This window comes from Streptomyces sp. NPDC002076 (assembly GCF_053593835.1).
In genome coordinates this window covers 373,444-484,176 of record NZ_JBSFDI010000002.1, presented here as the reverse complement: position 1 = coordinate 484,176, position 110,733 = coordinate 373,444, and the positions used below count along the sequence as shown (strand labels likewise).

Annotated in this window: 106 protein-coding genes and 11 pseudogenes (1 of these 117 only partly in view); 50 read left to right on the top strand and 67 right to left on the bottom strand. The window is 70.6% G+C overall.

The window, feature by feature from the left end:
• Together ACWCQS_RS06500 and ACWCQS_RS06495 are read left to right on the top strand one after the other, a co-directional pair.
• Positions 1-239: the 3' end of an alpha/beta hydrolase family protein gene (locus ACWCQS_RS06500; protein ID WP_451003392.1), read on the top strand. Its footprint begins 1,099 nt before the window's first position; 239 of the gene's 1,338 nt are visible here — the last part of the coding sequence; its start codon lies beyond the left edge, outside the window; the stop codon is at positions 237-239.
• 168 nt (positions 240-407) lie between these two features.
• Positions 408-830, top strand: coding sequence for a hypothetical protein (locus ACWCQS_RS06495; RefSeq protein ID WP_451003391.1), 423 nt, complete (start codon positions 408-410; stop codon positions 828-830).
• 653 nt (positions 831-1,483) lie between these two features.
• Here ACWCQS_RS06495 and ACWCQS_RS06490 read toward each other — a convergent pair.
• On the bottom strand, positions 1,484-1,975 hold the full coding sequence (locus ACWCQS_RS06490; protein WP_451003390.1) for a hypothetical protein: 492 nt from the start codon (positions 1,973-1,975) through the stop codon (positions 1,484-1,486).
• A 191-nt stretch (positions 1,976-2,166) separates the two neighbouring features.
• Here ACWCQS_RS06490 and ACWCQS_RS06485 point away from each other — a divergent pair, with 191 nt between their 5' ends.
• Positions 2,167-2,589, top strand: a complete 423-nt coding sequence (locus tag ACWCQS_RS06485) for a hypothetical protein (protein ID WP_451003389.1) — start codon at positions 2,167-2,169, stop codon at positions 2,587-2,589.
• 268 nt (positions 2,590-2,857) lie between these two features.
• The gene (locus ACWCQS_RS06480; protein WP_451003388.1) at positions 2,858-4,045 is read left to right on the top strand and encodes a permease; all 1,188 of its coding nucleotides are present in this window, start codon (positions 2,858-2,860) and stop codon (positions 4,043-4,045) included.
• Positions 4,046-4,176: 131 nt separating this feature from the next.
• Here ACWCQS_RS06480 and ACWCQS_RS06475 read toward each other — a convergent pair whose 3' ends face one another.
• The 3 genes from ACWCQS_RS06475 to ACWCQS_RS06465 all read right to left on the bottom strand — a co-directional run bounded on the left by ACWCQS_RS06475 (position 4,177) and on the right by ACWCQS_RS06465 (position 6,395).
• Complete coding sequence (locus ACWCQS_RS06475) at positions 4,177-4,377, bottom strand: hypothetical protein (protein WP_451003387.1); 201 nt, start codon at positions 4,375-4,377, stop codon at positions 4,177-4,179.
• A 269-nt stretch (positions 4,378-4,646) separates the two neighbouring features.
• The gene (locus ACWCQS_RS06470; RefSeq protein WP_451003386.1) at positions 4,647-5,795 is read right to left on the bottom strand and encodes a carboxylate-amine ligase; all 1,149 of its coding nucleotides are present in this window, start codon (positions 5,793-5,795) and stop codon (positions 4,647-4,649) included.
• Positions 5,796-5,993: 198 nt separating this feature from the next.
• Entirely contained in the window at positions 5,994-6,395 is a 402-nt protein-coding gene (locus ACWCQS_RS06465) for a hypothetical protein (protein WP_451003534.1), read from the bottom strand.
• Between ACWCQS_RS06465 and tnpA the strand changes: the two are divergent.
• A pseudogene (gene tnpA / locus ACWCQS_RS06460) lies at positions 6,388-6,729 on the top strand (IS200/IS605 family transposase); the annotation flags it as partial. The gene ACWCQS_RS06465 and the pseudogene tnpA sit on opposite strands and share 8 nt — an antisense overlap.
• 162 nt (positions 6,730-6,891) lie before the next feature.
• Here tnpA and ACWCQS_RS06455 read toward each other — a convergent pair.
• Entirely contained in the window at positions 6,892-7,230 is a 339-nt protein-coding gene (locus tag ACWCQS_RS06455) for a hypothetical protein (protein WP_451003533.1), read from the bottom strand.
• 25 nt (positions 7,231-7,255) lie between these two features.
• Here ACWCQS_RS06455 and ACWCQS_RS06450 point away from each other — a divergent pair.
• The 7 genes and pseudogenes from ACWCQS_RS06450 to ACWCQS_RS06420 all read left to right on the top strand — a co-directional run.
• Positions 7,256-7,537: pseudogene (locus ACWCQS_RS06450) on the top strand (carboxymuconolactone decarboxylase family protein); the annotation flags it as partial.
• Between the two features lie 628 nt (positions 7,538-8,165).
• Positions 8,166-8,978 carry an amidohydrolase family protein gene (locus ACWCQS_RS06445; protein WP_451003385.1) on the top strand — a complete coding sequence of 271 codons (813 nt, stop codon included), beginning with the start codon at positions 8,166-8,168 and terminating at the stop codon, positions 8,976-8,978.
• 59 nt (positions 8,979-9,037) lie between these two features.
• A pseudogene (locus tag ACWCQS_RS06440) lies at positions 9,038-9,693 on the top strand (GntT/GntP/DsdX family permease); the annotation flags it as partial.
• Between the two features lie 148 nt (positions 9,694-9,841).
• Positions 9,842-10,684: a hypothetical protein gene (locus ACWCQS_RS06435; RefSeq protein WP_451003384.1), complete on the top strand. Its 843-nt coding sequence runs from the start codon at positions 9,842-9,844 to the stop codon at positions 10,682-10,684.
• A 78-nt stretch (positions 10,685-10,762) separates the two neighbouring features.
• Positions 10,763-12,619 carry a molecular chaperone DnaK gene (gene dnaK / locus ACWCQS_RS06430; RefSeq protein WP_451003383.1) on the top strand — a complete coding sequence of 619 codons (1,857 nt, stop codon included), beginning with the start codon at positions 10,763-10,765 and terminating at the stop codon, positions 12,617-12,619.
• A gap of 2 nt (positions 12,620-12,621) precedes the next feature.
• Positions 12,622-13,167, top strand: coding sequence for a nucleotide exchange factor GrpE (gene grpE, locus ACWCQS_RS06425; protein WP_451003382.1), 546 nt, complete (start codon positions 12,622-12,624; stop codon positions 13,165-13,167).
• Between the two features lie 403 nt (positions 13,168-13,570).
• Entirely contained in the window at positions 13,571-14,065 is a 495-nt protein-coding gene (locus ACWCQS_RS06420; protein WP_451003381.1) for a hypothetical protein, read from the top strand.
• Here ACWCQS_RS06420 and ACWCQS_RS06415 read toward each other — a convergent pair.
• The gene (locus ACWCQS_RS06415; protein ID WP_451003380.1) at positions 14,059-14,643 is read right to left on the bottom strand and encodes a hypothetical protein; all 585 of its coding nucleotides are present in this window, start codon (positions 14,641-14,643) and stop codon (positions 14,059-14,061) included. The genes ACWCQS_RS06420 and ACWCQS_RS06415 overlap by 7 nt on opposite strands.
• Before the next feature lie 239 nt (positions 14,644-14,882).
• On the opposite strand from ACWCQS_RS06415, the gene ACWCQS_RS06410 reads away from it, so the two are divergent.
• Positions 14,883-16,169 carry an ATP-binding protein gene (locus ACWCQS_RS06410; protein WP_451003379.1) on the top strand — a complete coding sequence of 429 codons (1,287 nt, stop codon included), beginning with the start codon at positions 14,883-14,885 and terminating at the stop codon, positions 16,167-16,169.
• A gap of 52 nt (positions 16,170-16,221) precedes the next feature.
• Here ACWCQS_RS06410 and ACWCQS_RS06405 read toward each other — a convergent pair whose 3' ends face one another.
• Positions 16,222-17,445, bottom strand: a complete 1,224-nt coding sequence (locus ACWCQS_RS06405) for a saccharopine dehydrogenase family protein (protein WP_451003378.1) — start codon at positions 17,443-17,445, stop codon at positions 16,222-16,224.
• A gap of 151 nt (positions 17,446-17,596) precedes the next feature.
• Between ACWCQS_RS06405 and ACWCQS_RS06400 the strand changes: the two genes are divergently transcribed.
• A complete protein-coding gene (locus tag ACWCQS_RS06400; RefSeq protein ID WP_451003377.1) occupies positions 17,597-18,304 on the top strand; it encodes a TetR/AcrR family transcriptional regulator in 708 nt (235 codons plus the stop codon).
• 33 nt (positions 18,305-18,337) lie between these two features.
• A complete protein-coding gene (locus ACWCQS_RS06395) occupies positions 18,338-18,835 on the top strand; it encodes an N-acetyltransferase family protein (protein WP_451003376.1) in 498 nt (165 codons plus the stop codon).
• A gap of 29 nt (positions 18,836-18,864) precedes the next feature.
• Here ACWCQS_RS06395 and ACWCQS_RS06390 read toward each other — a convergent pair.
• Positions 18,865-18,960 (bottom strand): annotated as a pseudogene (locus ACWCQS_RS06390).
• Between the two features lie 202 nt (positions 18,961-19,162).
• On the opposite strand from ACWCQS_RS06390, the gene ACWCQS_RS06385 reads away from it, so the two are divergent.
• Complete coding sequence (locus ACWCQS_RS06385; protein ID WP_451003375.1) at positions 19,163-19,513, top strand: antibiotic biosynthesis monooxygenase family protein; 351 nt, start codon at positions 19,163-19,165, stop codon at positions 19,511-19,513.
• A gap of 36 nt (positions 19,514-19,549) precedes the next feature.
• Positions 19,550-19,804 carry an aldehyde dehydrogenase family protein gene (locus tag ACWCQS_RS06380; protein ID WP_451003374.1) on the top strand — a complete coding sequence of 85 codons (255 nt, stop codon included), beginning with the start codon at positions 19,550-19,552 and terminating at the stop codon, positions 19,802-19,804.
• A gap of 562 nt (positions 19,805-20,366) precedes the next feature.
• On the opposite strand, the gene ACWCQS_RS06375 is transcribed toward ACWCQS_RS06380, so the two are convergent.
• From ACWCQS_RS06375 to ACWCQS_RS06360, 4 genes and pseudogenes are all read right to left on the bottom strand, one after another.
• The gene (locus tag ACWCQS_RS06375) at positions 20,367-22,451 is read right to left on the bottom strand and encodes a SpoIIE family protein phosphatase (protein WP_451003373.1); all 2,085 of its coding nucleotides are present in this window, start codon (positions 22,449-22,451) and stop codon (positions 20,367-20,369) included.
• A 205-nt stretch (positions 22,452-22,656) separates the two neighbouring features.
• Complete coding sequence (locus ACWCQS_RS06370) at positions 22,657-24,990, bottom strand: FUSC family protein (protein ID WP_451003372.1); 2,334 nt, start codon at positions 24,988-24,990, stop codon at positions 22,657-22,659.
• Between the two features lie 159 nt (positions 24,991-25,149).
• Positions 25,150-26,307, bottom strand: coding sequence for a hypothetical protein (locus ACWCQS_RS06365; RefSeq protein ID WP_451003532.1), 1,158 nt, complete (start codon positions 26,305-26,307; stop codon positions 25,150-25,152).
• Positions 26,308-26,376: 69 nt separating this feature from the next.
• Positions 26,377-26,576 (bottom strand): annotated as a pseudogene (locus ACWCQS_RS06360) (DNA-binding response regulator); the annotation flags it as partial.
• Positions 26,577-26,751: 175 nt separating this feature from the next.
• Between ACWCQS_RS06360 and ACWCQS_RS06355 the strand changes: the two are divergent.
• The 5 genes from ACWCQS_RS06355 to ACWCQS_RS06335 are packed head-to-tail and all read left to right on the top strand — an operon-like array spanning position 26,752 to position 33,088.
• Complete coding sequence (locus ACWCQS_RS06355; RefSeq protein WP_451003371.1) at positions 26,752-28,680, top strand: maleylacetate reductase and hydroxyquinol 1,2-dioxygenase domain-containing protein; 1,929 nt, start codon at positions 26,752-26,754, stop codon at positions 28,678-28,680.
• A 17-nt stretch (positions 28,681-28,697) separates the two neighbouring features.
• Entirely contained in the window at positions 28,698-30,470 is a 1,773-nt protein-coding gene (locus ACWCQS_RS06350; RefSeq protein ID WP_451003370.1) for an FAD-dependent oxidoreductase, read from the top strand.
• Between the two features lie 31 nt (positions 30,471-30,501).
• Positions 30,502-31,260: a CoA transferase subunit A gene (locus ACWCQS_RS06345; RefSeq protein WP_451003369.1), complete on the top strand. Its 759-nt coding sequence runs from the start codon at positions 30,502-30,504 to the stop codon at positions 31,258-31,260.
• Complete coding sequence (locus ACWCQS_RS06340; protein WP_451003368.1) at positions 31,257-31,901, top strand: CoA transferase subunit B; 645 nt, start codon at positions 31,257-31,259, stop codon at positions 31,899-31,901. Before ACWCQS_RS06345 ends, ACWCQS_RS06340 begins: the two co-directional genes overlap by 4 nt.
• The gene (locus ACWCQS_RS06335) at positions 31,898-33,088 is read left to right on the top strand and encodes a thiolase family protein (protein WP_451003367.1); all 1,191 of its coding nucleotides are present in this window, start codon (positions 31,898-31,900) and stop codon (positions 33,086-33,088) included. The genes ACWCQS_RS06340 and ACWCQS_RS06335 overlap by 4 nt, the downstream gene beginning before the upstream one ends.
• Before the next feature lie 22 nt (positions 33,089-33,110).
• On the opposite strand, the gene ACWCQS_RS06330 is transcribed toward ACWCQS_RS06335, so the two are convergent.
• On the bottom strand, positions 33,111-33,980 hold the full coding sequence (locus ACWCQS_RS06330) for a helix-turn-helix domain-containing protein (protein WP_451003366.1): 870 nt from the start codon (positions 33,978-33,980) through the stop codon (positions 33,111-33,113).
• Positions 33,981-34,162: 182 nt separating this feature from the next.
• Between ACWCQS_RS06330 and lpdA the strand changes: the two genes are divergently transcribed.
• Positions 34,163-35,575, top strand: a complete 1,413-nt coding sequence (gene lpdA, locus ACWCQS_RS06325; RefSeq protein ID WP_451003521.1) for a dihydrolipoyl dehydrogenase — start codon at positions 34,163-34,165, stop codon at positions 35,573-35,575.
• 35 nt (positions 35,576-35,610) lie between these two features.
• On the opposite strand, the gene ACWCQS_RS06320 is transcribed toward lpdA, so the two are convergent.
• The 3 genes from ACWCQS_RS06320 to ACWCQS_RS06310 are packed head-to-tail and all read right to left on the bottom strand — an operon-like array spanning position 35,611 to position 37,869.
• Positions 35,611-36,318: a B3/B4 domain-containing protein gene (locus tag ACWCQS_RS06320; protein WP_451003365.1), complete on the bottom strand. Its 708-nt coding sequence runs from the start codon at positions 36,316-36,318 to the stop codon at positions 35,611-35,613.
• A gap of 38 nt (positions 36,319-36,356) precedes the next feature.
• On the bottom strand, positions 36,357-37,004 hold the full coding sequence (locus ACWCQS_RS06315) for an FMN-binding negative transcriptional regulator (protein WP_451003364.1): 648 nt from the start codon (positions 37,002-37,004) through the stop codon (positions 36,357-36,359).
• Positions 37,005-37,032: 28 nt separating this feature from the next.
• Positions 37,033-37,869 (bottom strand): EamA family transporter, encoded by an 837-nt coding sequence (locus ACWCQS_RS06310; protein ID WP_451003363.1) that lies wholly within the window; start codon positions 37,867-37,869, stop codon positions 37,033-37,035.
• A 119-nt stretch (positions 37,870-37,988) separates the two neighbouring features.
• On the opposite strand from ACWCQS_RS06310, the gene ACWCQS_RS06305 reads away from it, so the two are divergent.
• The gene (locus ACWCQS_RS06305; RefSeq protein WP_451003362.1) at positions 37,989-38,573 is read left to right on the top strand and encodes a helix-turn-helix domain-containing protein; all 585 of its coding nucleotides are present in this window, start codon (positions 37,989-37,991) and stop codon (positions 38,571-38,573) included.
• Between the two features lie 50 nt (positions 38,574-38,623).
• On the opposite strand, the gene ACWCQS_RS06300 is transcribed toward ACWCQS_RS06305, so the two are convergent.
• The 5 genes from ACWCQS_RS06300 to ACWCQS_RS06280 are packed head-to-tail and all read right to left on the bottom strand — an operon-like array spanning position 38,624 to position 45,453.
• Positions 38,624-40,384: an RICIN domain-containing protein gene (locus ACWCQS_RS06300; RefSeq protein WP_451003361.1), complete on the bottom strand. Its 1,761-nt coding sequence runs from the start codon at positions 40,382-40,384 to the stop codon at positions 38,624-38,626.
• 45 nt (positions 40,385-40,429) lie between these two features.
• Entirely contained in the window at positions 40,430-41,191 is a 762-nt protein-coding gene (locus tag ACWCQS_RS06295) for a carbohydrate ABC transporter permease (RefSeq protein WP_451003520.1), read from the bottom strand.
• A gap of 56 nt (positions 41,192-41,247) precedes the next feature.
• A complete protein-coding gene (locus tag ACWCQS_RS06290; protein ID WP_451003360.1) occupies positions 41,248-42,216 on the bottom strand; it encodes a carbohydrate ABC transporter permease in 969 nt (322 codons plus the stop codon).
• A gap of 6 nt (positions 42,217-42,222) precedes the next feature.
• Positions 42,223-43,467, bottom strand: coding sequence for a sugar ABC transporter substrate-binding protein (locus tag ACWCQS_RS06285; RefSeq protein WP_451003359.1), 1,245 nt, complete (start codon positions 43,465-43,467; stop codon positions 42,223-42,225).
• A gap of 45 nt (positions 43,468-43,512) precedes the next feature.
• Complete coding sequence (locus tag ACWCQS_RS06280) at positions 43,513-45,453, bottom strand: glycoside hydrolase family 127 protein (protein ID WP_451003358.1); 1,941 nt, start codon at positions 45,451-45,453, stop codon at positions 43,513-43,515.
• 244 nt (positions 45,454-45,697) lie between these two features.
• On the opposite strand from ACWCQS_RS06280, the gene ACWCQS_RS06275 reads away from it, so the two are divergent.
• Positions 45,698-46,726, top strand: a complete 1,029-nt coding sequence (locus tag ACWCQS_RS06275) for a LacI family DNA-binding transcriptional regulator (protein ID WP_451003357.1) — start codon at positions 45,698-45,700, stop codon at positions 46,724-46,726.
• 177 nt (positions 46,727-46,903) lie between these two features.
• Here ACWCQS_RS06275 and ACWCQS_RS06270 read toward each other — a convergent pair.
• The 4 genes and pseudogenes from ACWCQS_RS06270 to ACWCQS_RS06255 all read right to left on the bottom strand — a co-directional run.
• A pseudogene (locus tag ACWCQS_RS06270) lies at positions 46,904-47,134 on the bottom strand (SpoIIE family protein phosphatase); the annotation flags it as partial.
• Complete coding sequence (locus ACWCQS_RS06265; RefSeq protein ID WP_451003356.1) at positions 47,049-47,396, bottom strand: hypothetical protein; 348 nt, start codon at positions 47,394-47,396, stop codon at positions 47,049-47,051. The pseudogene ACWCQS_RS06270 and the gene ACWCQS_RS06265, both read right to left, overlap by 86 nt.
• Positions 47,397-47,718: 322 nt before the next feature.
• Positions 47,719-48,951 (bottom strand): MFS transporter, encoded by a 1,233-nt coding sequence (locus ACWCQS_RS06260; RefSeq protein ID WP_451003355.1) that lies wholly within the window; start codon positions 48,949-48,951, stop codon positions 47,719-47,721.
• The gene (locus ACWCQS_RS06255) at positions 48,948-49,538 is read right to left on the bottom strand and encodes a helix-turn-helix domain-containing protein (RefSeq protein ID WP_451003354.1); all 591 of its coding nucleotides are present in this window, start codon (positions 49,536-49,538) and stop codon (positions 48,948-48,950) included. Before ACWCQS_RS06255 ends, ACWCQS_RS06260 begins: the two co-directional genes overlap by 4 nt.
• Between ACWCQS_RS06255 and ACWCQS_RS06250 the strand changes: the two genes are divergently transcribed.
• Positions 49,537-50,058, top strand: a complete 522-nt coding sequence (locus ACWCQS_RS06250; RefSeq protein ID WP_451003353.1) for an N-acetyltransferase family protein — start codon at positions 49,537-49,539, stop codon at positions 50,056-50,058. The genes ACWCQS_RS06255 and ACWCQS_RS06250 overlap by 2 nt on opposite strands.
• On the opposite strand, the gene ACWCQS_RS06245 is transcribed toward ACWCQS_RS06250, so the two are convergent.
• Positions 50,036-50,275, bottom strand: a complete 240-nt coding sequence (locus tag ACWCQS_RS06245; protein WP_451003352.1) for a hypothetical protein — start codon at positions 50,273-50,275, stop codon at positions 50,036-50,038. The two genes, ACWCQS_RS06250 and ACWCQS_RS06245, sit on opposite strands and share 23 nt — an antisense overlap.
• Before the next feature lie 39 nt (positions 50,276-50,314).
• On the opposite strand from ACWCQS_RS06245, the gene ACWCQS_RS06240 reads away from it, so the two are divergent.
• The 3 genes from ACWCQS_RS06240 (at position 50,315) to ACWCQS_RS06230 (ending at position 52,471) form a co-directional block, all read left to right on the top strand.
• Positions 50,315-50,815 carry a winged helix-turn-helix transcriptional regulator gene (locus ACWCQS_RS06240; RefSeq protein ID WP_451003351.1) on the top strand — a complete coding sequence of 167 codons (501 nt, stop codon included), beginning with the start codon at positions 50,315-50,317 and terminating at the stop codon, positions 50,813-50,815.
• A gap of 91 nt (positions 50,816-50,906) precedes the next feature.
• Complete coding sequence (locus tag ACWCQS_RS06235; RefSeq protein WP_451003350.1) at positions 50,907-51,413, top strand: SRPBCC family protein; 507 nt, start codon at positions 50,907-50,909, stop codon at positions 51,411-51,413.
• Positions 51,413-52,471 (top strand): LLM class flavin-dependent oxidoreductase, encoded by a 1,059-nt coding sequence (locus ACWCQS_RS06230; protein WP_451003349.1) that lies wholly within the window; start codon positions 51,413-51,415, stop codon positions 52,469-52,471. The genes ACWCQS_RS06235 and ACWCQS_RS06230 overlap by 1 nt, the downstream gene beginning before the upstream one ends.
• Positions 52,472-52,520: 49 nt before the next feature.
• Here the strand turns inward: ACWCQS_RS06230 and ACWCQS_RS06225 are convergent, their stop codons facing one another.
• From ACWCQS_RS06225 to ACWCQS_RS06180, 10 genes and pseudogenes are all read right to left on the bottom strand, one after another.
• On the bottom strand, positions 52,521-53,771 hold the full coding sequence (locus ACWCQS_RS06225) for an RNA polymerase sigma factor (RefSeq protein WP_451003348.1): 1,251 nt from the start codon (positions 53,769-53,771) through the stop codon (positions 52,521-52,523).
• Complete coding sequence (locus ACWCQS_RS06220; protein ID WP_451003347.1) at positions 53,758-54,099, bottom strand: YciI family protein; 342 nt, start codon at positions 54,097-54,099, stop codon at positions 53,758-53,760. Before ACWCQS_RS06220 ends, ACWCQS_RS06225 begins: the two co-directional genes overlap by 14 nt.
• 96 nt (positions 54,100-54,195) lie before the next feature.
• Entirely contained in the window at positions 54,196-55,491 is a 1,296-nt protein-coding gene (locus ACWCQS_RS06215) for an FAD-dependent oxidoreductase (RefSeq protein WP_451003346.1), read from the bottom strand.
• Positions 55,492-55,639: 148 nt separating this feature from the next.
• Positions 55,640-56,268, bottom strand: a pseudogene (locus ACWCQS_RS06210) (flavin reductase family protein); the annotation flags it as partial.
• Between the two features lie 66 nt (positions 56,269-56,334).
• Positions 56,335-57,330 carry a cytochrome c oxidase assembly protein gene (locus ACWCQS_RS06205; RefSeq protein ID WP_451003345.1) on the bottom strand — a complete coding sequence of 332 codons (996 nt, stop codon included), beginning with the start codon at positions 57,328-57,330 and terminating at the stop codon, positions 56,335-56,337.
• Between the two features lie 154 nt (positions 57,331-57,484).
• A pseudogene (locus ACWCQS_RS06200) lies at positions 57,485-58,120 on the bottom strand (reductase); the annotation flags it as partial.
• Positions 58,072-58,641 (bottom strand): hypothetical protein, encoded by a 570-nt coding sequence (locus ACWCQS_RS06195; RefSeq protein WP_451003344.1) that lies wholly within the window; start codon positions 58,639-58,641, stop codon positions 58,072-58,074. The gene ACWCQS_RS06195 and the pseudogene ACWCQS_RS06200, both read right to left, overlap by 49 nt.
• A gap of 175 nt (positions 58,642-58,816) precedes the next feature.
• Positions 58,817-59,362, bottom strand: coding sequence for a lamin tail domain-containing protein (locus tag ACWCQS_RS06190; protein ID WP_451003519.1), 546 nt, complete (start codon positions 59,360-59,362; stop codon positions 58,817-58,819).
• Between the two features lie 360 nt (positions 59,363-59,722).
• Complete coding sequence (locus ACWCQS_RS06185) at positions 59,723-61,387, bottom strand: alkaline phosphatase family protein (protein ID WP_451003343.1); 1,665 nt, start codon at positions 61,385-61,387, stop codon at positions 59,723-59,725.
• Between the two features lie 278 nt (positions 61,388-61,665).
• Complete coding sequence (locus tag ACWCQS_RS06180; RefSeq protein WP_451003342.1) at positions 61,666-62,217, bottom strand: YciI family protein; 552 nt, start codon at positions 62,215-62,217, stop codon at positions 61,666-61,668.
• A gap of 310 nt (positions 62,218-62,527) precedes the next feature.
• On the opposite strand from ACWCQS_RS06180, the gene ACWCQS_RS06175 reads away from it, so the two are divergent.
• Complete coding sequence (locus ACWCQS_RS06175; RefSeq protein WP_451003341.1) at positions 62,528-63,325, top strand: PIG-L deacetylase family protein; 798 nt, start codon at positions 62,528-62,530, stop codon at positions 63,323-63,325.
• Between the two features lie 38 nt (positions 63,326-63,363).
• Here ACWCQS_RS06175 and argS read toward each other — a convergent pair whose 3' ends face one another.
• Together argS and ACWCQS_RS06165 are read right to left on the bottom strand one after the other, a co-directional pair.
• A complete protein-coding gene (gene argS, locus ACWCQS_RS06170) occupies positions 63,364-65,025 on the bottom strand; it encodes an arginine--tRNA ligase (RefSeq protein ID WP_451003340.1) in 1,662 nt (553 codons plus the stop codon).
• Positions 65,026-65,179: 154 nt separating this feature from the next.
• Positions 65,180-65,833, bottom strand: a complete 654-nt coding sequence (locus ACWCQS_RS06165; RefSeq protein ID WP_451003339.1) for a helix-turn-helix transcriptional regulator — start codon at positions 65,831-65,833, stop codon at positions 65,180-65,182.
• Positions 65,834-65,878: 45 nt separating this feature from the next.
• Between ACWCQS_RS06165 and ACWCQS_RS06160 the strand changes: the two genes are divergently transcribed.
• Positions 65,879-66,871, top strand: a complete 993-nt coding sequence (locus ACWCQS_RS06160; protein ID WP_451003518.1) for an APC family permease — start codon at positions 65,879-65,881, stop codon at positions 66,869-66,871.
• A gap of 101 nt (positions 66,872-66,972) precedes the next feature.
• Here ACWCQS_RS06160 and htpG read toward each other — a convergent pair whose 3' ends face one another.
• Positions 66,973-68,874, bottom strand: coding sequence for a molecular chaperone HtpG (gene htpG, locus ACWCQS_RS06155; RefSeq protein ID WP_451003338.1), 1,902 nt, complete (start codon positions 68,872-68,874; stop codon positions 66,973-66,975).
• A 235-nt stretch (positions 68,875-69,109) separates the two neighbouring features.
• Here htpG and ACWCQS_RS06150 point away from each other — a divergent pair, with 235 nt between their 5' ends.
• The 3 genes from ACWCQS_RS06150 to ACWCQS_RS06140 all read left to right on the top strand — a co-directional run bounded on the left by ACWCQS_RS06150 (position 69,110) and on the right by ACWCQS_RS06140 (position 72,055).
• Positions 69,110-69,460, top strand: coding sequence for a DUF1330 domain-containing protein (locus tag ACWCQS_RS06150; RefSeq protein ID WP_451003337.1), 351 nt, complete (start codon positions 69,110-69,112; stop codon positions 69,458-69,460).
• Positions 69,461-69,571: 111 nt separating this feature from the next.
• Entirely contained in the window at positions 69,572-70,189 is a 618-nt protein-coding gene (locus ACWCQS_RS06145) for a TOPRIM nucleotidyl transferase/hydrolase domain-containing protein (protein ID WP_451003336.1), read from the top strand.
• 72 nt (positions 70,190-70,261) lie between these two features.
• Positions 70,262-72,055 (top strand): zeta toxin family protein, encoded by a 1,794-nt coding sequence (locus ACWCQS_RS06140; protein ID WP_451003335.1) that lies wholly within the window; start codon positions 70,262-70,264, stop codon positions 72,053-72,055.
• Here ACWCQS_RS06140 and ACWCQS_RS06135 read toward each other — a convergent pair.
• Positions 72,019-72,297, bottom strand: coding sequence for a hypothetical protein (locus tag ACWCQS_RS06135; RefSeq protein WP_451003334.1), 279 nt, complete (start codon positions 72,295-72,297; stop codon positions 72,019-72,021). The two genes, ACWCQS_RS06140 and ACWCQS_RS06135, sit on opposite strands and share 37 nt — an antisense overlap.
• A gap of 204 nt (positions 72,298-72,501) precedes the next feature.
• On the opposite strand from ACWCQS_RS06135, the gene ACWCQS_RS06130 reads away from it, so the two are divergent.
• The gene (locus tag ACWCQS_RS06130) at positions 72,502-75,180 is read left to right on the top strand and encodes an ATP/GTP-binding protein (RefSeq protein ID WP_451003517.1); all 2,679 of its coding nucleotides are present in this window, start codon (positions 72,502-72,504) and stop codon (positions 75,178-75,180) included.
• 108 nt (positions 75,181-75,288) lie between these two features.
• Here ACWCQS_RS06130 and ACWCQS_RS06125 read toward each other — a convergent pair whose 3' ends face one another.
• From ACWCQS_RS06125 to ACWCQS_RS06115, 3 genes and pseudogenes are all read right to left on the bottom strand, one after another.
• Positions 75,289-75,417 (bottom strand): hypothetical protein, encoded by a 129-nt coding sequence (locus ACWCQS_RS06125; protein WP_451003333.1) that lies wholly within the window; start codon positions 75,415-75,417, stop codon positions 75,289-75,291.
• Between the two features lie 102 nt (positions 75,418-75,519).
• Positions 75,520-75,688: pseudogene (locus tag ACWCQS_RS06120) on the bottom strand (IS1380 family transposase); the annotation flags it as partial.
• A gap of 31 nt (positions 75,689-75,719) precedes the next feature.
• Positions 75,720-76,304, bottom strand: a complete 585-nt coding sequence (locus ACWCQS_RS06115; protein WP_451003332.1) for a hypothetical protein — start codon at positions 76,302-76,304, stop codon at positions 75,720-75,722.
• A 793-nt stretch (positions 76,305-77,097) separates the two neighbouring features.
• Here ACWCQS_RS06115 and ACWCQS_RS06110 point away from each other — a divergent pair.
• Entirely contained in the window at positions 77,098-77,475 is a 378-nt protein-coding gene (locus ACWCQS_RS06110; protein WP_451003516.1) for a RidA family protein, read from the top strand.
• Here the strand turns inward: ACWCQS_RS06110 and ACWCQS_RS06105 are convergent.
• Complete coding sequence (locus tag ACWCQS_RS06105; protein ID WP_451003331.1) at positions 77,370-77,801, bottom strand: ester cyclase; 432 nt, start codon at positions 77,799-77,801, stop codon at positions 77,370-77,372. The two genes, ACWCQS_RS06110 and ACWCQS_RS06105, sit on opposite strands and share 106 nt — an antisense overlap.
• Before the next feature lie 239 nt (positions 77,802-78,040).
• On the opposite strand from ACWCQS_RS06105, the gene ACWCQS_RS06100 reads away from it, so the two are divergent.
• Positions 78,041-78,874: an NPP1 family protein gene (locus tag ACWCQS_RS06100; protein ID WP_451003330.1), complete on the top strand. Its 834-nt coding sequence runs from the start codon at positions 78,041-78,043 to the stop codon at positions 78,872-78,874.
• A 101-nt stretch (positions 78,875-78,975) separates the two neighbouring features.
• Positions 78,976-79,281, top strand: coding sequence for a hypothetical protein (locus ACWCQS_RS06095; protein ID WP_451003329.1), 306 nt, complete (start codon positions 78,976-78,978; stop codon positions 79,279-79,281).
• 6 nt (positions 79,282-79,287) lie between these two features.
• Here the strand turns inward: ACWCQS_RS06095 and ACWCQS_RS06090 are convergent, their stop codons facing one another.
• From ACWCQS_RS06090 to ACWCQS_RS06065, 6 genes and pseudogenes are all read right to left on the bottom strand, one after another.
• Positions 79,288-79,869 (bottom strand): NADPH-dependent FMN reductase, encoded by a 582-nt coding sequence (locus ACWCQS_RS06090; RefSeq protein WP_451003328.1) that lies wholly within the window; start codon positions 79,867-79,869, stop codon positions 79,288-79,290.
• The gene (locus tag ACWCQS_RS06085; RefSeq protein WP_451003327.1) at positions 79,866-80,864 is read right to left on the bottom strand and encodes an RNA polymerase sigma-70 factor; all 999 of its coding nucleotides are present in this window, start codon (positions 80,862-80,864) and stop codon (positions 79,866-79,868) included. The genes ACWCQS_RS06090 and ACWCQS_RS06085 overlap by 4 nt, the downstream gene beginning before the upstream one ends.
• Entirely contained in the window at positions 80,861-81,799 is a 939-nt protein-coding gene (locus tag ACWCQS_RS06080) for an NAD-dependent epimerase/dehydratase family protein (protein ID WP_451003326.1), read from the bottom strand. Before ACWCQS_RS06080 ends, ACWCQS_RS06085 begins: the two co-directional genes overlap by 4 nt.
• Positions 81,800-81,931: 132 nt before the next feature.
• The gene (locus tag ACWCQS_RS06075; RefSeq protein WP_451003325.1) at positions 81,932-82,669 is read right to left on the bottom strand and encodes a hypothetical protein; all 738 of its coding nucleotides are present in this window, start codon (positions 82,667-82,669) and stop codon (positions 81,932-81,934) included.
• A gap of 181 nt (positions 82,670-82,850) precedes the next feature.
• Positions 82,851-83,469: pseudogene (locus ACWCQS_RS06070) on the bottom strand (LysE family translocator).
• Between the two features lie 89 nt (positions 83,470-83,558).
• Entirely contained in the window at positions 83,559-84,677 is a 1,119-nt protein-coding gene (locus ACWCQS_RS06065) for a diaminopropionate ammonia-lyase (protein WP_451003324.1), read from the bottom strand.
• 133 nt (positions 84,678-84,810) lie between these two features.
• Here ACWCQS_RS06065 and ACWCQS_RS06060 point away from each other — a divergent pair, with 133 nt between their 5' ends.
• Positions 84,811-85,731, top strand: coding sequence for a LysR family transcriptional regulator (locus ACWCQS_RS06060; RefSeq protein ID WP_451003323.1), 921 nt, complete (start codon positions 84,811-84,813; stop codon positions 85,729-85,731).
• Between the two features lie 14 nt (positions 85,732-85,745).
• Here ACWCQS_RS06060 and ACWCQS_RS06055 read toward each other — a convergent pair whose 3' ends face one another.
• The 8 genes from ACWCQS_RS06055 to ACWCQS_RS06020 form a co-directional block, all read right to left on the bottom strand.
• Positions 85,746-87,197 (bottom strand): purine-cytosine permease family protein, encoded by a 1,452-nt coding sequence (locus ACWCQS_RS06055; protein ID WP_451003322.1) that lies wholly within the window; start codon positions 87,195-87,197, stop codon positions 85,746-85,748.
• 204 nt (positions 87,198-87,401) lie between these two features.
• Positions 87,402-88,304: a polysaccharide deacetylase family protein gene (locus ACWCQS_RS06050; protein ID WP_451003321.1), complete on the bottom strand. Its 903-nt coding sequence runs from the start codon at positions 88,302-88,304 to the stop codon at positions 87,402-87,404.
• A 143-nt stretch (positions 88,305-88,447) separates the two neighbouring features.
• Complete coding sequence (locus ACWCQS_RS06045; RefSeq protein ID WP_451003320.1) at positions 88,448-88,972, bottom strand: hypothetical protein; 525 nt, start codon at positions 88,970-88,972, stop codon at positions 88,448-88,450.
• A gap of 324 nt (positions 88,973-89,296) precedes the next feature.
• Positions 89,297-89,419, bottom strand: a complete 123-nt coding sequence (ykgO, locus tag ACWCQS_RS06040; RefSeq protein ID WP_153537567.1) for a type B 50S ribosomal protein L36 — start codon at positions 89,417-89,419, stop codon at positions 89,297-89,299.
• Positions 89,420-89,455: 36 nt separating this feature from the next.
• A complete protein-coding gene (locus ACWCQS_RS06035; protein ID WP_451003319.1) occupies positions 89,456-89,713 on the bottom strand; it encodes a type B 50S ribosomal protein L31 in 258 nt (85 codons plus the stop codon).
• 47 nt (positions 89,714-89,760) lie between these two features.
• Positions 89,761-89,925: a 50S ribosomal protein L33 gene (gene rpmG, locus ACWCQS_RS06030; protein WP_153537563.1), complete on the bottom strand. Its 165-nt coding sequence runs from the start codon at positions 89,923-89,925 to the stop codon at positions 89,761-89,763.
• A 229-nt stretch (positions 89,926-90,154) separates the two neighbouring features.
• On the bottom strand, positions 90,155-90,976 hold the full coding sequence (locus ACWCQS_RS06025; protein WP_451003318.1) for an ABC transporter permease: 822 nt from the start codon (positions 90,974-90,976) through the stop codon (positions 90,155-90,157).
• A complete protein-coding gene (locus ACWCQS_RS06020; protein ID WP_451003317.1) occupies positions 90,973-91,902 on the bottom strand; it encodes an ABC transporter ATP-binding protein in 930 nt (309 codons plus the stop codon). The genes ACWCQS_RS06025 and ACWCQS_RS06020 overlap by 4 nt, the downstream gene beginning before the upstream one ends.
• A gap of 133 nt (positions 91,903-92,035) precedes the next feature.
• Between ACWCQS_RS06020 and ACWCQS_RS06015 the strand changes: the two genes are divergently transcribed.
• Both ACWCQS_RS06015 and ACWCQS_RS06010 read left to right on the top strand, forming a co-directional pair.
• A complete protein-coding gene (locus ACWCQS_RS06015) occupies positions 92,036-93,286 on the top strand; it encodes a sensor histidine kinase (protein WP_451003316.1) in 1,251 nt (416 codons plus the stop codon).
• Complete coding sequence (locus tag ACWCQS_RS06010; protein ID WP_451003315.1) at positions 93,283-93,945, top strand: response regulator; 663 nt, start codon at positions 93,283-93,285, stop codon at positions 93,943-93,945. Before ACWCQS_RS06015 ends, ACWCQS_RS06010 begins: the two co-directional genes overlap by 4 nt.
• A 39-nt stretch (positions 93,946-93,984) precedes the next feature.
• Here the strand turns inward: ACWCQS_RS06010 and ACWCQS_RS06005 are convergent, their stop codons facing one another.
• The 4 genes from ACWCQS_RS06005 to argG form a co-directional block, all read right to left on the bottom strand.
• Entirely contained in the window at positions 93,985-95,061 is a 1,077-nt protein-coding gene (locus tag ACWCQS_RS06005) for a fatty acid desaturase family protein (protein WP_451003314.1), read from the bottom strand.
• A 177-nt stretch (positions 95,062-95,238) separates the two neighbouring features.
• Positions 95,239-96,237, bottom strand: a complete 999-nt coding sequence (gene gap / locus ACWCQS_RS06000) for a type I glyceraldehyde-3-phosphate dehydrogenase (protein ID WP_388631459.1) — start codon at positions 96,235-96,237, stop codon at positions 95,239-95,241.
• A gap of 115 nt (positions 96,238-96,352) precedes the next feature.
• A complete protein-coding gene (locus ACWCQS_RS05995) occupies positions 96,353-97,309 on the bottom strand; it encodes a GlxA family transcriptional regulator (RefSeq protein ID WP_388631462.1) in 957 nt (318 codons plus the stop codon).
• Between the two features lie 191 nt (positions 97,310-97,500).
• Positions 97,501-98,949, bottom strand: a complete 1,449-nt coding sequence (gene argG, locus ACWCQS_RS05990) for an argininosuccinate synthase (RefSeq protein ID WP_388631465.1) — start codon at positions 98,947-98,949, stop codon at positions 97,501-97,503.
• A gap of 145 nt (positions 98,950-99,094) precedes the next feature.
• Between argG and ACWCQS_RS05985 the strand changes: the two genes are divergently transcribed.
• Entirely contained in the window at positions 99,095-99,904 is an 810-nt protein-coding gene (locus tag ACWCQS_RS05985; protein ID WP_451003313.1) for a DUF427 domain-containing protein, read from the top strand.
• Positions 99,905-99,915: 11 nt separating this feature from the next.
• Here ACWCQS_RS05985 and ACWCQS_RS05980 read toward each other — a convergent pair.
• A pseudogene (locus ACWCQS_RS05980) lies at positions 99,916-100,230 on the bottom strand (LLM class F420-dependent oxidoreductase); the annotation flags it as partial.
• A 17-nt stretch (positions 100,231-100,247) separates the two neighbouring features.
• Here ACWCQS_RS05980 and ACWCQS_RS05975 point away from each other — a divergent pair.
• Positions 100,248-100,370 carry a hypothetical protein gene (locus tag ACWCQS_RS05975; protein WP_451003312.1) on the top strand — a complete coding sequence of 41 codons (123 nt, stop codon included), beginning with the start codon at positions 100,248-100,250 and terminating at the stop codon, positions 100,368-100,370.
• Between the two features lie 107 nt (positions 100,371-100,477).
• On the opposite strand, the gene ACWCQS_RS05970 is transcribed toward ACWCQS_RS05975, so the two are convergent.
• On the bottom strand, positions 100,478-102,136 hold the full coding sequence (locus ACWCQS_RS05970) for a penicillin-binding transpeptidase domain-containing protein (RefSeq protein WP_451003311.1): 1,659 nt from the start codon (positions 102,134-102,136) through the stop codon (positions 100,478-100,480).
• Positions 102,137-102,410: 274 nt separating this feature from the next.
• Here ACWCQS_RS05970 and ACWCQS_RS05965 point away from each other — a divergent pair, with 274 nt between their 5' ends.
• Together ACWCQS_RS05965 and ACWCQS_RS05960 are read left to right on the top strand one after the other, a co-directional pair.
• A complete protein-coding gene (locus ACWCQS_RS05965; RefSeq protein WP_451003310.1) occupies positions 102,411-104,747 on the top strand; it encodes a glycosyl hydrolase family 95 catalytic domain-containing protein in 2,337 nt (778 codons plus the stop codon).
• 25 nt (positions 104,748-104,772) lie between these two features.
• A complete protein-coding gene (locus tag ACWCQS_RS05960; protein WP_451003309.1) occupies positions 104,773-104,910 on the top strand; it encodes a hypothetical protein in 138 nt (45 codons plus the stop codon).
• A gap of 200 nt (positions 104,911-105,110) precedes the next feature.
• Here ACWCQS_RS05960 and ACWCQS_RS05955 read toward each other — a convergent pair whose 3' ends face one another.
• Positions 105,111-105,677: a TetR/AcrR family transcriptional regulator gene (locus ACWCQS_RS05955; protein WP_451003308.1), complete on the bottom strand. Its 567-nt coding sequence runs from the start codon at positions 105,675-105,677 to the stop codon at positions 105,111-105,113.
• 84 nt (positions 105,678-105,761) lie between these two features.
• Here ACWCQS_RS05955 and ACWCQS_RS05950 point away from each other — a divergent pair, with 84 nt between their 5' ends.
• A complete protein-coding gene (locus tag ACWCQS_RS05950) occupies positions 105,762-106,685 on the top strand; it encodes an SDR family oxidoreductase (protein WP_451003307.1) in 924 nt (307 codons plus the stop codon).
• A gap of 38 nt (positions 106,686-106,723) precedes the next feature.
• Here the strand turns inward: ACWCQS_RS05950 and ACWCQS_RS05945 are convergent, their stop codons facing one another.
• Positions 106,724-106,912 (bottom strand): hypothetical protein, encoded by a 189-nt coding sequence (locus ACWCQS_RS05945; RefSeq protein WP_451003306.1) that lies wholly within the window; start codon positions 106,910-106,912, stop codon positions 106,724-106,726.
• 110 nt (positions 106,913-107,022) lie between these two features.
• Between ACWCQS_RS05945 and ACWCQS_RS05940 the strand changes: the two genes are divergently transcribed.
• The 3 genes from ACWCQS_RS05940 (at position 107,023) to ACWCQS_RS05930 (ending at position 109,497) form a co-directional block, all read left to right on the top strand.
• A complete protein-coding gene (locus ACWCQS_RS05940) occupies positions 107,023-107,670 on the top strand; it encodes an erythromycin esterase family protein (protein WP_451003305.1) in 648 nt (215 codons plus the stop codon).
• 53 nt (positions 107,671-107,723) lie between these two features.
• Positions 107,724-108,122 carry an ACT domain-containing protein gene (locus ACWCQS_RS05935; protein ID WP_451003304.1) on the top strand — a complete coding sequence of 133 codons (399 nt, stop codon included), beginning with the start codon at positions 107,724-107,726 and terminating at the stop codon, positions 108,120-108,122.
• Between the two features lie 418 nt (positions 108,123-108,540).
• On the top strand, positions 108,541-109,497 hold the full coding sequence (locus ACWCQS_RS05930) for a MerR family transcriptional regulator (RefSeq protein WP_451003303.1): 957 nt from the start codon (positions 108,541-108,543) through the stop codon (positions 109,495-109,497).
• 39 nt (positions 109,498-109,536) lie between these two features.
• Here ACWCQS_RS05930 and ACWCQS_RS05925 read toward each other — a convergent pair whose 3' ends face one another.
• Entirely contained in the window at positions 109,537-110,190 is a 654-nt protein-coding gene (locus ACWCQS_RS05925) for a DUF7003 family protein (protein WP_451003302.1), read from the bottom strand.
• Positions 110,191-110,336: 146 nt separating this feature from the next.
• Here ACWCQS_RS05925 and ACWCQS_RS05920 point away from each other — a divergent pair, with 146 nt between their 5' ends.
• Positions 110,337-110,729, top strand: a complete 393-nt coding sequence (locus tag ACWCQS_RS05920) for a hypothetical protein (protein WP_451003301.1) — start codon at positions 110,337-110,339, stop codon at positions 110,727-110,729.
• Positions 110,730-110,733 lie beyond the last annotated feature (4 nt).

Below are 110,733 nucleotides of genomic sequence, written 5' to 3'. Positions count from 1 at the left end.
ACGGTTCGAAGCACCTGTCCATCAGCGACAACGAGTGGCTGGTGCCGCAGGTGGCGCCCCTGCTCGGGCTTTCCCAGGGCCAGGTGCGGCAGCAGTACGGCACGATCGACCCGAACCGGGCGATCAAGATCCAGCGTGTGTACCTCGCGGCGTACTTCGACCAGGAGCTGCGTCACAAGCACAGCGCCCTGCTGGACGGACCCACCAAGAGCTACCCGGAGATCTCCTTCGTTCGCTGACCGGACTCCGAGAAGCGGGCCCCCGGCCGTGGGGCCCACCCTGGTCGCAGGCCCTCCTGAGCAGGCCACCGCACGGCCGTCGGCACCCTGCTCATACCTGCCGGCTGGGCCGCCTCCTCCCTCGACCCGCTGTACGCGGGCGCCTCCACGTCGCCGACGGCCGGTCCGGTGGGCAAGGCCTACCACAACGCCGTACACCACCGATCCGCCCTCCGCCGGGTCGGACTCGACCAGCCCAGCGCCCGCGACACCGCCCTGCTCGACTACCTCACCGCGCACCACCACGGCGAGAAGTACCTGCTCGCCACCCAGGCCGCCTACCCCGCGGAGCGCCTGCTGCGTGCCCGGTCCCAGCCCATGCTCGTCATGGGCGGCTTCACCGGCAAGACCCCCTTCCCCAGCGCCGATCAACTCAGCACCCTGATCGCCACTCACCAACTCCGGTACGTGCTGCTCACCCCCCTGCGCCCCACCACCTCGGCCACCACCTGGGTGAAGTCCCACTGCACACGCATCCGCTCCAGGGCCTACGGCTGGCGCACCAAGGGCAGCTTCCGCCTTTACGACTGCGGCAGCCGACAGCACGGCTGAGGCACGGCGCAGAGCCGACGGATTCAGCCGGCCGGCATGGGGGCACGCAGAGCCTGGTGTCGCGCGAGATCAGGGCTTGGGTCTGTGCACAGGTCGTGGTGCCGGCTCAGTTCGTGTGGTGCAGCCACGCCGAATGCCGCCGGGCGCTCGTGGTCCGCTCCGGATGTTGCCAGAAAAGACACGATGGGCCTCGCCCGCTCCGGCCGAGCCAGTGCCCGCTTGGCGCACGAGCGCGGGCACGGCCGCCGAGCGGAGGGGACATCAGGTCCGGACGCCCGCGCGACCCGCGCTTGCGAGTGCGGCCGCGATCTGCGGGTGAAGGACCACACTACGGCTTTCCCAAGCCACGCCCAGCCCACCGCTGAGGGCGCAGTCGCTGTCCATGCCGCCGCCATCGGCCGGGTACGCAGCCGTAGCGAGGCAAACGCGTGAAACCGTCCCCTGATGCGTGAACGTCACCGTGCGCGGAGGTGATCCGCCCGGCAGCCCGCTCGCCCGGTCCGGCGGAACCGAGCCCGCCCCACGACCGCCGGGCGACGTGACGTCGGGCCACCCGGCGCGGGCCCCGAATGCTCTGTGGGACCGGCTCACCCCGCGACCAGCACGAGCGTCCTGAACCACGCGCGTACTGCGCGAATCATCGGGTGTGCTTCTCAAAGCGATGGATAGGCAAGCATCCAGCGCCGGTACACGGAACGGCGTCGGCCCTCTGCGGCGTTCGAGTCCACGTCCGCCGGGAAGCAGTAGGCGGTTGGTGCCAAGGTCTTGTGGTCAGGGGAGAACGAGCTGGTGAACTGCGTAGGCTGCCCCGCCTTCGCGGCTGCAAGGCAGGCGGCAGGGAGAGGCAACGGGACCCCGGCCAGGGTTCGGCGGGAAGCAGGCGCCCAGAAAATGAGGTGTGAGTCCTGCAGGACGGCGGCGACTCGGCCATCGTCCGCGACTGACTGGATCGGGCTGCGCCGGGTGCTGATGGTCTTGTCGACGATGATGCTGCCCAGCGTCGGACGGGGCTGCCCGGGAGCGACGGGGGCGCTGGGAAGCGGGCTGGTCGTGCGGTAGTCCAAAAGCAGGGCGTGGCTGAACGTGCCGTAGAGGATTCGTCCGTGGCCGACCAGGGCGTCGCCAAGGTGCTGGTCGTCGGCCACCCGGCAGTGCTTCCCGGACGACCCTCTGCAGTGCCTCGGCAAGATGCGAAAACGGTATCGGCCGGTCCCGTCACCTACTTCTCATTCCTCGCCGCCGACTTCGGGCCTCGGGCCGCACCGCCCTACGCGGGGCGGCGCGAGCACGGCACCCGTTGCCACATACTCCCCCTCAGTCACCTAGGATCATGAACATGTCTGTCCTCCGCGAACGTTCCGCCCACAGTCAACTCGCCCCGGGCGAGCAGCTCTTGGCTTACGCCTCCGTCGTCCCGGCCAGGAGCGCCAAGGGCATCGGCATCGGAGCATCCCTCGCGAACCACATGGTCAACAGCGTGGGCGCGCAGTCCGGTGGAGCGGGCAGCATCGCCGCGGGGATGCCGCGCACCTCCGGAGCCCTGCTGTTGCGTGTGACCGACCAGCGCGTCGGACTGGTCCAGCCCCTGGACGGCACCCCGGTGTGGGAGGTGCCGCGGGCGTGGGTGACCCGGGTCGAACGCCGGCCCCGGACCCAGCTGATGGCCCGCTTCCGGCTGCACTACGCCGACGGCTCCTGGCTCGCCTTCCTCACCATGCGGCGCCGTACGATCGAACAGTTCCACTCACTCATCGGCTGACCCCGGCCGGCCCCCTCGACACACGGAGCCTGCTCCGGCCGCGAGGCCGTCCCTCGAACGGCGGCGCCGCCCAGCACGCAGCAGCCGCCGTGGCCGAGCACTGGCGTTGACCGCGGTTGCCACCCCGTCGCGAATGCCAGTCGTGTGTGCGCCGCCTCCGCGGTCAGCCCCCTCCCCCTCGCACCGCACTTCTGCCTCTCAGCCGTATACCCCCTTGGGGTATACACTCGAGCCTGCTGGCGACAGACATCGGCGAGAGGTGTGCATCATGCATGCGATCGGACACGCGTTGTCCATTGCCGGGTCGATGACCTGGGAGATCACCTGGGCCCTGATCCTCGGTTTCACGTTGTCCGCCGTTGTGCAGGCGGTGGTTCGCCGAGACACGGTCGTACGACTCATGGGAGACGACCGGCCCCGTACGCTCGCCCTGTCCGCGGGGCTCGGCGCGGCCTCGTCGTCCTGCTCGTACGCCGCCGTCGCGCTCGCCCGCTCGCTGTTCCGCAAGGGGGCGAACTTCACGGCGGCGATGGGCTTCGAGATCGCCTCGACCAACCTGGTGGTCGAACTGGGCGTGATCCTGGCGCTGTTGATGGGCTGGCAGTTCACCGCCGCGGAGTTCGTCGGCGGCCCGATCATGATCGTCGTACTCGCGGTACTGTTCCGGCTTCTCCTGCGTGAGCGGCTGCTGCGACACGCACGGGAGCAGGCCGAACGCGGGCTGGCCGGATCGATGGAGGGGCATGCGGCGATGGACATGTCCGTGCGCGGCGAGGGCGGCTTCCTCCGCCGGCTCCTCTCCCGCGACGGCCTCACCTCGGTCTCGCACATCTTCGTCATGGAGTGGGCGGCGATCCTGCGCGACCTGGTGGCGGGACTCCTGATCGCGGGGGCGATCGCCGCATGGGTGCCGGACGACTTCTGGCACAGCTTCTTCCTCGCCGGCCATCCGCTCGCCGCCAAGCTGGTCGGGCCGCTGATCGGGCCGGTGGTGGCCATCGCCACGTTCGTCTGCTCCATCGGCAACGTGCCGCTGGCCGTGGTGCTGTGGAAGGGAGGCATCAGTTTCGGCGGTGTCATCGCCTTCATCTACGCCGACCTGCTGATCCTGCCGATCCTGAACATCTACCGGAAGTACTACGGCGCCCGGATGGCGGCTTTCCTGCTGGGCACGTTCTTCGTCGCCATGGTGGTGGCCGGCTACATCGTGGAGTTCGCCTTCGGGGGTCTGGGCCTCATCCCCGACCAGACCGACGCGAAGATTCCCCAGGAGGGTGTCAGCTGGAACTACACGACCTGGCTCAACATAGCCTTCCTGCTGCTGGCCACCGCCCTGCTGGTCCGCTTCCTCCGCACCGGAGGCCGCGCGATGCTGCGCATGATGGGCGGCTCACCGGACCAGGGCGAACACCACCACGACCACGCCCATGGGCAGAGCCAGCACCACCACCCCTGAGCCGACGACAACCATGCACTCACTCACCGGGCCCGGCCGCCCGCGGCCGGGCCCGCACGGCCCGGCACCATGGGCGCCGGCCCCGCCGGACGCTCTTCGCCGGGCCCAGCCCACTGCCCAGGCCCACGCCGTCACCGGGCGCAGCCGACGTCCAGCACCTCGACCACGTCGCCGTGGATCGTGTACACCAGCCAGCACCACTCGCCGAACGCGGCCGCAAGGTCCGGCGCGCGTGTCTCGGTGTCGTCGGTGACCGCGCTGATGAGCATGATGATCTCTTCGTGCATCTCGTCGGGGACGTCGAAGAGAACGTTGGCGGCCGTTTGGATCATTTCGACTTTCATGGCACCCCCCGACGAGCAGGAGCGGCACGGTTCGGCGAAGCCGAATACCCGGGGCCGAGCTCACTGTCGAACACAGCCCTCGTGACCACCGTACCCGCCGGGTGTCCTTCGATGTCGACGATGGGAAGGCGAGTTCCGACCGGGCATGCGGGAACCGCGCCCACTCGGCGGCCTCGTGCAACAAGGGCCACAAGAGCCACACCGCCCTCAAAGCACCGGTCTCCGATCGCCCGAAGACAAGGCAAGCCTCGGCGGCTTCACGGAACCTCGACGGCGAGGTCGTCCACCACAGCCCGCAGGTCACCCTCGTGCCGTTCCGCCACCCGCCTCTGCCGCGCGGAGCCGGATCCATGGAGTTGCACTTCGCCCAGCCAGTCGCTGACCCGCCGGTCGTCGCCGTGCCGGCTGAGGTGTGGTTCCACCCGTTTCCACAGCTCCTCGATCAGCCGGCCGACAGACGTGGGAGCACAGTCACGGGTGTGGGTGCCCGGCAGGGTACCGACCGGTCCGTGCCGGGCGGCCTGCCAGCATGCCGCCCTCAACAGCAGATCGGGGACGTCGGGCGCGGGTTCGCCGGAGCGCACCACCTCCACGGCGTGCCCGACGAGGGCGCGAACGACCAGCGCGTACGCGGTGGTGGTCGTGGCGTCGGGCATCACGTCCGCGATGCGTACCTCGATGGTGGGAAGATGCGCCGAGGGCCGGACATGCCAGTAGACCATGGCCGGATCCAGCGCCGCCCCGGAGGCCATGAGCTGGTCGACGACCCGTTGGTAGTGCGCCGCGTCGCGCAGGCAGGGTGGAGGTCCCGCCGAGGGCCACCGGCTCCAGATCACCGATCGCCAGCTCGCGTATCCGGTGTCCGCGCCGTCGCCGTACGGAGAGTTGGCGCTCAGGGCCAGCAGCAACGGCATCCAGCCCCGCAGGTGGTTGACCGCCCGAACGGCATCCTCCCGGTCGGCCACGCCGACGTGCACGTGGCAGGCGTTGACCCCCTGCCCGTGAATCAGCGGCCCGAAGCGGTCCGCGAGGGCCCGGTACCGCGCCTGATCGAGGACGGGCGGCGGCCCGGAACGGCCCAGGACCGCCACACCGCTGGGTACCAGCAGACAGTCGTGTTCGGCCGCCGCGGCAGCCGTACCCGCGCGTAATCGAAGGACTTCCGCTTCCACTTCAGCACCGGTACGGCACACCGCACCGACCGTCTCCACCTGGGACTGCGACAGCTCCGGCGTGACATGCGACCCGCCGAGCAGAGCACGAGCGGCAGGCAGCACGGAAAGAGACCGGCAGACGGCCGACCTGCTGCGCCGGTCGGCCAGGACGAACTCCTCCTCCACACCGACCGTCGGCGGTGCGGCCGCCTCCGGCGAGCGCCCCGCCCCGCCGACGGCAGCAGGGGTCACGGCATCAAACGGCTCTGGCACATCCAGCCCTTTCCGAAAGACACGGGACACCGGAAACCACCCGTCGCCGGCTTCGCACAGGTCACGTTCACTCCTCACGCACCTGAGCGGACAAGCCGACGTACTGCCGGAACAACGAGTGGGAACCGTCATGCTGAGCCTTCGACCGAGGCCCTGCAAGCGGCTACCAAGCCAGCATCAGCGCGCGCTGACGGCCCATGACCGGTTGGGCGGTCGGGGACCGCGGCACCCCTGGTCCGGCCAGCGCCCGGACCAGGCAATCCCCTGGAAGTCGCCCACAGGGCATGCGCAGCGCGCGGCGGACCGACGACGCTCACAGCCGGTGCCGGCCGCTTCCTGACGAGCAGCACGGGAAGGAAGGGGCGCTTGCAGCGGCGAGACGCTCAGCTTGATGTGTCCGACAGTCAACTTGACCCGGCCTTGGTGCTTGCGCAGCTCGTACTCACGCGGCACGTCGTTGACGAACGCCACCTCAGAAACCCAGGTGGCCAGGTCGTTGAGCGTGCGCAGGGTCGCCGACAGCGCGGCGGCCTGGTCGGCCTCCGGTATCAGCTTCACCTGCGTCACGACCTGTGTCATGCGCGACGTGTGTACCGACTTCGGAGCGGAACTGCGCAAGTTCACCGGCGAACGCGATCACGTCCACCTCTTGGTGCACTACCCGCCGAAGGCCGCCATCTCCCGACTGGTCGGCAGCCTCAAAGGCGTCTTTGCCCGCAGGCTCCGTCAGGAGTACCCCGGTCACATCCGCAAGTACCTGTGGGGCGAACACTTCTGGTCGCCGTCCTACTTCGCAGCCTCGTGCGGCGGCGCACCGCTCGCCGTGGTGAAGGAGTACATCGCGAACCAGAAGCATCCCGACCGAGGTAGACAGTGCAGTGCCGTGCTCCGGCGCGGGTCACCCCTATCTTGAGAAGCGATTCCTCCCGGGCCCGAAGGCCCGGGGTTCCTCGCTGGATCCCGCTGAACGCACTGCCATTCCCCGAACCCATGGAGTCCGCGTTCGCGGCCGTCCGCCTCCCCACGAAGGGTCACCAAGGGTGTCGGCCCTGGCGGCCGCTGCCGCGGCAGTGGCTCACGCCGGATCCGGCAGGTCCATCAGCGCGAGCTTGGCCGGGTCGACCACGGCGGTGATGTCGGTGATCCGGCCGTCGACGACGGAGAACGCGAGGACCGAGAGCGGGGCGCCGTCCTCGCGCCAGGAAATGACTCTGGCGAGACCGTTGACGTACGCCGCTCGCCCCACCGTGGCTGCGCAGGCGGCCAACTGCGCGCCGGCAGCGACCCTGGTGGCGCCGAGGATGACGACCACGCCGGCGGGAGTGTCGACGGTCAGTCTCACCTCGGGGTCGAGCAACCCCAGCAACTCCCCGAAGTCGCCGCGGCGGGCCGCCGCCAGGAAGGCCTGGGCCACCTTTCGCTGCTCCCGCCCGGCACCTGCGGCGAAGAGGGCCGGTGAGACGGACGAGCGGCTGCACAACGTGGTCGCGTGGCGCGAGACGCCCTTCTGCACCGATGAGGAGCGGGCGGCGCTCGCGCTGACCGAGGCCGCCACCCGGATCCAGGACGGCGCGCCGGGTGTGACCGACGAGATATGGGACGCCGTCGCCAGCCACTTCACCGAGGATCAGCTGAACGCGATCATGCTGGAGATCGCGATGACCAACTTCTTCAACCGGATCAACCGCACAATCCGCGAACAGGCCGGCAAGACCTGGTGACCTGGGCGGGGCGTCACCGAGAACGGTGATCCGCCTCGCGGCCGTCCGGGTTGAACCCCACCGACGTAGTGTGCACTACGCAGTCGATCGGCGCGGAGATCAGCTTTCGGTGACGCCGAATGCAGGGTCCCGATGCCGCCACCTGCCACCCGGCCCGGCGAAGGCTCGGCGCCCTGTCGATATGACCTGGACCACACACCCGAAGGGCTTCCGCCGCGGCAGGTGGAGGCGTAGGTTCCGTTTACCCCGTGAGAGCGCCCTCACAGGCGCCGGTCCGCCAAGTCCCGGGACGGCGGACCAGCGGGGGCCAAACGTTCATACACCGAGAGGATCCTCAGCCGGTCGGGAGGCCCAGGCCGTAGGACATGAGCCGGTACGGGCCAGGTGCTCCGCCTCGCTGCCGACGCTGAGATCCTCCGGCTGCTGCACTCCCACCGCGCGGGCCGTCGCCACCAGCGTCTCCGCCGGCTCGTGGCCCCGCGGCTCCCCGAGGCCGCCCGCGCCGGCGGGGGTCGTGGTCGTCGCCCGCTCCTCTCGCGCGCCCAGGCCCGCCCCGCGGCCGTACACCGGCAGACGTGAAGCGACTATGGTTGCAGTAAGCGATCGCTTAGCCACCTCGGGAGAAGCCGTGTCGGTCATCGATGTGTGGATGCAGCACCCCACGCTCCGTCACTCCAACCACGAGATGTTCGAGTCGTTGCGCCGATGGACGGGGCAAGGACCGCTGCAGGAGGCACTGCCGGTCAAGGCCACCGTGGCGGCCATGGCCGCGGCAGATGTGGAGATCGGTCTCTCGGCGGCCTGGTACGGGCCGCAGGGACCGCTCATCAGCAACGACGAGGTGGCCGAGTTCGTCGCCCAGTCCGACGGACGGCTGCGCGGGGTCGCCGGCGCCGACCTCACCCGGCCCGTCCAGGCCGTGCGCGAGCTGCGCCGGGCCGTTCAGGAACTCGGCTTCGTCGCCCTGCGGATCGTGCCCTGGCTGTGGCAACTACCGCCGACCGACCGGCTGTACTACCCGCTGTACGCCGCCTGCGTCGACCTCGGCATCCCCTTCTGCACCCAGGTCGGGCACACCGGCCCGCTGCGCCCCTCCGAAACCGGTCGCCCCATCCCCTATATCGACCAGGTCGCGCTCGACTTCCCCGAACTGACCATCGTCTGCGGCCACATCGGCTACCCGTGGACCACGGAGATGATCGCCGTGGCCGACAAACACGCCAACGTCTACATCGACACCAGCGCCTACACGACCCGCCGCTACCCGCGAGAACTCGTCGAGTATCTGCGCGGCCGGGGCCGCGGGAAGGTGCTGTTCGGCACGAACTACCCCATGATCAGCCCTGTCCAGGCACTGGAACACCTCGGTGATCTCGGCCTGGACGAAGAAGCCACCGAGCTGTTCCTGTCCGGGAACGCTCGTCGGGTCTTCAGCCTCTGACCCCGAAGTCCGGGCCGGGGCCGGTCATGTGCGCCGGCGGTAGTAGGTGACCACGTCTCACCGACGAGGAGATGCCGGGCATGGGCTGGTCGCGGTCGGTGGCCCTGCTGCCCGTGGTGCTCATCGCCGGAGCGGCGGTCACGGACCTGGCCACCTCGGGATCGGGGCCTTTCCTGCACTTCATCGCGTTCATCGGTTCGGCGCCCATCGCCCTGCTCCTCACCCTGGCCGTCGCGATCTGGGCGTGCGGCCCGCGGATCGGCCGCAGCCTGGAAGAGGTCAGCGCGTCCTGCCGGTCGGCCGCCCAGGCGATGGCGATGATCCTGCTGGTGATCGGCGCGGGCGGTGCGTTCAAGCAGGTCCTCGTGGACGGCGGGATCTCGGACTACATCAAGCACACCACCGCCGACTGGTCCCTGTCGCCGATCATCCTCGCCTGGCTCATCGCCGCCGTCCTGCGCGTGGCCCTCGGCTCGGCCACGGTCGCCGTGGTCACCGCCTCGGGCGCGGCACTGCCACTGCTCGCCGGCAGCGAGTCCACCCGGAGATCATGGTCCTCGCCATCTCCTGCGGATCGATCGCGTTCTCCCATGTCAACGACCCCGGGTTCTGGATGTTCAAGGAGGCGCGCACCACCTATACGACCGTGCTCTCCGTCCTCGGCCTCGGCGGCGTCCTCGCCATGGAGTCGATCCTGGACGCCTTGAGCGTGTGACGTCGTCGCAAAAGCGCGGCCGTTCCCGTCATCGTCCTCCCATCCTCCCGTGCCAGGACCTGCGTGGACCTCGGTGTGGCAGACATCCAGGACATAAGGGGCGAGACATGATGGGGGTACCGATGTGTTCCGCGAGGAGGAGTACGGCATGGCCGAGTCGGGCTCTGGCGGTGCGGAGGGCGTGGCGAGCGGCAAGTCGCGCTTCGACGACATCTACGACCGGCCGGACCCCCGCATGTACTTCCGCCGGCTCGCCCCGCTGGAGTACGAGATCCCGCACCATGCCCAGCCGGTCTTCCGGCAGGCCGCCGCCCAGCGGGCCGCGCTCGACGACGGCCGCCCCCATCGACCGGCGGTGCTGGACCTGTGCTGCTCGTACGGGATCAACGCCGCGCTGCTCAACCACGACGTGACACTTGCGGAGATGTACGAGCGGTATACCTCACCCGCCTGCCAGGACATGTCGACGGCGCAACTCGCGGCGTGGGACAGGGAGTACTACGCCGAGCGGCGCCGAGCGGACACGGTGCCGGTGTTCGGCCTGGACGTCGCGGCGCCGGCCGTGCGGTACGCGCTGGAGGTGGGTCTCCTGGACGCCGCCTTCACCGACGACCTGGAACAGGGACCGCCCGGCCCCGGGCTGAGGAGTGCGCTCGCCGAGGTCGGACTCATCACGCTGACCGGCGGCGGCAGCTACATCACCGCCCGAACGTTCACGGCACTGCTCGACGGCACCCGCAGACCGGTATGGATCAGCGCGTTCGTGCTGCGGACGGTGTCGTACCACCCGGTCGTGCGCACCCTGGCCGAACACGGTCTGCACACCACGCTCGATGTCTCGCGCACCTATCCACAGCGGCTCTTCACCGACGAGCGCGAACAGCGGTTTGCGATCGCCACGGTACGGGCACTGGGTCATGACCCTGCCGGCTGCGAGGAGGAGGGGCGGTTTCACAGCCTGCACTATGAGTCACGACCTGGCACAGGGTGACATCGGTCCAAAGGAGCAGCTCGCAGTGGTCAGCCACCGGGCCGAGAATGGAGGCGGGGCAGGAGGGAGAGAGTCCAGATGGCGCGTCCAGTCGGTATAGACCTGGGAACGACGAACTCCGTGGTCTCGGTCCTCGAGGGCGGCGAGCCCACCGTGGTCACCAACGCCGAGGGTGCCCGGACGACGCCTTCGGTCGTGGCCTTCGCGAAGAGCGGTGAGGTGCTGGTCGGGGAGGTCGCCAAACGGCAGGCCGTCACCAACGTCGATCGCACCGCCCGCTCCGTGAAGCGGCACATGGGCGATCACGGCTGGCGGTTCCCCGAGCACGGTGACATCGAAGGCAAGCGGTACACGGCGCAGGAGATCTCCGCACGCGTGCTGCAGAAACTCAAGCGGGACGCGGAGTCGCACCTGGGCGAGGACGTCACCGACGCCGTGGTCACCGTCCCCGCCTACTTCGACGATGCCCAGCGGCAGGCGACCAAGGAAGCCGGGGAGATCGCCGGGCTGAACGTGCTGCGGATCATCAACGAGCCGACGGCGGCGGCGCTGGCGTACGGCCTTGACAAGGAGAACGACCAGACGGTCCTCGTCTTCGACCTCGGCGGCGGTACCTTCGACGTGTCCCTGCTGGAGATCGGCGAGGGCGTCATCGAGGTCAAGGCCACCAACGGCGACACGCACCTCGGCGGCGACGACTGGGACCAGCGGATCGTCGACCACCTGGTCACGACCTTCAAGAACAATTACGGCATCGATCTCGCCAAGGACAAGATGGCCGTGCAGCGGCTGCGGGAGGCCGCGGAGCGGGCCAAGGTCGAGTTGTCGAGCTCGACGGAGACGAACGTCAACCTCCCCTACATCACGGCTTCTGCGGAGGGCCCGCTGCACCTGGACGAGAAGCTCACCCGCGCCCAGTTCCAGCAGCTGACGTCGGATCTGCTGGAGCGTTGCCAGGGCCCCTTCCACAACGCGATCAAGGACGCCGGGATCAAGGTGTCCGACATCAACCACGTCATCCTGGTGGGCGGCTCGACCCGTATGCCGGCGGTGACGGACCTGGTGCGGGAGCTGACCGGCAAGGACCCGCACAAGGGTGTGAACCCGGACGAGGTGGTGGCCGTCGGGGCATCGCTCCAGGCCGGTGTCCTCAAGGGCGAGGTCAAGGACGTCCTGCTGCTCGACGTCACCCCGCTGTCCCTCGGCATCGAGACCAAGGGCGGCATCATGACCAAGCTGATCGAGCGCAACACCACGATCCCGACCCGCCGTTCGGAGATCTTCACCACCGCCGAGGACAACCAGCCCTCGGTGACGATCCAGGTCTACCAGGGCGAACGGGAGATCGCGGCGTACAACAAGAAGCTCGGCATGTTCGAGCTGAGCGGTCTGCCGCCGGCGCCGCGTGGCGTCCCGCAGATCGAGGTCGCCTTCGACATCGACGCCAACGGGATCATGCACGTCTCCGCCAAGGATCTCGGTACCGGCAAGGAACAGAAGATGACCGTGACCGGCGGCTCGGCGCTGCCCAAGGACGACATCGACCGCATGGTCCGCGAGGCGGAGCAGCACGCCGAGGAGGACCGCAGGCGCCGGGAGGCCGCGGAGACCCGTAACCAGGCCGAACAGCTCGTCTACTCCACCGAGAAGCTCATCAGGGACAACCCCGACAAGATCCCGGCCGACGCGAAGAACGAGACGGAGAGCGCACTCACGGAGCTGAAGGAGCGGCTGAAGGGCGAGGACACGGCGGCGATCCGGCAGGCCATGGAACGGGCGGCCGAAGCGGCGCAGAAGATCGGGACGGCGATGTACGAGAGGTCCCGCACGGAGAGCGAGGCGACCTCCGGTACGGACGCGTCCGCCGCCGCCTCCGCGGACGAAGGCGTGGTGGACGCCGAGATCGTCGACGACGACAAGCCGGAGGCGGGCTGACGATGGACAAGGGCCGGCTGCAGAACCCGGACCTCGCCCAGTTGCAGCGTCTGCTGGAGGAACGCACGGCCGACCTGCAGCGGGTGAAGGCCGAGTACGACAACTACCGCAAGCGGGTGCGGCGGGACCGCATGGCCGTGTGCGAGGTCGCCGTGGTCAATGTCCTGCGTGCCCTGCTGCCTGTGCTGGACTCGGTGGACCGCGCGTGCGCGCACGAGCCCATGACGGTGGGCCTGAGGGACATCGCCGACACCCTCGGCACCCAGTTGGGTTCCCTGGGGCTCGAGGTGTTCGGGGAGAAGGGCGACCCCTTCGACCCGGCGTGCCACGACGCCGTCACCCACCACATCGCCCCCGACACCGACCAGCTGATCTGCACGAAGATCCTGCGCCCCGGCTACCGGCTCGGTCCCCGACTGCTGCGCCCCGCCAACGTGGAGGTCACCGGGCCGGAGCCGGCCGCGCGAACCCCGCTCGTGCACGATCGGGGGGAGCCCCGGTTCACGGTGATCGACACGGGGGACGGGCCCCGCGGGTGCGGCGCGTAGGCGGAAGCCGCCGCACGCTGTCGGCCGACCGGCCGGTACGCCGAACCGGCCGCACCGGCAGACCATCCGCCGGACGACTTCCTCATCGAGTACGGCGTGGCGGCCCGGCAGGGCGTGCCCGGCAGGGCGACAACGCCGAGGAGCTCGTCACGACCGGGTCGGTGAACGGCTGGCCACTCTACGCGCCGGCAACGGCCACTCGCATCCGGCGCTTCGGCTGAGAGGCCCTCGTCTTCCTGCCCCGGGGAGTGGCGAAGACCGCCGCCCCGCTGGTCGGTTCCCCGGCTGCGACGGGACCGTTCGGGTGCCTGTGACACCCGTGCGTCCGACTCGATGTGCGGGCCGCGGCCGTGCACTGTTCACTGGGCGGAACGGAACGTTCCGAGCGCACGGGAGTCGCGGTATGAGCGGGCACGGGACACGGGACACGGCGGGCGCGGTGCTGGCCGTGATCGCGGTAGCGGTGACCGGGTGCTCCGGCAACTCGGGAAACCCCTCCGGCAGCGCCAGCAAGGCGGCCTCGGCGGCCTCCTCCGCCGCCTCCTCCCTTGCCTCCCGGGGAGCCGACGCGCTGGCCTCGGCCTCGGCTGAGGCCAGACGGAAGCTCGACGAGGCCAAGGGCGGGGTCAACGCCAAGAACGAGGTGACACTCGGTTCCGTCGCCATCGGCGGCGACGGCCGGGCCACGGCCAAGGTGACGGCCAAGAACACCGCGGGTTCGGCCAAGTCCTTCGCGGTCCAGGTCAATTTCACCGACAAGAGCGGCAATCTGCTGGACGTGGTCGTGGTGACGGTCAAGGACGTGGCCGCCGGTGCCTCCGGCGAGGGCACCGCCCGCAGCAACCGCAAGCTCAGCGGCGAAGTGCACGCGGTCGTCGGCACGGCGGTGCGCTACTGATCACCGGCCCCGCAGCCGCCCCGGCCCGGACGAGACCCCTGGACGCGGTGCCGGGTGAAGGCGAGTCCGGCCACTGCGGCTCCGGTCAGGGCAGAGCACAGTATGCCTGCCGCCACGTAACCGAAAACGGTCAACGTGACGAACGCCAGGGCCGCGAGGGTGCCCAGGGCCGCGCAGGCGCGGGGCAGGCCGCCCGCCGTCCAGGCCTCCCCGAGGAAGGCGTTGGTGCGCCAGGCATGAATCGCGACGAGCGCCATGACCACGATCACGACGACGGCGGACACCAGGGGGAAACCGTGCACTCGGTCGAACAGCGTGGGGCGCTCCGAACCCTTCAGCGCCAGCAGATGGACGACACCCTTGATCACCATTACTGGTCCCACCAGCGCGAACACACCACCGGCCAGGCGACTTCGCCACACCTTCCGGCCCGTGCCCCGCCGCAGCTCGATCCACTCGAGGATGCCGCGGGGATTGATCAGCGCGACCCAGCCCATCGCGGTGGCGCCCAGCCCCCATGTCAGGTCGAACAGCGCCGAGTCCGGCTCCGACATCTGCTGCGACGCGAGTGTGTACATCCCTGGTCCTGTCTCTTCCGAAGCGACGGCAGCGGAACACGCCGGCAGCCAGTGTGACGCCGCGCGAGGGCCACGCACTACGGTTGACGTGGGGGTTTTTATGTGATCTTGACGAAGTCGCAGGGCGGGCTGCGGGCGTACGCGTGATCGATCGCGGCGCCGCTGCGAGAGATCGGGCTCGACTCGGTTCGTCGCCCGATGCCCGCAGCGGCGACAATGGGACTCCCACACCGGGCGAGGTGGTGGCGATGCCCGCTTGGCATCTGCGCGACTATCACGACGACGATCTCGACCAGGCCATACAGATCTGGGACCAGAGCCGCCGGGCCGACGAGGACCGGGTGTTTCCCGTCTCGGAGGTGATGGCCGCTGCCAAGGCCGGTCAGACGGCGGTCGTCGCCGTGGTCGGCGACGAACTGGTGGGCATGGCCGTGGCGCAGGCCCATGGCAAACGGGGCTGGATCCTTCTGGTGGCACTCGCCTCCCGATGGCGCGAGCGCGGGATCGGCAGTGCGCTGCTCGCCGAACTGGAACGGCGCCTGCGCGCACTGGACGTGCGCCACATCAGCGCGCTGCTGCCCGCCGGTGCCGCCGGGACGAAGGCTCTGGAGAACTCCGGCTACCGGTTCCGCGACGACCTGACCTACTACGAGAAACTCGAACCCCCGGGAACCGCCAACACCGACGTCCTCGCCGCGCTGGGCGGCCGTATGCTCCCCGAGGGGCTCTGGGACACCATGGCCGGCATGGAGCGCGAGAAGGAGGTCATCGAGCGCCGTGTCGTGCTCCCGCTGACCGAGCCCGCACTGGCGGACCGCTACGGTGTCACGCCGCCCAAGGCGATCATCCTGTTCGGCCCGCCCGGCACCGGTAAGACCAGTTTCGCCAAGGCGGTGGCCTCGCGGCTCGGCTGGCCGTTCGTGGAACTCTTCCCGTCCCGGCTCGCGGCCGACACGAGTGAGGGCCTGGCCGCGGCGCTGCGAGAAACCTTCGCGGACCTGGGGGAACTGGACTCGGTACTGCTCTTCATCGACGAAGTCGAAGAGATCGCGGGGGTGCGTTCCGGAAAAGCGGTCGATCCGGGCCACGGAGTCACCAACGAGCTGCTCAAACTCATCCCTGTCTTCCGCGAGCACGACTCGCGGTTGCTGGCCTGTGCCACCAATTCCGTGCGCTCTCTCGACGCGGCCTTTCTGCGGCCGGGCCGGTTCGACTACGTCATTCCCGTCGGCCCTCCGGACCCGACCGCCCGCGCAGCGATCTGGGACCGCTACCTCAGGGCATCCGCAGCCGCGGTCGACCTCCACCAACTGGTCGAGGCCAGCGAGCTGTTCACCCCGGCCGACATCGAATTCGCCGCCCGCAAGGGCGCGCAGGCCGCGTTCGAACGGGAAGTCACACAACGCCGGGGCCGGCCCGCCACCACCGAGGACTACATGACCGCCATAGCGGACACCCGGCCGACGCTCACCGCACAGGCCATCCAGGAGTTCGCCGAGGACATCGACACCTACAGTCGGCTCTGAGCCACGACGTCGCTCGGTGCGCCGCTGCCTGTCAGGCGATGAGGACGCGGGATCAGCTGTCGTCGCGCAGGCCCCAGGGAGAGCCGTACTCGGTGAGCAGGTCCAGGAACGGGCGCGGGGGCAGGGCTTCCGGACCGAGCACGCCGGTGCCGGACCAGGCGCCCGTGGACAGCAGTTCCATGGCGACGACCGGGTTGACCGCCGTCTGCCAGACGACGGCCTGCGAGCCGTACTCGCGCATGGACCACTGGTTGTCGACCACGTGGTACAGGTACACCTCACGCGGCGCACCGTCCTTGGTGCCCTTGACCCAGGTACCGGCGCAGGTCTTGCCCGTCATCCGCTCCCCCAGGCCGGCCGGATCGGGCAGGCACGCGGCGACCACGTCCCGCGGCGAGACGTGTACGGGTCCGTCGTCGCCGGGCACGCTCACCCTGGCCGTCGAGTCCAGGCCCAGTTGGTGAAGCGTCTTCAGCTTGGCGATGAAGTCGTCGCCGAGCCCGTACTTGAACGTGACACGACGCGCTTCCACCCAGCGGGGAATGAGCAGCACCTCTTCGTGCTCGACATTGACACACTCCACCGGGCCGATGCCCTCGGGGAAGTCGAAGACCTCGGGCTCGCTGAACGGAGCGGTGGTGAACCAGCCGCGGCCCTTCTCGTACACCACCGGCGGGTTGAGGCACTCCTCGATGGTCGTCCAGATGCTGAAGGAGGGCGCGAAGTCGTAGCCCTCGACCGTCAGATTGGCGCCGTCCCGGACACCGATCTCCTCGATGTCGTCGAAGAGTTCGTCTGCCGCGTACCGGGCGAAGACGTCGGACAGGCCCGGCTCGACGCCTATTCCCACCAGGGCCAGCCGTCCCGCCTCTGCCCAGCGCCGGGCCAGTGCGAACTGTTCGTCCCCGAGCTTGACTCCGCACTCCTCATAGGGGCGCGAGCCGTGCGGCGCGGACAGTGACATCGCCATGTCCAGGTAGTCCGCGCCGGCCTCCAGGGCGGCCTGGAACAGCGGCATCACGAACCGGGGGTCGGTGGCGTTGAGCAGCACGTCGCACCGCTGCTCGACGAGCATCCGGCGGACCGCGTCCTGGTCCGAGGCGTCCAGCCGTCGCGCGCTGAACCGGGCGCCCTGCTCGCCCAGTGCCGCGACCGCGGTCTCGGCGCGGACGAGGTCGTAGTCGGTGACGATCATGTGGGCGAGGAACTCGCGGCGAGCGGCGATCCGGGTGACGGCCGTCCCCACGCCTCCCGCACCCACCAGAAGTACGCGCATCTCACACACCTTTCTCCCGGGAGGCGAGCGCCTCCGGACTGGCTCGATGCAACGCGACGCCGGGATGTAAGGTCAACCCCGTTGGCATAAGGCAGGTCAGGCGGAGGGTGGGCGCAGGCGACTCGCGGCCGGCGGCGGAAGGACGACCGAGATGGCGAAGCAGGTGGTGCCGGAGGCGGCACGGCAGCGGCGGCGGCCCACGCGCGGCGGCACCGTGCTGTCGGAGGAGATCATCGTGCAGACCGCCCTCCGGGTCCTGCGGGAGCACGGCAGCACCGGGCTGACGGCACGCCGCCTCGGTGCGGCGCTGGGCGCCGATCCGAGCACCCTCTACCGCTACTTCGCCGGGATGGACGATCTGGCCCGGGCCATCGGGGACGAGTTGATGGGCAGGGCTCTCGACAGCTGGACGGCCACCGGGGACTGGCGCACGGACCTGCGCGCGCTGGGCCTCGCCATCCACGCCTCCTACCTCGCCCACCCGCAGGCCGCCGTCCTCACCGCCAGCCGGGTCACCGGAAGGCCTCGCGAGATCGCGGTGGACGAGACCATCCTCGGCATCCTGCGCGGCGCCGGGCTGCCCGACCCCGTGGCGGTCCGCGTGTACCACGCCTTCATCGACCAGAGTCTCGCCTTCGCCGCGCTCGACGCCGGATCGCTCGCGCTGGCGGACGAGGCCCGTGCGGGCGACGAGGAGATGTGGCACTCCACCTATGCGCGCCTGCCCGCCGAGTCGCATCCGAACATCGCCGCCACGGCACACCTGCTCGCCCGCTACATGCCGCACAGCGCCTATCCGGCCGCCCTGGAGATACTGCTGGAACACACCGCCGCACAACTGCCCCGATCGGGGGCGTGACACTTACGTCCAAAAGGGAGGGAAATGTCAGACATGCGACAGGCTCGTGTCTCCGACCACGGCAGGATCGTCGAATGCGTGCAGAAGTGGTGGGGCGACTCACGCACGCCTGAACAGTCCCGTGAGTTGTCCCTGTTGTTGCCGAAGCTGTTCTTGCAGTTCTTCTCCCGAACCAGCCTGGTGGTGGAAGACGATGAGGGCATCAAAGCCTTCCTGGTCGGCTTCTATTCCGCGGACAACGAGGATGATGCCTATGTCCACTTCGTGGGAGTGAGCCCGAGCCTGCGCGGGCAGGGCGTGGCTCGCAGCCTGTACACGGCGTTCTTTGAGCGCGCCGCCGAAGCGGGCCGCCGGCGGGTGCGCGCGATCACCTCGCCGGTGAATGCCGGATCCATCGCGTTTCACCGGGCCATGGGGTTCGATCTCGAAGCGGGCGACCGCGACCTTGGCGGCCTGCCGGTGCACAGCGACTACGACGGCCCCGGCCAGGATCGCGTGTGCTTTTGCAAGCGCATCACACCAGGGACGTGAGACTGGCCGGTCCGATGTGGGTCGTGGGGCGGAGAGGGCAGGATTCGAACCTGCGTGGATCCCGAGGGATCCGACCGTGCAGCGTTGCTCACTGGTCCCCGATAAGCCGCTCCGGGCACCTCTCCCGATGCTCCCGGCGGTCCGTTCTCCCGCACCGCCGTTCACATCAACAACCTTGGCAGGAGCGGCTGACAGGGCTCTGACGCATCCCTGACGCCAGGCCGGACCACCAGAACGGGGCACCGCCCGGAGCAGGGTTGTGAGTTCAGGTGGGTGCGCGAGATCGTTTGAGGCGATACTGCCGGTGTCGTCTGCTGGAGGACGTCCGTGACCGATACTGCTGCGCCCGCCTCGCTGCCCGCCCCTCCCTACTACGCCGTGGTGTTCACCGCCGTGCGGACCGCCGGCGACAACGGCTACGCAGAGAGAGACGAGCGGATGATGAAACTGGCTGCCGACCAGCCGGGATTCCTCGGTGTCGATTCCGCTCGCGGTGCGGATGGCCTGGGGATCACGGTGTCGTACTGGAGGGACGAGGAGTCGATTGCCGCGTGGCGGGATCACGCCGAGCACGCCCTGGCCCGTGCGCACGGACGCGAGCACTGGTATGCCTCGTTCTCACTCCACGTGGCCAAGGTCGAGCGCTCCTACGGGTTTACCCGCCCGGCAGATCTCTAGCGGTTCCGGGCATTCGATCCGCACCGGGTCAACGGCGTGCGCTCCCCTCGGGCGGCGCTCCGGATGGCGAACGCCGTGCCCCAGGGTCTGGCCGCGAGCGTGTGGACGCGCGACCACGACCGCGCCATGCGCACCTGCCGCGCGCTTCGCACGGGCATCGTCTGGGTCAACACCCACGGCACCACGGTCTCGGAGCTGCCGCACGGCGGCGTACGGCACTCCGGCTACGGCAGCGACCTGTCCCTCACCGGCCTGCTCGAGTACACCCAGGCCAAGCACGTGATGCTGTGACGGGCACGGCACCGCGCCGAGCGCCCCGTCCTCACGTGGGGGTCACGACGGGTCGCTTTCGAGAACCCGCTTGAGGGCGGCCAGCTCGGTGTCCAGGCGACGTCGACGACGTAGTCGTGGTCGAGGATGCCGAACTCGGCGTTGGCACGCAGGCGCAGTCTGGCCCGTCCCAGCGGGGTGGACATGAGCCACCAGTCGGGGTCGTCGGCGGGCTCGATGGACCGAACGTTGACCACGGCCCACTTGGGCCGGTTCGCGGGGTCGGCGAGGAAGGCGTAGACCTGCCCGCAGGGGCGATCGACGAGGTGCCGGATCCACTCCTCCAGCTGTCGACGCCGACGGGCGTCGAGCGAGCCGAAGCAGTGGGCGTCGTTGCGGTCGGCGACAGCGGCCAGTACCGGGACGAGGGCCCCGGTCTCCGTCGGTCGGGCCGGGGAAGACGCTGATCATCACGCCCCACGGGGAGACGGTGACGTCATGCCGGCCGAGCTCGGCCTCGAACCGGCTGGGCACCTCGTCAAAGAGGCGTCGAAGCCGGTATCCGAAGTGATCGTGGAGTCGCTCAGGACAGGGCTCGGGCCATGAGCAGCGCGACGTCGTCCTCAGGACCGGGCGAGCGCAGAATCTCCAGGACGCGGTCGCAGGTGGCTTCCAGATCGTGGCCGCGTGACACGGTGAGGGCGTCGAGGAGGGCGTCCAGGCGAGCGTCGATGGGTTCGCTTCGGGTTTCCACCAGGCCATCGGTGTAGAGGACCAGCTCGTCGCCGGGGCGGAAGGGGATGGTGGCGGCCTCGAAGGGGACCCCGCCGACGCCCAGCGGTGCGCCGGTGGGAAGGTCGAGCAGCCGAGCCGGGTGCCCCAGCCGCATCAGGGCCGGGGGCAGGTGGCCGGCGAGGCAGATCTCGCACTGGCCCTGGTGAGGGTCGTAGACGCAGTAGATGCAGGTGGTGATGGTCTGCTCGACGCCTTCGGTGAGGTGGTCGAGGTGACGCAGGGCCTCGGCGGGCGCGAGGGCGAGTTCCGCGAAGGCACGGGCGGCGCTGCGCAGTTGCCCCATGGTGGCGGCGGCTTTGATACCGCTGCCCATGACGTCCCCGACGACCAGGGCGGTTCGGTCACCCTGGAGAGGTATGGCGTCGTACCAGTCGCCGCCGATCTCGCTCGTGGCGCCGGCGGGCTGGTAGCGGCAGGCAACCTCCAGGCCGGGCAGGCGCGATGCGGGCTCGGGAAGCAGACTGCGCTGGAGGGTGAGGGCCGCCCGGCGCTGGGCCTGGTATCCGCGGGCGTTGTCGATGCAGACCGCGGCTCGGGAGGCCAACTCCCAGGCGAGGAAGGCGTCGTCCTCGTCGAAAGGTGCCGGGTTCCGGGTGCGTTTGAGGTCGAGGGCGCCGAGGACTTCGCCCCGGGCCATGAGCGGTACGGTCAGGTAGGAGTGAACGCCGGCCGCCGCCAGGAGGGACGCGGCCTCGCTGTGTCGGGCGATGCGCTCAAGATCCTCACTGGTGGTGTGGGACACCAGGACCGGCTGCCGGGTGCGCACGCACCGGGTGATCAGCCGGTCGCTGCCGTAGGGGGCGAGTCCCCCTGGCGGGTCGGCCGCCCGGTCCGCCTCGGCGGAGTGGGCCGCGCGGACGGCGAGGGCGCGGAAGAGGGCCGGGCCCTCACCTGGCGCGGTCCGGCCGTCCAGGGCACTGTCGAGCACGTCCACGACCGCCACGTCGGCCAGGACCGGTACGACGACGTCGGCGAGCTCGCACGCCGTCGTCTCCAGGTCGAGGGTGGTGCCCACGGACGCCGAAGCCGTGGCGATCAGTGCGAGCCGTTGCCGGGCCCGCGCCGCCTCGGCAGCGGCTCGATGGCGCTCGGTGACATCGATGACGGAGTAGGCCAGGCCCAGCACCCGCCCGGCGGAATCCTCCAGCCGGTAGTACGAGACGGACCAGGCATGGTCGTGGTCCGGGTCGGCGGGGGGACGACAGACGATGTTCCGGTCCACCACCGACTCGCCCGTCTCCAGGACCCGGCGCAGCCGTGCCTCGGGGTCCGTGTCCAGGTAGGTCAGAACCTCGCCCACCGGCCGGCCGAGACGCTCGGCGGCGGACTGACCGGTGATGCGTTCGAGAGCAGGGTTCACAGCCAGGTACCGCAGGTCCGGGTCCAGCAGGGCCAGCCCGACCGGGGACTGTGACACCAGGCGCATGGCCAGGGCGGCATCTCGCTCGACCCGCTCCACGGCCGCCTGGTCCGCGGCGAGGCCCAGGACATAGGTGTCACCGAGGTCGTCCATCAGCCGCATGTTGCGGAACTCCACCAGGCGGGTGCTGCCGTCCTTGTGCCGGATCGGGAAGGCCCCGGCCCAGTCGGTGCCGGATTGCAGGACCTCGGCGAACAGCTTGATCACCTCGTCCCGGTACTCCTCGTGGACCGTCAGCACAGCCGCGTACTGACCCAGCGCTTCCGCCGCGGTGTAGCCGAACAGTTCCTCGGCCTTCGGACTCCACAGGACCACCCGGCCCTGCGCGTTCAGCACCACCGCGGCGACGCCCAGCAGGTCGAGCAGGCCGCTGGGCGGGCCAGCGGGACCCGCCACTGACCGACCCGCCACTGACCGAGCGTCGCCCGCTCGGGAGGAGTCCGTCGTGCCCATGCCTCATTTCCCTCCCGCTCGGCGCCTCGGCTCGTGCCGTACCGGCGGGTCTTCTGCCTCCATCCATGGTCGCCCCAGACCGAGGCAGCACACACCTGGACGGGCTGCCGACACCGCCGGGCGGCCTTCGAGTACCTCGCCGGGAGCCGCCACATCGTCCTCGGCACGATCTGCCCCCCAGATCGACGTCGACGCCTGCCTCTGCTCAGCGGCCCGACACACGAGCGCGGCACCCGGCGGGTGAGTGGCCGACACGTCCCTGGGCTGCCGCGACCAGGCCGGGCTGGAGGCGGCGGGCGACGTCGACGTGATCACGGGTCCAGATGATGCGGACGGCGGTGGCTGTGGCCTGGCCCCCGCCGTCGACCAGGTCGGTGCGGACGGATTCCACGAGCCGGGCGGCGGACTCGGGATGCAACTGGACGGGGTCCGGGGAGGGCGCACGCCGGCTGAGGCTCGCCGCGAAGCCGCGGTACCACTGCGCGACGCGGGAAGCGGCGCCGAGGACTGCACGATGGGCATCGGTCTGGGCGGCGTCCCCGAGTACCGGACCGCACCCCCGCCACAGGGAGACGACGGCATCGGCGGCCAGCCGCAGGGCGGCCACGCCGGTGACCAGTGTCGTCATGTCCGCCATGGACAGGGGCTTGGCGCCGCGTTCGGCGAGGTAGGTCCGGAAGGCGTCGTCGAGGCGGCGGGCGGCGGCCGCCGCCTCGCGGCTCTGCCGCGCGGGTTCGTCGAGGGTCCCCGCGGAGGTGCAGTGGGCCAGGGCGAAGTCCACGGCGTCGACGAGGTAGCGGGCGCTGTCGGTGTACGCCTCGGCGAGAGCCGTGCGGACAGCGGCCGTGGCACCACGGGGCCAGAAGAACAGCGCGACGATGATGCTGACGGCGCAGCCCAGACCGATGTCCTGCACGCGGAGCAGGGCGATGTGCCAGTCGGGGTTCTGGCCGATGTTGAACAGCACGACAAGGGTGACCGTGAAGGCGGCCTGCCCCGCGGTGAAGGAGACGGCGGCGGGGGCGATGCCGGCCACCAGGATGGCGAGAGGGAGCAGGAACCACAGGCCGGTGCCGTGGTGCCCGATGAGTTGCAGCAGCCCGGCGCCGACGAAGGAGCCGAGCACGGTGCCGAGCACCGCACGCAGGGCGCTCTGGCCGGTGCTGAGCGCGTTGGAGCGCAGCACGGACAGGGTGCCCAGCAGTACCCAGAAGGAGTGCTGTACCCCGGTCAGGTCGGCGAGGAGCACCGCGATGCCGAGTCCGACGGCGCCGCGCAGGCTGTTGTGCAGCCATACCGAGCGTGGTCCGAGATGCGCCGCGGCCCTTTCGCGGGCCAGGGCCAGCGGCGCGGTCAGCGCGGCCGGTTCGCGGCCGAGGAGCCGGTCGGGCCAGGGGCGCTGCCATGCGGTGGCGGCCAGTTCGACGTTGTCGGCGATCTGCAGGACGGCGTAGCCGAGCTCCTGGGCGCGGAAGGACGGGTCGAGTGTGGCGATGAACGCGTAGATCTCCGCCGGGCTGTCACCGAGCGGGGGGCCGGCGGGCAGGCGCGTGGTGGAGGTCTTCTCCATCCCTGCGATGGTCGCTCGCAGCTTCTCCATGGAGGTGCGCAGCGGGCCCGCGTCCCCGCGCATGTCCGTCAGGAGGTCGGCGGCGTGATCGAGGACGTCCGCGGCCACGAGGCGCGCCGTGCGCGCGGCGGGGTCGCAGGCCGGGGACCCGTCGGTGTGGGCGGGTCGGTCCGCCAGGATGATGCTCACCCAGGTCAGCTCGTCGACCAGCCGGACGACGGCGCGCGAGGTCGTGGACAGGCCGGTCGGGCGGTACGGGGTGGTGTCGAAGACACGCCGCAGTTCCGCGCCGGCGTCGGCGGTCCGGTCGGCTGCCGCCCGGCGCTGCGCGGCGTCGGCCACGGGTCCGAGTCCGCCCAGGCCGGCGGCGTCCGTGCGCAGCTGTGCGGCGGCGGCACGACAGACCCGGGCGGCAGGCGCGCTGAGCGTGTCGGCGACGGGTCGCGGCCACAGCAGGCAGACCGCGGGCAGCGCCGCCGCTGCCGCCAGCCCGACGCCCGCGAGGCGGTCGAACAGCTGGGACAGCGGCACCGGTGTCGTGACCGGCAGGACGAACGCCAGCAGGAGCGCGGTCGTGCTGCCCGCCAGGAGTGAGCTGACGACGCCGGAGAACAGGACGACGAAGCCGACCAGTAGCGTCGTGGCGACGGCGAGCCAGGTCTGGCGCGCCACCAGTGTCCCCACGCAGATCAGCACCGCCCAGGCCACCGCGAGCGCCGTCTGCGCCCGCAGCCGCTCCACCATCGGACCGCTGAAGTCGACCAGCAGCAGCATCGAGAAGGACCCGAACCCGGCGAAACTCGCCATCGTCGAAGAGTGGAGCACCTGACTGCACAGCGCGAACAGGGTCGGCATGACGATCGCGGTCCGCGCGGCGCGCCGCGTCGCCGCCAGATCCGGATCGCGATCCCGCAACCATGTCACCAGGCGCGCCGCGGTCGGCATACGCCCCGGGATCTGCACGGACATGCACACCTCCCGCCGGCACGGCCTTGGCTGGGTTCCGGAGCCCCGGCACACGTTTCCCTCACGTTAGTCCGGCGCTCACCAGGCCGGGCATAGGTCGTGGACCCACTCCCTCAGCCGTGGCGAAACACGACGGCGGCGTATCGGGGCGCCGGTCGCCGGTCAGGACAGGGGCGCCCGCCTGCGCCGCCGAGCCATCAGCACTGCGGCGGCGCCCAGAACGAAGGCTCCGCAGGCCGCACCCGCCCACGCGGCGGTCGGCAGTTTCTGCCCGCCGTCGTCGCGAGCGGAGCCCTGGGTGACGGTGAGGTAGCCGGTCTGCGTCACCCGCCCGTGGTGGCTGACGACGGTGACGGGATACCTGCCCGGCTTCAGGCCGGGCTTGATCCGTGCCGGGCCCCAGAAGAGCGGGTCGTCCCCCTCATGGCCCTTGGGTACGTCGAATGTCAGCTTGGCCGGGGTCTGGAACGCCGGCGATGTCGCGGTCATCCGCTCCTCCTCCCCGAGGTCCGGGTGCGCGTCGTCCCACCTGACGTACACCGTCCGGCCCGCCGCGATCGTGAAGCCCTTGGCCCGGGCGTCGTACAGATAGCCCTGCTTCCCGAAGAACGCGGGGCCCCTGGCCTTGCCCACGTAGTCGTCGTCGCCGGGGCGGGCCGAGCGGATCTCCAGCCTGGCCTCGGCCTTCCGCTTGCCGGCCGCATCGGTCACCCATACCGCGTACGTCCCGTCATGGAGGGTGTACCGCAGCGGCACGTCGAAGGCGTTGAAAGTGCGGGTGTTGTTCCAGGACTTCTTGTCGTGTGCGAGGCGGACCGGCGAGGTGAACGCCGTGGAGTGAGCTGTGAAGGCATACCCACGCTCACCGGGGAACAGGTCGTCGAAGAAGACATTCACCGTCATGCCCGGCCGCCTCGGGTTGCCGCCGTCCACCTCGATGGACGGACCCTTCATCGGCTTGACATCGATGGTGTCACGGGCCACGACCTTGCCTCGGGCCTTGACGACGAGCGGATACGATCCGGGTCTGGCCGACGCCGGGATGGGCGCCTTGAAACCGAACCCGCCGGTGTTCCCGGCCTGGTTGTCCATCGGGATCGGTGCCGCGAAGACCGGTGATTCGGCCACCAGGTGCACGCCCGGCTTCCAGTCGTAGTTGAGCAGATCGATACCGATGGCCTCTCCGGGGTGTGGGTCCGCGTACGCCTGGCTGATCCTCGGCGGGTCTTCGCCGGCCGCCGCCGGCTGCACCAAGCCCCCACACGTCAGCACTCCGCCGCATGCGCCGACGGCCACCACCCGTTGCCAGCTCGCCCTCATGGTCCCCCTCTCGGTCACAGAGGAAGAGGGCAAGAACGTGCCAACGGTTGTCCGGCATGCCCACCGACGTACCGGATCCAGGCGGGCCTCCTCGTCGTCGAAGGAGGTCGACATCAGGCAGGCCAAGTCGGCATCCGAGAGCGCAGTTCCCGGGAGACGGTCACACCGTCGCCGTCGCGCAGACGCACGTCGAGCACCGCCACCCGCGGGCGCAGCGCGGGCCCCCGCACCAGTGCCCGCTCCACCGTGCCGGCCCCGCCGATCACACTCGGCAGGGTCGTACCGGCTCGGAAGCCGGGACGATCCTGGCGGCCGGTCGCGGCACGCACGCGTGTTTCGTGCAGTGGAGCGCGCGGATCGTGCAGGAGTTAACGCGGATGTCATTCGCATACTCGGTGGCTCAAGGAACCGACGGGACCGGATGACACGCGGAGGCAGAGTTCCATGCGGACGTTCGTCTACACATCCCACCCGGCGCGGGTGGTCTTCGGTGCCGGCACGGTCGACCGGCTCGGCGAGGAGGTCGAGCGGCTCGGCTGCTCCCGGGTGCTGCTGCTGGCCAGTGGGCCCCTCGCGGAGGCCTCCGCACGGGTGCGCGACGCGCTCGGCGGCCTCCTGGCGGCGGAGTTCGACGGCGCGGCCATGCACACGCCGGTCGAGGTGACCGAGCGGGCTCTCGAGGTGCTCAAGGAGTCCTCGGCGGACTGCGTCGTCGCCGTCGGTGGTGGTTCGACCACCGGGCTGTCGAAGGCGCTGGCCCTGCGCACGGGACTGCCGCAGGTGATCCTGCCGACCACCTACGCCGGCTCCGAGGTGACCCCTGTGCTCGGCGAGACGCGGGACGGCCGCAAGGTCACGCAGTCGTCCCCGGAGATCCTGCCCGAGACGGTGATCTACGACGTCGACTTCACCCTCACCCTGCCGCTGTCCATGTCGGTCACGAGCGGCGTCAACGCCCTCGCCCACGCGGTCGAGGCCCTGTACTCCGCCGACGCGAACCCCGTCACCGACCAGCAGGCCCTCGACGCGATCTCCCGCATCGCCCGGGCGCTCCCCCGACTCGCCGCCGACCCGGCCGACCTGGACGCGCGTGCCGACCTGCTGCACGCGGCCTGGCTCGCCGGGACGTGTCTCGCCACGGTCGGTATGGGCCTGCACCACAAGCTGTGCCACACCCTCGGCGGCAGCTTCGACCTGCCGCACGCCGAGACCCACACCGTCGTGCTGCCGCACGCCATGGCCTACAACGCGCCCGCGGTGCCCGACGTGATGCGCCGCATCGCCGACGCCCTGGGCGTGCCCGACGCCCCGAGCGGCGTGTACGACCTGATCGCCTCCCTGGGCGGTCCCACCGCGCTGCGCGACCTCGGCATGCCGGAGTCCGGCCTCGCCCGCGCGACCGAGCTGGCCACCTCGACGCCGTACCCGAACCCGCGCGAGCTGACGACCGAGGGCATCGCGGAACTGCTGGCCGGCGCCTGGCACGGACACCGCCCCGAGGGTCCCCCCTCCACGCAGGCCCAGCTGGCCCGTCTCACCGAACGCGTCGTGGACAGCTTCGCGCAGGCTTCCGACCCGCGCGTCCGCGCCTTGCTGAGCGACCTGGTCCGGCATCTGCACACCTTCGTCGCCGCCAACGACGTCACTGAGGACGAGTGGCAGTACGCCATCGACTTCCTCACCCGCACCGGCCAGATCTGCAGCCCGACCCGCCAGGAGTTCGTGCTGCTGTCGGACACGCTCGGCGTCTCCAGCGCCGTGGATCTGCTCACCAACTCCCGTACACCCGACACCACTCCGTCGGCAGTGCTCGGTCCCTTCTATGTGGAGGGCCCGCCCGAGACCGCCAACGGCGGGGACATCTCCGGAGGGCTGCCGGGCACCCCGCTCCGGGTGGACGCGCGCGTCACGGACACCGACGGTGAGCCCATCAAGGGCGCGGTCGTGGACGTGTGGCAGTCCAACAAGGACGGCTTCTACGACGTCCAACTCCCGGAGCTGGAAGGGCCGGTGCTGCGCGGCCGGCTGCGCACCGACGCCGAGGGGCGGATCACGTTCTGGTCCATCCTGCCCTCGGAGTACCCGATCCCGGGGGACGGACCGGTCGGGCAGATGCTCGACGCGATCGGGCGCCACCCCTACCGCGCGCCCCACCTGCACTTCATGTTCGACGCGCCAGGCCACCGCCGGCTCATCACACAGCTGTTCGTGTCCGGCGGCGCCTACATGGACAGCGACACCGTCTTCGGCGTCAAGGACGAGCTCATCGTCGACTTCGCGCCGCAGACCGGCCCCACCCCCGACGGCCGCCGGGTCGACGGCGAGTGGCGCCGGCTCGAATACACCTTCCGTCTCGCCCCCCTGGCCGGATGACCGAGGAGCGCCCACCCATGACCACGACCGAAACGCACGACACGTACGACACCGACGTCCTCGTCGTCGGCAGCGGCCCCGCCGGCGGTTCCGCCGCGCTGCTGCTCGCCACCTACGGCATCCGCACCCTGCTGGTGACGAAGTACGGCTGGCTGGCGAACACCCCGCGGGCGCACATCACCAACCAGCGCACCATGGAGGTCCTGCGCGACCTCGGGGTGGAATCCGAGGCGCTGGCCGTGGGCAGCCCCTCCCACCTCATGGGCGACACGGTGCTGTGCACCGCGCTGACCGGGCACGAGATCGGCCGCATCCGCAGCTGGGGCACGGGCCCGGCGACGGCCAGCGAATACGCGGTGAAGAGCCCCTGCGAGATGATCGACCTGCCGCAGACCTACCTGGAGCCGATCCTGGTGAACAACGCTGCGGCCCGCGGCGCCAAGGTGCGCTTCGACACCGAGTTCCTCAGCTTCACCCAGGACGAGAACGGCGTCACCGCGCTGCTGCGCGACCGGGTCCGCGGCGACGAGTTCACCGTACGGGCCCGCTACCTGATCGGCGCGGACGGCGGGCGCAGCGCGGTCGCCGAGCAGCTCGGCCTCCCCTTCGAGGGCCAGATGGCCAAGGCCGGCAGCATGAACATCGTCTTCAAGGCCGACCTCACCCGGTACTGCGCGCACCGGCCGAGCGTCCTGTACTGGGTGCTGCAGCCCGGGGCGGAGACCGGCGGCATCGGCATGGGCCTGGTCCGCATGGTCCGGCCGTGGAACGAGTGGCTGCTGGTGTGGGGGTACGACATCGAGCAGCCGCCGCCGGAGGTGGACGCGGAGTCGGCGCGGCAGATCGTGCGCGATCTCATCGGCGATCCCGACCTGCCGGTGGAGATCACGTCGACCTCGCTGTGGACCGTCAACCACAGCTACGCCTCGGTGTTTTCGTCGGGGAGGGTCTTCTGTGCGGGCGACGCGGTGCACCGGCACCCGCCGTCCAACGGACTCGGCTCCAACACCTCCGTCCAGGACGCGTACAACCTCGCCTGGAAGCTCGCCATGGTGGTCCGCGGCGAGGCCGGCCCCGAGCTGCTGGAGACCTACTCCGCCGAACGGGCCCCCGTCGGGCGGCAGATCGTCGAGCGGGCCAACCTCAGCCGCGACCAGTTCGGCCCGATCTTCGAGGTGCTCGGCATCGGTGGCGGCGCCGACCACGCGGCGATCACCGAGGGGCTCGACGCGATATCCGCGCCGACGCCCGAGGGCGCCAAGAAGCGGCGCCTGCTCGAAGAGGCGATCCAGCTCAAGAACTACGAGTTCAACGCGCACGGCGTCGAGATGAACCAGCGTTACGTCTCCTCGGCGGTGCTTCCCGACGACGGGCCCGCCGAAGTCTGGGCAGGGGACCGGGAGTTGGTGGCCCAGCCGACCACCCGGCCGGGTGCGAAGCTCCCGCACGCGTGGCTCGTCGACGGGCAGGGCGAGCGCCTGTCCACGCTGGACGTCGTGGGTGACGGCACCTTCACCGTGCTGACCGGCCTGTCGGGTGGCGTCTGGGACTCGGCAGCGGCCGCGTGCCGGACAGAACTCGGCGTCCCGCTGCGGATGGTGCGCGTCGGTGACGACAACTTCCGTGACCTGTACGGCGAATGGAGCCGCGTCAGCGAGATCGCCGAGGACGGTGTGCTGCTGGTGCGCCCGGACGGACACGTCGCCTGGCGCCGCGCCACCGCCCCCGAGACCGCGCAGTCGGCCCAGGACGAGCTGCTCGGCGCGCTGCGCCGGGTGCTGGCCCGGTAGGGCTGAACGGAAGAGAACGGAAGAGACCGGGATGGACAAGGTGATGGCCACGGCCGAGGAGGCCCTGGCGGACGTGACGGACGGACGGTCGTTCGCCGTCGGCGGCTTCGGGCTGAGCGGCGTCCCCGAGGTGCTCATCGGCGCCCTGTACGACGGCGGGGCGAGCGACCTGACAGTCGTGTCGAACAACTGTGGCGTCGACGGCCGTGGCCTCGGCATCCTGCTGGCCGCCGGCCGCATCGCCCGGGTCACGGGCTCGTACATCGGCGAGAACAAGGAGTTCGCCCGCCAGTACCTCGCGGGCGAGCTGGAGGTCGAACTGACGCCGCAGGGCACGCTCGCCGAGCGGCTGCGCGCGGGCGGCGCGGGCATCCCGGCCTTCTACACCCCGGCCGGCGTCGGCACCCAGGTCGCCGAGGGCGGACTGCCGTGGCGCTATGCCCCGGACGGTTCGGTCGCCGTGGCCTCGCCGCCCAAGGAGGTGCGGTCCTTCGGCGGCGTGGACCACATCCTGGAACACGCCATCACCACGGACTACGCGCTGGTCAGGGCGGCGCGCGGGGACCGCCACGGCAACCTCGTCTTCCGGCGCGCGGCGCGCAACTTCAACCCGCTGGCCGCCATGGCCGGGCGCATCACCGTCGCCGAGGTGGAGGAGCTGGTCGAGCCGGGCGTACTCGGCCCCGACGAGATCCATCTGCCGGGGGTGTTCGTGCAGCGTGTCGTCGCCCTGACCCCCGAACAGGCGGCCGACAAGGGAATCGAGAAGAGGACGGTGCGCGAGCGATGAGCTGGAGCAGGGACGAGATGGCGGCGCGCGCCGCGAGCGAGCTGAAGGACGGCGACTACGTCAACCTGGGCATCGGGCTGCCCACCCGCGTGGCGGACTTCCTGCCGGCGGGCGTCGATGTCGTCCTGCACTCGGAGAACGGGCTGCTCGGCGTCGGGCCGTACCCGTCGCCCGAGGAGGTCGACGCCGACCTCATCAACGCGGGCAAGGAGACCGTGACCGTACGGCCGGGGGCGTCCTTCTTCGACTCCTCGCTCTCCTTCGGCATGATCCGCGGCGGCCACATCGACACCGCCATCCTGGGCGCGCTGCAGGTCTCGGTCGGCGGCGACCTCGCCAACTGGGCGGTCCCCGGAAAGATGATCAAGGGGATGGGCGGCGCCATGGACCTGGTGCACGGCGCGGGCCGGGTCGTGGTGCTCATGGAGCACCTGACGAAGGACGGCACCTCCAAGATCGTCCAGGAGTGCACGCTGCCACTGACGGGCCGTGGCTGCGTGGACCGGATCATCACCGACCTGTGCGTCCTCGACGTCACGCCGGACGGGCTCGAACTCGTCGAGATCGCACCGGGTGTCGCGGCCGACCGGATCGCCGCCCATACCCCACTCCTCGTCAGGCCTGTTGGGAGCAACCGATGATCGAGCGACCGCGTGACGTGTACATAGTCGACGCCGTCCGTACCCCCTTCGGCCGCTACGGCGGTGCCCTGGCGGGCGTACGCCCGGACGACCTGGCCGCCGGTGTGCTGCGCGCCCTGGTCGACCGCAGCCCCGGCCTGGACCCCGCGCGCATCGACGACGTGCTGCTCGGCAACGCCAACGGCGCGGGCGAGGAGAACCGCGACGTGGCCCGCATGGCCGTCCTGCTCGCCGGACTCCCGGTCAGCGTGCCCGGCGCCACGGTCAACCGGCTGTGCGGATCCGGAATGGAGGCCGTCATCCAGGCGGCCCGCGCCATCGCGCTCGGCGACGCGTCCATCGCGGTGGCGGGCGGTGTGGAGTCGATGAGCCGGGCGCCCTGGGTGCTGCCGAAGCCGGAGCGGGCCTTCCCGGCGAAGGACCAGCAGCTGTACTCGACCACACTCGGCTGGCGGATGGTGAACCCTCGGATGCCGGCGCAGTGGACGATCCCGCTCGGCGAGAGCGCGGAACTGGTCGGCGCCAAGTACGCCGTCACCCGGGACGCGCAGGACGCGTTCGCCCTGGCCAGCCACCGCAACGCGGCCCGCGCCTGGCGCGAGGGCCGGTACGCGGGAGAGGTCGTCCCCGTCGAGGGGGTGGATCTGCCCCGCGACGAGGGCATCCGGGACGACACCTCCCTGGAGGCACTCGCCAAGCTCAAGCCGGCCTTCGTCACGGACGGCACGATCACGGCCGGCAACGCCTCACCGCTCAACGACGGTGCGGCCGCGCTGCTGCTCGCCGACGAGGAGGGACTCGCGGCGATCGGCCGCGAGCCCCTGGCCCGGGTGCGGGCGGCGGCAGTGACGGGCATCGAGCCGCAGTACTTCGGACTCGGACCGGTCGACGCCATCCGCAAGGTGCTCGACAAGTCGGCGGTCGCCCCCGGTGATCTGCACACGATCGAGCTGAACGAGGCCTACGCCGCCCAGGCGCTGGCCTGCCTGGCCGCGCTGCCGGAACTCGACCCCGAGGTGGTCAACCCGCGCGGCGGCGCCATCGCCATCGGCCACCCGCTGGGCGCGTCGGGCGCCCGTATCACCGGAGCGGTCGCGCACCAGCTGGCCGCGGCGGGCACCGGCACGGGTCTGGCGGCGCTGTGCATCGGGGTGGGCCAGGCGCTGGCCCTGGTCCTGGAGCGCTGAGGAGAGGCTGTGAGGGGCCGCCTCAGCCGGAGCGGCGCAGTGCGGCCGGGGTGGTGTCCAGTCGGGCGCGCATGACCCGGGTGAGGTGCTCCTGGTGGGAGAAGCCGCAGGCGGCGGCCACGTCCACGATCGGGGTGGAGGTGGTGCGCAGCAGCCGGCACGCGGCCTCCAGGCGCAGCTTGAGCAGGAACTGGTGGGGCGACTGGCCGGTGCTCGCCCGGAACCTCCGGGTGAACTGGCTCGGGCTCAGCGAGGCCGACGTGGCGAGGTCCGCGATCGGCAGCGGTTCGGCGAGGCGCTGTTCCATGAGGTCGCGGACGGCGGCGAGCTGCCGGTCGGACAGCCCGGACCGGTCGGGCGCAGGCGCCTGTGCGCGGACACCGTGGCGGCGTACGAGCTGCGCGGCGAGCATCCCGGTCAGCTGGTCGGTGTAGGTGCGGGCCGAGGGCTCCCAGGAGCGGACCGCGTTCTCCAGCGCGAGCACGAGCTGCTCGGCGAGTGGGTCGCTGGTCCCGAGCTCCTCGGTCAGCTCCACGGGCCGTCCGCCGTTCGCGTCGCGCAGGACGTCGTCCGTGAGGTAGGCGTGGATGGTGTCCAGCCGCCCGCCGAGTTCCACGGCGAGACTCCGGCCGGCCGGCTGCAGAAAGAGCCCCCCGGCCGGGATGGCCCGGGACCGCCTGTCCGCACCGTGCCCCCGCCGTACGGTGACGGGGCCGCTGAGGTGCAGGATCAGCAGATGGGTGGGGGCCGGGTCGAAGGCGGCACGGTAGGGCTGCTCCACCTGCGCGGAGAGATACAGCCGGTCCCATCCGAGCCCTGAGCTGCTGTGTCGTGTCCGCACACCGGGCTGTCGCAGGATGCCGACCGTGTCGGCCAGGCCGAGTTCCGTCATGGTGCGACCTCCTCACGGCACCCACATGGTTGAAGGGTAAACCAGGCGTCGGTCATCGAGAAGATCCCCGGTCGCGCGGGTGAAGGCCACGACCGCCGGGATGACCCCGCTGTTTGCCGCCGGCGTCGAACGGGGAACTCTGGCCGGAGCCCGAACGCATCCCACTGCAGGAGGCATCGATGGTGGACGAGCAGGACGACCGCTTCGACGTGGTGGTGCTCGGGGCCGGCCCCGGTGGCTATGTGGCCGCGATCCGCGCCGCCCAGCTGGGCAAACGCGTCGCCGTCGTCGAGCGGAAGTATTGGGGCGGCATCTGCCTGAACGTGGGCTGCATCCCGACCAAGGCCCTGTTGCGCAACGCCGAGCTGGCGCACATCGTCACCCGCGAGGCGAAGACCTTCGGCATCCGCGTCGACGGACAGGTGTCCTTCGACTACGGCGAGGCGTTCCGCCGCAGCCGCAAGGTCGCCGACGGCCGGGTCAAGGGCGTGCACTACCTGATGAAGAAGAACAAGATCACGGAGATCGACGGTCACGGCACGTTCCTGGACCCGCACACCCTCCAGGTGTCCGGCTCCGACGGCGACCCGCGCACCATCGGATTCGACCACTGCATCATCGCCACCGGTGCCACACCCAAACTGCTGCCCGGCACCCGGCGCACCTCCCGCGTGGTCACCTTCGAGGAGCAGATCCTCGCCGAGGACCTGCCGCAGTCGATCATCATCGCGGGCGCCGGCGCGATCGGCGTTGAGTTCGCCTACATCCTGCACAGCTACGGCGTGAAGGTCACGATCGTCGAGTTCCTGGACCGCCTCGCCCCGCTGGAGGACGCCGAGGTCTCCGCCGAGCTCGCCAAGCAGTACCGCAGGCTGGGCATCGACGCGCTCACCTCCACTCGCGTCGACTCCATCGACGAGTCGGGCCCCCGGGTCCGTGTCACCGTCACCGGCAAGGACGGTTCCCAGCAGATCCTCGAGGCCGACAAGGTCCTCCAGGCGCTCGGCTTCGCCCCCAACGTGACCGGCTTCGGCCTGGAGAACACCGGCGTGCAGGTCTCCGAGCGCGGCGCGATCGACGTCGACGGCCGCTGCCGTACGAACGTGCCGCACTTCTACGCCATCGGGGACGTCACCGCGAAGCTGATGCTCGCACACGCGGCCGAGGCGATGGGCGTGATCGCCGCCGAGACGCTCGCGGACGCGGAGACCATGGAGCTGGACTACGCGATGATCCCGCGGGCCACCTTCTGCCAGCCGCAGATCGCCAGCTTCGGCTACACCGAGGCGCAGGCGCGCGAACGGGGCTACGACGTCAAGGTGGCGAAGTTCCCGTTCACGGCGAACGCCAAGGCGCACGGCCTGGGCGACGCCACCGGCTTCGTGAAGTTGATCAGCGACGCGAGGTACGGCGAGCTGGTCGGCGGGCATCTCATCGGCCCGGACGTCACCGAGCTGCTGCCCGAGCTGACCCTGGCCCAGCAGTGGGACCTCACCGTCCATGAGATCGCCCGCAACGTCCACGCCCACCCGACGCTCGGCGAGGCGCTCCAGGAGGCGGTCCACGGCCTGGCCGGACACATGATCAACTTGTGACCGGCGCCGACACTCCACCCCCTCGTCCCGTGGGCTCAGACAGTGGCCTGCGGCTGGGTCGGGCTCAGGTGGTGCACGGCGGTCTGGTCGGCGTGCGGGGCGAGCAGACCCTGCAGCTCGTCGGCCGCGACCTTGAGGAGGTCGCCGTCCCGGTCCGCGTGGAGGGTTTCGAGGACGAAGGCGATGTGCGTGGAGTCCTCGGTGACGCGGGTGCGGTGCGCGTCGCGGTGGTTCCAGTGGCCGGTGAGGACGCCGGTGGTGTCGGCGTAGACGACCTCGCCCGGCTTGGGGTTCTCGACGGTGTCGGGTTCGCCGAGCCGGGTGAAGGACTCGGTGCCGTCCGCGTGGCGGATGTCCACGTCACCGATGACATGGGCCAGATCGAAGGCGCCGGCCGGGAGACCGTGCCGGACGGAGACCGAGTTGTAGGAGTCGACGGCCGGGTTGATGCGCGGCAGGCTGCCCTTCTTGGCGAGGCGTCGGCCGAGTGCGTCGACGCTGGGGCGGATACGGCGGGGGTTGGTGCCGAAGGAGCGGTAGGCGGCGTGCCAGGCCTCGATGCGGGGGTCGGTCTCGTCGGCGGGGTGCCAGGTGCCGTCGGCGAGTTGCCGCTCCAGCTCCTCCAGAGCGGCGGCGGTGTGGGGCCAGGGCTCATGGCCGCGCAGTCCACTTGCGGTGACCAGGGCGATGAGGGTGCCGGGGAAGGCTTGTGCGACGGCGGGGGCGAGGCGGAAGGCGGGCATGCGCGGAGGTTCCGTTTCCTGTGTGCGGACGGGGCGGCTCAGGGCTGCCAGGGGCCGATGCGATCGAGGCGGCGCAACTGCTGGCGTGCGGTGGGCACGTCCAGGCCCTGGCCGCGCTCGGTGAGGCGGTCGGCGACAGCGGCCCGGTGCTCGACCGGTTTGTGGTCGTCGTACTTGAACTTGGCCCGCACATCGGTGACTTCCAGGCGCAGGCCGCGGATGCCGGACAGCATCCGGCCGTACGGCGGCTGGTCCACGGCGACGGGGGCGTGGTCGCCGCCGGGCTGGAAGTGGGCGAGCTGACGGCGCAGCAGATCGGCCTTGGCCTCGGGGTCGTCGACGACATGGGCGCGGCAGGTGAACTGGACGGCCGCGTAGTAGCTGGTGGGGACGCCGTCGGTGGGCGGGGTGCCGGGCCTGGCGCGCCAGGGGCCGGGGATGAAGGCGTAATCGCCGATGACGGTGAGGACGACGTTCGGGTCGTGCTCGATCGCCTGCCAGAGCGGGTTGGGCTTGGCCAGGTGGACCAGGAGGTGGCTGCCGTAGCAGGTGAAGTGGGTGGGGACGACCGTGGGCGGGTTGCCCGGCAGGCCGTTGACGCCGAGCTGTCCGAAATCGTGGCCGCCGGCGATCCAGGTCTGCCATTCGGCATCTTCCAGGGCGGCGTCCCAGGGGTGAACGAGCATGCTCTTCTCCTTTGTCGTTCCGGCCTGCTCAGGTCAGGGCCAGGAGGCTGACGGCCACGGCGGCGGCGCCCAGGCCGACGAGCTGGCCGCGGTGGATGCGTTCGGCGAGCACACCGCGGGCGAGCAGGACCGTGCCGGCCGGGTAGAGGGCGGTGATCACGGCGACGACGGTCAGGTCCCCGCTGCGGGCGGCGAGCAGGAACAGCAGGTTGGCCACCGAGTCCAGCACGCCGACGGCCGCCGACATGGCGTACGCCGGACGTTCCGTGCCCAGCCTGCGGCGCAGCAGCCCCGCGGCGGCGAGTGTGACGGCCGAGGAGACGGCGCGGCCGATGATCAGCGGGGCCACGCCACTGCCGGACGGCGCCTGGTGCAGGAAGATCAGCTGGAGGGCGATGGCGGTGCCGGCGCCGAGGGCCAGCAGGAGCGCCGTGCGGGACGGGCGGGCCGAGCCCGCACCGTGCCCGGCGCTGACCAGCACCACCGCGACCAGGGCGAGCGGCAGTCCCACCGGCCCGGCGACGGTCAGCTGCTCGCCCTGGAGCAGGCCGACGGCGACGGGCAGCGCGGCGGAGACCAGCGCGGTCACCGGCGACAGGACGTTCATCGGGCCGAGCGCCAGGGTGCGGTAGAGCAGGGCGAACGCGGCGGCCGAGGCGACCCCGGACGCGGCACCCCAGGCGAGGGCTCCGGAGCCGAACGAGGCACCGAGCACCGGCCACAGGAGCAGCTCGACCGCGAGACTGGCCGGGGCCGCGACCAGCACGGTCCGCAGCACATGGGCCTTGCGGGCGCCGAGGCCGCCGAGGAAGTCGGCGCATCCGTACGCGAGTGAGCTGCCCAGGGCCAGCAGCAGAGCGATCACAGCACATCCTCGAGGTCAACGGAACGACCACATGGTACAACGGACCGACCATTCCATGTCAACCGAATGACCGTGCAGTACATTCCAGTACTCAAGGCATAGGTAAGGACGGTGATCAGGTGGCCGAGACAGCCGCCGCCCTGCGGTCGGTCGCGCACAACGTCCGGGCGGCCCGCATCCGCGCCGGGCTGTCCCTGGACGAACTCAGCCGGCGCGCCCACGTCAGCAAGGGTGCCCTCGTGGGACTTGAGAAGGCCCAGGGCAACCCCAATCTGGCCACCCTGGTCCGGCTGGCCGACACCCTCGGCATCTCGGTATCTGCGCTGATGCAGGGGCCGCCCGAAGGCCGCGTACGCGTGGTGTCCGGCGACGCCGTCGCGCCCCTGTGGACCGGAGAGCGCGGCAGCGAGGCCCGCCTCATGCTGACGACCTCCGGCCCCGCCCCGGTCGAGGTCTGGCGCTGGCGGCTGGAACCGGGCGAGGAGTATCCGAGCCACCCCCACCAGGCCGGCGTCGTGGAGACCGTCAGTGTCACCTCGGGCCGCATGACCCTGATCGTCGACGGCGCGGAACACACCGTCGAAGCCGGCCAGACCGCCACGTTCGACGGCGACATCCCGCACACCTACCGGGGCGCGGGCGCCAAGACCTGCCACCTGATCATGACGGTCCACCTTCCGCCCGGCCCCGCCGCCACCACGTGAAGTACGCCCCCGGCCGACATCCGGGGGCGTACTCGTCTCTGGTCCCGGCCTCAGCGTGCGGTCAGCTTCCACAGATGGTCGGCGGTGCCGTTGTCGGCCCACTGGAGGACCTGGGCGCCGGAGGACGTGCTCATCTTGTCGACACCGAGCAGCAGCCCGCTGTTGTAGTCGGCGATCTTGTAGTAGCCGTCTCCGGACGGGACGAACTGCCAGAGGTGGTCGGCGGTTCCGTTGTCGCCCCAGATCAGGGCCGTGCCGCCGTCGGCCGTGCTCATGTTCTGGATGCCGAGGAACAGGCCGGACTTCTGGTTCACGATCTTGTAGAGACCCGAACCCGCGGCCACCAGTGTCCAGTTCTGGTCGGTGTCGGCGGTCGAGGTCGCCTGCACGACGGGCGTGCCCTGCGCGGTGCCCGCGTTCTGGGTGTCCAGGGCCAGACCGCTGTTCTTGTTGGTGATCTGATAGCGGCCGGCCAGCGAGGTGGATGTGCCGCTGGGAGTGATCGTCAGGTGGTAGCCGTCGGCGGCGTTCATGCTCACCGGGACGGTGATCGAGCCGTTGGAGACCGTGCAGTCGGTGTCGGAGATGGTGACCGGGCCGGACACCGCCGTCGTACGGCCCTTGGACGGGGTGTACTCCAGCTTCACATGCACCATGCCGCCGAAGGCCGGCAGAGCGCCGAGGCCGTTGACGGTGACCGCGCAGGAGCCGGTGCAGCCGCCCGCTATGACGCTGATCTGGTTGCCCAAGCTGTTGCGGGAGGCGATCCCGTCGATGCCCGTCTGCGCGGGGGGCGTGGTGACGAGCATGTCGCCGGACATGTCGCCGTACCACTTGTACAGCCAGTACGCGCCGTTCGGTGCGCCGCCGGTGTCGGTGAGGGTGTCGCCGAGGGTGCCGTAGTGGTTCCAGAAGGCCAGCTCGGCGTCGTGGACGCCCGCGCGCTCGAACTTGGCCAGGTAGCCGACGAGCGGTCCGGGTACACCGACCTCGCTGGTGGTGCCGTACTCCTCGATGGCGATCGGGCGGGCGCTGATGCCGAGGCTCGACTCCAGCGAGCGGTACGCGGCGACATGCGCGGCGATGTCGGCGCTGCCCTGCAGTTCGTGCCAGCTGATGATGTCGGGGACGGTCCCGTTCGCCTTGGCGTCGGTCAGGAACTGTGACATCCACGACTGGTTCCAGGCGGAGTAGCTCGGGCCCTGGATCGGTGTGCCGCCGTCCTTCGACCGCACCTCCTTGTATGTGCGGGTCCAACCGGCGTCGAAGGCGCCCGCGTTGGTGGTGTCCCACGTCCCGTCGGGTTCGTTCCACAGCTCGTAGGCGGCGATGTTCGTGGCGCCGGAGGACTTCACCGAGGCGACCTGCTTGTCGACCGCCGACAGCCAGTCGCTCCAACTCACCCACTTGTAGGGGAAGTTCGGGTACCAGTCGGGCATCCGTACGACCACTTTCGCGCCGGCCCTCGCCGCCTTCGGTGCAACGACGAGCGCGTCGCCCGCCGGCTTCGGCTCGCCGTTAGGCAGCTGCGAGCCGCCCGGCGCCATCTGCACGAAGGTGTTCGGCTTGAGCGGGGTGACGAGGCTGTCGGCGGGGGTCGTCGCGTCCGCCAGGCCGTAGAGGCTGCCCGTGGCGACATGGGTGACCGGCCGGAGGGTCCGGGCCGCGTCGACCACCAGGGTGGTGGCGGACGTGGGCACCGCCTGGGCGGGGGCGGCGGTGGCCAGAGCGGTGGCGGTGAGCGTGGCCGTACCGAGGGCGGCCGTCAGACGGGCGTGGCGTCTTGGGCCCGGGGCTGTCGTGCGGCTCATGGAAGGGTTTCCTCACGGAGGGGATGGGGGATGTCCTTGCGTTGCTCAGTCCTTCACCGCGCCCGCGGTCACACCCGCGGCCACATAGCGCTGTGCGAGGACCAGCAGGACGGCTGCGGGGACGGACGCGACGACGGCGGTGGCCATGATCGCGTTCCACTCCTGGTTGTTGTTGCCGATGTACTTGTAGATGCCGAGGGTGATCGGCCTCAGGTCGCCGCCGCCGTCGAGGGTGTTGGCGAAGACGAAGTCGGACCAGGCCCACAGGAAACTGAAGAGCGAGACGGTGACGACGGCGTTGCGGCTGACCGGCAGCACGACCGACCAGAAGGCCCGGAAGGTGCCCGCCCCGTCCACCCGGGCCGCGGCGAGGAGTTCACCGGGGATGCCGGACATGAACGCCGTGAAGATCATGACGCCGAACGGCACGGCGATGGTGGAGTCGGCGACGATCAGGCCCCACCAGGAGTTGAGCAGGCCCAGGTCGAGGAAGATGCCGTAGAAGCCCATCGCCATGACGATGCCGGGGATCATCTGCGCGATCAGCAGGGCCAGTCCGAGTGTGCCACCGCCGCGTGGGCGGAGCTTGGCCAGGGAGTAGCCGGCCGGAGCGGCGAGGAGCAGGGTGAGGACGACGGTGCCGAGACCGATGAGCAGGCTCGTGCCGAGGTAGGGCATCTGGTCGTCGAGGACGGCCTTGTAGCCCTCGAAGGTGGGATGCAGCGGGAACAGATCCGGCGGGTTCTTGCGCATGTCCTGCTGCGGAGTGAGGGACACGTTCAGCATCCAGTACACCGGGAACAGCATCAGCGCGGTGAGGAGAACGGCGACGGCGGTGTAACCACGGGAGCGCGTACGGGAGTTCACGCTTCCTGCCTCCTCTGGACACGGACGTACAGCAGCCCGAAGACGAGGGCGATGAGGATGAGGATGTTGCCGACCGCGGCACCCGGTCCGAACTTGGGCAGCAGCGTCCCGAAGCCCAGTTGGTACGACCAGGTCGCCAGGGTGGAGGAGGCGTCGCCGGGGCCGCCCTTGGTCATGATCCAGATCAGGTCGAAGACCTTGAGGGTGTACACGAGGCCGAGCAGCAGCGTGATCGCCGACACCGGGCGCAGCAGCGGGAACGTGATCCGGCGGAACTGCTGCCAGGCGCTCGCCCCGTCCAGGGCCGCCGCCTCGTACAGCTCCGCCGGGATGTTCTGCAGACCGCTGTAGAGGATGACCAGGTTGAACGGGATGCCGATCCAGATGTTGGCGACGACGACCGAGGCCAGGGCCCAGTCGGGCGAGGTGAGCCAGCCGACCGGGGTCACTCCGAGGAAGTGCAGGAAGTAGTTCACCACCCCGGACTCGCTGTTGAACATCCACGACCACGTCGACGCCGACACGATCAGCGGTAGCAGCCACGGGATCAGGAACAGCGCGCGCAGGACGGCCGACAGCCGGAAGCGCCGGTTGAAGAAGACCGCGAGGGCGAGTCCGATGGCGTACTGGAACGCGATCGACACGAAGGTGAAGACCATGGTGTGCCGTATCGCCGGACCGAACGCCGGATCGTCCAGCACCTTGCGGAAGTTGTCCCAGCCGGAGAACGGCGCGTCACCGGTGACGAAGGAGCGGACGGTGTAGTCGCGCAGGCTCAGATCGAGGTTGCGGTAGAGGGGGTAGAGGTAGAACGCGACGAGGTAGGCGACGAGCGGGGCTATGAAGGCGAACGCGGTCAGCCGGCTCCTGCGCAGCCTGCGGCGCCTCAGGAGCAGCGGGTCGGCGCCGCTCGCCCTCGGTGCTGCCAAGGACCGTTGCGGGCGGTCTGCTCGGGCGATGGTCATGTGAACTCAGCCCTTGGCGGCCGCGGCCTGCGCCGTGTCCATGGCGGCCTGCGGGTTCTTGCCGCCCGACAGCGCGGCCTGGACGGCCGTCCACATCGGCTGGGAGATCGTCGGGTACTTCGTGCCGAGGCCGCCGCTCGTCCGGCCACGGGCCGCGGCCACGGCGTCCACCCAGGGCTTGAGCTTGGGGTTCTGCTTGACCTGCTGGGCCTGTACGGCCGCCGTGGGGGCGACGTACATCAGGGTCGTGTCGGACGCCAGCAGGTTCGCGTCACTGGTGAGGCAGGTGACGATCTTCTTGCTGACGTCGTAGCGGGCGCTGTCCTTCTGTACGGGGACGGTGACGAACTCGCCGCCGGTCGGCACCGGCGCCGAACCGCCGCTCTGCGCGGGGATGTTGATGATCCCGTAGCCGAAGCCGGCCTTCTCGGCGTTGCCGAGCTGCCAGGTGCCGTTCTCGCCGAACGCGTAGTCACCGGTGGCGAACTCCTGCCAGCTGGTGGTCTGGGTGTTCTGCAGCACGTCCTTGGGCGCGTATCCCTCGTCCACCCACTGCTTCCACAGGGACAGCGCGGCGACGCCCTTCGGCGAGTTCAGCTTGGTCAGATCACCGCCGGCGCCCCAGAACCAGGGCAGGAACTGGAAGCTGCCCTCCTCGGTGTTGATCGCGGAGAAGGTGATGCCCTTCTTCCCGGCCGCCTTGACCTTCTTCAGCGCGGCGGTGAGCGAGGTCCAGTCCTTGACGGAGGCCGGGTCGACGCCCGCGGCGGACAGGACCTTCTTGTTGTAGTAGAGGGCGAGGGTGTTGGCGCCGATCGGGACTCCGTACGCGGAGCCGTCGATGGTGCCCGCGCCGATGATGTTCTTCTGGATCGACTTGGTGTCCAGGCCCAGGTCGCTCGTCTTGGTGAGGATTCCCGCCTCCACCAGCGTCGAGACCACCGGGTTGTCGACGAGCATCACGTCCGGCGCATTGCCCTGCTGGGCGGCCAGCAGGGCCTTGTTGCCCAGGTCCGTGGTGTCGTACGCGATGCGCTTGACCTTCGCCCCGGCCTTGGTGCCGCACGCGCTGACGCGCTTGCCCCACGGGGAGGAGGCGTCGAACTGCGGGTAGGGGTCCCAGAAGGTGTACGTCCCGCCGGTCGCGCCGGAGGAGGACGAGGAGCCGGAGCCGCCTCCGCAGGCGGTGAGGGAGGCGAGGGTGCCGACGGCGGCCAGCGCGGCGAGGAGAGTGCGGCGGGTGGGTGTCACGGGAGGACCTCGTTGTCGTAGGGCGTCGTGGTGAGGAAGCGGTCTTCAGGAGGTGGGCAGCCAGACGCGCATGCCGCCGTCCTCGCGGTTGGCCCAGGCGTAGTAGGGGATGGCGATGAGTTCGACGGGCTCGCCGCCCTGCGGCGCGGCGGCGGAGGTGTACGGCCACCAGCCCGCGTCGGGGATGTGCCGCCGGCGGCCGGCGGCCACGACGGTGGTGACACCGCCCAGCAGATCGGGGCGGTGCTTCACGGCGAGGGGGCGGCTGGTGTCGAGGACGATGTCGTCCAGTCCGCCGCCCGGGTGGTCGACCTGCTCCACGCAGTACACGAGCGGGCCGCGTTCGATCGCCAGGCAGCCGCGTACGGCGTCCACCCGGGGGTCCGCCGCGGTGAGCCGGGGCTCGAGGCCGAGCTCCAGGACGATCCGGTCGCCGGGCTGCCAGGTGCGCTCCAGCCGCAGCCAGCCGTCGGTGACCGGGGCGTCGGTCTGGTCGTACGTCCGGTCCCCGCACCGGATCCGGAACTCGCGGCACCACTGCGGGACGCGCAGGGAGAGCGTCCAGGGGCGGTCGGCCGGACCCTCGTCGACGGTGAGGGCGATCGTGCCGTGCCACGGGTAGTCGGTCTCGGCACGGACGGCGTACGGTCCGCCGGCGTACCGGCCGCTGACGTACTGGTGGATCTGCAGGCCGCCCTCGTCGCTCGTGGCGAGGTAGTGCTCAAGGCTTGCCAGCAGGCGCATGGCGTTGGGCGGGCAGCAGGCGCAGCGGAACCAGCGGGTGCGGCGGGCCGACTGGTCGCCTCCGGGGTCGGTGTGGCCGTCGCGGACCTGGAGCGGGTTGACGTACAGCCAGCGCTCCCCGTCCAGCGACACCCCGGCCAGAAAGCCGTTGTAGAGGGTGCGTTCGACCAGGTCGGAGTAGCGGGCCTCGCCGGTCAGCAGGGCCATGCGCCAGCTCCACTGGACCGAGGCGATGGCGGCGCAGGTCTCGCAGTAGGCACGCTCGTTGGGCAGCTCGTACGGGTCGCCGAAGTCCTCCCGGTCGTGGTGGGCGCCGAGTCCGCCGGTGAGGTGGGTCTTGGTGGTGGTCATCGCCTGCCACAACCGCTCGGCGGCGGTGCGCAGTTCGGCGTCCCCGGTCTCGGTGGCCAGATCGGCGGCGGCCGCCAGCAGATAGAGCTGCCGTACGGCGTGGCCCTCGACGGTGGTGGCCTCGCGCAGCGGCACGCGGTCCTGGCAGTAGGCCTCGCCGCCGAGCAGACCGTGGCCGTGCCGGTCGACGAAGTAGCCGGCGAGATCGAGATAGCGGCGCTCACCGGTCTCCCGGTACAGCTCGACCAGGGCGGTCTCGATCTCGGGGTGGCCGTCGATGCCGTCGAGGGGCTTGCCGCTGCCGGGCGGGCCGAAGACGGAGTCGATGTGGTCGGCGAACCTCACGGCCACGTCGAGGAGTTCGCCGCGGCCGGTGCTGCGGTGGTGGGCGACGGCGGCCTGGATGAGATGCCCCGCGCAGTACAGCTCGTGGCCCCAGCGCAGGTCCTCGTAGCGCTTGCCCTTCTCCCGGAGCTGGAACCAGGTGTTGAGATAGCCGTCGGGCTGCTGGGCCGCGGCGACGAGAGCGGTGATCCGGTCGACGTGCGCCGCGAGGTCCTCCTGCCCGCCGTGGGCGAGCTGCCAGGAGGCGGCCTCCAGCCACTTGTAGACGTCGGTGTCGACGAACGGGTAGGCGCCGCGGAACTCGCTCTCGGCCGCCGCGTCCGGCAGTGCCTGCGGCGCGGGCGCCGCGAGTCGCAGGTTGTGCAGGTTTCCCGCGGACTCCAGCAGGTCGGGTCCCTGCGGGATGGAGGTGTGGGCGTTGACCTCGCGGCGGGTGCGCCAGAAACCCGCGTCGATGCCGGCGACAGCGGGGCGCAGCGCGGCACGGGCGTCCGGTCCGGGACGGACAGGGCCCGCCGACGGCAGGGCAGGGTGTGAGCTGGGCATGGCTCTCCGGGATGGGTGGCGTACGGCGGTGGCGTCCGAAGTGCGGGGATGCAACTTTGAGCAACCGTTTTCTCAACGTGAGAGTAGAGGGCCACGGCTTGGCACGGTCAAGAGGCGCGGCAGCACTTTTCCGTTTGCCTGCAGGCTGGTGCCGCATGCACGGCTTTTGCGACGCAGACTGGAACTGCAGCCCTTCGGCTGTCAGGATATTGATCGACGACATCACCTAGGAAAAGGTTTGCCCGTGACCGCTGCTCCTGGCTCTCCTCCCGCCGGCCGGGCCCGGCTCGCCGATGTCGCCGCGCTGGCGGGCGTCAGTGTGGGCACGGCGTCCAAGGCGCTCAGCGGTGGTGGCCGGATGCGTCCCGAGACCCGCCAGCGGGTGCTGGACGCGGTGGCGGCTCTCGGTTTCCGTCCCAACCCGCAGGCGCAGAGCCTGCACACCGGCCGCAGCTGGACGGTCGGTCTCGTGACGACCGACGGCATCGGCCGGTTCAGCACGCCCGTGCTGCTCGGTGCCGAGGACGCGCTCGGCGCCGGGAAGATCTCCGTGCTCCTGTGCGACACGCGTGGCGACGCGATCCGGGAACAGCACCATCTGCGCAACCTGCTGGACCGCCGGGTGGACGGCATCATCGTCACCGGCCGCCGCACGGACCCGCGTGCGCCGTTGACGGGTGTCACGGGGCTGGAGTCGATCCCGGTGGTCTACGCGCTGTCCCCCTCCACCAGCCCCGGGGACACCTCCGTGGTCTCCGACGACCGGGGCGGCGCCCGGCTGGCGATGGAACACCTGCTGGCCACCGGCCGTACCCGCATCGCCCACGTCACCGGCCCCGAGCACCACGCCGCCGCCCGCGACCGCGCCCGCCACGCAGTGTCGCACCTGGAGGCCGCCGCACTCGGCCTGTCGACGGGCCGGGTCCACTTCGGCGAGTGGAGCGAGGCCTGGGGCCGGCGCGCCGCCGACGCGGTGCTGCGTACGGCCCCCGACACGGACGCGTTCTTCTGCGGCAACGACCAGATCGCCCGGGGCGTGGCCGACACCCTGCGCGAACGCGGTGTGGACGTCCCCGGTGACATCGCCGTCGTCGGCTACGACAACTGGGACACCATGGCACTGGCGAGCCGCCCGCCGCTCACCACGATCGACATGAACCTCGCCGAGATCGGGCGGATCGCGGCGCTGCGCCTGCTCGAGGCGATCGACGCAGACGCGACACCCGGGGTGCACACGGTGCCGTGCCAACTGGTGGTACGGGAGTCGACCTGAGGCACCTCGGCCGGGCGCATCCGGCGGCCCGCACCGGCGCCGCGTCGGACGGACCTCACCGGTGCCCCAGGAAGTGCAGGACGAGCAGGGCGATGTCGTCGGTGCGCAGCCGGTAGGTGCCCGTTGCCCCGGCGAGGGTGTCGATGAGGGCGTCCAGGTCCCGGTCGTCCGCCTGGAACTGGTGAACAGGTCGGCGCCGGGATCCGTGAGGAGCCGGTTGGTCGCGGAGAGCACCCGGTCCGGGGCGCCGAGCGCCGAGTGGGCGTGGACGGCGGTGCGGGCCTGCCCCATGAGAGCCGCCGCCGCGTCGTGTCCCTGGACGTCACCGATGACGGCCCCGACGGCCGTGGCGCCGAGCGTGACGAGGTCGTAGAAGTCCCCGCCGATGTCCATACCGGCGCACACCGGTGACCGGTGCCGCGGCGATCGCGAGCGGGTGCGGCAGCGCCATCGCGGTGCGCGGATAGCGACAGGCCGTCTCCTCCTGGGCCACCCACACCAGGCGATCCTCGCGCACCGCATCGGCCACCGGCGCCGGAGCGGTCATCGGAATCCTCACCCACGGCGCCGCGAACTCGGCCGGCGCCCCGTACAGCACGTCCAGGAAAAGCTGCTCCTCATCGGGGCTGAGCAGGTACAGACCGCCGATGGACGCGCCCGTCCGGCGCACGGCGTCGGCGAACGCGGCATCCAGGGCCTCCGCTCCGCTGCCCCAGCAGGAGCACTGGTCACAAGGCGCCTCCAGCTCGGCAGCCGCGACTCCTGGAACGTCACGCGGAGGGGCCTCCGACCGGGCTGCGCGGGTTGGCGCGCCGGCTGCACCCGCCCGCTCCTATGGGGACGCTACGCCCCCGCGCGACGATCGGCACGCCGTCACCGCCCCCGCACCTGGCCCGCACCGCGAAGAACCCGCACAGCGCCGCGGCGGCACTCCGACCGACCCGTGCACGGGCGCGGACTGGATCTGCGCCATGGAACGGTCCGGGAGTTCTTCAGGACGTCGGTCCGCCCGCTGCCTCGCGCTCCTGCGCTTGCGAATGGCTGTGGTGAGTCCGGCGGGTGGGCGCGGCCTTGAGGTCCGCGAACGCGAGGGCCGCGGCGAGGAGCAGCGCGGTGAGGGCGGTGAGAGTGGTTCCCTGCCGGCCGAGGGTGTCAAGCAGGGGCGCGGCGAGGGCGGTGCCCACGGCGCCGGCCATGAAGTAGAGCACGAGGTAGACGCTGGTGAGGCTGCCGGAGCGGGGCGGGTCGAGGGCGATGACGCTGCTGAGGTTGGCGGCCTGGGCGGCGAAACAGCCGGCGTCGAAGAGGGCGAGGCCGAGGGCGGTGGTCGGCGCGGTGTTCAGGCCGGCGGCCAACAGCGCGGTCCCGGCGGCAGCGGCCACCATGCCGGCGGTGATCACCGTGGCCGGGGTGCAGCGGTCGGCGAGTCGTCCGGTGAGCGGGAGTGCGCACAAGCCCAGGAGCCCGGCCAGGCTGTACAGACCGATGGCGGTCGGACCGAGGGAGAACGGCGGCTCGGCCAGGGCGAGGACGAGAGCGACCCAGATGACGTTGAAGGCGAAGTACCACAGTCCGCCCATGGCCATCGCGCGGCGCAGCTTCGGGAACTGGCGCGGCAACGGATGCAATGACATCAGAGCGGCGCGGTAACCGCGGTCGGCGGAAGGCCGTTCCCGGGGCAGCAGCGCGGCCGCGGCGATCGCGCCGAGCAGGGCGAGCGTCGCGAAGACCAGGAGCATGCGCCGCCATCCGAGGCCGTCGGTGAGTGCTCCTCCCGCCAGGCGGCCGAGCAGGATGCCGGCCGACATACCGGCGGACACCGTGGCCACGCCGGTTCCGCGGCGCCCGGGCGGGGCATGGCGTCCCGCGATGTTGCTTGCTTGGGCCGCGACACTGGCGGCAGCCCCGATGAGCAGATACGCGGCCAGGAGCACGACCGGCCCGGCCGCCGTGGCGGCGAGGGTGAGGGCGGCGGCCAGGGCGGCGAGCTGGGCAGCCACCAGGCGGTTGGGGGCGACGAGGTCGGTGAGGGGCAGCAGCAGCGCAAAGCCGGTCATGCAGCCGGCGAGCGCGGCGGTCGGTACGAGGCCGATGACGGAGAGGGGGACGCCCAGTTCGGCGGCGACGGCCGCGAGCGCGGGCTGGACGGCGTAGTTGTTCGCGATCGCCGTACCGGCTACGGAGGCGAGGAGCAACGTGCCGCCCCGGGAAAGTGGGCGGGTCATGGCTGCGTGCCGCGGCTGAGGATCACCGCGTAACGGCACTCCGTGTCGGTGGTGTTGGCGAAGACGCGCTCGGCGGGCTCGCCGAGTTCGATGGTGTCCCCCGCGTCGAGTTCGTGGACTGTGGCGCCGTCGTGGAAGGTCAGGTGGCCGTCCAGGACCCAGACGACCTGTCGGACGAAGGCGAAGGCGGCGGCCGGATACGGCACCTTGGCGCCCGCGGGCAGGCGGATCTCGGCGACCTCGACGGGAAAGCGCGGGCCGGTGATCTGGCGGCGCCGGTAACCCGTGCCAGGGTCCCGCCACTCGGCCGTGTCCGCCCCTCGGCGCACACCTGCCCCGCTCTGCGAGTCGTCCGGCGTTCCTTCGGCCAGGGCCAGCAGAGAGGCGACGCTGAGCTGGAACGCGGCCGACAGCTTGCCCAGGACGACGGCGGTGGGGCTGCTCTCCCCGCGCTCGATGCGGCTGATCATGGCCTGCGACACACCCGAGACGTCCGCGAGCTGGGCCAGGGTCCACCGGCGCCGTTCGCGTTCGGTGCGGACTCGGGCAGCGATCCGCCCCACCAGGGGATCTACTATGTTGGACATGAATCCAATATACGAGATATGCCGTCCGGCCGTCACCGTCCGCAAGGCCCTGCCCGGTGACGCGGAAGCCATCCGGGCCATCCGAAACCACGCGATCGAGCACTCCACGGCTCTGTGGACACAGACCCCGCAGTCCGCCCCCGAGAGCGTCGCGTGGCTCGCGAACCACCTGGAGCGGGGCTCGGCGTTCGCGGCCGAGACGGCAGGTGACGTGGCCGGGTTCGCCGTCTACGGCCCCTGGCGGGAACTGGACGGATACCGCCACACGGTCGAGGACTCGGTCTACGTCCGTGCGGACCGGCACGGGCTCGGTATCGGATCCGCGCTGCTGGCGGCGCTCATCGACTCGGCGCGCGAGTCCGGCCACCATGTCATGATCGCCGGCATCGAAGCCGGGAACACCGCGTCGATCCGGCTGCACGAGCGGTTCGGGTTCCGGCACGTCGGTACCGTGCCGGAGGTGGGCGTCAAGTTCGGCCGATGGCTCGACCTGACGCTCATGCGGCTGGCCCTCGGCTGAGCCGGCCGAGAGCGGACTCGGCGACGTCACACGGGCAGCGCTCCGGCGGGGTGACCGTACTCACGGCCGCACGCGGTGAGAGCGAGGTGCTCACGCCGTCGAAGGCGTCCTCGGGGAATCCGTGCTGGTGGGGCAGGAGATGAGCGGCGGCGCAGGTCACCGCACCGCCGCCGCACGACATGGGCCAGCGCTCGTCGTCGGCGTGCGACTTCCGCATCCTGCCGAGTCTCTTTGTGAGACTGACTACCATCGACGCATGAGACGAACGTCCTTCGCCAACTGGCCGTGCTCCATCGCGCGCACCCTCGACCTGCTGGGTGACCCATGGACGCCCCTCGTCGTGCGGGAAGCGTTCTACGGCATCCGCCGCTTCGACGAGTTCCAGCAGGAACTGGGCATCGCGCGCAACACCCTCACCGACCGGCTGCGCCGACTGGTGGACGAGGGGGTGCTGGAGAAGCGGCTCTACGAGGCCGAACCGCCGCGCTACGACTACGTCCTGACGGAGAAGGGACGTGACCTCTTCACCGTGCTGGCCACGATGTCCCGATGGGGCGACCGATGGCTGGCCGGTGCCGAGGGCGTCCCGGTGGTGTTCCACCACGATGCGTGTGACCACGACACCACGGCCGAGGTCGTGTGCTCCGTCTGCCGACGACCCCTGGCGGCCGGGGAGACGTCGATGCGCATGGGACCCGGCTATCCGGAGCGGCTCAAGCGCCGGCCCGATGTGCGGCGCCGATTCGGTGCGGTCTGATGAGGGCCGCGATCGCACTCTTGACATGGTAAGTCTTATGAAGCAACTCTAAATGCCACACCACACCCTGACGGCGAGGAGGCCGGTTGACGTGGAGTGGACGGGCGCGCGCTACGCGGACAAACCCACGGTCGAAGTGAGTACGTGGATCGACGCCCCATCGGACCAGGTCTGGGCGCTGGTCAGCGACATCGCCTTGATGCCGGCCATGAGTGAGGAACTCCAGTCCGTCCAATGGCTCGACGGGGCCGACGGGCCGACGGTGGGCGCCAGGTTCGTCGGCCACAGCAGGCACGAGGCGTTCGGCGAGTGGTCCACCACATCGCATGTCATCGAGTGCGAACCCGAACGAGTCCTCGCCTGGGCGGTGCAGGACCCCGCCACCCCCTCCGCGATCTGGCGCTTCCGCCTTCGGCCCCGCAACGGCGGGACGGAACTGTCGCAGTGGATGCAGTTGGGCCCGGGACGCTCCGGGCTCTCCGTCGCGATCGACCGGATGCCGGACAAGGAGCAGAAGATCGTGTTCGTACGGCTGCGCGAGTTCGAGCGGAGCATCACCATGACCCTTGGGCACATCAAGAAGCAGGCGGAGGCGTGATGCGCACGGCCACCACCATCGAGGCCTCGGGCGGCGGGAGCTGGACCGAGCAGGCGGACTTCGTCGTCGAGGCGGAGAAGCTGGGCCTGGACGTCTGCTGGGTCGCCGAGGCCTGGGGCTCCGACGCCCCCTCCGCGCTGGGCCACTACGCCGCGCTCACCGACCGGATGCTGCTGGGGTCGGGGGTCATGCAGCTGGGCACCCGCACCCCGGCCGCCGTCGCGCAGACCGCCATCACGCTGTCCAATCTCTCCGGTGGGCGCTTCCTGCTGGGTCTGGGAGCCTCGGGCCCGCAGGTCATGGAGGGACTGCACGGAGTGCCCTTCGCCCGGCCCCTGCGCCGTATGCGGGAAACCGTGGAGATCGTCCGGCGGCTGCTGGACGGCGGCAGACTCTCCTATTCGGGGGCGGAGTTCACCATCCCGCTGCCCGGCGGCGAAGCGGTCCCCATGCGGCTGTCGATGCGCGCCGAGCACCCGGTCCCGCTGTATCTGGCCGCCCTGTCACCGGCCATGCTGCGACTCACCGGGGAGGTCGCCGACGGCTGGCTGGGCACCAGCTTCGTGCCCGAAGGCGCGGGCGACGCCTACTTCAGCCACCTCGACGACGGCCTGACCCGCAGCGGCCGCACTCGCGGAGACCTGGACGTCTGCCAGGGCGCCGAGGTCGCCTTCGCGCCTGACGAGGAGGCCCTCGGCGCGATGACCGCCCGACGCAGGAAGGAACTGGCCTTCAGCTTGGGCGGCATGGGTTCGGCGTCCACCAACTTCTACAACAACGCCTACAGTCGTCAGGGCTGGGCCGAGGTCGCCGCCGAGGTGCGCGAGCGATGGCAGGCCGGCGACCGGGACGGCGCGGCGGCGCTGGTGACCGACGAGATGGTCCTGGGTACGACGCTGATCGGTACCGAAGCCATGGTGCGCGACCGGCTCCGGGTATGGCGCGCCGCCGGGGTGGACACCGTGCGCCTGTACCCGGCCGGGGAGACGTTGCAAGCCCGGCTCGACACCCTTGCCAGGGCGATAGAGCTGGTACGGGAGGTCGACGGCACCGCCTGAGCACTGCAGTCGGACCACCGGTCACCGGCATCCATCCCTGAAGCCCGTCTCACGTCTCCTGCGTCAGGCGGGCGGTGAGCAGGGAGCGTTCGGCGGGGTTGGCGGTGAGGCGGAGGGCCTGCCGGTCGGCCTCGGTGGCCTCCGCGTCGCGGCCCAGGTCGCGCAGGAGTGCGGCCCGGGTGGCATGGAACAGGTGGTAACGGCCCAACTGGCCGCCGAGCGCCTCGACTTGGGCCAGTGCGATGGCGGGGCCGTCGGTGTGGCTGACCACGATCGCGCGGTTCAGGCGTACCACCGGTGACGGGTCGACGGCCAGCAACATGTCATACAGGCGCAGGAGTTGAGGCCAGTCGGTGTCTTTCCAGCTGGGTGCCTCGCAGTGCACGGCGGCGATGGCGGCTTCGATCTGGTAGGGGCCCGGCCTGCCGAGCGCGGCGGCCCGCTCGATGAGTGTGGTGGCGCTGCGGATGCGCCGGGCGTCCCATCGGGAACGGTCCTGGTCGGCGAGCGGAATCAGCCGTCCCCCGGTGTCCAGGCGGGCGGGCCAGCGGGCGGCGTGCAGACGGATCAGGGCCAGCAGGGCAAGGGGTTCCGGCTCATGGGGCAGTGAGCCGGCGAGGAGGCCGGCGAGCCATTCGGCGTCGTCCACCAGTTCCCGCCGTACCCCCGGGTCTCCCTGGTCTCCCCCGGTGGTGAAGCAGCCCTCGTTGAAGACGAGGTACACCACGCGCATGACCTGGGGCAGTCGTCCGGCGCGCTCCTCCGGCTCGGGTGCGCGATAGGGGATGCCGGCAGTGGCGATCTTCCGCTTGGCCCGGGTCACCCGCTTGGCGAGGGTGGCCTCGGGCACCATGAACGCCCGCGCGATCTCGGCTGTCGTCAGGCCCACGACGGCGCGCAGGGTCAGCGCGACCTGGGCGTCCGGGTCCAGCGCCGGGTGGCAGCAGGTGAAGATGAGCCGGAGGCGGTCGTCGGGCTCGCGCTCGGCCGTTTCGGGCAGGGCCTCGATGCGGGCCGCGAGCTGCGGGAGCCGGTCCTGGAAGCGGGCCTCGCGGCGGATACGGTCGAGGGCCTTGTTGCGCGCGCAGGTCAGCAGCCAGGCGCCGGGCCGGCTGGGCGGACCGGCGCTCGGCCAGCGCCGCAGCGCCTCGACGACGGCCTCGCTGACCATCTCCTCGGCCAGGTCGAAGTCGCCGAGGAGGCGGACCAGGCTGGCGGTCAGCCGGCCCGCCTCCTCGCGGAAGACCCGCTCGATCAGTGACCGGGTGTCCCGGGCGCCTGCCGAGTCAGCGCTCGACAATCGGACGCACCTCCACCTTGCCGTCGGGCACCGGGAAGCTCGCGGCCAGCTCCAGCGCGGCGTCCAGGTCGGGTACCTCGACGACCGCGTAGCCGCCGATCGCCTCCTTGGCCTCCAGCAGCGGGCGGTCGATCATGGTGGAGCGGCCCTGCTCGACCACGACCGTCGTCGCGGTCTCGGGTTCGCGGAGCTGCTGAGCGTCGACGATCGTCCCGTCGGCGCGGTGCTTGTTGAACCACTCCATGAGCCGGCCGTAGACCTCGCCGCGCTCCTGGTCGGAGCCCTCTTCCTGCCAGGCGCCGCGGGTCAGCAGCAGCACGTACTTCATGGTGTCCTCCTCGGTCGTCCTTGCCTGTCTACCTTCACGACGAACAAGAAGACGCCGAGAGGACAGGACGTCCCGAAAATTTCCGTCGCGACCGTTTCAAGGGGTCACCTCCACGGCCGTGTCCGTCTCGCCGGGCGGCGCCGCGGTGCCCGGTCCCGCCCGGTGGACGGCCGATCCGGGTGGCCGTTCCTTGAGCGCGCCGTAGCCGATGAAGTACGCGGGCAGCCGGCGTACCCACCGTGACTCGGCGAGCAGGCGTGCCATGCGCCGGGCCCGCTGCTCGCGTCCGAGGGGCGGCCGGCCCTGCAGGACGGGAGCGATGATGCGGGCGTGGGCCACCCGCTGGAGGGTCTGTGTGACGACCGTGGCAGGACGACGGCGGCGCTGCAGACGGCGTACGTCGCGTGGTGCCACCCTGCCCCGGCGCAGTGGCTCGGTGAGGTAGCGGGCGGCGGCCACGGCGTCCTGGACCGCGAGGTTGATGCCGATGCCGAAGATCGGGGACATCGCGTGCGCGGCGTCGCCAATGCACAGCAGGCCGGGGCGGTGCCAGCGGCGCAGGCGGTCCAGCCGTACGTCGAGAAGCTTGACATCGTCCCATGAGCTCAGGGCGTGTGCGCGGTCGGCGATCCAGGGGACGGCCGCGGTGAAGTCGGCCAGGAAGCGGTCGAGCCCGGCGGCGCGGCGCTGTGCGTCGGTGCCCTTGGGGATGATCCCTGCGCACTGCCAGTAGTCGCCACGGTCGATCATCGCGGTCAGGAAGCGGTCACCGGCGGCGCCGTAGAGCCCCTGCGGATCGCTGTCCCGGCGCGGCAGCCGGAACCACCAGGCGTCCATCGGGCAGGGGAAGCGGCGCAGACGCAGTTCCGGGCGGGACCGGGCCAGTGATCCGCGGCCGTCGCAGGCGACGGTGAGCAGGGCGCGCAGCTCGCCCGTGCCGCCGTCGGCGGTGCGGTAGCGCACCCCGTTCACCCGTCCGGATTCGATCAGGAAGTCGGTGGCCTCCGTGTTCATCCGCAGCTCGAAGGACGGCTCGCGCCGGGCCTCGTCGGCGAGCAGGTCCAGCAGGTCCCACTGGGGCACCATCGCCACGTAGTTGTAAGGACGTGGCAGGACCGAGAGGTCCCCGACCATGACCGCCGCGCCGTCGGGTCCGATGGGCAGCTGGACGGTGCGGACCCGCCGTTGCGGCAGCTCGGCGAAGCGCTCGGCCAGACCGAGGTCGTCCAGCAGCGCCAGGGTGGAGGGGTGGACGGTGTCGCCGCGGAAGTCGCGCAGGAAGTCGCCGTGTTTCTCCAGCACCGTCACCGGGACCCCGGACCGGGCCAGCAGCAGAGCGAGCACCATGCCGGCGGGGCCGCCTCCCACGACACAGCATGTGGTCTGTTCCATGGCAGTCCTGCCCTTCACGAGAGCATTAATTCACCATTCGATGAATATCTAGCCTACTCCTTCGGACGAATTCCGGCCTCCCGCGGACCGCGCCGCGCCGCGCTCCGGGGCGAGGCGACCAGCGAACGTCGGCTACGGCGCTCCTGCTCGGCGTCTCGGACACACCGCTGTGCCCGAGCTCTGGGCCGAGTCCGAAGTAGCGCCGGAAGTTGTAGATCAGCGGGCTCCAGGCCGCGGGCTCGAGGTGCTGGGTTCCGGGCACCACCAGGCGCGGGTCGGCGTGCACCTTCAGCACCCGGGCCTCGACGATCAGGAAGTCGCCGGCGGCGTCGGTGCCCACCCGGGCGGCGCGGGCCTCCAGCTGGATCGGGCACTCGGCCACCCGCGGCGGGCGGACCGTGTGCGAGGCCTGGGCGTGCAAACCGGCCGCCGTGAACTTGTCCGGCTCGTAGCGGGCGCGACGGAGTCCGTGCCCGGCCGCCGCGGGCCGGCCGGTGAGCTCGCCCAGGTGCTCGACGGCCGCCCAGTGCCGGGGTTCGGGCAGGCTGATCACCAGCTCCGGCCGGGCCGCCAGGTTTGCACCGGTCTGGCCCTGCCTGCCGATCCCGAGCACCACCACCTGCCCGAGCGCCCAGGCCGACGAGATCGGTGCCAGGTTGACGGTGCCGTCCGGGTTCTCGGTGGTCAGCAGCACGACGGGGTGCCGAAGTAGAGGATGCTCGGGGTGATGGTCAGGTGGCCGGCGTTGTTCCCGGCCGGGTGCGGTGCGGTGTCCATGCGGGTGACGGTAGGGCGCCGACCGTTCGGCGGCGGCCGAACCGTGCACACGCGATCATGGCGGGCTCACTTCTCCCGGGCCACCTCGTTCTGCTCGGTCTCCCACCAGGGGCGTACCCGTTCGGGGGCGGCTGTCTGACCGTGGTCCGGGGAGGGTGCCGGGACGGGCGCCAGTTCAGCGTCGAGGCGGCGGTCGAGGGCGGCGGTCTGGACCCGCTCCGCCCGCGCCCACTGGAACAGCAGCGCCAGCAGGAAGGGCAACGCGACCAGCTCGGCGATGCTGAGCATCGCGCCGCCGCCGGTCTGCTGGTCGTGCTGGACGTCCGGGGACCAGCTCGGCGCGTGGTGCAGGTACCATGCGCCCGCGATCAGCGTGCTGTGCGTCATCACCACGACTCCCGGCACCGCGTCGACGATGCCGTCCAGGAACACCAGCGCCGCTCGCACCGGGTGGGTGCACCAGGCGGGCAGCGCCTCTTCGTGGGTCAGCACCGGTACGACGAACAGGCTGCCGACCGCGAGCAGGTGCAGGTACATCAGCTCGTGCAGCCAGCCCACGCGCAGGGCGGTCTCGAAGTACGGCGTGAAGTACACCGTCAGCTCGGTGCCGAGCACCAGGGCGGTGCTGACCAGCGGGAACGTCAGCACCCGCACCAGGCGGCCGGTCATGGCCCGGCGCACTCGCGCGGCGCCACCCTCCGGCAGCGCCTCGACGGCGAGCCGCAGCGGATCGCCGAGGGCCAGGCCGAGGGGTGCGACGAGGTCGAGGAGAATGTTCTGCACGGCGGCCGGCCAGAACAGCACGTGGTCGTAGACGGCAAGGGCGGACATCGTGGCCACCACCAGCGCGCCCAGGCCGAGCAGCGCGAACGCGATCACCCGGGCGGGCGGCCAGGGCGTGCCGCGCTTGCGCAGCCGTGCGACGCCCCAGCCGTAGAGCGCGCCGAGGGCGATGACCAGCAGCAGCGCGGGGACGTCCAGGTGCCACGTGGACAGCAGACGCCCCGTGGTCAGCTCGGGGAGCTGGCCCGCCGACAGTTCGGTCATCGCGTGACCATCCATGCAGATCGTCCTCCTTCGGCTCGACATGGAAGAACCGGCTCGGATCCATGACGGGAAGACGCTAGTCCCCCGCGGCCCGGGGGCAAGCATCGGGGTGCCGCACGCCGGGGTGAAATGCCGGGATCGAGCAGGACCGGCGCTCGTACGGCCTCGGTCAGTACACGTCCCGCACATACCGCTTCTCGGCGGCGAGCTGCTTGACGTACGCCGCCGACTCCGCGTCGTCCAGGCCGCCGTGGACGGTGGCGATCTCGCGCAGGGCCTGGTCGACATCCCTGGCCATGCGGGAGGCGTCGCCGCAGACGTAGAAGTGCGCGCCGTCGTGGAGCCAGGACCACAGCAGGGGCCCGTGCTCGCGCATCCGGTCCTGGACGTAGACCTTGGCGCGCTGGTCGCGGGAGAAGGCGGTGTCCAGTCGGGTGAGCGTGCCCTCCGCCAGGAACGCGGTCAACTCGTCCTCGTAGTAGAAGTCCGTCGCGCGGTGCTGTTCGCCGAAGAACAGCCAGTTCGGGGCGCGGTGGCCGCGGGCCCGGCGTTCCTCCAGGAAGCCGATGAAGGGTGCGATGCCCGTGCCGGGGCCCACCATGATCGCCGGTGTGGCGGGGTCGCTGGGCGGACGGAAGTGCGGTGCCCGCTGGACGCGGACCGGCACCGGGGCGCCGGGCTCGGCGTCGGCGAGGAAGGGCGAGCCGACGCCCTGGCGGGGCCGGCCGGCCAGGTTCTCGTACCGGACGACGGTGGTCAGCGACACCAGGTGGGGGTCGGTGAGGGGGCTGGAGGATATGGAGTACTCAACTGCCCGGAGACATAGAGCGCAACCGCGTCGGGGCCGTGCTCGTCGATGATCGCGCGCAGGCGCCGGGCGGTCTCGGCAACGGCGGCCGTCAGGGGCGCGGGCTGCGGCTCCTCGCCGCGGTCCGCACGGACGAGGGCGGTGGTGAGCCGGCCCGGGGCGGCGAGCATGTCGGCGGTGGTCGCGCCCTTCGCGCACAGCCGGCCGAAGTTCGCCGGGTGCTCCTTTTCGCCCGTCGCCTTCAGGACCGTACGCCGCCCGTCCGGTCCCCTGCCGATGTCGAGGACCATGCCGCAGCCGACGCCGCAGTACGAGCAGACCGTCCGCACCTTCGTCGTGCCCTCGCTCCGCGAGCCCGGCGGGGCCACGGGCGCCTCCCTCTCCTGTGTTCGACCTGATCTCACCCTTCGTGACGGTACGAACCGCTCATTACCGAGGTGTCTCGGCGCCTGATCATCAGGGGTTACGCCCACCGCACAGGACTCGGGAGCAGGGTGTGAGCCCCGGGCCAGGGGCATGCCGGCGGCCCCCGGGCGTCCGGCGTCGGCGCCGAGATCGGGCCCGGCCCATGACCAGCGTGCCGGCGGCGCCAGGCAGGGGAGAGCCCCGGTCGGCGAGGAGGCCGTCCGGGGCTGCGCCTGTGCCGGTGTGCCGGCGGTGGTGCACCCGCGGCGCGGGCCGCGGGTCATCGGGTCAGCGGCGGTATCCGCCGTCGTGGTGGCGGTAGCCGCCGTCGTGGTGGCGGTAGCCGCCGTCGTGCCATCCGGCCTCGTCGCGGCGGTCCATGTCCTCGGCGCGGTGGCTGCGGCGGCCCCAGGAGACGGCGTCGACGAGGCGGCCGCGATCGTCGCGCAGGACCGCGGTGTCGGCGTTGACGTCCCACACCGGGGTGCGGCGGTCCTGGTAGAGGTCGGTCCCGGTGTCCCGGCCGATCCCGGTGTGCACGCGGACGGTGGCCCGGCCCTCCAGCCACACGTGACGGAAGGTGTAGGTGTAACCGTCCCGGTCGGACAGCGTCCAGTCGTCCAGGTTCATCGCCCGGCGGGAGTCGTTCGTGATGTCCACCCACTCCCTGTTCAGCAAGCGGTTGGAACGGTCGTCCCGGCCCAGCCAAGCGTGCTGTACGCCGCTGATGTGCACCATCGCGTGGTGCATACGGCTCGACTGGTGCTCCGCAGCCGTGGCCGGGATGGCCACGGTGCCCACCAGCGCGGCGGTCACGGCAGCGGCTGCGGTCATACGGCGGGCGGAAGAAGAAGCGGACACGAGGTCCCCCTTCACGAGGATGCGTGGTGGGAGTCGGCGACCGGTCGGCCGCACACGCACACCGTGCTACCTACGCCCCGAATTGTCAGGGAAACGCGCGCAGGGCATTACGCATCCTGCATGAATCCATGACTCTCGCCTGCAATGTCCATTCATGTTCTGAATGCACAAGGTTGACGGCATGTCAGCCGCACTCGGCTTGGAAACATGAGCCCGAGGCAACCAATCCCGGACTCCGCCACCCCAGCGCCACCCAAGCCGTCCACCCGAAAGTGTGTAACAGAGCAGTACGCCGTCCGGGGCAGAGGCCTGAGTGGCGTGGGGGACGCGAGGTCAGCGCACGGGGAGGGCCCGGGTGTGTTCGACGCGGACGGCGTCCAGGTCCCGCGGGTCGAAGCCCAGCAGTCGCAGGATCGTCGGGGCGATCTGCGTGGTGTGCACCGGTCCGTCGACGTGTACGCCGTGCGGGGTGGCGGCGCCGGAGACGACGAGCGGGACGTCGAGATCGTCGGCGTGGGCGCCGCCGTGCTCGGCGATCTTGCCCTTGCCGCCGGTGTAGACGACGCCGTACTGGGAGACGCCGACCAGGTCGGGCACGCGGGAGTCGCCCGGCCGGGCGCGGAAGTACCGGGCCGCGTCCGCACCCGCGTAGAGGGACTGCAGACCGCTCGCCGTGAACGGCTTGGCCTTGCCGTCGATGTCGTTGCCCGTGCCGGACTGGGCGAGCAGGTAGGCCTTGGCGAAGTCGGCGGCGGCCTGGGAGCGGTCGGTGAGCCAGAGCAGCATGGCGTCGTCGTCCACCGCGTGGGCGACGAGGTCGCCGGAGCCCGGGTGCGCGGTCTTCCAGGCGGCGTTGAGGCCGTCGAGCAGCGGGCCGTCGTCGATGCGGGTCAGCGCCTTGGGGTCGGTGGGCGACTGACCGTGCTTGGCGGACAGGATGACGGTGGTGCTGTCGGCGAGGTGCTGCTTGCGGAGCTCGGTGAGGAAGGCGCCGAGCCGCTGGTCCACGAAGTCGAGGTTCTTCTCCAGCAGCGGGCCGGGCACGCCCTTCGTCCGGTAACCGCCCGTCAGACCGTCGGAGGTGGGCAGCTTCTGGGCGGTCGAGACGGACTGGAAGTTCATGCCGAAGACCACGGGGGCCCCGACCTTGTGGTTACGCCCGTGGTCGTAGCCGTCGATCTCGTTGAGGACGGCTTGCGCCTTGTACCCGTCGTACTGCTCGGTCGCGGCGTTGTCCTTCGTCCAGTCACCCGCGGCGTAGCCTATGGCCTTGCTGTTGATCTCGGGCGTGAACAGGTCCTGGATGCCCTTGCCGGAGGGGCCGTTGAGGATGTCGTAGGCGGCGTGCTTGTCGGACCACGCGGTGCGCAGGCCGGCCGAGCGGACCACGTCGAAGACGGTGTTCACCCGCAGGTAGGAGTGCGGGTAGAGCGGTTTGCACGTCTTCGGGTCGACCGGCAGCTTCGCCGGGTCGATGAGGCTGGTGGGGTCGCCGGTCATCTGCAGGATGCTGCCGGGCAGGCCGCTGAGGCCCTGACCGGCGTCGAGGGAGTCCTGGTTCTTGTCGAGGTCCTCGGTGAGGTCGACCTCGGCGCCGGGCTTGGCGCCGGCGCAGTTGGTCGTACCGGCCGGCAGGAGGGCGGAGCTGTAGGTGTCGTCGTAGTAGACGCCCGTGGTGCCCGGGTCGCCGCCCGTGAGCTGGCCGACCATGCCCGGGAAGGAGTCGGAGGGGTTGGTGGTCGCCGCGTGGGTGTACTGCACACCGCCGGCGGTGAGCCGGGCGAGTGCCGAGTGGGGGTGACGGGCGATGTACCAGGCGAGGTCGGACTGGTGCAGACCGTCGACGGACAGCAGCAGGACATGCCGGGCGGCCGGGTGCGGGTGTGCGGAGGCGAGCGCGGAGCCGGGCGCGGCCGCGGCGGTGAGCGCGCCGACCGCGGCCAGCGCGGCCGCGGCCGCCGTGACGGTACGTGCGGGGTGGGCCGGACGTCTGGACATGGCTTCTCCTCGGACTGTGTCGAGCGGGTGCGCGTCGTGCACCGACATCCGAGAGGCGGAACATGTACGCCAGCGGACGGTCATGCCGCGTCCAGCCCAAGAAACGCATGGGCTCGGGCAAAGTCTTCCGGCTTCTGACGGGGGCTCAGTGACTGGGTGTTCGGGCCCACCGTGAGTGCGTACGACACGGCACCGATGCCCACGGTGCCGCCCAGGCCCCGGTGTGCCGGACGACAGGACTGGATCGCCTGAGACGCGCTCACCTCCTCAACGGCGGCTCATGACTGCCGTCCGCCGAACTGCCAGTTGTGGACCTCGATGTCGACATACCGGTCCACGGTCAGCACGGCGCGCGCCGTGTCCGGGTCCGGTGCCCGGACCAACGCTGCCGTACCGAGCCAGGTGTTGCCGTCGTCGGACAGCAGTGGCCCGTACGCGATCAGCTCGTTCTGCTCCAGGGGCAGAGTGAGGTCGGCGGCCTCTCCCCGGCCGAGACCGAGCACGAAGTACCGGCGGCCGCCGGTGCGCCCTCCGGGGAAGTCCCACATGGTGCGCCCCAGCACGTTGCGCCATCGGCGCAGCAGCACGTCACGGTACACACCGGCCTGGTAGCCGGGCTCGTCGAAGGCGAATGCGCGGGCGGTGGCGGGATCGGGCAGGTCGACGATGTGCACGCTGCCGGTGGGTACTTCGCCGTCGTCCGTGAGGGTCGGACCGCGGGCGATCATCTCTTTGTCGAACCGGTCCATGTAGGACCAGTGCGCTTCGAGCAGCTCCATGCGCTGCGCGAGGGAGCCCCGCCGATCGCGGTGGTAACAGATGAATTCCATGCCCGCAGTGTGTCGGTCCTGGAGCGCAACAGCACAGCGGTTATCGGTGAGAACGATCTCGAAGGGCACCTCGGCTCTCGCCTCGGTGGTGATCAGCCTGGTGAGATGATCCCGGTGTCTGGCACCGCCGCCACGCCGATCTGCTGAACCAGGTTTCCATGGACTACGGCTACCGACAGCTCATCGCGGGAGACAGTGGGTCCGGCACGGCCGACGGGAACCGGACGGACGCGTCACGGCAGTGATCCCTGATACTGCTCGCTGATCGCGTCAATGCTCATGTCCCCTCTAGAGACCACAGGATTGGCCCATGGCAACCATCCTCGCGTTTCACGCCCACCCGGACGACGAGGTGTTTCTGACCGGCGGCACGCTCGCGCGGGCCGTGGCCGAGGGGCATCGTGTCGTGATCGTGGTCGCCGCGGACGGGCTCATGGACGCCGTGCCGGAGGGCGGAGCACCACGGCTGGACGAGCTACGGGCGAGTGCTGCCGTGCTGGGCGTGCAGCGGGTGACGCATCTGGGGTACGCGGACAGCGGCCATGGTCCGGTGCTGTATCCGGATCCGCCGGACCGGACACGATTCGTGCGGGCGGACACGGAGGAGGCGGCCGAGCGGCTGGCCGCCATCCTCCGCGAGGAAGGGGTGAACCTGCTCCTCAGCTACGACGCACGGGGCGGCTACGGCCACCGCGACCACGTCAAGGTGCACGAGGTCGGCAGGCGTGCCGCCGAACTCGCCGGGGCGCCGCGGGTGCTGGAGGCGACGATCCCACGCGATGTGGTGGCGCGCCTGGTGAGGCTGGTGCGTGTGCTGAGGATCCCGTTGCGGTTCGACGCGGACACGGTCCGCACGGCCTACACCTCGCGCGCCGCCATCACCCACATCGTGGATGTCCGACGGTTCGCGGCGCGGAAGCAGGCGGCTCTCGCGGCTCATCGTTCGCAGGTGTCGGGCAGGGGGCGGCTTGCTCCGGTGCTGAGGGTGCTGGTCCGCGTTCCGGCCCCTGTCTTCGGATGGCTGCTCGGGCGGGAGTGGTTCGCGGAGGCACAGGCGACGACGGCGCCGTCCGACGTCATCGGCGACATCTTCCGACCGGTCTCGTAGCGTCTGCCAACCGGCCGTCCAGCGTCCGCCGACCGGCCTCACATCCGTTCCGGTGCCGAGACGCCGAGCAGGTGCAGGCCGTTGTGCAGCCCCCGTTGGCAGGCCTCCGTCAGCCACAGCCGGGCCCGGGCGCGGTCGTCCGGGGTCTCGCCGGCCCGCGGCGGGACCCGGCAGGCGTCGTAGAAGCGGTGGTACGTGCCGGCCAGCGCCTCCAGGTAGTGCGCCACCCGGTGCGGCTCGCGCAGCGTGGCCGCGGTGGCGACGACCTGCGGGAACTCGGCCAGCGTGGCCAGCAGGTCCACCTCCCGTCCGTGGGTGAGCCGGGCGGGGTCGAAGTCCTCCGGCGCGCCCTTGTCGATCCCGGCTTCCTTCGCCTTGCGCAGCACGGAGCAGGGCCGGGTGTGCGCGTACTGGACGTAGTAGACCGGGTTGTCGTTCGACTTCCGGGTCAGCAGGTCGATGTCGAGGTCGATCATCGTGTCCACACTGGCCCGCGCGAGCGCGTACCGCGCGGCATCGACACCGACCGCCTCGGTCAGGTCGTCGAGGGTGAGGACCGTACCCGCCCGCTTGCTCATCCGGACCGGTCTGCCGTCCTTGACGAGGTTGACCAGTTGGCCGATCAGGATCTCCAGATGCCGGTCCGGGTCGTCGCCGAAACAGGCCGCCATGGCCCGCATCCGGCCGACATAGCCGGCGTGGTCGGCGCCGAGCATGATGACGACCCGTTCGAAGCCCCGGGACCGCTTGTTCAGGTAGTACGCGCAGTCCGCGGTGAAGTACATCCATGAGCCGTCGTTCTTCACCAGCACCCGGTCCTTGTCGTCGCCGAAGTCCGTGGTGCGCAGCCAGACCGCGCCGTCGGACTCGTAGACATGGCCGCCGTCGCGCAGCCGGGTGACGGCGGTGTCCAGGTCCCCCTGGTCGTGCAGGTCCTTCTCGTTGAAGTAGGTGTCGAAGCGGGTTCCGAACGCGGTGAGCGACGTCTTGATCTCGTCGAACATCAGCTCCGTGCCCACCGCCCGGAACACGGCGAAGGACTCGCTCTCCGGCAGGTCCAGGGCGCCGGGGTGGTGCTGCAGCACGGCGTCCGCGATCTCCTGGATGTACGCGCCGCTGTAGCCGTCGTCGGGCACCGGCAGCCCCTGGGCAGCGGCGAGCAGGGAGCGGACGAAGCGGTCGATCTGTACGCCGGCGTCGTTGAAGTAGTACTCCCGCGACACGTCCGCGCCCGCGGCCTCGAGCAGCCGGGCCAGGACGTCTCCCACGACCGCCCAACGGGCTCCGCCGATGTGCACCGGGCCGGTGGGGTTGGCGGAGACGAACTCAAGGTTGAGCCGCAGGCCGCCCAGCCGGTCGGTGCGGCCGTAGGCTTCCCCGGTCAGGACGATGTCCCGGGCCAGGGCGCCGATCGCCGCGGTCTCCAGCGTGATGTTGAGAAACCCGGGGCCCGCCACCTCGGCCTTCGCGACTCCCCCGGCCGCGCTCACCAGCGGCGCCAGTGCCTCGGCGACGGCGCGGGCGGGCAGGCCCGCGGGCTTGGCGAGTTGCAGGGCGACGTTGGTCGAGTAGTCGCCGTGGCCGCGGTGCCGGGGGCGCTCCACGCGGATCTCCTCGGGCACCTCTGCCGAGATGCGTCCGGACTGGATGACCGTGTGGACGGCGTCGGAGATGACGGCCGCGAGATCTGCTGGAGTCACAGGGCCGACGCTAGCGGAGCCGACGGCGCCTGTGACATCCAATTTCCGGGGGCTTGTGCTCACCAGCCGGCAACACGTTCCCAAGGGGGTCCGGCTCGACCAGGGTTCGTGCGGGGTCCGAAGGGGCGGTGCTCTTCCGGGTGTTCCCGTGGCCCTACTTGGCGTAGTTGTACACGGTCGCCCGGGACACACCCAGCAGGTCGGCGATGGTCTGTGCGGCGTCGCGCGAGTCGAAGTAGCCGTCCCGCTGCAATTGCCGTACGAGCGCCTTCTTGTCGTCCCGGCTCAGCGAGCGGGGCGTCGCGGCGCGCTCCGCGGCGTGTTCCTCCACCGCTCGACGCAGCTCGCGGGCGGTGCGGTCGCGCAGAGCCTCCAGGGGCTGCTCGCGGTGCTCGGTGCCGGTGGCCACCAGGTTGGACAGGGCGAGGGTCACCGGTGACAGCACGGACACGTCCAGGTTCAGGCAGAGAGCCGCGATGTACTCCCCCGCGGCGTTCTTGATGCCGATGGACGTGCTCTTCGCGGGGCGGCCGTCCGGGAACTGATTGGGGTAGTTCTGGATGACACTGGGGTAGTCGGGGTCCTCGATGCGGGCCAGGCCCAGCTCCGTGGTGGAGTCCCCGACCCGACGTCCGGAGAGGTTGTTCTCGATCGCCCGGATCGCGTGCTCGGGATTCCGCAGGTCGTGCAGCACCACCTCGCACAGACCGGGGAACATGCGCCCCAACGCCACGGCGATCTTCTCAGCCTCGCGGATGAGGTGCTCGTCCGCCTCCGCATGTTCCACGGGAAGTCTCTCCAGGACCATTGGACCAATTTTCCATCTCTGGATGTTCAGCCTAAGCGAGGCTTGGTGTTTGTCCAGCGGGTCGCCTTCGGCGCGCGGGCGGCCGCGGTGGTCGGCTGGTGCTTCTCCTGCGCCGTACCCGCCGGTGCCCCGGCGGCGGGCATGTGCGCCGGGGCGTACGTCGCGACCGCCCTCGGCGGCGGCCGGCGCACGGTGCTGCTCACCGCTGGCGTGCCGCTCGTCCTGGTGGCCGTGGCCAACGGATTCGGTATGACCGTCTCCGGCCGACTGCAACTCACGCTCGCCGTGCTGCTCGTGGCGCTGTTGCCGACCGCGGTGGTGACCGCGCTGCCGCATGCCCACCTGCGGAACCTGCATCCGTTCGCGCCGCACGGCCGGCCCGCGATCGGCGCGGCCGCGGCGCTGCTGGTGTGGAGCTTCGCTGGCTGGGAGGCCATCACCCATCTCGCCGCCGGCTTCCGCCGTCCGGCGCGCGACCTGCCCCGCGCCACCGCCGTGATGGTCGCCGTCGTGGGCGTGCTGCACCTCGCCGTCGCCGCCACCAGAGTCCTGGTGCTCGGCCCGGCCGCCGGCACCTCCGACGCCCCGCTGGCCGAACTGCTCGCCCTCGGCATCGGCGGCACGGTCCACGTGCTGGCTGCGGCCGCCGCCGTGCTGCTCACCCTCGGCACGATGAACGCCTGCTTCGCCGGCGCGGCCAGACTGGGCGCCGCACTCGGTCGCGACGGCGCGCTGCCCGCCTGGCTCGACCGGGGCGGCGGCGTCGGTGCGGTGCCGCGCCGCAGCCTGGCGGTCGTGACAGGGCTCTTGGGCCTCGCCCTGGCCGCCACCGCGGTCGCCGACGTGGGCCCTCAGCCGCGCGCGCTGCTGACCACCGGGTCGTTCGTGACCGTGTACGCGCTGCGCGCTCCTCGCGCTCGTCGCGGTCGCCGCCCTCCTCGTCATGACGGGCTGGTACCTGCTGTGGCCGCTCGTCATCACGGCGAGCGCGGCTGTGCTGTCTGCGACGGCGCCGAGCAGGCACAGTGCGTTCCGTGAGCGCCACGGCGGCGGCCGGGGCCCCACGGTTCAGCAGGCGCCGCCGAGCCGGCGGCCCGCCCCGCCTCCGGGACAGGCCGCCGACCTCAACCGGTGCCGGATCACAGAGCGCGTTCCAGGCGGTCCGCCATCAGCTTGACGAAGCGGGCGGGGTCCTTGGGCTGGCCGCCCTCGGCGAGTACCGCCAGACCGTGCAGGAGTTCCGCGGTCTCGGTGAGCCCCGTGCGGTCCTCGCGCTCCTTGTACGCCTGGTTGAGGCCCTTCACCAGCTGGTGGCCGGGGTTGAGCTCCAGGATCCGCTTGGCGCGGGGCACCTCCTGGCCCATCGCGCGGTACATGTTCTCCAGCGCCGGGGTCAGGTCGTTCGCGTCGGAGACGACACAGGCCGGGGAGACGGTGAGACGGGAGGACAGACGCACCTCCTTGATGTCCTCGTCCAGTTGCTCCTTCATCCAGCCGAGCAGGCCTGCGTAGTCCTCGGTCTGCTTCTCCCGCTCGCCCTCGGAGGATTCGTCGTTCTTGGCGTCGAGGTCGATCTGCCCCTTGGCGACGGACCGCAGCTTCTTGCCCTCGTACTCGCCGACGGTGTCGGCCCACACCTCGTCGACGGGGTCGGTGAGCAGCAGCACCTCGATGCCCCGGTCCCGGAAGGCCTCCATGTGCGGGGAGTTCTCGATGCTCTGCCGGGACTCGCCGGTCAGGTAGTAGATGTCGTCCTGGCCGTCCTTCATCCGCTCCACGTAACTCTTCAGCGTGGTCGGCTCGGTGTCGTCGTGTGTGCTCGCGAACGACGCGAGGGCGAGGATGGCGTCACGGTTCTCCGGGTCGGTGACCAGTCCCTCCTTCAGGACGGTGCCGAACTCGCGCCAGAAGGTGGCGTATCGGTCACGGTCCTTGGCCATCATGTCCTTGACCGTGGACAGGACCTTCTTGGTCAGCCGTCGCCGCATCATCTCGATGTGCCGGTCCTGCTGGAGGATCTCGCGGGACACGTTGAGCGAGAGGTCAGCCGCGTCGACGACACCCTTGACGAAGCGGAGGTACGGCGGCAGCAGCGCCTCGCAGTCGTCCATGATGAAGACACGCTTGACGTACAGCTGCACACCGCGCCGGAAGTCCCGCGTGAACAGGTCGTGGGGAGCGTGCGCGGGGAGGAACAGCAGGGCCTGGAACTCGAAGGTGCCCTCGGCCTGGAGCCGGATCGTCTCCAGCGGGTCGCGCCAGTCGTGCCCGATGTGCTTGTACAGCTCGTGGTACTCGTCGTCGGACACCTCGTCACGCGACCGTGCCCACAGTGCCTTCATCGAGTTGAGCGTCTCGGGCTCGGGCGCCCCTTCATCGCCCTCGCCCTGGTCCGGGACCATCCGGATGGGCCAGGTGATGAAGTCCGAGTAGCGCTTGACGATCTCCCGGATCTTCCATGGGGAGGTGTAGTCGTGGAGCTGGTTCTCCGGGTCGGCGGGCTTGAGGTGGAGGGTGACCGAGGTGCCCTGCGGGGCGTCGTCGGCCGGCTCCAGTGTGTACGTGTCCTCGCCGCGCGAGGTCCAGCGGGTGCCCTGGCTCTCGCCGGCGCGCCGGGTGACCAGGGTGACCTCGTCCGCCACCATGAAGCCGGAGTAGAACCCGACGCCGAACTGGCCGATCAGCCCCTCCGCCCCGGCCGCGTCCTTGGCCTCCCGCAACTCCTGCAGGAACTGTGCGGTGCCGGAGTTGGCGATGGTGCCGATGAGCCGCCCGACCTCGTCGTACGACATTCCGATGCCGTTGTCCCGCACGGTGAGGGTGCGGGCGTCGCGGTCGATGTCGATCTCGATGTGCAGGTCGGACACGTCGGCGTCCAGCGAGTCGTCCCGCAACTTCTCCAGACGCAGCTTGTCCAGCGCGTCGGAGGCGTTGGAGACGAGCTCTCGCAGGAAGACGTCCTTGTTGGAGTAGACCGAGTGGATCATCAGCTGCAGCAGCTGACGGGCCTCTACCTGAAACTCGAGCGTTTCAGTCGGCATGTTCGCGAATTCCTCACAGGTGATATCGGCGGAACTGATGGCAGACACTGTAAAACACCACGTCAGCACGTCGGCCGCAGACGCCGACGGTGGCTGGATCCTGACCCCGCGGCCAGGCCCCGCGGCCAGGCCCCGATCAGCTCGGTTCCTTGATTACCTGGCAGGTCATCGACCGCGGCGGCCACCGGCGGCAGGATCGTGAACAGCACAGCAGCCGACCGACCGGAGGGACACCATGACCGCCTACGCGATCGCTCACCTGCGGGAAGCCGCTCCGCACCCGGAGATCGCCGAGTACATCGCGCGCGTCACCGCCACCTTCGAACCGTACGGCGGCCGGTTCCTCGTACACGGCGATCAGCACGAGGTGAAGGAGGGCGCATGGCCCGGGCACGTCGTCGTGATCGGCTTTCCGTCGATCTCCCACGCACGCGCCTGGTGGGACTCCGAGGAGTATCGGGCCATCGCACCCCTGCGCTCCCGGCACATCGAGGGCGACATCATCCTGGTTCCGGGCGTGCGCGAGGACTACGACGCGACCGTCACGGCACGGACCATGCTGGAGGCTCTTGCCGCCCCGTGCTGATGCGGCGCGGCCCACTCGGGCCGCAACTGGTGCCGGCCTCCTCCTCGTTCGTGCCGACGGACCGGCGGTAATTCCCTACCGCGTTGGCCGGAAAGCACGGACACTCGCCTCATGGATGACATGAGGTCGTTTCGGGAGGCGGTCATCGCGTGGGCTGCCGGTGACCCCGGCGACTTGGCCCGCGTGCTGGCCGCGCGGCTTCCCGTCCGTGCGGCCGTCCTGCTGGAAGGGCCGAGTGATGTCGCGGCGGTCGACGCGCTCGCGGCGCGTCGCGGCCGGAACCTGGCGGCCGAGGGCGTCTGCGTCCTGCCGATCGGCGGTGCGATGAGTGTCGGGCGCTTCGCCCGCCTCCTCGGGCCACCCGGCCTGGGCCTGCGCCTCACGGGACTGTGCGACGAGGCGGAGCGCGCCTACTTCGCGCGCGCTCTGCCGGGGGCCGGCTCAGCACAGCACGGTTTCTTCGTCTGTGCGGCGGATCTGGAGGACGAGCTTATCCGCGCGCTGGGCGTGACACGGGTGGAGGAACTGGTCCGAGCGGAGGGCGAGCTGCGTGCCCTGCAGACTTTCCTGCGCCAGCCCGCACAGCGGGGCCGCACCTCGCACCAGCAGTTGCGGCGCTTTCTCAGCACGAAGAAGAAGCGCAAGATCCACTACGGCCGCGTCCTCGTCGAGGCCCTCGCTCCCGACCGCGTGCCCGCCCCACTCGACGACCTGCTGACCAGCCTCTGACCACGGGGCAACGTCGTTCGGAGAGTGGGTCCTCTTCGGTTCGGCGTAAGCCCGCGGGAGGTGATCACGGTGATGCGCGCACATGGTGTCCGCAGCGTTCTGGGTCCGTTGCCCGAGGCGGAGAGTCTCCAGACGCTGGAGCAGGTGATCATTCCGGCGTTCACGAGGGGCGCCGTATCTCAGTGCCACCCCGTCGTCGTTGTCGTCGCCGGGCAGCCCGGCGCGGGGAAGACTCAGATCGCCGACCTCGTTCAGGCGGCGCTGGACCGGCGGGGCGGCGCGGTACGGATCTGCAGCGACCTCTACAAGTCGGCGCACTCCCGGTATGCCGAGCTCCTGGCTGACGACGTTCGCACCGCCGGCGTGAAGGTGCGCCCGGACACGCGCCGCTGGCAGGCCGCGCTCGAGGATCACGTTCGAGCGCACGGGTTGGACGCGGTGGTCGAGTCCGCCCTCGCTGATCCCGAGGAGTTCCGCGTGGTGGCGGTGGCCACAGCGGAGGCCCTGAGCCAGCTCGGGGTGCTGGACCGCTTTCTTTCCGAGGCGCTCTCCGGTGGCGGCCGGTATGTCTCGTGGGAGAACCACGACACCTGCGCGAAGCAGATGCTCCAGACCTTGGCCATCATCGAGGCCGAGCAACTGGCCGACCGCATCACGGTGGTGCGGCGCGACGGCACCGTGCTCTACGACAACGACCTCGTCGACGGGGTGTGGCGCCGCCGGCCGGCGGCCGAGAAGGCGGTGGTGTACGAGCGGTCCCGGCCCTGGACCGCCCAGGAGACGGCCGTCTTCCGCCGGGAGTTGGCCCGGACCGATCAGCGGCTGCACCGCGATGTGCACTGCGAGGACCGGCGCCTGGCCGTCCAGCGCGACGTCGAACGTGCCGCCGCGCTCGCCGAGCCCGTACGCCGCATCGTTCAACCGCGACGGCGGGCGCCGGGCGTGGACTACCACCGGCTTTCGGCCGAGGAACACCGCTGGATCTTCGACGAGCTCATCGCGCCCTCCTACCTGAGCGGCATCGTCAGCCGGGACGATCCGCGGGCGGTCTATGTGCTGGGCCAGCCGGGGGCGGGGAAGCTGCTGGCCGCCAGGATGGTGAAGCGGGCCATGCGGCCGGGGACGACGCAGTTGGTCGGCGATGACTTCAAGGCGTCGCACCCGGACTATCTGCGCCTGCTGGAGGAGGACCCCCGTAATGCCGGGGCCGCGATCCGGGCCGACTACCGTGCCTGGTTCGCCGAGGCCGAAGCGTATGTGCGCCGGCACCGCGGCGACGCGCTGATCGAGGGCGCGCCGGGCAGCGTGCAGGAGTTCCTCGCCAGCGCGCTGCCGTTCGCGGCCGACGGCTACACGGTCGAGCTGGTAATCCTGGCCGTGCGGGAGGCGGACAGTCTGCTGTCCACGGCGCTGCGGTACGCCCGCTCCCTGCAGAGGGGCGGCTACCCGCGCTTCACTTCACGAGCGGGACACGACGTGTGCTTCCGCGCCCTGGCCGACGTCGTCGACGCCGCGCAGCGGCATCCGGCGATCACGGCCGTGACCGTGATCCGGCGTGACGGCGAAGCCCTGCTCCGACAGGAGAGCGGGGGCCGGCGGGCGGCCTGGGCGCTCGCCGCGGAACGGCTGCGTCCCTACACCGAGCAGGAGGCCGCCGCATTCCTCCGCCTCCACCAGGCGCTGCGCCGGGCGCTTCCCCAGCACCGCCAGGAGCTGGATGAGATCGCCGCCCTCGCGCGACCGCTGATGCCCGCACGGGTGCAGCCGGCCCGCATCAACCGGCCGCACCCATCCGTCTGGCCTCTGCCGGTACGGCGCCTGCCCTCGGCCTACGACTCCTTGAGCTCCTTGAGCCGGGCCGCATAGACGGTGGCGACCCGCTCGGCCTCCTCCGGGTCCGCGGTCGCCAGCTGCGCCTGGTCGGCGAGCGCGGCCTGACGGGCGGCCTTCAGCTCCTCGATCCGCTCCTCGTCGGGCACCGGCGCCCTGCGCTCGGACGCGATCTGCGTGCTGTACCAGGTCACCACATCGCGGACGATGTCTGCCGCGTCCTGCTCTTCGCCGCCGTCCAGGCCGGAGAAGTCGGGCTCATCTGGTGTGCCGGCCATGACACCCCCTTCGCATTCTGATCTTGAACGAGGGGCCATTGTCCTCCCGGCCCACTCCCCCGGCTCGGTGCCATCCCGGCGTTCCCGGGCCGTGGACAGGCCTGAAACCGCCACCCAACCGGGCCACGCCCCCGGGAGCGACTCCCCAAATCCCGCAGGGCGGGCATAGGTTGAGCTCAGAGTGATCATCTATCGGGGGTGGACGTGACCGGCGGCCGTGATCTGAGGGCCCTGTTCAGTACGAACGACCGCACCGTAACGGCGGAGGAGGCGTTCACCAACCGGCAGGCGCAGTGGGACCTGGTGGCCGATGCGCTTACCGAGCACCTGCAGCGGATCTCCTCACCTGGCTTCGACGTTGAAGACCTCGAGGCGCCCCGGAACAACGTGATCGTCCTGCACGGCGTCGGCGGGATCGGCAAGACCACCCTGTCCCGCCAGCTCGAGGCAGCACTCGCCGATGCCGGACAGCGCCCGCCCCAGTGGGGTGAGCCCGGCTGGCCGGACGGGCGGATCCTGCCCGTCCGGATCGACCTCGCCCGCTCAGCCGGCACCGACTTCGAGCAGCTGGTGCTCACGATCCGGCTCGCCCTCGCCGGCCGCGTCGGGCGCCCGCTGCCCGCCTTCGACCTGGCCCTGCGCCGGTACTGGGAGGTGAACCATCCCGGAGAGCCGATCGAGGAGTACCTGCGCCGCGGCGGGCTGGCCGCCCGGTTCGGGCAGGCGCTGCCCGAACAGATGCAATCCGCGCTCAGCGAGGCCGCCCAGACGCTCGCGCTGCCCGGCATGGTCGGATCGGTCGTCGGCCAGGTCACCGGCGCACTGGTGCGCGCCTTGCGTGAACGCCGCCAGACCGTACGCGCGCTCGCCGGGTGCGCGCGGCTGGCCGACCTGCTGGAAGCCGAGCCCGATCTGGACGCCCTCTCCTACTATCCGCACCTGCTCGCGTGGGAGATCGCCCGCCTCCCCGACCGTATGCGCGTCACCCCCGTCGTCCTGCTCGACACCTTCGAGGACGTCGGCGACCGGACCCGCCGCGACCAGGAACGGCTGATCCAACGCGTGGTATGGCTGATGCCCAACGCGCTGTGGGTGATCACCGGGCGCGGCCGGCTGCAGTGGGCCGACGAAGGCCTCCAGGGGCAGCTCGACTTCACCGGCCCCGAGGCCTGGCCCGGCCTGGCCGCCGCCGACACCCCCTACACCCGCACGCCGCTGCCCACCACCAGCGGCGGCCGGCAGGTCCTGGTCGGCGACTTCGCCCCGGAGGACTGCGACGACTACCTCGCCCGTCGGCTCTCCCGCGACGGACAGCCCCTCATCCCCGACGACCTGCGCGCTGTGATCACCAGCCGCAGCCACGGCCTGCCGCTCTACCTCGACCTGTCGGTGATGCGCTTTCTGGAGATCCGCCGCACCGGCCGCACCCCCACCCGCGATGACTTCGACCAAGACTTCCCGGCCCTGATCTCCAGGACCCTGGCCGACCTGACTCCCGATGAGCGCCACGTCCTGCGTTCGGTCAGCCTCCTGGACGCCTTCGACCTCCCCCTGGCCACCCGCGCCGCAGGCCTCGCGCACGAGGCGCCAGCGATGCGGCTGATCGAACGCCCCTTCGTCCGCGAGAACCCCTTCGGGCTCTGGCCGTACCACCTGCACGCCCTGATCCGCTCCACCATCCGCGGCGCCGACGACCACAGCGACGACCGCTGGAGCCGCGCCGACTGGCAGCGCGCCGCCGAACGCGCCTTCACCGCCCTCGGCCAGCAGTGGCGAGACGGATCCGACCGCGACCGGCTTCTCCTGGTCGGCTGCCTGCGCCAAGGCCTGCGCCTGGCCGGCACCCACCGCCTGGAGCTTGGCTGGCTCACCGACGCGGCCTGGGCATACATCGGCGACTCCGTCTGGGAGCCGATCGCCCCGCCCGACACCGGCGATCGCACCGGCCTGGACACGGCGGCTGACGCTTTGGTCGAACTCCTCAGCGCCCTAACCCGCCGCCAGCACGAACACCGCACCCGCACCGTGGACCGGCTGACCGCCGTCCTCGACACCCGCCTCCTGCCCGCCGAACTCGAGGAGATGGCCCTGTACTACCGGGCCAAGGCCTACCGCGACACCGGGCACAGCCAGGAATCACGCCACGGCTACCAGCAGGTCGCCGACGGCAACGGCCGCCTGGCCGCCGCCGCCCGACGCGGCCTCGCCCAGGCCGCCCGGCTCGCCGGCGACTTCCCCACCGCACACGCCGCCGCACAGACCCTGGGATGGGAAGGACGCCACCAGCGCGTCCTGGGCGACCTGTGGTGGCTACAGGGAGAACCGGAACGCGCGGCCGCCGCCTACCTCGCCGGACGCACGGAAGCCGAACAGCACGCCAAAGCCGGCGAAGCCGCACACAACCAAGCCCTGCGCGCACTCGCCGTCGCCTTCTACGACCCCCACCAGGCCGACGGCGAAATCGACCTCGCCCACCAGCTCCTCGCCAACCTCGACCTGCGCGCCACCACGATCAACGCCGCCATCGCCGCCCTGATCCGCGACGCCGGCGATGCCTCGCTCGACGACCGCATCCACACCCTGCGCACCGAGCTCGACATCGCCGGCCTCACCTCCATGACCCCCACCCTCGAACTCGCCGCGGCATTCCACCAAGCCGTCCTCGACGACCACGACGCACTCGCCGCCACCCTCGCCCGGCTGCGCGAACAGACCCAGAACGGGGACTACGCCTACTACATCGATATCGCCTGCTTCATGGCTGCCCTTCCCCTCCCCGCCGACCACACGGGGCCGCGGTGGCTGGATGGCGAACAGGCCACCCGTGCCCGATGGCGCACGCTCGTCACCGCCCGCCAGCACCGCCTCCACACCAACCAGTAGCAGCAGAGGGGAACGGCATCCCTCGCGCCCCAACCGTTTGACCTGCACACATAAGGCTGCGGCCCGCGAACACTCGAAGTGTTCGCGGGCCGCAGCCTTAAAGGGAGATCAGCTGGCGTTCCGTCCGATCAGCTGGGTCAGCACCTCAACGATCTGCGCCTGGTTTCGATCGATCTTCTCGGTGAGGCCGCGGACCTTACTGGCGAGGGAATCCACTTTCGCGTCCAGGTTGCCCACTTTCTGATCAAGATTGCCCACCTGCAGGCGAAGCGCCGTGCGTTCTCGGGGGCCAATTCTTGTGCCGGGCAGTGGGCTTCAGCTTGGCACGGCCGGCGTTCAGGCCGAGGCCGGGACCTTCGGGACAGCCTGGTGGGCGGCCTCGGTGAGGGTCGTGCCGGCCGAGTACGACAGCCACCGGCCGTGGGCGGAAAGCCAGTTGACGAACGCGTAGGCGCCTCCCGCCCGGGTCGATGCGGATCAGTGTCTGCGGTCCTCGTCGGTATGGTGGATGCCACTGGCTCGCCGAGGCGAGCCGGGGTTCAAGAAACTCGGCAGGTGTTGCTCGCCGGGTCTGGCGGCTCCCCAGGCACAATGACAGTACCGCCGGAGCAGACGCTCTGTCCGATGATCGTGTTCCCGTTGAACTCCAACCTGCTTGCGTCGAGAGTGACACCCCCAATGATCGTGTTGCCCTCGATGCCGCCGCCGTTCACCTGACTGAAGCCGACGCCGCCCTGAATCACGTTCCCCTGGCACGTCACGGCTGAGCCCGGTGGGCGGTCCTCGGGATCCCCGACCCATACGCCAGGCGAGGGAACATTACTGATGGTCAGGCCGCCGTTGATATGGGATCCGCATACCGTTGGCAGAGAACCATGGCTTGCAGGTCCGCTTTCCCGGACTCCGCCGTTGACCGTGGTCGAATAGATGTCGAAGTCACTCGGGCTGTTCAACACGATCCCGCCGTTGACCATTCCGGAAGTACCAAGAGGAACGTTGCCGTGAAGGTTGTGGTTGATGTCCAGCTCTCCACCGGGCATCACGGTGATGCCGCCGTGCGCATTGCTGTCGACGAACTGCAGGCCTCCGTTGCTGTCGACGACGATGGGCCCGTTGACGGTCACGTTGTTGAGGAAGCAGGCCCCATCGACTTCGAGTCCACCGTTGATCGTTGCTCCAGGGGCAGGATTCCCTCCACTGGGACAATGCGTCCTTGGCTCGCTAGGCGCGGCAAACGCAACCGCCGCCAATGGGAGCGGTGCAGCGCTGACTACGAGGAGAGTCAGAATCCCCAGTCTCACTCTGATTTTCCGCTTCATGAGTGCCTCAGCACCTCCGCGTCAGTCGAATGCTGTGCAAGGGAAGTGAATTCCCTTCTTCCGAACCCATGGGCCTACCCTAGGGCGAAGCCTGCGGCAACAATGGTCGTGCCGATCAACCCGCGAAGCAAACCTTAGGATCGATCACTCAATGTGCGCGTGCCAACGTCGCTGTCTTACGCCATTTGGCTGCGTAAAGTCATCCCGCGCTCCGCATAATTCGCTTCTCGAAAAGGCACGTAATGGCGGCTACGAGGTGGGCAGGATTCCGGTATTCCGCAGCGAACCGACGACAGGCCCGATCCGCTGCAGCAGTGCCTGCATGCGGCGCACGACCTCCGTCATCACCTCCGCATCGGCGTCGCCGGACCACGCTGACGGCGTTCGCAGTGCGCGGTGAACGCGGGCAAAAGGATTTCCGCTCCCGCGAGGAAGGCCGGGCCCCTCACAGTCCCGGCATGATCGAACGCATCCGCACCGACAAGGCCCCCTTCGTCCGCTTCCCCGACGGCACCGAGCCACCCTTGTCCCAGGCCATCAGGGTCGGCGACTTGGAGTTCACGTCCGGTCAAGACCGCTCGACCCGGAGACGCACGCGATACCGGACGACGTCTCCGAACAGGCCCGGCAGGTTCTGCACAACCTCGTCGCGGTCGTCGTCGCCGCTGGGAGCAGGAAGGATCTGATCGTCAAGTGCACCTGTTACCTCAGGGTCGGGGGCGACTTCGCGACCTTCAACCGGGTGTACCGCGAGTTCTTCACGGACTACCCGCAGTTTCCGGCCCGGACGACGGTCGTCACGCAACTCGTGCGCGACGGCGTGCGCGTCGAGATCGACGGCGCGGCCGCCGTGGCCCGGAAGCGGAGCGTTTACGAGACGGCGCCCAGTTGGCGCAGCTGGGAGAGGACATCGACCACGCCCCAGATTTCGGCGATGCGACCGTCCTCGAAGCGGAGGATGAAGATCTCGCCGTAGGTGACGGACCTGCCGGTCGGCGGCATCCCCTGGTACTCGCCCCGGTGGGTTCCGGTCACCGTGTTCCTGGAGACGACCTTGTCACCCTCGGCGATCACATTTTCGACCGTGACGTGAATGTCGGGAAACGCGCGAAGGAGCACGGCCCACACCTGCTTGAGTGCCTGCGCTCCCGTCATGCCCATCGGCACCGGCGCATGGAACACAAGGTCCGGCGCCGCGACCTCATCGATCACCTTCGAGATCATCTCCAGATCCCTGGTGTGCCCAGCGTCATGCAGACGCGCGGCCGTCGCCTTGTTGCGAGTGGTCTCATCGGTTGACATACGACTTCTCCTCCGTCGCCGCATTTGGCTCCACACATCTGACGAACGAGCCCGCCCGGATGTGACACGACCGAGCGAGCGAGCACCTCCATGTACATCGTTCGTCACCAACTTGCTTGCTTTACCGCTTACTTCACCACTTGACGAAAGTGGTCCACACCTTTAGGTTCACGGCTCAGCGGCGCATCGTCACACGCACTCAGCCTCCCGCTCCCCACGTGAAAGGCCACCCCCCACTCATGGCCAAGTCCCCTTCCACGGCCGCCTTCACGGCGACCGACACGGGCTCCAAGGCGGCCGGCACCAACTGTTCGCGGCGACTTCGGCGGTACGCCCCGGCCGTCGCCCTCACCGCGCTGACCCTCCTGGTGTCCCTCCCAGGCCGCGCCGACGCGAGCGTCCTTCAGTTGCTACCGCAGAACGCCGACGGCCTGGAGCAGACCTTCTCGCCCGCCTACGACTACGACGGCGACGGCTGCTACGCCACGGCCGCCATCGGCGCCGACGGCACGATCAACCCCGGTCTGAAACTCGGCGGCGACGTCAACGGCCACTGCCACGACTACGCCCAGCTCGCCAATGCCAACACCTACTCGCGCGAGAAGTGCAACAACGGCTGGTGTGCCGTCATGTACGCCAGCTACTTCGAGAAGGACCAGGCGACCCTGGGGCCGGCGGCCATCGGGCACACGCACGACTGGGAGCACGTCGTGGTGTGGATCAACAACAACGAGATCCAGTACGTCTCCGTGTCCCAGCACACCAGCTACCAGGTGGCCGCCCGCTCCTCGGTCCGCTTCGACGGCACCCACCCGAAGATCGTGTACCACAAGGACGGCCTGTCCACCCACGACTTCCGCTTCGCCAACAGCAACGACGAGCCTCCCGAGAACGTGACCGGCGGTTGGTTCTACCCCCGTCTGGTGGGCTGGAACGGCTACCCGGCCGGCTTCCGGGACAAGCTGATGAGCGCCGACTTCGGCGAAGCCACCATCAAGATCAAGGACGGCGACTTCCAGTACGCCCTGGCGCACTCCATGCCCTCGGGCATCCCCTTCGACCCGAACGCCTGACGGGACCCTCAACGGATATTCCGTTGAGGGTCCCGCCGGCGGATCATAGGGTCACTGGCATGTCTCTGCGCCTTCATATGCGGCAAGCCCTGCGAGAAGCGATGCGCGCCCGCGACAAGGTCGCGGTGAGCGCCTTGCGTTCCACGCTTGCAGCGGTGGACAACGCCGAGGCGGTGCCGGTGGGCTCGGCCGAGCTGCGCGGCTTGGCCATCGAGCAGGCGCCGGTCGGTGTCGGCGCCACCGAGGCTGCGCGGCGTGAGCTGACCGAACAGCACATCACCGACATCGTGCGCGCCGAGGCCGATGAACGGCTCACGGTCGCAGCGCAGTTCACGGCACCGGGCCAGGCCGACCAGGCAGCGCGGCTCCGTGCGGAGGCCGCCGTTCTGCTCCGGCTCCTCGACTGATCCCGTTCAGGCCGTCGCCGCAGACTCCGCCCGGAGCGGGGCGAGTGCCTGCGCCCAGGTCAGCAGCTCGTCGACCAGGGCGTGCACCTCGGGCACGTGCAGTTCCTGCGGACGGAAGTCGGTGAAGTTCACGAAGTCCTCGCGCAGCGACAGCGCCACCTGCGGTCCGATGTCCGCCATGCGCAGCACGCCCGCCTGGGCGCGCAGCTTCTGCACCGCCATGACCGCGCCGAAGACGCCGTACCCCACGTAGGCGACCGGCTTGCCGCCCCACTCGGCGTAGAGGTAGTCGATGGCGTTGGTCAGGCTGGCCGGAGGGGCCGCGTTGTATTCGGGGGTGACGACGATGAAGGCGTCGTACGAGCCGATCCGCTCGGCCCAGCGCCTGGTGTGGGGACGTTCGCCCGGCGCCATGAGGGCCGGGACCGCTTCGTCGAGCAGCGGAAGCGCGTGCTCCTTCAGGTCCACGAGGTCGAAGTCCGCGGCCACGCCCGCGTGTTCGGCCGCGAGGTCCCGTACCCATGCGGCCACCCGGTCGCCCTTCCGGCCGGGGCGGGTGCTGCCGATGATGATGCCGATCCTGATCATGTCCGGTTCTCCTGTTCTGTTTCCCGCTCGAATTCCCTTACGGGTGTGGTGGCCGGGTCTGTCGGTTCCGGGCCGGCCATGTGCCGGCGGGCCTGCTGGGCTTCGCGCAGCAGGGCCCAGGCATCGGCGACGGGGCCCATGTGGCCGAGCTTGTCGGGGTTGCTGACCGTGCGGATCGCCTGAATGCGCCCGCCGAGGATGTCGAGGGTCCAGATGTTGACGACCTTGCCGTCGCGGTCGCGGAAGACCGCGCCCGGCTGGCCGTTGACCTGGCGTGGCTCGACGACGCCGCCGATGCCGAGGAACGGCCAGAGGAGCCGGTCGAGCATCTGGCACATCTGGTCGATGCCGTGGATTCCCCCGGCCCACCGCGGTGCCTTGCCGCCGCTGTCCGCGACCATCTGCACGTCGGCGGCGAGGAGTTGCCGCAGCCCGTCGACATCGCCGTCCTTCAAGGCGTCGAAGAACCGTTCCGCGAGTTCCTCGCGTTCCTTCCGGTCCGCCTCGAAGCGGGGCCGGCCGGCGTCCATGTGGCGGCGGGCGCGTACGGCGAGCTGGCGGCAGGCCGCCTCGGAGCGTCCCACGGCTGCGGCTATGTCGGGGAAGCCGAAGGCGAACACCTCCCGCAGGACGAAGACGGCCCGTTCGAGCGGGCTGAGCCGTTCCAGCAGGAGCAGGGACGCCATGGACAGCGAGTCGGCCAGCTCCGCCGCGTGCTCGGGGTCCTGGTAGGGGTCGGTGAGCAGCGGCTCGGGGAACCACGGTCCGACGTACTCCTCGCGCCGCACACGGGCCGAGCGCAGCACGTCGATCGAGAGGCGGGTGACCGTGGCGGAGAGAAACGCCCTGGTCGACGCCGGCCGGGTCGGGGAGAGGTCGTAGCGCAGCCAGGTCTCCTGGACCGCGTCCTCGGCCTCGGCCACACTGCCCAGGATGCGGTAGGCGATGGAGAACAGCAGCGGCCGGAGCTCCTCGAACTCCTCGGCCCGGCTCACGCCAGGCCGTCCTTGAACCCCTGGCGCCACGAGGGATAGCGCAGTTGCCAGCCGAGCTCGCGCTTGGCCTTGGCGTTGGAGAAGCCACGGCCCTCGGTCATCATCGTCACCACGACCTCCCCGGCCAGCAGCCGGGCCAGCCACTTCGGCACCCGCATCGGAGGCTTGGCACCCGCGCACGCCGCCAGATGCGGCAGCCATTCGCTCTCCGGGGCGGGTTCGTCGTTGACGATGTTGAAGGCGCCCCTCGCCTGCTGTTCCACGGCGAGGACGGTGGCGCTCGCCGCGTCGTCGAGGTGCACCCACGAGGCGTACCCGGTGCCGTCCCCGACCAGTGGGAACTGCCGCTTGCGGACGAGTTCGAGCTGGTCGTCGGTGGCGCCCGGCCCATAGAACCCGCCGTAGCGCAGGACCGCGCCGCCGGCTTTGCCGACCGCGTCCTCGACGTGCCGCAGGGCGGCCATCGCCGGGTACGCGGGCGTCCTCTCGTGCAGGTCCAGCGGGTCCTCCTCGCTCTTCACCCATCCCCCCTCGCGGATTCCGTTCCAGTTGGCATAGCCCTGCGCGACGAAGTGCCGTACGCCGGTCGCCTCGGCCGCCGCCAGCAGGTGGTCGGTTCCCTCGGTGCGCAGCCTGATGGTGGGCGCGGCCCACCGGTCGAAGTGCTTCAGATCCGGTTTGCCGGCGTGTGCGAGGCTGATCCCGGTCATCTGGTGCACGATCACGTCCGGCCGGGCGGCCGCCACCGCCTCCCCGACGGACACCGCGTCCAGTCCGTCCATGACGACGGCTTTCGCGCCCAGTCTCTCGGCCTGTCCGAGCTTGGCCGCGCTCGTCGTCGTGGCCGTCACCTGGTGGCCCCGGGCCACGAGCTGCGGTATCAGCCGCCGCCCGAGCACGCCGGTTCCGCCCGCCACGAACACCCGCATGACCATCACCTTCCTGATCCCAAGCCGTTCTCCGGGATCTGAGACGAGACAGCCCGGCCGTCTGTGACACGGGTGGGCGGATCTCGCGAACCGGAGGCCGGCGACGGGCGTTCGCCGATGGGCGGGACGTCCGTCCGGTCACTTCAGGATGTTGACCGCGCGGGCGACCACGAGGACCACGGTGACCAGGGACACCGAGGACTGCAGCATCATGAGCATCTTCGACCAGCGGGAGAGCGGCATGACGTCGGTCGGGCTGAAGGCGGTGGCGTTGGTGAAGGAGAGGTAGAGGTAGTCCAGGAACGCCGGTTCCCAGTCCGGCGGGGCCAGCTCCGGGCTCTGCATCTGTACGAAGAGGAAATCGGGGAACTGGTGCTGTCCCCGGACCCGGGCCATGGGGCCGCCCCGGTCCCACTCCCAGTACCACAGGGCGAACACCATCACGTTCGTCACCCAGATGACACCACCGGTCAGCAGGAGCGGGACCGCGCTCTCTCCGCCTTTGCCACGCACCAGGTCCCCCACGAGGAGGACCGCCGCCCAGCCGTTGGCCAGGCTGATGACGCCGGTCAGGGCCAGGCCCAGGTACCGCAGCAGGCGGGTACGGGGTTCCACGCGCCGGGGGTTGCCCGCGATCAGCCCGGCCAGCAGCACCAACTCCAGTGCGGGCAGAGCCCAGACCGTGCGCAGGAGGATGAGCCGGTGCGGCACGATCAGCTGCAGGGCGACGGCCGCCAGGATCACCGCCGTCACCGTCCAGCGCGGCTCGCCGCGGGTCGCCCGGCGCCAGGCGGGGACCAGTTCGCGTTCGCCGCTCTCCAGCAGCCGTTCGATCCTGGCCAGTCGGCTCCGGGCGTCTGCCATGTCGTCGTTCATGACGAGGATTGTCCCGGCCAGGTGTGCGGCGGCCGGCGCCGGGACTCCGGTGCGTCGGGCAGGTCCGCGTCGGCCCGAGCGGGGCTGCGGACTTCGGTGTGTCGGGTAGGTCGGCCTCGGCCTGAGCGGGGCTGTCCGAACTATCCGCCCACCTGTGTCATGGCGTGCGGGCCTGGCCGGATCAGCCGGACGTGGTCGCGACGAGCAGGCCGAAGCCGATCAGTACGACGCCAGTCGTGCGGCCGAGCGCACCTCGGACTCGTGGCCTCTGCAGGACCGGCCCCGCCCTGACCAGCAGCAGCGTGTAGCTGCCCAGCCAGGCGAGGGGGAGCACGACGTGCAGCAGGAAGGAGGCTCATGGCCCAGGCGGCGGAGATGTGCGGCGGGGCAAGGGTCGGGAGCAGGCCCGTGTAGAAGACGGCGATCTTCGGGTTGAGCACGTTGCTGATCAGTCCCGTCCGCCATGGGCTCCCGGCCCCGTGCGGGGTGCCGGTCTCGGTCACGGCGGACGGGGCCTGGTGGTTCTGCCGGAGGGCCGCTACGCCGAGAAGCATCAGGTAGCCCGCGCCGAGGAGCTTGACGACCAGGTAGGCCGCCGGTGCCGCGGCGAGCGCGGCCGCGAGCCCGGCCACGGTCAGCGCGCCCCAGAGCAGCAGCCCGGTCGCGATCCCGGCGACGGTCCGCAGCGCGTCCGCGGCGCCGGCCACCAGGGCCCGGCGGGTGACGACCGCCATGTCGGGGCCGGGTACGAGGGTCAGCAGGCCCAGAACGCCGATCGCGGCCGCGAGGTGGGTCAGCATGCTGCCGCCCTCCTTCCGGGAAGAGCGGTCTGCGGGCATGGCATACAGGTGCGGTGGATCAGCTCGGAGATCTTTCAGGTGTCGCGGGTTCACTCAGCGGTGTGGTGAGGATTGGCGGACGTGCCCTCGGTGTTCAGCAGCACGACCACCGAGCTCGCGTCGAGCCCCAGTGCCGTACGGCGCTCGTCCGCGCCCGGGCCGGTCAGCGCGGCGTGGAGACCGGCGAGCGCGGCTGCCCCGCAGGGGCCGGAGGAGACCCCGAGGGCCGCGAGTCGTGCGGCCGCGCGGGCGGCGGCGGAGTCCGGGACGGCGACGGCGGCGTCCAGCCCGCCGTAAAGGCAGGGCCAGGCGAGGCTCGACGGGGTGCCGCAGTTCAGCCCGGCCATCACGGTCTCACCCGTGGTGACGCTCACGACCTCGCCCTGCACGAGGCTGGCGAGGACACAGGCCGCCGCCTCCGGCTCCACCGACAGCAGCGCCGGAGCATGTCCCCGGTCGCGGCTGCGGTAGTGGGTGACCACGGCTTGGGCCAGTGAACCCACCCCCACCGGTACGGAGACGAGGTCGGGCCCTTCCCCCGCACCCCGGGCCGCCAACTGCTCGTCGATCTCGGCACAGAGGGTCGAGTACCCTTCGACGATCCACCCCGGGATCCGCTCCTGGCCCGGCCACGCGCTGTCCTGGACCAGGACCGCGTCCGGCGCGCCGGCCGCCTCGGCCGCACGGCGCACCGCCGCGTCGTACGGCCCCGCGACCTCGGTGACCTCCGCTCCCTCGCCGACGATCGCCGCGACGGCCTGGGGAGGCACTCCGCGCGGCACGAAGACATGCGCATCCTGTCCGCGCAGACGGGCGAAGCGGGCCACCGCCCGGCCGTGGTTGCCGTCGGTGGCCGTCACCAGGGTGACCGGGCCCGGGCCCATGCCGACGGCGGCCCGCTCCGCGAGCACGCGGTGGACCGCCCAGGAGGCGCCGAGCGCCTTGAACGCGGGCAGGCCCAGACGGCACGACTCGTCCTTCACGAACACCCTGCCGAGTCCCAACTCGGCCGCGATATGGGGAAGTTCGGCCAGCGGCGTGGGCGCGTAGTCCGGCAGCGCGGCGTGGAAGTCCCGCACCTCGGCGGCTGCGGGCGCGCAACGCCAGGTGCGGGCACCAGGGCGCACCGTCCACCACAGCGCGGAGAGGGAGGAGGCGTTCTCGGGCACGTGAACAGGGTCCGATGCCGGCCTACGATCGGTCCAGCGAATGTTTTCGACTTATAGTCGTCGGAAAAACCGAACGTCTGCCATAGCTGCCGGCCAGGTAGATCTTGACAGTGGCCAGAAGGAGGAACCGGCGATGTTCGACCTGCACCGGCTGCGCCTCCTGCGCGAGCTCAAGCACCGCGGCACCCTGGCGGCCGTCGCCGCCGCGTTGTCGTACGCCCCGTCCTCCGTCTCCCAGCAGCTCTCCCAACTGGAGTCCGAGGTCGGGGTGCGGCTGCTGGAACCGGTGGGGCGGCGGGTTCGGCTGACCGAGCAGGCGGAGATCCTCGTCGCCCACACCGAAGCGGTCCTGGAGCGCCTGGAGCGCGCGGAGGCCGACATCGCCGCCTCGCTGTCCGATCTGACCGGCACCCTGCGCATCGCCTCGTTCCAGACGGCGGCGCTGGCCCTGGTACCGGCTGCCCTGGGTCTGCTGCGCGAGCGGCACCCCCGACTGCGCGTCCACGTCACCCACATGGAACCGGAGAAGGCGCTTCCCGCCCTCCAGGCCCGCGACTTCGACCTGGTCCTCGCCGAGGAATACCCCGGCGATCCCAATCCGCGGCCCGCCGAACTGGAGCAGGAGGACCTGCTCGCCGACGAGCTCCACCTCGCGCTGCCCGAACCCGCCGAAACGCCGGACACGCGGGGCGCGTTGGCGGTGCTGCGTTCCCTGGAGAAGCATCCCTGGGTGATGGAGCCCGAGGGCACGACCGCCCGGCACTGGGCCATGACCCTGTGCCGCACCGCCGGCTTCGAACCCGACGTACGGTTCGAGACCACCGATCTCCTGCTCCACCTCCGCCTCGTCGAGCAGGGGCACGCCGCGGCTTTCCTTCCGGCGCTCGTCTGGGACGGCCGGGCGCCGACCGTGCCTCTGCGGCGGCTCCCCCGCGGCCTGCGCAGCCGCCGCATCTTCACCGTCGTACGGCGCGGGAGCAGCCGGCACCCCGCGATCCTCGCCTGCCGCGACGCCCTCGGGCGCGCGGTCGCCCGGCGCGCCCCCCGGTCGTAGCGCGCCGGCGCCGTTCAGGGCTCGCGGTGCTCGTGGGCCGCCTGCTCCAGCGCCTGCGCCTCGGCCTCGGCGACGCGTGTCTCGGCGGCCACGTCGATCGAGCGGGTCAGCCACCAGTACAGGACCGCGGCGACCGGAAGGCCGATGAACAGCGAGATGTCGGCTCCGCCCAGCGCCTTGGCGGCGGGACCCACGTACAGGGTGCCGACGGAGAAGAACGGGATCATGGCGGCGAAGCCGACCAGGTAGGAGATGATGCCGTGCCAGCCCCAACGGCCGTAGATGCCGTGCGGGTTGAAGATCTCCGCGATGGCGTAGTGCCCGCGGCGCACGACGTAGTAGTCCATGAGGTTCACCGCGGTCCAGGGGATGAAGAGGTAGAGCACCAGCAGCAGGAAGTTGTTGAAGTTCTCCAGGAAGTTGGAGGTCGCGGCCAGCGCACCGACCAGGGAGAGCGCCGCGGTCAGTCCGATGGTCAGCAGGCGTACGCCCAGTGTCGGCCGCACCCGCTTGAACGAGTCGATGCCGCTGATGAGGGTGAGCGAACCGCCGTACATGTTCAGCGCGGTGACGGACACCAGGCCCAGGGCGGCGAAGAGCAGCACGATCGCGCCGAAGCCGTCGAAGACCTTGTCGCCGGCGGCGTTGATGGACTTGATGGTCTCGAAGTCCTTGCCGGCCCAGGCCGCGAGCAGCGTGCCGAGGACCATCAGCCAGATGCCGCCGAGCGCGGAGCCGAAGTACGTCCAGTAGAAGGTCTTGCGGACCGTCACGTCGGGCGGGAGATAGCGCGAGTAGTCGGAGACGTAGATGGCCCAGCTGATCTGGTAGCCGGCGACCACGCCGAACTGGGCGAGGAACGGGGTCCACTTGAAGGCGCCCAGATCGAACGAGCCCGCCGGATAGCGCAGGGTGACGAGCACGCCGACGGTGAAGATCCCGAAGACGACCAGGAAGGTGTACGTCAGGATCCGCTCGGCCTTGTGGATGATGTCGTAGCCCACCAGCGCGATGACCAGCGCTACCACGGTGACCACGACCACCCACAGTTTGACGCTGCCGTGCACGGTGGTGTGCAGGGAGTCGGCGGCGAGGATGCTGTTGAAGACGTTGAAGCCCGCGTACTGCACATAGGCGAAGAGCCACACCAGAAGGGCGCCGACGTAACCGAACTGGGGGCGCGACTGGATCATCTGCGGCAGGCCCAACTGGGGTCCCTGTGCCGAGTGGAAGGCCATGAAGAAGGTGCCGATGACGGTGCCGGCGACGATGGCCAGCAGGGACCAGATCAGGTTGCCGCCCTCGGTGATGCTGATGAGTCCCACGGCCAGGGTCGCGATCTGGGCGTTGGACATGAACCACAGCGGGCCCAGATGCCAGAGCTTGCCGTGCCGCTCGTCCAAGGGGACGTAGTCGATGGACCGGACCTCAAGGCCGGACACCCTCGACTCGGCTGATGTGCTCATGACGCCTCCTGGCGGCCGGTGTGTCTCTGGCACATATTGTGAGCCGCCGTTGCCCCAGTGACGAGTGGTGAGACAGGGGCAATCGGGAGCCGGAGCGGCACCGAGGCGGCCTTGGCCCGGCGTTCCGTGGCGCTGTAGTCGGCGCGGTGACAGTGGGCGCCGACCGGTCACGTTCGGTGCATCGCCGCCACTCCGTGGCACATGTCAGGTCCGAGGCATGGCGTCCGACAGGCGGACGAAGCGGTGGCCGGTGGCCAGCAGGTGCGGGACGGCGCTCGCGATGCCCCGTGCGGTGCCGCCCTCGGGGTGGTTCATGTGGCACAGGACGATGGAACCGGCCCGAGCCGAGGCGACGGTGGCGTGGACCTGCTCGGCGGTGAAGGTGGCGCCGCCGTCACCGTTGACGGAGAAGCTCACGAAGCGCTCCCCCAGGTCTGTGACGATGCGGGCCGCGACATCGTCGCAGTACGCGGTGCCGGAGCGGAAGAAGCGCGGCGGGGCGCCGAGCAGGCGGGTCAGCCTGGCCCGGTTGCCGGCGATCTCGTCGTACACCTCGCCCGCGTCACGGGTACCGGGAATGCCGTACGCGGGGCGGCCGGTGACGGACAGCGGACGGTGCCGGGTGCCGTGGTTGGCGATCTCGAACAGCGGGTCGGTGGCCAGTCGGTGGAATGTGGCCGGGTTGGCGTCGATCCAGCGGGAATTGATGAACAACGTCGCCGGAATGTGCCGTGCCCGGAGGAAATCGACGAGCGCCCGGTCATAGCCGCTGCCGCCCGGGCCGCCGCAGGCGTCGAAGGTCAGCGCGATGTCGCGGGCCGGGTGCGGCAGGGAGTGCACCACACCCGGGGCGTCGAAGCCCCAGGTGTGCGGCACGCTGCGCCCGTAGCGGGCCACGGTCTCCGCGCGGGTGACGAGAGGCCGGGCGGCGGAGGCCGTGGCCGAGGGGACGACAGTGGGCGGCCGTGGAGTCGTCGCGCCCGCGCCTGCCCCCGGCGAACCGGAGGAGGCCGCCGCGGGGGCGCCGCCACCGTTGTTCGGGCCCGCGCAACCGGCGAGCAGTCCTCCCGCCATGGCGGCCAGCACCGCACGGCGACCAGCCGTCATCCGTTCCCCCACACCTGATCGCGGGCCGTCACCCCGACAGCCGTCCACGACGGCAACCGTATGCAGCGGACCACCCGCGGCCGTGAAGACGGGGGTAAGAGGTCTTCCAGAATCGGCGGCGGGCGAGTCGGGGCACGGTGGCACTACCGGCCGTTCCTGTCTCCCGGCCGTCCCTTGGCCGGGTGCCGCCGTGCGTACGACCAGGTGACCGCCGTCATCAAAACCGGTACGGCGAGGAGCGGGCCGTAGGCGAGGGCCCACACGGTGCGGGGCGCGCCGCTCGCGAGCTCCGTGCGACTGTCCACGGTGAAGGCGACCACCACCTGCGACAACGCCACCAGGATCGTCACAGCCGAGGCCGTCCAGGCCAGACCGGCCAGGGCACGGGTGTGTCGCGGTGGCCGGTCGCGGACGAGGAGCAAGGGGAAGAGAGCGGCCAGCTCGGTCAGGACGGACAGGCCGACGACGTAGGAGACTCCCCAGCCCGGTATGGCGTATGAATCGCGCAACACCTTGTCGCTGTAGCCCACGTAGAGGCCCGATGCCATGGCCAGACGCCACAGGCCCGAGGGTGCCGCGCACCAGGCGATGGCGTGAGCGGCGCGGCGCGCCCAGAGGGGGGCGGGTGGGAGGGCACGAAGAGGAGGGGGCACAGTCGCTCTGGTCATGCCGAACATGCTGGTCGGCGTGTGCCGCCGACGCCTCCTCCGCCGAGCCCGGCCTTCTCCGTCGCGCGGCGGAAGGCGCCCCGCCGGAGGGGGACTTGAGTAGGAGCGCAGGTGGCGTCGCCGAGTCTGTTCCTGCGGTGTATCCGATCGGCATGGAGGAACTCTGCGCGCTGGTCGCCGCCCTGCCCCGGCAAGGCGTGACCGACGCGGAGCGGAGCCCCTGTCGCCGGACCTGACCGGACCACTGCGGCAAGCAGAACCGAACGGGCCCGGTCCTGCGCGGGGCAGGACCGGGCCCATGTCTTCTCCTCCCGGCGCGGCCGGTCAGCCCTGGCGCGCCTTGAAGCGGGGGTTCTTCTTGTTCACGACGAAGACCACCCCGCGGCGGCGCACCAGTTGGGCGCCGGGCTTGGACTTCAGTGAGCGCAGGGACTTGCGCACCTTCATGGCTTGGCTCTCCTCGTGCTCAGGAGCACCCGTCGGTCAGCCGCGGGACGCCGGACGGCCGTAGCGGCGCTGGAAGCGTTCGATGCGGCCGGCGGTGTCCACGGCCCGCGCGGTGCCGGTGTAGAAGGGATGGCTGGCCGACGAGATCTCCACGTCGATCAGCGGGTAGGTGGTGCCGTCTTCCCAGACGACGGTCTTCGACGCGGCGGCGGTCGAACGAGTCAGGAAGAGGGTGTCGGCGGCCCGGTCGCGGAAGACGACGAGCCGGGACTCGGGATGGATGCCTGTCCTCATGGGTGTGCCTCCTTGTGGCCGTCGGCCCGAGGGGGCCGCGGCGTGCTTCAGCGTTCCTCGCGGAAGGTGACGTGCCGGCCGGCGACCGGGTCGTACTTGCGCAGGACGAGCCGGTCGGGGTCGCTCAGACGGTTCTTGCGTGTCACATAGGTGACGCCGGTACCTGCCGTCGACTTCAGCCTGACGACGGGACGCACGGTGCTGCGTGCCATGAGAATCTCCCTTCACCCACACCCCGGGATTGACCCGAGCATGTCAGCAATGAGTGCAACAGTGCCGCGTGCTCCGACATTCCCGGTGCTGTCGTGCCGCCGCCCGCCGGACGAGCGGGCAGGTTCGGACACGATCGTGCAAACCACGTAGGGGTCGCCGGCATTCCCGGACGTCGTCTCGGGCGCACCGCCTGTCGCGCCCGGGAGCAGACGGCCCCGTGGGGACAGGTCAGACGTCCCGCTTCCTGACGACCAGCACGGCGGCGACGACCGCGATCAGGGGCCACAGCACATACACCGTCCAGGAGCCGGGGACCGTGGCGCTGAACATGCGGGAGCCGGGATCCGGTTCCCAGTTCTGGACCAGGCGCTGCCAGGCGGCGACGACCATGGTGTGGTTGACGTCGGCGGACCACCGCTTGCTCTGCGAGAAGACGGTGGGCAGCATCAGCAGCGTGAAGGCACAGGTCGCCATGGTCGCGGCGGTGTGCCGGATCAGTACGCCCAGCCCGAGCCCGACCAGTGCGCAGACGGGGGCCAGCAGCGCCGATGCCACGAGCGCCCGCGGCACACCGGGGTGTGTGATCGAGACCCCCGCGTGCCGTCCGTTCAGGATGGCCTGGGAGACGAGGAAGCTACAGGTGGAGACGGCCGTACCGACGGCGGTCCACAGTGCGGCGGTGACGGTCGCCTTGGCCAGTATCACCGAGCCGCGGGCGGGGACGGCCACGGTGGTAGTGCGGATCAGGCCGCTGCTGTACTCGCTCACGATCGTGATGGCCCCGACGCTGCCTGCGACGAGCATCAGCGTCATGTAGCCGGGCTGCGGACAGGCGTCGAAGGGCAGGAAGCCGGCGGGGCTACGCACGGTCGTACCGGCGGCCGCCAGGTTGTGGTAGTCCGCGAGTGCCGCCACGGCGGCGGAACCGATCACGAACAGGCCGGCGAGTGCGATCGTCCACCAAGTGGAGCGCAGGGACCGTGTTTTGATCCACTCGGCGGCGACCAGGTCACCGAAACGGACGGGTGCGGCGATGGTGCGTGTCGTCATCGGGGCTGTCCTGCCAGGTATTCGACGCTGTCGGCGGTGAGTTCCATGAACGCCTGCTCCAGTGAGGCCGTGCGCGTGGTCAGCTCGTGCAGCGGGATCCGGTGTTCCAGGGCGAGCGCTCCGATCCGGTCCGCCGGCAACCCGGTCACGGTGAGCCTCCCTGCGCCGGCTGGACCCTGCGGACCCTGCGGCTCGACCGATGCGCCGGCGGCGGTCAGTACCGCCGCCAGCCTCGTGGCCTCAGGGCCGGCCACCACGACGCTGCGGCGGGTGCTGCGGGCCGCGAAGTCCTCCACCGACTCGGCGGCGATCAGCCGGCCCCGGCCGATGACGACGAGCTGGTCGGCGGTGTTCTCCATCTCCGACATCAGATGACTGGAGAGGAAGACGGTACGTCCCTCGGCGGCCAGTCTGCGGAAGAGGCGCCGGACCCAGAGAACGCCTTCCGGGTCCATGCCGTTGATCGGCTCGTCGAACATCAGCACCGGTGGATCGCCGAGCAAGGCGGTGGCGATCCCGAGCCGTTGCTTCATGCCGAGCGAGAAGCCGCCTATACGCCGCCTCGCGACCTCCGCCAGCCCGACCTCCTGCAGCACCTCCGTGACCCGCCGCGGCGGGATGCCGTTGCTGCGGGCCAGTGCGGACAGATGGGCCGCCGCGCTGCGTCCGCCGTGCACATGGCCGGCGTCCAGGAGCGCGCCGACGTGCCGCAGGCCGCGCGGGTGGCTGCGGAATTCGGCCTTGCCGACCGTGGCGGAGCCGCCCGTGGGTCTGTCGAGGCCGAGGATCATCCTCAGGGTGGTGGTCTTGCCAGCTCCGTTGGGACCGAGGAAGCCGGTGACCTGTCCCGGCCGCACGGCGAAGGTGAGGCGCTCGACAGCCGTCTTGTCGCCGTAGCGCTTGGTGAGTTCGTTGACTTCGATCACGGCGACAACGGTGCCGGGTGACGCCCGGTGCGGGCATGAAGCCGTGGGTGGCAAACGCGCACGGCGGATTGGCCCACGGGTGTACGTCCCGGGGCCGATGCCGCGGCTTCGGGCGGCTGGTTAGGCTCGCGGCATGACCACCACCGACCCCCCGGCTGCCGCCGCGTCCTTCGCAGCGCCACGGGACCGCCGGAACCACGCACGTGCGGGGACGAGCGCGACGCTCACGGCCTGGGCGGGTGGCGTTCTGTACGTCCTCCTGCTGCTGGTCCTGGTAGGGGGCGCGCCCCGGGACTCGGGCCCTCTTGTCGCCGTCGGATCGCTGCCGGGGGTGGCCCTGCTCGTGGGGGTGCTGCGCCGGACGCCGCTGACGGCCCTGCTGCTGACGCTTCTCGGTGCCACCTCCGTGGTGGTCGTCCCTCAGCGCTCCAACCGGGTGAGCCTGACCCTGTTCTATCAGGGTCAGTTCCTGTCGTATCTGGCGGCGGACCTCGTCCTGGGGTACATCGTCGCCACGTGCAGGCGCCGGGTCTCCATCGGCGCCGTGTCTCTGGCTTTCGTCGTCCAGTTCATGGCGATCGGCCTCTTCGCACACGGCCCGGCCGTGATCGTCGACGGTGTGATCGGCCTTCTGACGATGGCGGCGTCGTGCATGCTCGGGCTGCTGAGCCGCGAGCGCCGTGAGCACGCGGTGGCGCTGCGCGCACAGGAGGTGGCCGAGGCGGTCACCGCCGAACGGCTACGGATAGCAAGGGAGTTGCACGACATGATCGCGCACTCCGTCGGCATCATCGCCATCCAGGCGGGGGTGGGCAGCCGGGTCATCCACACCCAACCCGATGCGGCCCGCGACGCCCTGCGGGCCATCGAGAGCACCAGCAGACAGACCTTGTCCGGCCTGCGGCGCACCCTGGTGGCGCTCCGCCAGGCCGAACCGGACACCGCGCCGGCAGGGCAGGCTCCGCTCGCTCCCTCACCCGGTCTCGCGGACGTCGAACGTCTGGCGGCGGTGACGGCGGAGGCCGGGGTACGTGTCGAGGTGCGCGCCAGCGGGGAGCGGCGGCCGCTGCCGCCCGACGTCGAGCTGTCGGCCTACCGTATCGTGCAGGAGGCGCTGACCAACGTGGTCCGTCATGCGGGCACCGGGCACTGCACGGTCGCCATCGACTACGGGAACGAGGAGCTGTCCGTGGAGGTCGTCGACGACGGGCGTGGTGTCCCCGGGGACGGCGCGGGCCACGGCTTCGGCATCGTCGGCATGCGGGAGCGGGTCGCCCTGCTGCACGGCCGGTTCAGCGCGGGCCCTCGTGCCGAGGGCGGCTTCCGGGTGGTGGCCCGGCTGCCGCTGCCCGAACCTGCCGGCGTCTCGGCGGACACCCGATGAGCGTGCGGATCGTCCTCGCCGACGACCAGCAACTCGTGCGGTCCGGTCTGCGGGTCCTCATGGCCGACCACCCCGATCTGGAGGTCGTCGGCGAGGCCGCAACCGGTGAGGAGGCCGTCCAGCGGGTCCGGGAGACCGGACCCGACGTGGTGGTCATGGACATCCGGATGCCCGGCATGGACGGCATCGAGGCCACGCGCCGGATCACGGCCGGCGACGCGTCGACCCGCGTGCTGATCCTCACCACGTTCGACGAGGACGACCATGTCTACGGCGCGCTCCGGGCCGGGGCCAGTGGCTTCGCCGTCAAGGACATGGCCCTGGACGACATCCTCGGCGCGATCCGCGTGGTCGCCGCCGGTGACGCACTGATCGCGCCGAGTGTGACACGCCGTCTGATCGCGGACTTCGTCGAACACCGGGCGGCCACACCGCGGCGCTCCGCCCGACTGCCCGAGGGCATCACCGAGCGGGAACGGGAAGTGCTGACCCTGGTCGGACGCGGGCGGTCCAACACCGAGATCGCGGCAGACCTCTTCATCACGGTGGCCACCGCCAAGTCACATGTCTCCCGGCTGCTCAGCAAACTCGACGCCCGGGACCGGGTGCAGCTCGTGATCGCCGCGTACGAGGCGGGGCTGGTCACGCCGTGGAGCTGAGCGCCGTACGGCCAATCCCTGACCCTCGCCATGGACACATCAGGATGCCCTGCGCTGGCGCCTGATCGGTTCTCCCACCCGGTGCATATGGGTGAGGGCCTCGCGGTAGGACCGGATCAGGCCGGTCTCGTGGTACGGCACGCCGATCTCCGCGCAGTAGTCGCGGACGATGATCTGGGCCCGCCGCAGATGGGGGGTGGGCATGCTCGGGAACAGGTGGTGCTCGATCTGGTAGTTGAGCCCGCCGAGCATCACGTCGGTGAGCCGGCCGCCGCGTACGTTGCGGGAGGTGAGGACCTGGCGGCGCAGGAAGTCGGGTCGTTCGTCGCCGGTGAACGTGGGCATGCCCTTGTGGTTCGGTGCGAAGGTGCAGCCGAGGTAGACACCGAAGAGACACTGGTGCACGAAGAGGAATGCGACCGCCTTGCCGGGCGAGAGCACCAGGAACAGCGCGGACACACAGGCCGCGAGGTGAAGGAGGAGCAGGCCGCCCTCCAGGACCCGGTGTTTCGTGGCGGGCGAGCGCAGCGCCCGCACGCTCGCGACGTGCAGGTTGAAGCCCTCCAGCGTCAGCAGGGGGAAGAACAGCCAGGCCTGGTGTCCTCCGATGAGACGGGCGAGGCCACGACTGTTGCGGGCCTGGGCGGTGGACCACACCAGGATGTCCGGGGCGACATCCGGGTCGAGTTCCTCGTGGTTGGGGTTGGCGTGGTGGCGGGTGTGCTTGTTCATCCACCAGCCGTAGCTCATACCGATGCCGAGATTACCGAAGAGCCGGCCCCAGGTCTCGCTCGGCCGGCCGCGCCGGAAGACCTGGCGGTGCGCCAAGTCATGGGCCACCAGGGCAACTTGACCGAAAACGAGGGCCAGGAAGGCCGCCACCGCCAGCTGCCACCAGGTGTCGCCGAGCACGAGGAAGGCGCCCCAGCCCGCCGCCAGCAGCGCGGTCACCAGGCCGAGCCGTGCCGTGTAGTAGCCGGGGCGCCGCTTCATCAGACCCGCCGCGGCGACACGCCGGGACAGCCGGGCGAAGTCGCTGCCGGCTCCGGCATCGGACGTACGGGAAGGGGCGGTGGGCGTGCCGGACGCGACCGGGGCTTGCGGGGAGATCGTCATGCCGTCGAGTCTCGGCGGGCCCGTTCACCCGCGACAGCCGGTCAGGCACCGTACCGGATGGGGGGCTTTCCCCAGGAAGTCCCAGGGTGTTGCCACCATGTCAAGCCGCTGACCTGGTCCTTCTCGCGAGAGGTGCGGCACCGGGAGCGGACGGCGTGGTCCGCTCCCGGTCTCCGGTCAGTGCCCGGCGAGGAGTTCGAGCGTGTCGATCACGCGGTTGGAGAAGCCCCACTCGTTGTCGTACCAGGCGACCACCTTGATGTGCCGGCCGTCGACGCGGGTGAGGGCCGAGTCGAAGATCGACGAGGCCGGATTGCCGGTGATGTCGGACGACACGAGCGGGTCGTCCGAGTACTCCAGGATGCCGGCGAGCGGGCCCTGTGCCGCGGCGCGGTACGCGGCCAGGACGTCGTCGCGGGTCACGTCACGTGCGACGGTCGTGTTGAGCTCCACGATCGAGCCGACCGGGACGGGGACGCGGATCGAGTCGCCCGACAGCTTGCCGTCGAGGTTCGGCAGCACCAGGCCGATCGCCTTGGCCGCACCCGTCGTGGTGGGCACGATGTTGACGGCGGCGGCGCGGGCCCGGCGGGCGTCGCGGTGCGGGCCGTCCTGCAGGTTCTGCTCCTGGGTATAGGCGTGCACGGTCGTCATGAACCCGTGCTCGATCCCGGCGAGTTCGTCCAGCACGGCGGCCAGCGGGGCGAGCGCGTTGGTGGTGCAGGAGGCGTTGGAGACGATCGTGTGCAGCTCCGGGTCGTACGCGTCGGTGTTGACCCCGTAGGCGAGCGTGACGTCGGCTCCGTCGGACGGCGCGCTCACGAGCACCTTCTTCGCGCCGGCGTCGAGGTGGGCCCGGGCGGCCTTGGCCGAGGTGAAGCGGCCGGTCGCCTCCAGGACGACATCCACGCCGAGTTCGGCCCACGGCAGCTGCGCGGGCTCGCGTTCGGCGAGCACCCTGATACGGCGGCCGTCGACGACGAGGGCGTCCCCGTCGACGGTCACGGGTCGGCCGAGCCGGCCGGCCGTGGTGTCGTAGGCGAGCAGCCGCGCGAGGGTCGCGGGCTCGGTGAGGTCGTTCACGGCGACGACCTCCAGGGCGCTGCCGCGTTCGAGCAGTGCGCGCAGCACGTTGCGTCCGATACGGCCAAATCCGTTGATGGCGATGCGAGTCATGGGTGGTGTCCCTTCGGTTCCCCTCGTTTCCCCACCAGCGTCGCGTGCCGCCGGCGCGCATGACCGTGTCGAGAGCGCCATGGTTCGCAAGGATCGCGCCAGGGAGCGCCAGGGGCTATTCGCCCTGGGTGAAGGTGCGCCGGTATTCGCTCGGTGTGGTGCCGAGGATCTGCTGGAAGTGGGTCCGCAGATTCGTGCCGGTGCCGAGGCCGACGTCGGCGGCGATCTGCTCAATGCTGCGCTCGGAACGTTCGAGCAGTTCGCGGGCCAGGTCGATGCGGGCGCGCATCACCCACTGCATGGGCGTGTATCCGGTGTCCTCGACGAAACGCCGGGAGAGCGTGCGCGGGGAGACGGCGGCGTGCCGGGCGAGCACCGTGAGGGTGAGGGGCTCGCCGAGGCGGTGCAGCGCCCACTCGCGGGTCGCGGCGAACCGCTCGCCGAGCGGCTCGGGCACACTGCGCGGCACGTACTGGGCCTGGCCTCCGCTGCGGTAGGGCGCTGCGACCAGGCGGCGTGCCGCGTGGTTCGACACGGCGACCCCTAGGTCCTTGCGCAGGATGTGCAGGCACAGATCGATACCGGAGGCGGCGCCGGCCGAGGTCAGCACGCTGCCCTCGTCGACGAAGAGAACGTTCTCGTCGACCCGGACCAGCGGGTGCTTCGCGGCGAGGGCCCGCGCGTAGTGCCAGTGCGTCGTCGCCCGCTTGCCGTCGAGCAGTCCCGTGGCCGCGAGCGCGAAGGCCCCGGTCGAGATGGCCGCGAGCCGGGTGCCCCGGGCGTGGGCGGCGAGCAGTGCCTCGACGACGGACCGGGGCGGATCCTCGCGGTCCGGGAACCGGTATCCGGGGATGAAGACGATGTCCGCCCACGCGAGTGCGTCGAGCCCGTCGGCGACGTGGTACGACAGCCCGTCACCGCCCGCCACCAGCCCGGGCTCCGCCCCGCACACCCGCACCTCGTACGGCATGCTCGCCCGCGTCGTGAACACCTGCGCGGGGATCCCGACATCGAGCGGTTTGGCGCCTTCGAGGACCAGGACGGCGACGCGTTGCAGACGGGGGGACGGCACGGGACACAGGGTACGAGAGGCTCGGGAGACGCTGCCGGGATCGGCGGCGGTTCCGCAACCGGGCTCCGTCTCCGTGCACTCGTCGAGCCCCATGCGTCCGGGTTCTCAGACGGGCGGCGTACGACGACGGGCCCCGTCGGTGGTGTCCGACGGGGCCCGCTGCCCAAGGGGTGTGCGGCCGGTGAGCGGGGTCAGTCCGTGCCGGATTCCATCGCGGCGCGGTCCAGGGCCTCGTCCTCCTCCGAGATCTCGCCGCGGGAGGCGATCGCCTCGGCGCCGCCCTGCGGCATGGCGCCGATCAGGCCGGTGGAGGCGGCCTGGGCCGCACCGATCAGGGCCGGGTGCTCGGTGCCGACCATGCCGAGACCGGCGTACTGCTCGAGGCGCGCGCGGGAGTCGGCGATGTCGAGGTTGCGCATGGTGAGCTGGCCGATACGGTCCGACGGGCCGAACGCGGAGTCCTCGGTGCGCTCCATGGAGAGCTTGTCCGGGTGGTAGCTGAACGCCGGGCCCGTGGTGTCGAGGATCGAGTAGTCCTCACCGCGCCGCAGCCGCAGCGTCACCTCGCCGGTGACCGCGGCGCCGACCCAGCGCTGCAGCGACTCGCGGATCATGAGCGCCTGCGGGTCCAGCCAGCGGCCCTCGTACATGAGGCGGCCGAGCTTGCGGCCCTCGTTGTGGTACTGGGCGAGGGTGTCCTCGTTGTGGATCGCGTTGACGAGGCGCTCGTAGGCGGCGTGCAGCAGGGCCATGCCGGGGGCCTCGTAGATGCCGCGGCTCTTGGCCTCGATGATCCGGTTCTCGATCTGGTCCGACATGCCGAGGCCGTGCCGGCCGCCGATGGCGTTCGCCTCCATGACCAGCTCGACCGGCGAGGCGAACTCCTTGCCGTTGACCGTCACCGGGCGGCCCTGGTCGAAGCCGATCGTGACGTCCTCGGCGGGGATCTCGACCGTGGGGTCCCAGAACCGCACGCCCATGATCGGCTCGACGGTCTCGACACCGGTGTCCAGGTGCTCCAGGGTCTTGGCCTCGTGGGTGGCGCCCCAGATGTTGGCGTCGGTCGAGTACGCCTTCTCCGTGCTGTCGCGGTAGGGCAGCCCGTGCGCGAGCAGCCACTCGGACATCTCCTTGCGGCCGCCCAGCTCGGTCACGAAGTCCGAGTCCAGCCAGGGCTTGTAGATCCGCAGGTGCGGGTTGGCGAGCAGACCGTAGCGGTAGAACCGCTCGATGTCGTTGCCCTTGAAGGTGGAGCCGTCGCCCCAGATCTGCACGTCGTCCTCGAGCATCGCACGGACCAGGAGGGTGCCGGTGACGGCGCGGCCGAGGGGCGTGGTGTTGAAGTAGGCACGGCCGCCCGAGCGGATGTGGAACGCGCCGCAGGCGAGCGCGGCCAGTCCCTCCTCGACCAGGGCCGCACGGCAGTCGACCAGGCGCGCGATCTCGGCACCGTAGGCCGTCGCACGGCCGGGGACCGAGGCGATGTCGGGCTCGTCGTACTGGCCGATGTCGGCGGTGTAGGTGCACGGGACGGCGCCCTTGTCGCGCATCCACGCGACGGCGACCGAGGTGTCGAGGCCGCCGGAGAAGGCGATGCCGACGCGCTCGCCGACCGGAAGGGAAGTGAGGACCTTGGACATAGGAAGAGTATGCATCATTCCGCATGCCCATGCATAGCCCGACGGGCAACCGTGTGAGCCTCTTTTCACTCCCGCCTGGTAAGCGGCCCCCGTACGCGAAACCATGGAACCGCCACGGAAGACACCCCCCTCCGGAGATCCGGTCATGGCCACGCTCAGCACCGCCCAGTCCCCGCGCACCACCCCGGAAGGGCTTCTCTGGGAGCCCAGTGAGCGCTGGGTGCGCGGCCGGAAGGGCGATGTCACCGTTGTCGACAGCCGCCACCCCGTGCTGGTGTGGGAGCCCGGCGTCCCCGTGCCGCTGTACGCCTTCCCGCGTGCGGAGATCCGCGAGGACCTGCTGCGGCCGGCGAGGAACCCGCCGGCCGGGGCGCATACCGGGTCGACGGTCTTCTACGACCTCGAAGTGGACAGCGAGCTGCTGGAGAACGCGGCATGGACATTTCCCGCCGCCGATCTGGCCGGCCACATCGCCTTCGAGTGGTTCGAGCGCACCGGCCGGGGCCTGGACCACTGGTACGAGGAGGAAGAGGAGATCTTCGTCCACCCGCGCGACCCGCACAAACGGGTCGACGCCCTGCCCAGCAGCCGGCATGTCGTCGTCGAGATCGGCGGGCGGGTCGTCGCCGACACCCGCCGTCCGGTGCTCCTGTTCGAGACCGGCCTGCCCACCCGCTACTACCTCCCCCGCGAGGACGTCCGCCTCGACCTGTTCCGCCCCACCGACCACCACACCGGCTGCCCCTACAAGGGCACCGCCGAGTACTGGTCCTGGCACGGGGAGCGAGGCGAGGCGGACGTTCCGCCCGACATCGTGTGGAGCTACCCCGAGCCGCTGCCCGCGGTGGGCGCGGTCAAGGGGCTGCTCGCCTTCTACAACGAAGCCGTGGACATCACCGTGGACGGTGAGCGCCTCGCACGCCCGGTCACGCACTTCACCGCACCGCCGTCCTGACGCGAGGCGGCTCAGCCGTCCGCCGGCGCGCCGAGCGGATTCCAGGTATGCCGCTGGTCGGCCTCGCCGCCCAGATCGGTCGCCGTGAAGACCACCACCGTCGCCCCGGCCTCGCCGTAGCGCCGAACCTCGGCGGCGACGGTCTCCTCGTCGCCGATGACCGCGAGGTCGACCGCCCGGGTGCCGCCGGACAGCTCGATCACGCGCCGGTAGGACGGGAACCTCTCGTAGCAGGGGAGCGACTCGTTCGCGGCCTTGCACACCGCCTCCACGTCGGCGGTGACGACGCCGGGCACGAAGGCGACGATCCGCGGGGCCGGCCCTCCAACCCGGAGTACCTGGAGTGGTCCCTGAAGCTCACCCGGCCGGGAGCATCATCGTCGGCGACAGCGTGGTCCGCGAGGGCGCGGTCACCGACGCGGCGAGCGACGACCAGCGCGTGCAGGGCGTGCGCCGCTTCACTTGAGTGAGTGACCGGCGGGACGACAACGCCCGCCGGCGGCGGCACACCGAGCGCCGCCGAGGACACCGCTCCCCGGCAGGAAGGGGCGCCCTCCCGCCGGGGGTCACGATTCAGCTGCCGGTCAGCAGCCGTCGTACGACATACCCCGCCGAGTCCACGCCCGAGCTGCCGCCCTCGACGAGCGCCGCGGCCGAGATGCGGGAGTTGTAGGCCGTCAGCCAGCCGTTGGTATGGTCGCCTTCCTCCGCGGTGCCGGTCTTGGCGCCGACACCCACCAGCCCGCCCAGGCGCGGTGCCGCCGTACCGCTGGTGGCCACGTTGCGCATCATCGACTGCAGATAGCCGGCCGTGCGGGCGGAGATGGGCCGGGACGCCGTCTCCTGGTGCTGTCCCGGCAGGATGACCGGCTGCTCGAAGCCGGCGCCCCGGACGGTGGCCGCCACGGACGCCATGAACAGGGGCGTGGCGGTGACCTTGCCCTGGCCGATGAACTGGGCAGCCTGGTCGCCGCCCTGGACGTCCGGCGGAATGCTCGGGTCCGTGGTGGCGACTCCCCCGCCGATGGACCAGCTGCCCATGCCGAAGACGTTCACCGCCTCGTCGTGCAGCGCGGAGGCGTCGCCGTCGTGCACGAGGTAGTGGAAGCCGTCCTTGATGAAGGACGTGTTGCAGGACACCGTGAACGCCTGGGCGAGGGAGGAGCCGGGGTCGGCCCGCACGCCGGAGTCGTTGTGGAACAACTGGCTGTTGGCCATCAGCGAGTCCTTGCACGGCGCCGGGCTGCTCGGATCGAGACCCGCCTTGTCGAAGAGGGCCGCCGAGGTGATGATCTTCATCGTGGAGCCGGGGGACTTGATGCCGTTGACGGCGATGTCGCCGTCGTCGCCCGAGTGGGCGATCGCCAGGATGTGGCCGTTGCGCCAGTCCAGCGCGACGGTGCCGGCGGGCTTCTGCTGAAGGTGGGCATCCTTCACGGCGCGCTCGGCCACTGCCTGGAGACCGGCGTCGATGGTGGTCCCGACGACCGCGGGGCGGCCCTTGGAGAAGACCTTCAGCGTCTTCACGCCCGCGCCGCCGGAGTCGACGACGGCCACACCCGTTCCGGGGGTGCCACCCGTGGGCTTCGCGTTCTTGCCGATCGTGGCCGCGATGTCCCGCAGTGACGCAAAGCCGGAGAGATCGGTCTTGCCGTCGCTCGCCACGACCTTCGTGCCGCCCGCGCCGGCCGGCAGCTCGCCCGCGGTCAGCGACTGGCCGTCGCTCAGGCCCGGATAGAGCACCGAACTGTTCCAGTGGACCGCCGTCCGGCCGTTCTTGCTCTTCAGCACGGCCACCGCGCTCGGGTAGCTCCAGGTGCCGCCCGCGACCTGGGCGGTCACGTCGAAGGTGACCTTGGTGGCGCCCTGCGTCACCGACGAGGGACCCACCGACACGATGTGACCGAACGACAACTTCTTCAGGTGCAGGCCGTCCGCGTAGCCCCGCAGCGCCTGCGCGGCCGTAGCGGCCACGTCGGTGTCCCCCGCCGCGCCGTCCAGGCGCTGCCGGGACCAGTCGTCCAGGAACGCACGGGCCCGCTTCACCGCCTCGGCGTCCGACGGGGGCGTGCTGGACAGCGCCGACGGGTCGAAAGCGCGCGCGTCCCGGGAGTCATTGCCGCCTGCCGAGCCCGAGGTCAGGCCGTGCAGGATGTTGTACGTACCGATTCCCCCAAGAGCGAGCAGCGCGGTGCAGGTACCGGCTATGCCGATCTTCACAGCTCTGTTCATGCGCAGGATCGTATGTATGCCCCATGAATGGATGTGCTGATTGTCGGTAGATCGTTATCCGAATGTCAGGCTTGCTCATCGCCCGGCTGAAGCCCGACCCGGACCCGTTACCGAATCTCGGCCGCTGCCCGAGCTGACGACCCGACAACGCGCCATATACATCGGATGTGTTGACCAGTAGCGGCTGTCGAATTCATTGACACGCGCCTGAGCCATCCCTACGGTCCCCGATACACCCGATGTTTCGATGAACCGTCAGGTTTGGAGGACCACGATGACCTCGCAGCCGGAGAAGCGCTCGCCGGTTCCCCGCAGATCCGTACTCGGTACCGCGCTGGGCGGGGCGGCCGTGGCGGCGCTGCCCGGGACGGCCCGCGCCGCACAGTCCGCAGGGACGGTGCCGTCCGGTGGCGCCGGATCGAGCGGCGAAGGCGCCGGCCGGCCCTGGAGACTCCGCGACACCATGACCTCCGGCAGCGCGTGGGACGAGTTCCTGCGCGGCCAGGACCTGCTGTGGACCAGGCTGCCGACGCTCTGGTACGAGGGCCCGTTCCTCGGGGACGGGCTGCTCGGCAGCATGGTCTACCAGGAGCCGGGCGCCAACCGGATCCGTTTCACCGTGCAGCACGGCCGAGTCCAGGACCACCGGCCCGAGTTCGGCAGCGGCTGGGGCACCTGCCGGCTGCCGGTCGGGCATCTCACGCTCGATCCGGTCGGCACCATCACCGCCGTCGACTGGCGACTGAGCCTGTGGAACGCCGAACTCACCGGCACCGTCACCACCACCGCCGGCACCCTCACCCTCTCCGCGCTCATCCACGACGAGGTCTTCGCCGCCCGCGTGACGGCGGCCGGCGGCGAGAAGGTCACCTGGACGTTCCACCCCGAGGAGGCCATCAGCCCCCGCAAGATCCAGGAGGCTCCGCCCGCCGGCTACACCGGCAACCCGCCCTGGACCACCCGGACCACCGCGGACGGCACCGCACAGGTGCTCCAGCCGCTGACCGGCGGCGGCCAGACCGCGACCTCCTACCGCCGCTCCGGCGACGACCTCCTGCTCAGCGTCGGCCACAGCTTCCCCTCGTCCACCGCCGCCGAGGCCGACTCGCTGCGCAACCTCCGGCGCGCGCCGTCGTACGGCGTCCTGCGGCGCCGGCACACCGGCTGGTGGCACGCGTTCTACCGGAAGAGCTTTGTGTCGTTCCCCGACCAGCGGCTGCAGAGCTTCCACTGGATCCAGCTCTACAAGGTCGCCTCCGCGAGCCGCGCGGGCGGCCCCGTGATGGCCACCTCCGGGCCGTGGCTGGAGCCCACGCCCTGGCCGGCGGTCTGGTGGAACCTCAACGTCCAGCTGGAGTACTGGCTCATCCAGGGCTTCAACCACCCCGAACTCGACTCGCTCGCCAGCACGTTGCGCCAGAGCCAGGAACAGCTCACCGCCAACGTGCCCGCCGCCTACCGCTCGGACGGCTCCGGCATCGGCCGCAGCTCCGACATGTTCTGCGACCGCGAGGTGGGACAACCGGGCACCGGAGCCGAGACCGGCGACCTCACGTGGGCGCTGCACAACGTGTGGCTGTCGTATCGGCACTCCATGGACACCTCCCTGCTGCGCGACACGGTCTACCCCCTACTGCGCCGGACGATCAACTACTACCTGCACTTCCTCAACCCGGGCAGCGACGGCAAGCTCCACCTGCCGAGCACACTCTCACCGGAATATCCCGTCGTACCGCCGCAGGACACCAACTACGACCTGGCCCTGATCCGCTGGGGCTGCCAGACGCTCCTTGACTCGGCGCAACTGCTGGGGATCGACGACGAGTTGACGCCGCGCTGGCAGGAGGTGCTGGCCCGGCTCACGCCGTACCCGGTCGACGACAACGGCTTCATGATCGGCGCCGACACCCCGTACGCCCAGTGCCACCGGCACTACTCGCACCTGCTCATGGTGTACCCGCTCCACCTCGTCAACTGGGACCAGCCCGAGAACCGCGACCTGATCACGAAGTCGGTGGTCCACTGGCACGCGCTGACCGGAGCCCACCGGGGCTACAGCTACACCGGCGCCGCCTCGATCTACGCGATGACCGGGGACGGTGACACCGCGATCGGCTACCTGCGGAAGTTCTTCGACCCCAGCACCCGGTACCCGTGCCGCGCCAACACCCACTACACCGAGGCCGGTCCGGTGATCGAGACGCCGCTGTCCGCCTCCCAGTCGCTGCACGACATGTTCTGCCAGAGCTGGGGCGGTGTGGTCCGGGTGTTCCCGGCCGTTCCGTCCGCCTGGAAGGATGTGACCCTGCACAACTTCCGTACCCAGGGCGCCTTCCTGGTCAGTGCCGTGCGCAAGGCGGGGGCCACCCGGTTCATCCGGGTCAGGAGCCTGGCGGGCGAGCCGCTGAGGCTCCGGCACGGTCTGAGCGGGACCCTCACCGCGGTGCTGGACGACGGCACCCCGGCCCGCACCCGGGACCTGGGCGACGGCACCCTCGCCATCGACCTGCCCGAGGGCCGCGAGGTGCTTGTGCACTCCGGTGCCCGGCCCGACCTCGTCATCGCGCCCGTCGCCGTCAGCGAGCCGGGCGCGGCATGGGGCCTGCCGTAGCCGCCGTCCAGGAGGGAGGATTCCCGTGGCTGTTCCACTGATCAGGGCGAGATCCGGTACGGTCATCGAGCCGTCGTCCCTCGGTATCGTCACCGAACAGGCCGATCTGTCATGGGGGTTCCACTTCGTGCAGCGCAAGGACCGTACGGTCGAAGACCGGTGAGTTCTGCGCGGCGGCGACGCGTTCTCCTTCGACATCACCGCGAACGGCGGTTTCGCCGGCATCGCCTGCCTCTGGCATCCGGGCATCACCACCTGCTACCGCTGATCCCTCGCGCACGAGCGGCCGAACTGCCCTGCGCCGACGGGGCGGTTCGGTCGCGCGCACGACCGGGCCGGGCAGCACCGGTTGCCGTGCGTGGCCTAGACGCCCGAGGTCACAGCCTTCAGTTCGGTCAGTGACTCCCGGATCAGCTGCTGCATGGCGCGTTCCTCGCCCGGTGCGATCCAGCGTTCGAAGGCGACCTTGAAGACGGCGACGGCAGCCTCGGCGGCCAGACTCGCGGTGGGCGCCGGGATGCCGCGGCCGCGCAATGTGTCGGCGAGCGCGGCCGCCAACGACGCGAGCTTGATCAGCTCGCGCTCCTGGAGTTCCGCGTTCGCCGTGATCACGGCCTGCCGCCGGCGTGCGAACTCGCGCCGGTCGGCGAACAACTCTGCGACGGCGTCGAGCCCGACCGTCAGGGCGTCGAGCGGGACCGCGGTCTGCGGAGCGCCGGCGACCGCCCGGACGAACAGGTCCTCCAGCTCGCCCGCGCCGGCGAAGAGCACCTCGCGCTTGTCGGCGTAGTGCCGGAAGAAGGTCCGTTCCGTGAGCCCGGCCCGCTTGGCGATCTCCGCCACGGTGGTCTGCTCGTACCCGTGCTCGGCGTAGAGCTCCAGCGCGGCCTTCGCCAGGCGTCCGCGCGCGTCCGGCTCCCATCTACCCATGCCGAGATCTTACGTGATGACAGAGGCTGACATCAGGTGTAGCGTCTATGACAGTCACTGACATCGAAAGTCTGGGGTCTCCTCATGCGCATCTTCGTCACCGGCGCTTCCGGCTGGATCGGATCCGCCGTCGTACCCGAGCTCATCGGGGCGGGTCACCAGGTCGTCGGGCTCGCCCGCTCCGACTCCTCGGCCACCGCGCTCACCGCGGCGGGCGTGGAGGTCGTCCGCGGCACGGTCGACGACCTCGACCTGCTGCGGGACGCGGCCGCCGCGTCGGACGGGGTGATCCACCTCGCCTTCAAGCACGACATCGCCTTCAGCGGCGATTTCCAGGGCGCCGCCGAGGCCGACCGCCGCGCCGTCGACGTCTTCGGCGAGGCGCTCGCCGGCAGCGACCGGCCCTTCGTCCTCGCCTCCGGCCTGGCCGGTCTCGCACCCGGGCGGGTGGCGACCGAACAGGACAGGGCCGCGTTCGACGGCTCGACGGTCTCGATCCGCGCCACCACCGCACAGGAGGTGCTGGCGTTCGCCTCGCGCGGCATCCGCTCCTCCGTGGTACGGCTCTCGCCGACCTGTCACGGCGAGGGGGACAACGGATTCATGGCGACACTGGTCGCCATCGCCCGCGAGAAGGGCGTCTCCGGTTACATCGGAGACGGTGACAACCGCTGGCCGGCCGTCCATCGCCTCGACGCCGCGCATCTGTTCCGTCTGGCGGTCGAGCAGGCCCCGGCCGGATCGGTGCTCCACGGGGTCGCGGAGGAGGGCGTCGCGATCCGTGACGTCGCCGAGGTGATCGGCCGGCACCTCGACGTGCCGGTGGTCTCCGTGGCAGCCGAGGAGGGGGCCGGGCACTTCGGCTGGATGGCCGGCTTCATCGGCCTCGGCCTTCCGGCGTCGAGCACGCTGACCCGCGAACTGCTGGGCTGGAAGCCGACCCAGCCGGGTCTCCTCGAAGACCTCGACAAGGGCCACTACTTCCACGCCCCTGCCGCCGGCGCCTGACGGGACTTCGTCGCCCCGGGTGCCGGGACGCCGAGTGCCTACGGCAGGAGAAGGGCGATCGGCACATCGCCGGGCTCGACGCCCCGGCCATAGCTGCCGATCGCCACCGGGCCGATGCCTGCGACGGCCGCCTCCCCCACCGGCAGGAACTCGAACTCGGTGCGGACCTCGTCCACCCCGATGCCGGTCTTCGTCTCCCCAGCGCACTGCGCATCGAGCCGGCTCACCTCGCGGACGGCGGCCTCGGCCCGGTGCCGGTCGGCGTGGGGGAGAAACCCCGCAGTGTCACCCGGCGCCGCTGGCTGAGGCCGAGAGGCTGCGGTCGATCGCGGACGACATGCTCACCACGCTCCACGCACGCGCCCCGGAACTGATCGCGGCGACCTCACGCGACGAGTGGTTCAGGGCCAGGACCCATCTCACCGCCGGCCTCGGCCTGCTGCGCTACCACAGGCAGTCGGCACGGCCCCTGGAGCCGAGTCCCCGGATCGCCGGCCTGCTCGCCGCCCGGGACGCGCTCATGGCGCAGAACCTCCTGGACATCCGGAGCACCGAGGACAGGCGAGGTGCGACCCTGCTGTTCGCGCACAACCTCCATCTGCAGCGGAATCTCAGCATCTGGCAACTGGGCGACCGGGGCGCCGAGTGGTTCTGCGCCGGTGCCATCGTGGCGTCCCTGCTGGGCGAGCGGTACGTCTGTGTCGCCGGCAGTCTGGGGCGCAGCGAGGCCCTCGGGCTTCAGGACCCCGCCCCTGACATCTACGAGGGCCTCCTCCAGAGCCGTATACCCACCTGGGGATTGGAGGCGGCCACCGCTCCCCCGGCCGCCCACACGCGGACGGACACACATCCCCGGCAGGGCTACTCCCGCTCGACCGGGCGACGTTCGACGCGGTGGACGCGGTCCTCCACATCAGCGACGGCACGACCGCCGGCACACCGGCATGCCTCTGGTCGCCACCGGGAGGCGACGGCGACGCCATGACCGGGACCGCCCGCCTCCGAGGCGAGCGGCCGGTCGGCCCGTAGGGTGGGGCCGTGACCGGCGAGACTGATCTGCAGACACTGCTCAGCGACATGCGTCCGGAACTGAATCCGGGCCGCTATGTCTTCACCATGGCGGAGGGCGGCGTGCCGTCCGGTGTCACCCCGGTGGTGACGGTGGCCGAACAGGAGGGCCTGACCCTCGTCGTGTCCCAAGCGGACGCGGACGCGGCGGGGATGGCGTACGACTATGTGGCCGGATGGATCACCCTACGGGTCCATTCCGCGCTGGCATCGGTGGGGCTGACCGCCGCTGTCTCCCGGGCCCTCGCCGACGCGGAGCTGAGCTGCAACGTCGTCGCCGGCTTCCACCACGACCACCTCTTCGTGCCCTACGACCGCGCCGAGGAGGCCCTGGACGTCCTGCGGCAACTGGCGCGTGACTCCTCCTGACCCGTCGAGGACGGTGCCGCTGGGCGTCGCCGCAGCGGGCGCACGGCGATGCCCGTGTCGCTCTGCGGGCGTGGTGGGAGGCGGCGGAACGGCGATGCTCCGGCACATCGTTCGAGGCTCGGCTGGGGCACCGACTCACCGAGGCCCACACTGTGGGCGGTGCCCCGGCCGTACGGTGACGGCCGCTGGGAGGTACGGCTCGTGCTGTCGCTTCGTGGCCGCTCGGTTCTCCGCCCTGTCGCCGTGGTCGGCGCCCGCATCCTTCACGCGGCCGCCTCGCTACCGGGGAGACCCTCCTGTGACGGCACACCCGGGGCGGTGGAGGGGTCCGAGAACCCCGTCGGCCACCGTCCCGCGCCTCGGAACGCCTTGACCTTGCCGCTGAGGGCAGGGTTTAGCGTGTGAGCGAGGTGAACGCATGAGGATCAGTGAGCTGGCACGTGAGGCCGGTGTGACGACCAAAGCGGTGCGGTACTACGAGTCACTGGGGCTGATCACACCCGAGCGCCTGCCCAATGGCTACCGGGACTACGGCGAGGACGACGTACGCCTCGTACGGGAGATCAGGACGCTCCACCGGCTCGGTATCCCCGTCGAGCGCACCCGGCCCTTCCTCGAGTGCCTGGCCGCCGGACGGGCGCACGCGGACGACTGTCCCGCCTCGCTCGCGAGCTACCGCGAGGCCATCGACGAACTCACCGGGCGCATCGAGTCCCTGACCGCCCGCCGCGCGACGCTGATCGCCAACCTGAACGCGGCCGCTCACCGGGGCAGCGATGGCACACCGGCCGAGGAAAGCGGCACCGGACGCCTGGACCATCTGACACTGCCCGCGGATCTGCCCGTCCCTGAGGACGACGGTGCGGCGGCCCATCTCCCCGGCGTGAAGGTGCCTGGTCTCGCCCTGCTCGACACGGCGGGCCGAACGGTCCGCCTGGACCGGCTAGGCCCACGGCGCACGGTCGTCTATGTCTACCCGCTCACCGGCCGCCCGGGCACGGACCTTCCCGAGGGCTGGAACTCGATTCCCGGAGCCCGTGGCTGCACACCCGAGTCATGCGGCTTCCGCGACCACTTCCACGACCTGCTCGAAGCCGGCGCGGGCCGTGTCTACGGGCTGTCCAGCCAGGACATTGACTACCAGCACGAGGTCGTGGAGCGGCTGGGACTGCCCTTCGACATGCTCTCCGACCCCACCCTCGGCGTGGCCGACGCGCTCGGTCTGCCCACGTTCGAGGTCGAGGGGATGCGGCTGTTCAGGCGCCTGACGCTCGTGCTCCGCGGCGGTGTCGTCGAGCACGTCTTCTACCCGGTCTTCCCGCCGAACGAGCACGCCCAGCAGGTGCTGACCTGGCTGCGCGAGAACCCTCTGTAGGCACCGGACCGACCTGCCGAGGTCGGCCCGGCGGCCGGACTACAGCGTGCCCGCGTCGGACCAGTGGGACCAGTGGGTGTTCGCCGGGAGCGTGGGCCGGTAGCGCTCCGGATCGCCGCACGACAGGACCTCGGCGATCAGCCGGAAGGTCTCATGGCCGCTCGGCATGACCTCAGCGAGGTCTTCCGGCTGGTTCCACTCGTCCAGGCACAGCAGCACCGGCAGGTCGGAGGGGACGGCGGACCTGAGTTCCGCCGCGTCCGCGAGCAGCAGGTCCCTGTGCGCGGGCACCAGGCGGCGGAACACGTCCTCCAGCGGCGTACCGGTGTCGGCGCCGACCGTCAGCGGCCTGCCCCGGACGACCACCGGGACTCCCCCTGCGTAGACCTCGTCGCCGTCGGGATCGATGTCGTCCATGTTGTCCACCCGGTCGAGGAAGCTCCCGAAACCCGGCTCGTCACGGGTCAGGCAGTTGCCGAAGCAGTGCAGGACGTCGGTGAGGTTCCCGACGCGCGGGTTGTATCCCAGCAACTCGGCGACCATCGCCCAGCGCGTGCCGTCGCCGAACAGGTGGATCCGCGTGTCGACGGGGTAGTAGTAGCCGTTCTGCAGATCCGGGAACTCGGCCATGTCCGCGCAGAGATCGAACTGTTCGAGGATCGACGCGGTCGTCGGTGCGGTCGGTGTGGTCACGGGCGTCAGGCTACGGCCCTCTTCGGCCGGATCTCGCGCCGGCCCATGGTGTCTCCGTGCGCGGCCACGTGCCGGTGCCGGTGCCAGGCAGGGAAGCGGCTGGAATGCCCGGTCCGGCGGCGCGACACTCCGTTGGTCGTGCGTGAATGCGGTACAGGGAGGACCGGGCGGATGAGGACGACCCGGCTGGGACGCAGCGCGGTGGAGGTCACGGAACTGGCTACGGCGGCGGTCCCCTCGGCGACCTCTTCGCACCGCTCGACGACGACACCGCCGCGAACACGCCGACCGCCGCCTGGAGTTGTGGCATCCTCGCCGCCCCGATCTTCAACTCCGGCCTGCTCGCCGCACCCCGTCCCGCCGAGGGAGCGTCCTTCGACTATGCCCCGCCCTCACCGGGGGTACTGCGGCAGGCACGGAAGATCGCTGCCGTGTGCCAGGCACATGGTGTGACTCCCTTCCAGGCGGCGATGGCGTTCCCTGGTCGCGCCAGGTCTCCTCGACGAGCGGGCACCGGTGCGGAGCTGAGCGCCGGGTGACACG

What these genes read in the sequence shown, in the direction of transcription:
- ACWCQS_RS06300 (WP_451003361.1), bottom strand. Translation starts at nt 40,384, where the DNA reads ATGAGCCGCACGACAGCCCCGGGCCCAAGACGCCACGCCCGTCTGACG.
- ACWCQS_RS05955 (WP_451003308.1), bottom strand. Translation starts at nt 105,677, where the DNA reads ATGGGTAGATGGGAGCCGGACGCGCGCGGACGCCTGGCGAAGGCCGCG.
- ACWCQS_RS06050 (WP_451003321.1), bottom strand. Translation starts at nt 88,304, where the DNA reads ATGACGGCTGGTCGCCGTGCGGTGCTGGCCGCCATGGCGGGAGGACTG.
- ACWCQS_RS06190 (WP_451003519.1), bottom strand. Translation starts at nt 59,362, where the DNA reads ATGACCGCAGCCGCTGCCGTGACCGCCGCGCTGGTGGGCACCGTGGCC.
- ACWCQS_RS06100 (WP_451003330.1), top strand. Translation starts at nt 78,041, where the DNA reads ATGGCCAAGTCCCCTTCCACGGCCGCCTTCACGGCGACCGACACGGGC.
- ACWCQS_RS06415 (WP_451003380.1), bottom strand. Translation starts at nt 14,643, where the DNA reads ATGTACACACTCGCGTCGCAGCAGATGTCGGAGCCGGACTCGGCGCTG.
- ACWCQS_RS06290 (WP_451003360.1), bottom strand. Translation starts at nt 42,216, where the DNA reads ATGACCATCGCCCGAGCAGACCGCCCGCAACGGTCCTTGGCAGCACCG.
- ACWCQS_RS06355 (WP_451003371.1), top strand. Translation starts at nt 26,752, where the DNA reads ATGCGGACGTTCGTCTACACATCCCACCCGGCGCGGGTGGTCTTCGGT.
- ACWCQS_RS06400 (WP_451003377.1), top strand. Translation starts at nt 17,597, where the DNA reads ATGGCGAAGCAGGTGGTGCCGGAGGCGGCACGGCAGCGGCGGCGGCCC.
- ACWCQS_RS06230 (WP_451003349.1), top strand. Translation starts at nt 51,413, where the DNA reads ATGCGCACGGCCACCACCATCGAGGCCTCGGGCGGCGGGAGCTGGACC.
- ACWCQS_RS06015 (WP_451003316.1), top strand. Translation starts at nt 92,036, where the DNA reads ATGACCACCACCGACCCCCCGGCTGCCGCCGCGTCCTTCGCAGCGCCA.
- ACWCQS_RS06420 (WP_451003381.1), top strand. Translation starts at nt 13,571, where the DNA reads ATGAGCGGGCACGGGACACGGGACACGGCGGGCGCGGTGCTGGCCGTG.
- ACWCQS_RS06255 (WP_451003354.1), bottom strand. Translation starts at nt 49,538, where the DNA reads ATGTCCAACATAGTAGATCCCCTGGTGGGGCGGATCGCTGCCCGAGTC.
- ACWCQS_RS06175 (WP_451003341.1), top strand. Translation starts at nt 62,528, where the DNA reads ATGGCAACCATCCTCGCGTTTCACGCCCACCCGGACGACGAGGTGTTT.
- grpE (WP_451003382.1), top strand. Translation starts at nt 12,622, where the DNA reads ATGGACAAGGGCCGGCTGCAGAACCCGGACCTCGCCCAGTTGCAGCGT.
- argG (WP_388631465.1), bottom strand. Translation starts at nt 98,949, where the DNA reads ATGTCCAAGGTCCTCACTTCCCTTCCGGTCGGCGAGCGCGTCGGCATC.
- ACWCQS_RS06250 (WP_451003353.1), top strand. Translation starts at nt 49,537, where the DNA reads ATGAATCCAATATACGAGATATGCCGTCCGGCCGTCACCGTCCGCAAG.
- ACWCQS_RS06145 (WP_451003336.1), top strand. Translation starts at nt 69,572, where the DNA reads ATGGATGACATGAGGTCGTTTCGGGAGGCGGTCATCGCGTGGGCTGCC.
- ACWCQS_RS06405 (WP_451003378.1), bottom strand. Translation starts at nt 17,445, where the DNA reads ATGCGCGTACTTCTGGTGGGTGCGGGAGGCGTGGGGACGGCCGTCACC.
- gap (WP_388631459.1), bottom strand. Translation starts at nt 96,237, where the DNA reads ATGACTCGCATCGCCATCAACGGATTTGGCCGTATCGGACGCAACGTG.
- ACWCQS_RS06140 (WP_451003335.1), top strand. Translation starts at nt 70,262, where the DNA reads ATGCGCGCACATGGTGTCCGCAGCGTTCTGGGTCCGTTGCCCGAGGCG.
- ACWCQS_RS05965 (WP_451003310.1), top strand. Translation starts at nt 102,411, where the DNA reads ATGACCTCGCAGCCGGAGAAGCGCTCGCCGGTTCCCCGCAGATCCGTA.
- ACWCQS_RS06280 (WP_451003358.1), bottom strand. Translation starts at nt 45,453, where the DNA reads ATGCCCAGCTCACACCCTGCCCTGCCGTCGGCGGGCCCTGTCCGTCCC.
- ACWCQS_RS06010 (WP_451003315.1), top strand. Translation starts at nt 93,283, where the DNA reads ATGAGCGTGCGGATCGTCCTCGCCGACGACCAGCAACTCGTGCGGTCC.
- ACWCQS_RS06240 (WP_451003351.1), top strand. Translation starts at nt 50,315, where the DNA reads ATGAGACGAACGTCCTTCGCCAACTGGCCGTGCTCCATCGCGCGCACC.
- ACWCQS_RS06365 (WP_451003532.1), bottom strand. Translation starts at nt 26,307, where the DNA reads ATGAGGGCGAGCTGGCAACGGGTGGTGGCCGTCGGCGCATGCGGCGGA.
- ACWCQS_RS06345 (WP_451003369.1), top strand. Translation starts at nt 30,502, where the DNA reads ATGGACAAGGTGATGGCCACGGCCGAGGAGGCCCTGGCGGACGTGACG.
- ACWCQS_RS06330 (WP_451003366.1), bottom strand. Translation starts at nt 33,980, where the DNA reads ATGACGGAACTCGGCCTGGCCGACACGGTCGGCATCCTGCGACAGCCC.
- ACWCQS_RS06220 (WP_451003347.1), bottom strand. Translation starts at nt 54,099, where the DNA reads ATGAAGTACGTGCTGCTGCTGACCCGCGGCGCCTGGCAGGAAGAGGGC.
- ACWCQS_RS05950 (WP_451003307.1), top strand. Translation starts at nt 105,762, where the DNA reads ATGCGCATCTTCGTCACCGGCGCTTCCGGCTGGATCGGATCCGCCGTC.
- ACWCQS_RS06315 (WP_451003364.1), bottom strand. Translation starts at nt 37,004, where the DNA reads ATGCTCGTTCACCCCTGGGACGCCGCCCTGGAAGATGCCGAATGGCAG.
- ACWCQS_RS06205 (WP_451003345.1), bottom strand. Translation starts at nt 57,330, where the DNA reads ATGGATGGTCACGCGATGACCGAACTGTCGGCGGGCCAGCTCCCCGAG.
- ACWCQS_RS06180 (WP_451003342.1), bottom strand. Translation starts at nt 62,217, where the DNA reads ATGGAATTCATCTGTTACCACCGCGATCGGCGGGGCTCCCTCGCGCAG.
- ACWCQS_RS06095 (WP_451003329.1), top strand. Translation starts at nt 78,976, where the DNA reads ATGCGCGCCCGCGACAAGGTCGCGGTGAGCGCCTTGCGTTCCACGCTT.
- ACWCQS_RS06370 (WP_451003372.1), bottom strand. Translation starts at nt 24,990, where the DNA reads ATGTCCGTGCAGATCCCGGGGCGTATGCCGACCGCGGCGCGCCTGGTG.
- htpG (WP_451003338.1), bottom strand. Translation starts at nt 68,874, where the DNA reads ATGCCGACTGAAACGCTCGAGTTTCAGGTAGAGGCCCGTCAGCTGCTG.
- ACWCQS_RS06340 (WP_451003368.1), top strand. Translation starts at nt 31,257, where the DNA reads ATGAGCTGGAGCAGGGACGAGATGGCGGCGCGCGCCGCGAGCGAGCTG.
- ACWCQS_RS05940 (WP_451003305.1), top strand. Translation starts at nt 107,023, where the DNA reads ATGCTCACCACGCTCCACGCACGCGCCCCGGAACTGATCGCGGCGACC.
- ACWCQS_RS06335 (WP_451003367.1), top strand. Translation starts at nt 31,898, where the DNA reads ATGATCGAGCGACCGCGTGACGTGTACATAGTCGACGCCGTCCGTACC.
- ACWCQS_RS06215 (WP_451003346.1), bottom strand. Translation starts at nt 55,491, where the DNA reads ATGGAACAGACCACATGCTGTGTCGTGGGAGGCGGCCCCGCCGGCATG.
- ACWCQS_RS06150 (WP_451003337.1), top strand. Translation starts at nt 69,110, where the DNA reads ATGACCGCCTACGCGATCGCTCACCTGCGGGAAGCCGCTCCGCACCCG.
- ACWCQS_RS05930 (WP_451003303.1), top strand. Translation starts at nt 108,541, where the DNA reads ATGAGGATCAGTGAGCTGGCACGTGAGGCCGGTGTGACGACCAAAGCG.
- ACWCQS_RS06465 (WP_451003534.1), bottom strand. Translation starts at nt 6,395, where the DNA reads ATGACACAGGTCGTGACGCAGGTGAAGCTGATACCGGAGGCCGACCAG.
- ACWCQS_RS06165 (WP_451003339.1), bottom strand. Translation starts at nt 65,833, where the DNA reads ATGGTCCTGGAGAGACTTCCCGTGGAACATGCGGAGGCGGACGAGCAC.
- ACWCQS_RS06245 (WP_451003352.1), bottom strand. Translation starts at nt 50,275, where the DNA reads ATGCGGAAGTCGCACGCCGACGACGAGCGCTGGCCCATGTCGTGCGGC.
- ACWCQS_RS06480 (WP_451003388.1), top strand. Translation starts at nt 2,858, where the DNA reads ATGCATGCGATCGGACACGCGTTGTCCATTGCCGGGTCGATGACCTGG.
- ACWCQS_RS06350 (WP_451003370.1), top strand. Translation starts at nt 28,698, where the DNA reads ATGACCACGACCGAAACGCACGACACGTACGACACCGACGTCCTCGTC.
- ACWCQS_RS05970 (WP_451003311.1), bottom strand. Translation starts at nt 102,136, where the DNA reads ATGAACAGAGCTGTGAAGATCGGCATAGCCGGTACCTGCACCGCGCTG.
- ACWCQS_RS06185 (WP_451003343.1), bottom strand. Translation starts at nt 61,387, where the DNA reads ATGTCCAGACGTCCGGCCCACCCCGCACGTACCGTCACGGCGGCCGCG.
- ACWCQS_RS05985 (WP_451003313.1), top strand. Translation starts at nt 99,095, where the DNA reads ATGGCCACGCTCAGCACCGCCCAGTCCCCGCGCACCACCCCGGAAGGG.
- ACWCQS_RS06320 (WP_451003365.1), bottom strand. Translation starts at nt 36,318, where the DNA reads ATGCCCGCCTTCCGCCTCGCCCCCGCCGTCGCACAAGCCTTCCCCGGC.
- ACWCQS_RS06035 (WP_451003319.1), bottom strand. Translation starts at nt 89,713, where the DNA reads ATGAGGACAGGCATCCATCCCGAGTCCCGGCTCGTCGTCTTCCGCGAC.
- ACWCQS_RS06195 (WP_451003344.1), bottom strand. Translation starts at nt 58,641, where the DNA reads ATGCCCCTGGCCCGGGGCTCACACCCTGCTCCCGAGTCCTGTGCGGTG.
- dnaK (WP_451003383.1), top strand. Translation starts at nt 10,763, where the DNA reads ATGGCGCGTCCAGTCGGTATAGACCTGGGAACGACGAACTCCGTGGTC.
- ACWCQS_RS06105 (WP_451003331.1), bottom strand. Translation starts at nt 77,801, where the DNA reads ATGTCAACCGATGAGACCACTCGCAACAAGGCGACGGCCGCGCGTCTG.
- ykgO (WP_153537567.1), bottom strand. Translation starts at nt 89,419, where the DNA reads ATGAAGGTGCGCAAGTCCCTGCGCTCACTGAAGTCCAAGCCCGGCGCC.
- ACWCQS_RS06295 (WP_451003520.1), bottom strand. Translation starts at nt 41,191, where the DNA reads ATGCTGTTCCCGGTGTACTGGATGCTGAACGTGTCCCTCACTCCGCAG.
- ACWCQS_RS06375 (WP_451003373.1), bottom strand. Translation starts at nt 22,451, where the DNA reads ATGGGCACGACGGACTCCTCCCGAGCGGGCGACGCTCGGTCAGTGGCG.
- ACWCQS_RS06025 (WP_451003318.1), bottom strand. Translation starts at nt 90,976, where the DNA reads ATGACGACACGCACCATCGCCGCACCCGTCCGTTTCGGTGACCTGGTC.
- ACWCQS_RS06005 (WP_451003314.1), bottom strand. Translation starts at nt 95,061, where the DNA reads ATGACGATCTCCCCGCAAGCCCCGGTCGCGTCCGGCACGCCCACCGCC.
- ACWCQS_RS06395 (WP_451003376.1), top strand. Translation starts at nt 18,338, where the DNA reads ATGCGACAGGCTCGTGTCTCCGACCACGGCAGGATCGTCGAATGCGTG.
- ACWCQS_RS06060 (WP_451003323.1), top strand. Translation starts at nt 84,811, where the DNA reads ATGTTCGACCTGCACCGGCTGCGCCTCCTGCGCGAGCTCAAGCACCGC.
- ACWCQS_RS06090 (WP_451003328.1), bottom strand. Translation starts at nt 79,869, where the DNA reads ATGATCAGGATCGGCATCATCATCGGCAGCACCCGCCCCGGCCGGAAG.
- ACWCQS_RS06485 (WP_451003389.1), top strand. Translation starts at nt 2,167, where the DNA reads ATGTCTGTCCTCCGCGAACGTTCCGCCCACAGTCAACTCGCCCCGGGC.
- ACWCQS_RS06435 (WP_451003384.1), top strand. Translation starts at nt 9,842, where the DNA reads ATGGCCGAGTCGGGCTCTGGCGGTGCGGAGGGCGTGGCGAGCGGCAAG.
- rpmG (WP_153537563.1), bottom strand. Translation starts at nt 89,925, where the DNA reads ATGGCACGCAGCACCGTGCGTCCCGTCGTCAGGCTGAAGTCGACGGCA.
- ACWCQS_RS06075 (WP_451003325.1), bottom strand. Translation starts at nt 82,669, where the DNA reads ATGAACGACGACATGGCAGACGCCCGGAGCCGACTGGCCAGGATCGAA.
- ACWCQS_RS06260 (WP_451003355.1), bottom strand. Translation starts at nt 48,951, where the DNA reads ATGACCCGCCCACTTTCCCGGGGCGGCACGTTGCTCCTCGCCTCCGTA.
- ACWCQS_RS06045 (WP_451003320.1), bottom strand. Translation starts at nt 88,972, where the DNA reads ATGACCAGAGCGACTGTGCCCCCTCCTCTTCGTGCCCTCCCACCCGCC.
- ACWCQS_RS06135 (WP_451003334.1), bottom strand. Translation starts at nt 72,297, where the DNA reads ATGGCCGGCACACCAGATGAGCCCGACTTCTCCGGCCTGGACGGCGGC.
- ACWCQS_RS06055 (WP_451003322.1), bottom strand. Translation starts at nt 87,197, where the DNA reads ATGAGCACATCAGCCGAGTCGAGGGTGTCCGGCCTTGAGGTCCGGTCC.
- ACWCQS_RS06475 (WP_451003387.1), bottom strand. Translation starts at nt 4,377, where the DNA reads ATGATCCAAACGGCCGCCAACGTTCTCTTCGACGTCCCCGACGAGATG.
- ACWCQS_RS05920 (WP_451003301.1), top strand. Translation starts at nt 110,337, where the DNA reads ATGCGGTACAGGGAGGACCGGGCGGATGAGGACGACCCGGCTGGGACG.
- ACWCQS_RS06080 (WP_451003326.1), bottom strand. Translation starts at nt 81,799, where the DNA reads ATGGTCATGCGGGTGTTCGTGGCGGGCGGAACCGGCGTGCTCGGGCGG.